This window comes from uncultured Aquimarina sp. (assembly GCF_947492965.1).
Lineage (GTDB): Bacteria > Bacteroidota > Bacteroidia > Flavobacteriales > Flavobacteriaceae > Aquimarina.
In genome coordinates this window covers 115,344-230,686 of the sequence record NZ_CANLOZ010000001.1, presented here as the reverse complement: position 1 = coordinate 230,686, position 115,343 = coordinate 115,344, and the positions used below count along the sequence as shown (strand labels likewise).

Below are 115,343 nucleotides of genomic sequence, written 5' to 3'. Positions count from 1 at the left end.
GAATAATCATTGACGGTTATTTACACTTAAGCAAAATTTATAAAAAACTTGATGATAAAGAAATGTTGATCCAATCGTTACAGAATATTGATTGGTATTTCGAAAACACAAATTATAGATCGATAGAAATGCGCGAAGCGTATGAACTATTTATAAATCATTATAAATCTATTGATGATAAAAATCAACAATTATATTATATCAACAAACTCTTTGCTGTAGACAGTATATTAGATAGTGATTACAAAAACCTAAACAAAACAATCACTAAGAAATATGACACACCCAAATTGCTAGAAGAAAAAGAGAAGCTTATTGAATTTCTAGAAAAAAAGGATAAAACATCCTCATTAAAGTTTAGTATTGCCTTATTATTGATTCTCATACTTACTATAGTTTTTGGATATGTTTATTATAGAAACATACAGTATAAAAGGAGATACGAAGCGATCATGCATCCCAAAAACGAACCTGAAACAAAACCTACAGAACCATCGGTAGTGGATCAAAAAAATACTGAAACAGATCCTAAAACCATTGATATTCCAGAAAATATAGTACAAGAAATATTAGAAAGACTTACACAATTTGAAAACAAAAATGGATTTTTGGCTCGTAATCTAACCATTACGGTACTCGCAAAAAAACTAAATACCAATTCTAAATATCTATCTAAAATCATTAATCAATACAAACAAAAAAGATTTAGTGTTTACATCAATGAATTAAGGGTAGACTATGTAATCGAACAACTTAAGGAAAATCCAAAATTTAGATTGTATAGTATTAAGGGAATTGCGAGAGAACTAGGATATAATAATGATCGTGCTTTTTCCAAAGCTTTTTATCAAAAGACAGGAGTATATCCATCTTATTTTATTAAAAAATTGTCTAAAGAAGTTACGTATACTTAAACATTTTTATTTTTTAAATATTACAGCTTTTTCTAAATACTCTTATCAAAAAGACGCAAATTCACCCATGTTATTCTTTTAAAGGTTCTAAAACCCAAAAAAGCATAATGAATTGATTTATAGTTTTTTGAAAGTGTTCTTTCCGTGAAAATACAGTGCTAATACAGAAAAAGTAATTTTTTCAAATAAAATAATATATACTTTTACAGTCGAAACAAAAAGAGAAAATTTATGAAAAACAAAAAAGGGAAAAAGCTGAGCTTACACAAAATTAAAATAGCTAAATTAAATCAAAACGGTTTACGGAGTATCATAGGAGGAGATACGGAAATTGGAGTGGATTTCTCTGCTACAAATTGTAATACAGACACTTGTCCAGACCCAACTGTTACTTGTCCTACAGACTACACTTGTGATATAACAGGATGTGTAAACGCATCTAATATTTGTAGAACTGATGAAAGATTTTGTGGTTATAAACCCGTAAATGGCTAGTTCTACTACTTTTGAAAATTATCTTACAAAATATGACAGCAATCCCAAAGCTTAAAGGTTTCGGGATTGTTTTTTATTTAATAATCCACAAGAAATTTCAAATCTATTCCATCCAATAACTTACCTATTATTTAACATTTATATTTTACAATAAAAGAAATTAGAAAAGTTGTATACAATAAATGATTCTACTTTTCCTAAACAATCCTATCAAAAAGACGAAAACTCGCTCATCTTGCCCCTTAAAGAACCATAACAAACATAATGTATTGACTTACAGGTTTTAAAAAATACTTTTTTCATGAAAATACAGTAGTAAATTCTATGAATTAAATTTTTCAAAAAGAATAATAATTACTTTTATTTCTGAAACAAGAAGAACATATATATGAAAAACAAAAAAGGGAAAAAGCTGAGCTTACAAAAAATTAAGGTTGCCAAATTAGAAAAACGTAGTTTTTATGATGTAAAAGGAGGAAACACCTTAACCTTGCATAACGATGCTACTTTACTTCCTGATGGTTGTAATAGTCAAGAAAATTGTCCTACTGATTGGACATATGACTGTTCTGGTTCCAATGGGTGCAAATCTCGTATAAGAATATGTGGTGTATGGGATTAATTTTATAACCCTATAGATTCATAATACATGAGTAAAACAAAGCCACTCCCTTAAAAAGAGTGGCTTTATTCTTAGGCTTGTTTAAAAGTCTTAACAAGGAACGCAAGCTACATGTTTCCCTGTGAAAAAGTCCAATTGAGAACAGGTTCCTGCAGGACAAATAGGACAACCAAATCCTCCATTAATAGCTTGTTGATTGCTTTTAGAAATTGTTTTTACCCCGTTTAATTTTCTTAATTTATTCATCGTATAAAATATTTAAAATTGTTTTCTCCCTGAACAGTTAAAGACACTCAAGGAATATGTCTACTATAGTACTTTTTATATTTTCACTAATTCTCTAAAAACAGGATCTTTGGAAATACTTTGTATCATACTCTTTTTAGTCTCACTTTTCTTTTTACGTAAGTAATTTTCTGTACATCCAGTAATTCGAGCCATCTCTTGGTAATCTTTCCCTTCAAAAATTAGCTGCCACAACCTTTTTGTTGTATCCTGTAGATTAGTAAAATACGCGTGAAACAGTTGTTTACGTTCTTTCTGAAAAATCTGCTCTATGATTGCTGAATCTTCATATTGTAGATAACAACTATTCCAAAGATCCATAAACAACAATTTCTTGTTTCTATTCGCTCTCTTTAACCACATATTTCTGCAAACACCATAAAAATAATTTTGGATTGGAGACCTGATCTTGAGCTCTGGGTTTCTCAACTTTAGATATAATAATAGCAACGCGTCTTGGAAAACGTCCTCGGTGTCTTCCAAACAACCACCATTTAGAAGAATATAATTTTTGACTATGGGAAAGTTCTTTTGATAAAACCACCTTATGATGATTTCATTTCCACTTATTATCCCTTCTCGCATTTCTTGATCGCTAATCTCTTTCATATTTTTTAGCCCTCTGAAAGTCATTTTCCAAAATTCTTTATTCAATATTATGAGATCAAATATAGCTTCACAAAATATCAATAAGCAAAAAGACGCGCTTCCAATTCATGGAATTGGAACTTATGAAATCGAATACTAAACAATTAAATACCAAACAATTAAACCCCTACTAAGATGAGGTAACAATTCTTTCATTATACAAAGAGAAATAGACAAAAAAAAAGAAAAAGGGGAATCTATATTAACCATTCTGCAAAATAAGACCCAAAGAAAGAACATCAACAACTCCTAATATTTCGCTAAACACTTTTTTGTAAAACCAGTATTCCGTAATTTCCAAAAAAACAATAGGAATATAGTTCTAACTCCTTATGCCATCTAGACCACTTTTAGAATTTACAGAAAAGGGAATCTATTGTGCTGTTGCAAAAGTATACTTGGATCCTTGGAAACCTGTAGATAAAGCAATCATTACTCATGGTCATGCAGATCACAGCAGATGGGGACACAAACAATATATAACACACCATACGAATATCCCTATTATCAAACATCGCTTAGGAGATATAAATGTTACCGGAAAAACATATGGAGAGATGTTCTCTATCAATAATGTTACCTTTAGCTTTCATCCTGCTGGTCATATCATTGGCAGCTCACAAATCAGAGTGGAGCATAAAGGTGAAATCTGGGTCTTTACAGGAGATTATAAAGTAGAAAATGATGGAATCTCAATTCCCTTCGAACCTATTAAATGCCATACTTTTATCACAGAATGTACTTTTGGATTACCTGCGTTTAAATGGGCTTCTCAAAAAGATGTTTTTAACGATATTAATAATTGGTGGGCAGAAAATAAATCCGAAGGTAAAACATCCATTCTTTTTGGGTATTCTCTGGGAAAAGCACAACGACTCTTAAAATATTTAAATCCAGAAATTGGTAAAATTTATACCCATGGAGCCATAGAAAATATGACAAATGTTATTCGCCCAATGGTTTCCTTTCCAGAGACAACTTTGGTAACAAGAGATACCAAAAAAGAAGATTTTATTGGTAATATTGTTATCGCTCCACCAAGTGCACATGGTAGTACCTGGATCAGAAAAATGGTTCCGTATGTTACTGCATCTGCAAGTGGATGGATGACTTTTAGAGGAGCACGACGACGAAGAGCGATAGACAAAGGTTTTGTACTTTCTGATCACTGCGATTGGGATGGATTACTAACAGCTATCAAAGAAACAGGAGCAACCAAAATTATTACCACACACGGATACACTGAGATATTTTCAAAATATCTAAGAGAATTAGGGTACGATGCTCGAACAGAGAAAACACAATACGAAGGTGAACTTGCTGAAATAGATACCAAAAAAGAAAGTGAGGTTATCGAGTGAAACTATTTGCTAACCTTATCAAAACTTTAGACAGTACCAATAAAACAAACGTAAAAGTAAATGCGCTAGCCACCTATTTTGAGCAAGCACCGGAAAAAGACAAAGTATGGACGATCGCTATTCTCTCGCATCGACGACCTCCTAGGCCTGTAAATACTACCTTATTAAGAACATGGGCTTCAGAACTAGCTAATATTCCACTTTGGTTGTTCGAAGAATCTTATCACATTGTAGGGGACCTTGCCGAAACCATTGCTTTGGTAATTCCATCTTCCACAAAAAGCACTACAAAAACGCTGACCCAATTTCTTGAAGAAATGATTACTCTTAAAAAGAAAACCGAGCAAGAAAAAAAGACATACCTTCATGAAAACTGGAAGGTTTTAAATTACTATGAACGTTTTGTATTTACCAAACTAATTACTGGTGGTTTTCGAATTGGAGTTAGTCAAAAATTAATGACACGAGCTTTATCAAAAGCCACACAAATTGATGAGGATATTTTAGCGTATAAGCTTATGGGAAATTGGGATCCAAATACTATTTCCTTTCAGGATTTAGTATTAGAAGAAAAGGAATCTGATTTTCTTTCTAAACCTTATCCCTTTTATTTAGCGTATGCTGTAGAAAATGAAGTTTTTGATTTAGGAGATATCTCAGATTGGTATGCGGAACATAAATGGGATGGAATTAGGGCACAAATTATTATTCGAAATAGAGAAATCTTTGTTTGGAGTCGTGGCGAAGAATTGGTTACTGACAAATACCCAGAATTTCAACAGTTCTTAGATTTCATTCCTGATGGAACCGTTCTGGATGGTGAAATTTTACCATTTCCTAACGGAGAAATTGGAACTTTTAATGATCTACAAACCAGAATCGGTAGAAAAACCATTTCTAAAAATTTACTACAAAAAACGCCTGTGATATTAAAAGCGTATGATCTGTTAGAATGGAAAGGAAAAGATATTCGAAACCTTCCTTTTTCTAAAAGAAGAGCATTATTAGAATCTTTATATGAGGATATTTTAAGCCTGCAAACATCCGAAGAACATAAAATTCCTTTACATCTATCAGAAAAAATGACCTTTACTTCTTGGTCAGCACTAGCAAAAGAACGTGATAGGTCTAGATTAGTAAGATCCGAAGGGTTAATGTTAAAAAGAAAAGATTCTCCTTATTTGGTAGGACGTAAAAAAGGAGATTGGTGGAAATGGAAAGTAGATCCATTAACGATAGATGCCGTACTTACATATGCCATGAGAGGTCATGGTCGGCGATCTAATTTATTTACGGATTACACATTCGGATTATGGAATGATGACAAAACGGAACTCGTAACATTTGCAAAAGCATACTCTGGATTAACCGATGCAGAATTTCGAGAAGTTGATAAATTTATTAAAGCAAATACACTAGAGCGCTTTGGACCCGTAAGAAGTGTTACTCCAGAATTAGTTTTCGAAATAGCTTTCGAAGGAATTGCTCTGTCTAAAAGACATAAAAGTGGTGTTGCTACCCGTTTTCCTCGTATTTTACGATGGCGACAAGATAAAAAAATTGAAGAAGCCAATTCTTTAGAAGATTTAAAAACACTAATTCCAAGCAACATACAGGATTCATGACACAAAAGGAACTCTTTCATATAGCAGAATCCTGGTTTCAACAACAGCAATGGAAATCTTTTCCTTTTCAGAAACAAAGTTGGAAAGCATTTTTACAGGGTAAAAATGGATTGTTAAACGCTCCGACAGGTAGTGGAAAAACTTATGCGTTGTGGGTACCGATTGTTCTCAATTACATCAAACAAAACCCTGATTATAAAAACAAACATAAAAAAGGTTTAAAAGCCATATGGATTACTCCATTAAGAGCATTATCACAAGAAATCAAGCAAGCCACAGAACGATTTGCAGAAGACTTAGGTACACAACTTACCGTAGGAATTCGTACGGGTGATACTTCACAAAAAGAAAGAGCAGCCCAAAAACGGTCCATGCCGGATTTACTAATTACTACTCCAGAAAGTCTTCAACTGTTGCTTGCTTCCAAAGGATATGATAAAACTTTTAAAAATTGCAGTGCTATTGTTATCGATGAATGGCACGAATTGTTAGGAACCAAGCGCGGTGTACAAATTGAATTAGCTTTATCTCGACTTAAAACTATTGCAAAAGATCTTCGTATTTGGGGAATTTCAGCAACTATTGGTAATCTGGAACAAGCGAGAGAAGTATTATTAGGTCATCAATCAGAAGCATTAGAGAATTCGATTCTCATAAAAGCAAATATCAAAAAGAAAATTAAAGTTCAGAGTATTATTCCTAAAGAAATGGAAACCTTTCCTTGGAGAGGCCATTTAGGGATTCACTTATTGGATGAGGTAGTGCCCATTATTAAAAAGAGTAAAACGACTTTATTATTTACCAACACAAGGAGTCAATGCGAAATATGGTTCCAGAAAATTTTACAAAAGTATCCCGAGTTTGCGGGAGAAATGGCCATGCATCACGGCAGTATCAATAAAGAAACGCGTTTATGGGTAGAACAAGCCATTAGAAATGAATCACTAAAAGCCGTGGTTTGTACTTCTAGTCTGGATTTAGGCGTGGACTTTGCTCCGGTGGAAACCATTATTCAAATTGGTGGACCCAAAGGAGTAGCGCGCTTTTTACAACGTGCAGGTCGCAGTGGTCATCAACCTGGTAAAACCAGTGTGATTTATTTTTTACCAACTCATGCTATAGAACTAGTGGAAGCTTCTGCCTTGCAACAAGCTGTTCAGCAACATACAGTAGAAGATCGTATTCCTTATTTGAATAGTTTTGATGTACTCGTGCAATATCTTACCACACTGGCTGTTTCTGATGGTTTCCATCCTGCAACCATTTTCCCAGAAATCAAAAGTACCTTTTGCTATCAGGCAATTTCTGAAGAGGATTGGAAATGGATTCTTAATTTTATTACCATCGGTAGTCAAAGCTTGCAACAATATGATGAGTACAAAAAAGTAGAAATTCTGGAAGATGGATTATTTAAAGTTAATAATCGAGGAATCGCCATGCGTCATCGCCTTCAGATTGGAACTATTGTAAGCGATGCAGTTCTAACTGTGAAGTACCTTAAAGGTGGTTATATTGGTAGTATTGAAGAGTGGTTTATCTCTAAATTGAAACCAGGTGATGTATTTACCTTTGCTGGTAGAAACCTCGAACTTGTTCGGATTAAGGAAATGAAAGTATTGGTTCGAAAATCTTCTAAAAGAACCTCTAAAGTCCCAAGCTGGATGGGAGGAAGATTAACACTTACTTCTCAAATGTCTGAATTGCTTCGTAATGAATTATACAAGGCTACTAACGAAGAAAAAAAGTCTCCAGAATTAATCGCATTATCTCACATATTTAAAAAGCAAGAAGAAGAAAGTATCATTCCTGGTCCAGAAGAGTTTTTAATAGAAACCTTTAAAACTAAAGAAGGGTATCATGCAATTTTTTATCCTTTTGAAGGAAGATTTGTTCATGAAGCTTTAGGAAGTTTATTAGCCTATCGTATTAGCCTCTTATCCCCCATTTCTTTCTCCATAGCTTTTAATGACTATGGTTTTGAGTTATTATCAGATCAGGAAATAGATATGCAGCAAGTGATCGATAATGATCTTTTTACCAAAGAATATATGCATAGCGATCTTCAGAAAAGCTTAAATGCTACAGAAATGGCTAGAAGAAAATTTAGAGACATTGCTGTGATCTCTGGGATGGTATTTACAGGATATCCAGAAAAAATGCTCAAAAACAAGCATCTGCAATCCAGTTCTCAGTTATTATTTAATGTTTTTAGAGATTTTGAATCAGACAATCTTCTATACCAACAGGCTTTTATAGAAACCTTCGAACATCAGTTGGAAGAAGGACGTTTACAACAAGCATTAGAAAGAATTGAGCAGCAAAAAATCGTCTGGAAATCCTGTAAAAAAGCAACTCCTCTTTCTTTTCCAATTATTACAGATCGACTTCGTGAAAAAATGTCTAGTGAAAAATTAGAAGATCGTATCAAAAAGATGGTAGCTTTGTTATCTAAGAAATAATAAACTCATTAGTATTCCTTTAGAAATTGGAAAAAATACAAATACGACATCAATCATTTATTTTACATCCTTCTGGAGTTATATTTTGGGAAGAAAGAAATATGCTTTTGATTGCAGATCTTCATCTTGGTAAAGTATCGCATTTTAGAAAGCATGGTAGTGCCGTTCCACAAAATGCAATCCAAAAAAACTTTCAACAATTAGATCATGTTATAAACGTATTTAATCCTTCACATATCTGTTTTCTAGGAGATCTTTTTCATAGTTACTTGAATAACGAATGGGATGTCTTCGAAGCCTGGATTTCTCAAAGATCTACCATAGAATTTGTTCTTGTTGTTGGTAACCATGATATTATTTCTCCATTTAAATATGAGAAAATTGGTATAAAAGTAGCTTCAGAAATACTGATAGATAATTTCCTCTTAAGTCATCATCCAGAGGAAAGAGATGGTCATTATAATTTTTGCGGGCATATTCATCCTGGAGTGCTACTAGGTGGTCTAGGCAAGCAGCGTTTACGATTACCTTGTTTTTATCAAACAGAACATCAACTGATACTGCCTGCTTTTGGAGAGTTTACTGGTACTCATATCCTAGAACCTATAGAAAAAGTTAACATATATGCTATTACCCAAAAGGAAGTTATTTTAGTGCATTCATAAATTATTTGATCTTAAAACTCATATTTAATTTCAAAGCAATATTATCATCAAAATTTTCATTTGAATAAAACCCATATCTGTAGAAACCACCTACACCAAAACCTACATATCCTAAATTCAAATAGTTGAACTTCAATAAGCTTTTTAATTCCAAACCACTTTCTAAAAAAACATTTTCCATGGTGCTAAATGGAGTAAATGTATTGTCATCATTAATTAGGTCTCCCCAACCTATATTTTGATGAATCACAATATCAGGCTGAAACTTCCCAATTTTAAATAACAAACCTTCAAAATTATGGGATAAAAATAAATGTGCATATCTATCGGAAACAAATTCATAAGGCGTCATTGTTTGAAATAAATTTTTACTAAAAAATGGGTAATCTCCATCAAAATTTCCTTCACCAGTAATCAATAATCCAAACGGTACCGCTTGATCCACATATCCTCCTTCTATTTTATACATTGTGGTTCCCAAATTTTTAGTAGTAAAAGAATGTGATATGTATCCAGTAAGTTTATTGTAATCCAAATCACTGTCTAAAATACCACTAAATCCTCTATCATAGTATATTCCAATTATTGGATAATTACTACCCATTACAAATCTTCGGTTAAATGAGTTTACAATTTTCTCTTTATATCCATATCGTAAATGAATCGTAAGATTTGTATTTGTGTAATCTCTGAGACTTGTTTGATCCATAATAAATTCAGAATCATATCTCGGAGATACTAATGATTGCTGAAAGGAGATATTTGTTGTGAGATATTTTAAACTCCTAAATTGAATGTCTAATGAATGTCTTCTTACTTTATCGTAAGTAAACCCTATATAATTTCTAAAATTCGCAACCTCCAAATCTCTCTTTACTTTTCCATAACTTCCAACTTCTATTAGATCGTTCTGATAACTATATTTTATAGAAAAGTCCTTCTTTTTTGATACCAAATAGCTGACTTCACCTCCGTATTTCCAATCCTTATCATCAAAACCATACCCAATAAAACCTCCAAAACCAAAACGACTATGAAACATTTTATTTGTATACAGACCAGTACCTAGCCTAAAACCTTCAAACTTATTAAATCCAAATGTTTTATCTAATTCAAGATCAATAGGTCCAATTGGAATCTTACCGTCAATTAAACTTTCAGAAAGCTCTAAATACCTTTCGAAGTTTAATTTTTCACCCAAACTGTCTAATACTCTATATGTAATTTTTTCTCTTTTGTTTAGTGCCTTATTTCGATTTGAATCCCAAAAAACACTATCTTTTTTGGTAGCATCACTAGTTATAGAAACAACTTCTAATGGAAACTCCTTTTTTTGTAAACGTTTATAAAGGGAAATATCATAGATATAACTTTTACCATCCATAACTAAATTATTCTTTTTATCTGGGTAATCAGGCAGATATAATTTATAGTTTAATTGCTCTGGAAACCAAACAGAATCATTAAGCAATTGATACTTTTGTTGGATTTTCAGATCAATCTTTCCTTTTTCATAGGGTGATGCTATGATATTTTGAATTGCATACTTGTTTGTATTAATGTAAATAACACCCTTTAGACCTTGAAAGTTTTTATTGGGTTTCGGTTCAAAAGAAATAATATGCGTTGTATCCTTCTTATTAAGAATGCTTTTTTCTAGAAAAAACTTATATTTTTTTAAACTTCCTGATGCTATTGGATTTAAATAATTAATCTCAAAAAGTGAGATAGTGTTTCCATAAAAAGAAAATGGTTGTATATCTGTTGCTAAAGATGCAAATTGGGGATTTTTAAAACCTGAAACTCTTGTTCCAATAATTTTTTCATTACTAAAATTAGGCTTTAAAAACTTTCTTTCTGTTACGCTTTCCATAAGTGCTACATGACCACCCTTTAAACTTTTTAACAAAAGCACAGAATCTTTATGGGCTTTTGAAGCTAGATCAGCAACAATTTTATTATAAGATTTGTATGTAAATGATCGCAATTTTTCAGGATCGTTGATCTTTTTGTTTTCAATTACTTTTCGAATGATCCTATTTGCTGGATTTTCTGACGAAGAAATAACAACTTGATCTAATTGATTTTCTTTGGGAACCAATTCAATTTTCACAAACTCAGTATCGGTTATACTTATGATTTTTTCTTGATAACCAATAAAACTACATTTTAATTTTGTAAGCTGATCACTAACGCTAAAAAAGAAATCACCATTAATATCTGCAATGGTACCTTTAGTAGTATCATCAGCAAGAATTATGGTTGCAAAAGCCAGTGGTTCATTGGTATTAAAATCAACAACTTTTCCCTGTATTACCTTTTGAGAAAAGAGCAAATTCGCAAATAAAAGAAAACTTAGAACTGTTATTCTTGACATAAAAATTTGATATTTGATTCGCAAGCTAAGCTTAATTTTAAAAAAATGACCCTAGCAAAAGTTAAAGTATTCTTAGCATAAAAGTCTTAATCAATTTAAACCTTTACTTTACTTTCTATAAGACATAACTTCTATCATAAACCATGCAAAACCAACAACATCTTTTTGATCTTTCTGAAGAAATAACTTATCTCAACGGAGCGTATATGTCTCCACAATTAAAATCGGTAACAGATATTGGTATTTCTGCTGTGCAAAGAAAAGCACAACCTTATGAAATTTTACCTGAAGATTTTTTTAGCCAAAGAGAAGTTTTAAAAAAACGTTTCGCATCGTTAATCAATGCACCAGACCATCATAATACCGCAATCATACCTTCTGTATCCTACGGAATCGCGAATGCTGCGAATAATGTTCCACTACAAAAAGGAGATGAAATCATTTTGGTAGATGAACAGTTTCCTAGTAATGTTTATATCTGGCAAGAAGTAGCTAAAAAGAATAATGCACTTATAAAAATTGTATATCCTCCTAAAGAATTTAACAATCGTGGTAAAAAATGGAATCAATCTATTTTAGATGCTATTTCGAAAAACACAGCTGTAATTGCTTTACCACATGTGCATTGGGCAGATGGCACTTTGTTTGATCTCCAAGCGATTAGAGAAAAGACAATAGCTGTAAATGCTATGATGGTCATTGATGGAACGCAAAGTATTGGTGCATTGCCATTTTCTGTAGAAGAGATACAACCGGATGCCCTAATTTGTGGAGGATACAAATGGTTATTAGGTCCTTATTCCATTGGAATGGCATATTACAGTGATGCTTTTAGCAATGGAACGCCTATAGAGCACAATTGGATGAACAGACATAATAGTGAAGATTTTTCTGGACTGACTAATTATCAAGATCGGTATAAAGAAAAAGCAGCCAGATATTCCGTTGGAGAATCTAGCAATTTTATATTAACTCCAATGCTTACGAAAGCCATCGAACAACTGATCGAATGGCAACCTAAAAATATTCAGGAGTACACTAAAAACATTTCTAAAGCAACTATTGATAAACTTAAAGCCCTAGATTGTTTTATAGAAGAAGATCACTATAGAGCACATCACTTATTTGGCATATATCTTCCGGAGCATTTGAGTTTAGAAAAGATAAAAGCTAATCTAAAAAAAGAACAAATTTTTGTTTCCTACAGAGGAAATGCCATACGAGTATCTTGTAATGTATATAATTCTGAAAAGGATTTTGAAAAATTGTTATCTCAGTTTTCCTTATAAATCAGCTATATTTTTTGGATACAACTATGTAGCTATTATATTTGCTTTAAAATATTTGCTACGTGAGTAAAACAGCTATCTCGCAAACTTTTGCACAGTCTCCGCAATTGCAGAAACTGGGAACTGCTATTGCCCAGTCTGAAAGTAAAACACACATTCAAGGTCTTGTTGGGTCATCATTATCCTTTACCATAGAAGATGCTTTTCACAAAAGTGAAAAACCTTTCTTATGCATTTTTAATGATAAAGAAGAAGCTGCCTACTACCTTAATGATTTAGAACAATTGTTGGGAGATAAAAATGTACTTTTTTATCCCGGAAGTTATCGACGTCCTTATCAGATCGAAGAAACTGATAATGCGAATGTGTTGCTTAGAGCCGAAGTATTAAATAGAATTAACTCCAGAAAAAAACCTGCTCTAATTGTTACATACCCAGATGCTTTATTCGAAAAAGTAGTAACCAGAAAAGAACTAGAAAAGAACACGCTAAAAATTTCGATTGGCGATACATTGTCATTGGATTTTGTAAATGAAGTGTTATTCGAATATCAATTCCAAAGAGTCGATTTTGTAACAGAACCCGGAGAGTTTTCGGTTCGTGGTGGAATTGTAGATGTTTTTTCATTTAGTAATGATGAACCTTATCGTATAGAATTTTTTGGTGATGAAGTAGATAGTATTAGAACTTTTGATGTAGAAACACAATTGTCTACCGATCAAATTAAGAAAATCACTATTATTCCCAATGTAGAGAATAAAGCCATACAAGAAACTCGTGAAAGTTTCTTAAAATATATAGCTTCTAAAACAGTAATCTTTGTCAAAGATATTGATCTACTATCTTCAAGAATTGACAAAAATTATGAAAAAGCTAAAGAGGCCTTTAAAACATTATCAGAAGATATCAAACATGCAACTCCAGAAGAACTATTTACTTCTTCTGAAATTATCAAAAAACAACTTTTAGATTTTACATTAGTAGAAATTGGCAATCGACCTTTTACCAAAGCTGATTATGCTATAAAATACAATACAAAACCTCAGCCCTCATTTAATAAGCAATTCAATTTATTAATTGAAAACCTGAATGAAAATCATGAAGCGGGTTATAAAAACTATATCTTTTGTGTTAGCGAACAACAGGCAAAACGTTTCCATGATATTTTTGATGATGCTGATTTAGACGTTAAACAATATGAAACTGTAGTATTTTCTGCATATCAAGGTTTTATAGACCATGATCAAAAAATTATTTGTTATACAGATCATCAAATTTTTGAGCGTTATCACAAATTCAATCTTAAAAGTGGGTACGCCAAAAAGCAAGCGATTACGCTAAAAGAACTTACCAATCTCGAAGTTGGAGATTATGTAACCCATATTGATCATGGAATTGGAAAATTTGGTGGTTTACAAAAAATAGACGTTGAAGGTAAAAAACAAGAAGCCATCAAACTCATTTATGGAGAGCGTGATGTCCTATATCTTAGTATCCATTCCCTTCATAAAATTTCGAAATTTAATGGTAAAGACGGCAAAGCTCCACAGATCTACAAATTAGGTTCTAAAGCTTGGAAAACGCTAAAACAAAAAACAAAAGCCAGAGTAAAACATATAGCATTTAATTTAATTCAATTATATGCAAAAAGAAAACTACAAAAAGGATTTCAGTATGCCCCTGATAGTTATTTGCAACATGAATTAGAAGCTTCCTTTATCTATGAGGATACTCCAGATCAAAGCACCGCAACAGAAGCAGTAAAAGCTGATATGGAAAGCGAAAGACCTATGGATCGTCTGATATGTGGCGATGTTGGTTTTGGTAAAACAGAAGTGGCGATAAGAGCTGCTTTTAAAGCAGTAGATAATGGAAAACAAGTTGCGGTACTTGTACCCACAACCATCCTTGCTTTTCAGCATGCAAAAACCTTTAGAGAACGACTTAAAGATTTTCCAGTTGTTGTCGATTATGTGAATCGTTTTAGAACTGCTAAACAAAAACGAGAAACCCTAGAAGACCTAGCCAATGGTAAAGTAGATATCATTATTGGAACGCATCAACTAGTAAATAAAAATGTAAAATTTAAAGATCTTGGATTGTTAGTTATCGATGAAGAACAAAAGTTTGGTGTATCGGTAAAGGATAAACTAAAAACTATTAAAGAAAATGTAGATACATTAACCTTAACGGCAACTCCTATTCCAAGAACATTGCAATTTAGTTTAATGGCGGCGAGAGATCTTTCGACCATTACTACTCCTCCACCAAATCGTTACCCAATAGAGACCAATGTTATTCGGTTTAATGAAGAAAGCATCAGAGATGCCGTTAGTTATGAAATACAACGAGGAGGACAAGTATATTTTATTCATAATAGAATAGAAAATATTAAAGAAGTAGCCGGAATGGTACAACGTTTAGTACCTGATGCTAAGGTGGCTGTTGGACACGGACAAATGGATGGTAAAAAACTAGAAAGTCTCATGCTTTCTTTTATGAATGGAGAATTCGACGTATTAATTTCTACTACTATTGTAGAAAGTGGATTGGATGTACCTAATGCCAATACTATTTTTATCAATAACGCCAATAATTTTGGGCTTTCTGATTTACATCAAATGCGTGGTCGTGTAGGTAGAAGTAATAAGAAAGCCTTTTGTTACTTTATTACTCCTCCGTATTCTGCAATGACCGATGATGCAAGAAAAAGAATTACTGCATTAGAACAATTCTCCGAGTTAGGTAGCGGATTTAATATTGCAATGAAAGATTTAGAAATAAGAGGCGCAGGAGATTTATTAGGTGGAGAACAAAGTGGTTTTATTAATGAAATTGGATTTGACACCTATCAAAAAATATTAAATGAGGCTATCGAGGAGCTCAAAGAAAATGAGTTCGCAGAATTATATGAGGACACCTCCAAAGAAAAAGTCTATCTAAAAGATACCCAAATCGATACAGACTTCGAATTGTTGTTTCCTGATAGTTATATTAATAATATTACAGAACGTCTTAACTTATATAAAGAGCTTAATGAGATCAAAGATGAAGAAGGACTACAAGCTTATGAAAAACGACTTATAGATCGTTTTGGAGAATTACCAGATCAAGCCACTGATCTTTTGAATTCGGTACGTATTAAGTGGATTGCTACAAGTATCGGAATTGAGAAAGTGATTATGAAACAAAATAAATTGATTGGATATTTTATTAGTGATCAACAATCTAGTTTCTATCAAAGTCCTGCATTTAGCCAAGTACTTCAATTTGTACAAAAAAATCCTACTAAGTGTAAGATGAAAGAAAAAAACACAAGAAATGGACTACGATTACTACTAACCTTCGATCATATTAATTCTATAGACAAGGCATTAAAAGTACTACAACCACTTCAATACATTTTAAAAGATAAAGAAGACTCATAAACGTAAAAAATAACATTTAGCTTCATATAATTCATTTTATCGATAAAAAATGTCGTTTCATCGACACTTTTGTTGTATCTTGTCTTTAACGAACGAAACAATACTCTTTTAATTTCTAATTTAGTCTTATAATAATTTAACCAACTTGAAAGATTATGAAAAGAGAAGAATTTAGTTTTTTAGAAGGATCGTGGAAGTCAGCAAAAAAAATCAGCAAAAATGTTTACCAACTTATAGAAGACTTAGATACTACTAAATTATATGTTATAAATTTTAAAAGTTTAAAACAACAGTTTTCCGAAGAAATAGAAAATTATAAGAATCATCCAGAATTAATAGACATAGAGGAGTTTTCTATGAATTACGCCTTCGGTTATCATTCTTCAAAAGGAATTGATAGTTTTTACAGCAAACAAGCAATGTTTATAGAGGTTAAAAATTATCTATATGAATTAAAGATGTGTGCTTAATTAAAACCCCTAAAACAAACTTCCCCCCAAAGTCTCAAATATTCCTTTGTTATTTTATACAAATTTTTACGCTATCATGTATAAATATCTTATTAGGATAGATCAAAATACTTCGAAATAATTCCTATATTTCAAAATTAAATAAACCTAGCAAAATCTTCGAACACTGCATTATAACTGAAATGTCAGGTTAATGTCGGGTCAAAGTCAAGCGTAAAAATTTGAGATACTATCTCATACACCTAATATTGCTGTATCAAATGAAAACAAGTTCTAGTCATTCTACTGCAGGGAATACTACTTCTACAGAATCTAAAAACTTAAAAATCATGAAACAGCCAGCATTAGGAATAAAAATATCCGAATTACGAAAATCAAAAGGGTTAACTCAAGAAGAACTCGTAGAACAATGTAACATTAGTGTTCGAACCATTCAACGCATAGAAGCAGGAGAGGTAACACCAAGAAGTTACACTATTAAAACCATATTGTCCGCTTTGGATTATGACCTAGAAGACATCCAAACAAGAGATTCTCAGGTAACCAAAGAATTTAAAAAACTATTTCTATTAGACATTGACGATAGTAAAGAAGCCTCTTTCTTAAATAGACAGCTTACCATCTCATGGATTAGTGGAATCATCTATTTTATATTAGGCTTCGTTGAGTTTGCTTTTGACTATGCAAGATACTTTGATAATTCAATGATTGTATCTAATGCAATCTATAGTATTCTTAAATTAACAGTGCTAGCTTCATTTATCTTGTTTATGCGGGGATTTATATTATCTGGCAAAATTTTCAAAAACTATCTGTTAAGAATTATAGCTTTTATCTTAACAATTATGACAATCATTTTCTATAGTTATGATATCATATCCATATATCTTGGAGAATTTGACACTATGTATATCGTAGGTGCTCATAGTGTATCCATTGGTATTATCGGTGTTCTATTTGGTATTTCTGTAATTAGATTACAAAATGCTTTAGGAATGCTAGCCAAAACTACAGGAATCTTCGAAATCATTGCTTACGGATGTATGGCAACAGTATTATTAGGGGTTCTTGGATATTTCCTACTCACTCCAACTATTATCTTGGAAATTATTCTGTTGTATAGAATTTCCGAAATGATAAAAGCCAAACAACAAGAAACTCATCTAGAATAACATTCTTAATTCTTAAGAATTCTTCCTACTCATTAAGAACAGCTCTTAATGACTAGAAAACCTATCTCAATTTTAATCAGAAACTATCATGAAAAAAGCGATCATATTTATAACGATTATAATCTTATTACTATTAAGTTACTTCTTTTTCGAGCCTATTTTTACGTATGCATCTGGGTGGAATAATTCTCCAGACAAAAGTGAATTAAACCCAATACATACATATCAAAATCTTACGCAACAAAAAGCTGATAGTATTTTAAAAATTATCTATAAAAGATTAAATGCACCAGCTGTATCGATTGCTGTGGGTCAGAATAACAAGGTAATTTGGTCTAACGCAATGGGATATCAAGATATTGAAAACAAAACATTGGTTGACCCAAATACTAAATTCAGAATCGGAAGTACATCTAAAGCTGTAACTTCCTTAGGAATTGGAGTTCTTCTTCAAGAAAATAAACTTCGCTTGAATCAAAAGGTAAAACAACTAGTTCCTTATATAAAAAATCATCTTGGAGAACTGACACTAAAACAGCTTGCGTCTCATACATCAGGAATACGAAACTACGGAGTTTGCTTTTGCTTTCCAGTTTGGGAATATTATAACAACGACTCGTTTTCTAGTGTGGAACAAGGTCTTGAATTATTTAGTGATGATCCATTATTATTTGATCCTGGCGAACAGTTTAGTTACAGCAGCTATAATTATACATTAGTAAGTGCTATGCTAGAAGGAGCTACTGGAAAAGCATTCCCGAAATTTATGAAAGAATCTGTTTTTGATCCTTTACAAGTAAAATATATTGAAGAAGAAACTTCTGAAACCATAAAAAATGCGGCAAAATTTTACGAGGTACAAGACCAACAGTATAAAGAAGTGTATCCGGTAAACAACAGCAATAAATGGGCTGGTGGAGGATACTTAGCATCTCCTACAGCTTTGGTTAAGTTAGGAAACGCTTTTATAAATCATCGTCTTTTTGACCTAAAAACCAGAGAATTGCTTACTACACCAGTACTACTAAACAATTCAGAAATCAATGAACAAAATTATGCTATTGGATGGAGAAATGACACCAAAGACATATTCGAAAATGGTACAAAAATTAATATATGGCATCATGGCGGTATTGCTAATGGATCTATTTCATTACTAATGCTATTTCCAGAGCATAACCTATCTATATCAATGCTAGCCAATAAAAATGGAACATCTGCAGATCTATTTGAAAACGTATACGCAATTGCTAAAATATTTATAACCGAAAAATCTTAGGAGCATGAAAAATCAAACAATATCAATTTTAAAAACAATAGTATTCTTTACTATTTTATTTGGCGTTCCTATTTCAGCTATACCATGTACAATAGTAAGCGCAATAGCAAGAAATGGACATGTATGGAATGCAAATAATGAGGATGGTCCTTTTGGAATTGCTAATTTTATAAATGTATATCCAAAATCTAAGGATGAAAAATATGGATATTATACATTATCTTATCTATCCCCAAAATACGGTCAAGGAGGACAAATGCAAGGAGGAATGAATGAAGCTGGTCTAACTTTTGACTTTAATGCTATACCAAATGTCGAAAATTTCGATCCTACTTCTAAAAAAGTATTTCCAAAGGGTGACAATGCCATATTACCTTTCATTTTAGGAAATTTTAGCACTGTAACACAAGTAATTGAATTCTTTGACACCTATTGGTTTCAAAACGGATTTACAAGTGCCCAAATGCATGTAGCAGATAAACAAGGACATTTCGCAATCATAAGTGCGTCTGGTATCAAATTAGTTACGAATGGTAACCATTTAGTATCAACAAATTTTGATGTTTGTAGCAAAGAAAAAAGTACTTCTTGTTGGAGATATCCTATTGCTACTTCGAAGTTATCCGAACTTGGAGCTAGTTTATCCACTATGACCTTAATATGCAAAGAAACCGCTCAAAAAAATGGAGCCACCATGTATTCGAATATTCAAAATCTCACTACCAGAGAGATTTGGTTTTTTTCAAAACATGATCCAGATACAATAATTAAAACAAACATTTATGATCTTCTATCAAGGGGTAATGTCTCCTACAGTTTCAGCAATCTAAAATCAATTCAGGCTAAAGACAAAAAACATATATCGTCTAAACCAATAGAAATACCTTTAGATGATACTGTTTTAGATAATTATACAGGCAACTATCAAAATGGATTTATTGGCAAAGTTATGGTTGAAAAAGATGGTAAAGGAATTAAAATAATATTTTCAGATGGTATGAAATTAACGGTTAATCCTTCAGCTTCTGATACTTTCTTTTTCCCATTTGAAGATATTGTTGTTAGGTTTAGCTTCGATAAAGAAAGAGAGAAAATGTCTATAAATTTCTTTGAGAATGGGCTTTGGTCTTTTACCGCTTGGAAAACATCTTTATAATTTAAAGTCCAGAATATTTTCATATTCTGGACTTTAAAATATTTGAATTAGCCTTTTTTCTATACTGGTCCTCCTACAGGTCTACATAAACATCCTGCACAGATTAGTGGATAACAGCACTCTTGATCTGAGTGACAAAAATCATTCAAATTACCGCTTCCTCCATTTACTGTTTGTTGTTGTTGTTTGTTTAATTGTTCTACTCCCTGTTGAGCTAAAATTGATTTTAACATAATAATTTGTTTTAAGATTATTTGAATTCTGGTATAAGGTACAAAATAAAAAAGAGGAAAATTCCCTTATTTCATTAATATTTTAAAAATACCTTTTTCTCATCTTTCATATGCCAAAAAAATTTTCATGAAAGATCCTTTTGAATAAAAAACTACACTCTTGTCCATACTCCATTTACACATTGAAGCTCCTCATCTTCAACCCCAAGCATACAAGGTAAAAAAGGTACTGGTCCAAAACTTCCGAAACTACAAGCACTACCTTCTACACAAATCTGTGAGCCAAAACCTGCTTTTACGCTTCTTTTTTGTTCTTTATTCATTTGTTTTACCCCATCTAATTTTAAAATTGACTTTAACATAATTATTTGATTTAAGATTAATATTCAATACTACTTTCTATAATTCGAAGATTACTTGTTCCTGCATCAGAAACATATAAAGTCTTCTGATTTCTACTAGCCAAAATTCCGTTTGGAAAATTAAACGTAGCCTCAGAAATATCACCATCGTTATTTCCTAAAATACTTCCAGCAAACACCTCAAATTCGTTCTCTTTATTAGGATTAATTTTATAGATTTTGTGTTCTCCAAGTTGTGTAGCAAAAAGAAAACCTCGTGCATATGTTAAAAATCCAAGGAAATTTGCATTCGCAGCCGTTGCAGGTAACTCGGCAATAAAAGTAAGATCACCATCTTTATACTTATAGATCTTTCTATCATTAAAATTTCCTATATATGCATCTCCTCTTTTATCGAATGCTATTCCTGCAGGTCCATTTATCGGTGTTCCTTCATATAGTTTGGTTACTATATTATCTTCTGATAAAATATTGATAGTATTCGTATTATATTCAACAAATAACATATCATTTGTTCCTGGTATTCTTTTGATTCCTGCTGGAGAAATTGCAGGAATACTATCTAATTGGACTCCATCTTCAGAATATTGATAAATAGTATTTCCAAAATGATCGCAAACGTATACTTCATTCTTTTTGTTAATTCCAATACCGTTAGGAGAAACTAATCCATCTACAAATACGGTAACTTCTCTATCCGGATTCATTTTATAAACGGTATTTCCAACAAAATCAGACCCGTATAAATTCCCTTTTCGATCAATCGCCAACCCATCGTAAAAGGAACCTTCTACTACTGTCTCTACGGAAGTACTAATATTTGGCACTTCTCCTGATATACATGAAGAAAGCAATAAAAATGTAAGAAGAGCCAATAACGTAATAAGAGTATATCTTAATTTTCGAAGACTAAAAAAATAACTAACTGTTCGTTTCATTTGATTTAATTTTAAGGTTTACTTCAAAATTGAATCAAAAATCTCCTCAAATCGACCGAGTGTATACTATGAAACGCTTTTAGCTAGTTTTTAAACTTTTAATATAATTGCTTGGAGTATCATTCTTAACCATTTTAAATGCCTTATTAAAAGTAGATTTAGAATTAAAACCAGAATCTAGTGATAAGGCCAAAATCGTGTGTTTAAAATGTTCTCCATTCTGAATTTTTGAAATAAATTCCTGAACTCTATATTGGTTGATATAGTCGTAAAAACTACATTGATGAATATTATTTAACAACCAAGAAACATTATTGGTAGTAGTACCCAATTCCTGAGCAAGATCTTTTAACGTAAGTTCATTATTAAGATATATTTTTTTAGCAACCATTAACTCCTCCAAAGATTTCTTGAGCTGCTCTAACTCTTTTCCCGACAATCGCTGCTTTATTTCTCTTTTTTTCTTCTGTATAGGAACTCTAAAAACCTCTGGCTGTTTTAAACTAAAGAAACCAACTATATAAATAAAAACAGGTATCGAAACCCAAATTAAATGATAACTTACAAAAGCCAATTCTCTTCTTCTAATAAAGAAACTATTCAGATAACTTATAACCCATAAAATCATAAAAATAGAAATACCTATCAAAAACATCTCAATATATTTTTGGACTTTTTGAGAATATGAAAGATTTGCTTTTTCCTCTTTCTTATAGATTTGTAATAAACCATAAGACAAAATAGTATACATAAGATTACTAACTAAGCCTAGGGTTTCGACAATAAAATAAATCATTCCAAAATCTCCATTCTGTATCATTTTTAATACTTCTTCCTGAGAATAAAATAGTGTCCAACCAAAAAAAGCAAGATGAAGAAATGCTGGAATAAAATGATACAACGACATTCGATATACTGGCGATTCTAAAAAAGTTAATCTCCTAATGTAGACATACAATAATGGACCAAAAATAAAAATCAATGTGTCTACAAAACATGCTATTCTAAAGAAGAGAACTCCAGAAAATTTTGGATAAAATATCCTTCCTATTAACATAATAGAAGCAATAAGCAATAGCAATGATAAAATTCTGTTAGCTGATTTATTTCTATTATGCAGTAATGAGAGCGTAATTGCTAGAAAAACACCTTGACTAATTCCTAAGAAAAGTAACAAATCAATAATTCCGAAAGAATTCATGTTGGAGATTTTTCGTTTATTTCAAAACTAACCAAATTTTAAAATCAAGTAGTACGTTTGGGTACACTCATACTACTTTAACCATTGTTTTAACTAATTTTATCTATGATTCTTATAACGATGCATTGAGATCGTATTTAGTAATTTCTTATACGTTACATCAGAAAATGAAGGTGACTTTAATGTTTCTAAACAATCTAGTAATTGCTTTTTTGTTCTAAAACCTATCACAGATGAACTTATAGCAGAATTTTTGAGCACAAATTGTATCGCAGCTTCTTTTAGGGATAGATTATCTTTGGATACATCTTTTAATTTTTCAATATTTTGTTCCACTTCCATAACTGAATGATCTAAATATTCTTTTATTGGTTTCCCTGCCAATAATCCTTTGGCCAAAGTGCCTCTTGCCAAAACACCGATATTATTTTCCTGTAATAACTCTAAACAACATTCTTCGGGTCTTCTATCCAAAAGACTATACTGCATCATTACACTTGTAATATTAGACTTTTGCACATAAGACCTAATGACATTCGGTCTAATAGATGAAATTCCATAGTACCTTATTTTTCCCTGTTTGATTAATGTTTCAAAAGCATCAATGGTTTCATCAATAGGATCGTCGATCGTACCTCCATGTAATTGATATAGATCTATATAATCGACCTGTAACCTCTTTAAACTATCTTCAACTGCTTTAATGATATATCTTTTACTTGGATTCCAATCCCAACCTTCTCCATTTTCTTTAATTTGATTTCCTACTTTAGTTCCAATAATAATTTGATCACGAAAACTCTTTACTGCTTTTCCCAAAAGCATCTCGTTTTCCCCATTTTGATATAAATCAGCAGTATCAAAATAGTTGATCCCCTTATCGAAAGCCGTTTGAATTAACTTTATTTCATCTGATGAGTTTTCCTGAAGAGACATACATCCAAAAGAGATTTCACTGATCTCCATATTCGAATTTCCAAGTTTGCGAAAGTTCATCGTATATAATATCTATTTTTATTTAATAATTTCTCATCAAAAATGATAAAATGCATCATCGAGATGTTCAATTCGGGTTCCTGAAGCATTTTTTATAATGGCAATAATATCAAAACGTATTTCTACGTCCATATCATTCTCTATAACATAGTGATCAATTGCTTTTACCAATGATTGTATTTGTTTTGGTTTTACAAAATTCTGAGGATCCCCAAACTCTGGAGTACTTCTTGTTTTCACTTCTACCGCTATGATTACATTGCCTTTCTTAGCAATGATATCGATTTCTGCCTTTTGATATCTAAAATTCTTTTCGAGAATAGTATACCCTTTCCTCTCTAAAAATTCACTTGCTAATTTTTCTCCTTCTTTTCCTAGTTTATTATGTTCTGCCATTCCAATGAATTATACATATTCTAAAATTACCCCATCTTCTGAAACTTCTAAAGAAACTTCTGCTCCCAAAATCAACGCTCTATTATCTGCTATATGACCCATAGGAAAATTAAATACTACAGGAAAATCATACGCTGACACAATATCCAAAATAATTTCCTCTACATTTTTCCCAAAAGGAATATTGTTATCGTGCATCTTAGTCATCCCACCTACAATTAAACCAGATAACTTATCAAAATATCCATTCCTCTTTAGATTCTGAAGCATTCTATCGATATGATATAAGTATTCATCTAAATCTTCAATGCACAGTATTTTATTGGTACAATCCAAAGAAGAAGTAGATCCACACATTGAATATAACATAGATAAGTTTCCTCCAACCAATTGTCCATGAGAATTTCCTAGTTTATTAATAGGTGTCGAAGGTATTTTATAACTAAAGTAGGTTCCAAACAGTGCATTGTACAAAGATTGTTTTGCCTGCTCCGTACTTTTAAAAATATCCACTGGCATTGCAGCATGTATTGTAGAAACTCCTAAATTGTGAACATGTGAATGAATTACCGTAATATCCGAATATCCAATGATCCATTTAGGATGTTTTCGAAAATTTGTAAAATCAAGTAAATCTATAATTCGTACTGTTCCATAACCTCCACGAGCACACCAGATAGCCTTAATTTCCGGATCATCTAACATCTTCTGAAAATCATTCTTCCTTTGTTCATCCGTTCCTGCAAATTGATTATCTTCTACATCAATTGTAGCTCCTACAACCGGTATCAAACCCCATTCTTTTAGAATATTAATCGCTTCTTTAATCTCTCTTTTAGTGATCTTTCTGGCTGTAGAAACAATTGCTATTTTATCTCCTTTTCCTACAAAATTTGGCTTCAACATTTCTTAAATTTTCATTTTATCATACTAATTAACAAATGTTTTCGTTCTAAACTATTATATTACAGTGAAAATCGTCCCTTAACACTAATTAAACCTATTGCCTATGATCTCTGATACTTCTTGTAACTTAGCATCGTTAGACCCTTATATTCCTACAGCAGAAAACCCTTGGAATGTAAGTAAAATTAATCATTTGTACCGCAGGGTCGCCTTTGGAGCTACTAAAACACAAGTAATTGACGCTTTAAATCAAAACGATCCTTCTGCATTAGTGGATTCATTAATTGATGAAGCCTTAGCACTTGTTCCTACAGCTGCTCCTGAATGGGGTTTCTGGAATCGTGATCAGTTTGAAGCGGCAGAAATGCTGAATGAAGACAATGATATAAATTTTTATCAAGAGGAAGGTAAACGACAAATGATTTATGATTTCTTACAAAATGGTTTAAGAGATCGATTGACTCTTTTTTGGAGTAATCATTTTGTAACAGAGGATCAAACCTATAGAAGTCCTGCATACCAATATCAATATTATAATCTTCTTCAATTTCATGCCCTTGGTGATTTCCGACAATTCGTGTACGACATAGGAATTTCTTCAGCTATGTTAGTCTACTTAAATGGAGATGAAAACACCAGAGATCGACCTAATGAAAATTATGCTCGTGAATTATATGAATTGTTTACACTAGGAGTTGATAACGGATATGATGAAAATGATATCTTAGAAACTGCAAAAGCAATTACTGGTTGGACGGAGACCAATGATATCCCATGGGGACCTATAACCTTTAATCCTGGTCAGTTTAGTAATGACACTAAAACGATTTTTGGTCAATCAGCAAACTTTGGATACTATGGCTTAGGAAGTCCAGATGATGTTATTGCGCATCTGTTTGTACAAAGAGAAACACTTATTGCAAATTTTATCTGTGGTAAGCTATATACTTATTTCGTTAGTCCTACTTGTAATGAAGCGATTGTTGCAGAAATGGCTCAAACGTTTATTACTAATAATTTCCAAATTGCTCCTGTATTGCGTCAGCTATTTAAAAGTGAACACTTCTTTAATCAGGAAGCGATAGGTGCTATTATAAAAAGTCCAATTGATCTATTTGTATCCCATTTTAATCAATTAAATTTTGAATCACCTCCTTCACTCGCTTCACTAAATTCATTACTAGGAAGAACTACTACTATTGGACAAGAAGTTCTTAATCCAATTGATGTAGAAGGTTGGCAGGGAGATGAAGATTGGATTAGCCCAGATTACTTAATTGGAAGATGGGAAGGTGTACAAAACATTATTAATACTTTCTATGCCCAAAATCAGACACAATTTGGTGATTTCCTAAATGGTCTTCCGATAGGAACACTAGCAGATGGGTTTGTAAATAACACATTGCAAGGAGAACAAGTAACGGTTGTAGTTAAGGCAATTTTAGATTACTTTTTACCAAGAGGTCTAGAAGATCAGACTTTGTTCGATGAAGCATTGGCAATATTCAAGGAATTTTATCCTGAAAATTACTACGAACCTGATGCTGTTGCTCCCTTTTTATGGACATTAGATTTATCAGGTGTTCCTGATCAATTTTATGCGCTACTAAGTCACATTGATGAATTGCCTGAATTCCAACTTAAATAATTAACCTATGTGCGATACACACCACCCCAACAATATAAAAACGAACGTTAAAGAAGGCGTTTGTAATACAGATGATCACAAAAAATGGAACCGTAGATCTTTTTTACAAGCTCTAGGACTTGTCGGAGGAGGATCCATGATGCTAGCAAATACAAATCTTACTGTTTCCAGACCTTCTCCTCTATCCGTAGCTTTAAGTCAGGCCGAAACAGATAATATTTTAATTATATGTAGACTTGGAGGAGGAAATGATGGTTATAATACCATCATACCAGTAAATCAATATGATATTTATGCCAATGCAAGACCTTTAATAAAAATACCTCCTAGCGAATTCATCAACTTAGAAGAAAATGAATATGCTATGCCCAAGCCAATGAATAAATTGGAGAATTTATGGGGAGACGGAATGATGAAGGTAGCACATGGCGTAGGTTATGAAGACCAAACTTTATCGCATTTTAGAGGTACCGATATCTGGGCAAATACAAATTTAGTGGAAGAAGAGCGATCTGGTTTTATGGGTAGATATTTTCAGGAATTGTATCCTAGTTATATTACTAATCCTCCAGAAAGTCCTCCATCTATTCAAATTGGAAGTATTGGTAACTTAATTTTTAGAGGACCAGAAAACGACTTCTCTTTTGCAATTTCTGATCCAAGACGATTAGAAGCTTACATCGAAAATCAAGGGTATAGTCTTGATCCTTCACCAGAATGTACTTACGGAGACCGTTTAAATTTTATTAGAGAAAGTACAAACGTTACATATACATACGCCGAAGCAATTTCTGCTGCGTTTAATAGATCAACAGATTTCGGAGGATACCTAGAAGATGACAACTTCGCTAGACAAATGAGAATTGTTGCTCGTTTGATTAAAGGAAACTTAGGCACCAAGGTTTATATGGTAACTCTAGGTGGTTTTGATACTCATAATAACCAAATACAGAGGCATCAACAGTTATTAAACTCCTTTTCTGAAGGAATTAGTGCTTTTTATGCAGACCTTCAAGCTTCTGGATGGGACGACAAGGTATTAACCATGACAATTTCTGAATTTGGAAGAAGATTAGTAGAAAATGGTTCATTAGGAACGGATCATGGAACTATAGCACCAATGATGTTTTTTGGTACAGGTCTTAATGGAAATGGATTTATCGGAGAACACCCTACACTTCCTGATAGCCCTACTGTAGGTTTCAATGCGGAAAGTACAAATGATTTTAGACAAATATACTCTACCGTTATGAAAGAATGGATGTGTATAGACCCTACTACGGTAAATGATGCATTACTGGGAGCAGAATTCGAATCTCTGGATTTAGGATTCTCTTGCGGTGGAGTAAGCCCAAATATTCCTGGAGATGGTGAAACACTTTCACACATTGTAACTTATGATGGTGGCCAGACCTTTATTAATATCAATAATCCCGAAACCACTCATGTGGATATTACATTGTTCAATATTATTGGTCAAAAAGTAGCAACATTACGAAATGAAATGCTTCTAGAAGGTGAGCATGTGATTGATGTTAAAGCTTCCTCAGAAACCAGACTTAGTACTGGACAATATGTATATAGAATCGAAACAGGATCTGGAAAATTTAGTAAATCATTATTGATCTCTTAATAGAGAGTTCAAATTAAAATTCAATAAAAAAAGGCACTTTTTGGTTACCCAAAAAGTGCCTTTTTTTATTGAACCTCACAAATACTAGCTCAACTTAAACGAATACTAGATAAGCTATAAAAAAGTTACTGTTATTACGTAGTTTTTAGCGTTTTAAATTTTAATTTAAAACAACTCCAAATAATCACTCACTTTAATCGAACTAACAAAATTCTTAACTAACTCAATCTATTTATGACAACAACAAATACTTCATGTAATGTTGCTTCATTAAATGTCTATTCACCCAACAATTCTAATCCCTGGAATAGACAAAAAGTGAATCATTTATTTAGAAGAATTGGTTTTGGAGCAACTCCGCAAATGGTAGAAGATGCCCTCAACCAAACTCCTGCTTCTTTAATTGACAATCTCATTGACGAAGCTTTGAACTTAAACCCTACTCCAGCACCTGTATGGGGATATTGGGTAAAAGATGATTTTGATGCCACTCCAGATAACCCATTCAGTTATAGAAGAGACTGGAAAAATCAAATGGTAGCAGATATGTTCCAGAATAACCTTAGAGATCGTCTTACCTTATTTTGGAGCAATCACTTTGTAACAGAAGATATTAATTATCAAAGTCCTGCATATTTGTTTCAATATTATAACCTATTGCAACTGCACTCTATAGGAAATTTTAAAGAATTCACTTCTGATATTGGACTTTCTTCTGCAATGCTTATCTATCTTAATGGATATGAAAACACAAAGAACAAACCAAACGAAAACTATGGAAGAGAACTCTATGAACTCTTCACATTAGGTGTAGATAATGGGTACACGCAAAACGATATTGTTGAAACTTCCAGAGCTCTTACTGGTTGGAATAAAAGAGAACAACGATGGGGTCCAATAACATTCGACGCCAATAAATTTGATGATGAAGATAAAACGATATTCGGTCAAGTTGGAAATTGGGACTATAATGATGTCATTAATATTCTTTTTGAACAAAGACCTCAGCAAATAGCACAATTCATATGTGGTAAATTCTATCGTTACTTTGTAAGTCCAGTTGTAAACACAAGTATTGTGAATCAACTTGCACAAACATTTTTAGATAACAATTTTGAAATTGCTCCTGTACTAAGACAACTTTTTAAAAGTGAACATTTCTTTGACGAAAAATCATATGGAGTTCATATCAAAAGTCCTGTAGATGTTCAGATTAACTTTTTTAAAGATCTAGGGTTCGAATTACCTGCTGATTTTGAATTTAATAATAAAATACGTGGAGGTTGCCAGGAGCTAGGTCAAGAACTACTAAAGCCTGTTGATGTAGCAGGCTGGCAAGGTGATAAAGATTGGATTGATTCTAGTACAATAACCCTAAGATGGGATAGACTTGGATGGTATGTTTGGAGAGCTTGGAGACATAATGAAGAGCAGTTTAGAACAATTGGTAAAAGTATTCTAGGAGGAAACTCTAATGATGTCGAGTTTGTCTCTAAATCAATCATGGATAATTTTTTATCTAAAGAACTTATTAGTGATACAGAATACGCTCAAGGATTAGAAATTTTTAAAGACCAAGTTCCAGAAAATTATTTTGAAGATGGCACTTGGGATCTAGATTGGGATACTGCTCCTAAGCAAGTATACAATCTTTTACAGTTTCTAATAAAAATTCCAGAATTCCAACTTAAATAAAAAACATCATGTGCGATACTCACTATACAAACTTTACACCTCAATCAGGGAGTTGTAATACTAAAGAACATAAAAAATGGAATCGTCGTTCATTTTTACAAGCCTTAGGGATTGTAGGTGGAGGAACTGTTGCATTTGCCAATACTGCCTTATCAGTATCTAAACCCTCACCTCTGTCTGCCGCTCTTAATGATTCCGAAACAGATAGAGTTCTTGTTATTGTAAGACTTAAAGGTGGAAATGATGGTTTAAACACCGTTATTCCTTTAAATCAATATGATACCTACGCTAACGCAAGACCTAATATTAGAATTAGAGAAAATCAACTCTTTAATCTTACTGATGAATATGGTATGCCAAATTATGCCAATAAATTCGAACAACTCTGGGGTAATGGGCAGATGAAAATAGTTCATGGCGTTGGATATGAACAAAGTGCTTTGTCTCATTTTACAGGATCAGATATTTGGGCAACATCAGATGTAACTGATCAGGAAACTTCTGGATGGATGGCGAGATATTTTGAAAATATTTATCCCGATTACTTACTTAATCCGCCAGAAAAACCCGCAGCTATTCAAATTGGAAGTAGTGGTAACCTTATTTTTAATGGGTCTCAAAATAATTTTGCATTTTCTGTTGCTGATCCTAAAAAACTATTTGAAATAGCACAAAATGGTTCATTGTATGATCTTAATAATTTACCCGATTGTACACATGGTGAAAAAGTTGGGTACCTAAAAGGTGTTGCTAATACAACATTTACCTATGCTGGTGTTATTAATGAAGCTTATGAAAGAACATCTGATTTTGGAAATTATCCAGACAATCGTCTTTCTCAGCAATTAAGTGTCGTTTCGAGACTTATTAAAGGTGATTTGGGAACTAAAGTATATTTTGTAACTCTTGGTGGTTTCGATACTCATAACGATCAATTAAACAGACAAGAAGAGTTGATTACTCAGTTATCAGAAACCATGGACTATTTCTATAAAGATCTTGCAGATGCCGGATGGGATGATAAAGTACTTTCTATGACAATATCCGAATTTGGGAGAAGAGTTAAAGAAAATGGATCTAGAGGAACTGACCACGGTACTGCTGCACCTATGATGCTTTTCGGAACTGGTTTAGAAGGTAACGGTTTTATTGGAGAACATCCAGACTTATCTAATTTAAATCAGAATGGAAACCTGTATAACACCAATGACTTTAGACAAGTATATGCTTCCCTAATGAAAGAATGGCTATGTGTGGATAGTAATTTGGTAAATGAAGTGTTACTTGGTCAACAATTTAACAATCTTGATTTAGGGTTTAGTTGTAATAGTTTAGGAACAGATGGTAACGATGGTGATGAGATTCCAACGTTCGACAACTTTAATCATACTGTTACCTACACCGATAATCAATCATATATACACATTACAAATGCCGAAGCTGGTCATACTAATGTGGACTTATATAGTTCTTCTGGACAAAAGATTGCAAATCTAAAAAATGAAATTCTTTTAGAAGGAGAACACGTCATAAATGTAAAACAGGCTGCAAAAACCACACTATCCGAAGGTTTTTATGCTTATAGAATCACAAAAGGTAAAAAAAGCTATAGCAAACCTGTCCTTATTCTATAAAGACGATCATCAAAACACTTGAAATCAGCATCTATATCTTTTAGATGCTGATTTTTTATTTCTAATACTCTTGGTTTAAATGAAAAAACACACATAATATCTAAGAATTCGCTATTCATAAAACAACCATATTATTTATATAAAGGTTTCTTATTTTATCTAGGTGTTTATTACCTTTGTCCCTCATTTTTACAAGCATTATGAGCACATCAAAGAGATACACAATTACATCCGCATTACCATATACAAATGGACCTATTCATATCGGTCACCTTGCAGGAGTTTACGTTCCAGCAGATATTTACTCAAGATATCTTAGAATCACTGGAAACGACGTAGCCTTTATTTGTGGTAGCGATGAACACGGTGCTGCTATACCAATGCGAGCTAAAAAAGAAGGAGTTTCCCCACAAGTCATTATAGATAAATATCATGCAATCATCAAAAAGTCTTTCGAAGATTTTGGTATTACTTTCGACAATTACTCCCGTACCTCTGCTCCTATTCATCACGAAACAGCTTCAGAGTTTTTTAAGAAATTATATGATGATGGTAAATTTATCGAAGAGACTTCAGAACAATTATATGATCCAGAAGCTGATCAATTTTTAGCCGATCGTTTTGTAATTGGTACTTGTCCCAAATGTGGACATGAAGAAGCCTATGGAGATCAATGTGAAAACTGTGGAAGCTCTCTCAATGCTACCGATCTTATTAACCCAAAGTCAACCATATCTGGAGCAAAACCAACACTAAAACAAACCAAACACTGGTTTTTACCATTGGATCAATATGAAGACTTCCTAAAAGAATGGGTTTTAGTTGGTCATAAGAAAGACTGGAAAACAAATGTATATGGTCAGATAAAATCTTGGGTAGATGATGGCTTACGACCAAGAGCTGTAACTCGTGATTTAGATTGGGGTATTCCAGTTCCGGTAGAAGGTGCAGAAGGAAAAGTACTATATGTGTGGTTTGATGCACCTATTGGTTACATTTCTTCTACCAAAGAATGGGCTGAAAGAGAAGGTAAAGATTGGGAACCTTATTGGAAAGACAAAAACACAAAGCTTGTCCATTTTATTGGTAAAGATAATATCGTATTCCATTGTATTATTTTTCCTAGTATGCTTAAAGCGGAAGGTAGCTATATCTTACCCGAAAATGTTCCTGCTAATGAATTCCTGAATTTAGAAGGAAATAAGCTATCTACTTCCAAAAACTGGGCAGTTTGGCTTCATGAATATTTAGAGGATTTCCCAGGAAAACAGGACGTATTACGCTACGTACTTACCGCAAACGCTCCAGAAACTAAGGATAATGATTTTACTTGGAAAGATTTTCAGGATAAAAACAACAATGAATTAGTAAATAATTTCGGAAACTTTGTAAATCGTATTGTGGTGCTTACTAATAAATATTATGAAGGCATTGTACCAACTCCCAATGAATTTTCGGAAGTGGATTTACAAACCTTAACAGCGCTTAGAGCTTATCCTAATGTTATAGGTAGTTCTATAGAAAGATATCGATTTAGAGAAGCAAGTCAGGAGTTATTAAATGTTTCCAGATTAGGAAATAAATATCTTGCAGACGAAGAGCCATGGAAACTTATCAAAACAGATCCCGAACGTGTAAAAACAATTATGTATGTTGGATTACAAATCGCATCTGCTTTGGCAACTTTATCTGAACCGTTTTTGCCATTTACTTCGCAAAAACTAAAAAATATGCTCGCACTAACATCTAGTGATTTAGAAGTTCAGTGGAATGAAATAACTGATAAAGAAGTTTTATTGGTTGCCGGTCATAAAATCGAAAAAGGAGAATTGTTATTTTCTAAAATAGATGATGCCGATATCCAAAAGCAACTGGATAAACTAGAAGCTACCAAAAAAGCTAACGAAGCAGAAAATAAAATTGTAGAGCCACAAAAAGACACAGCTACTTTCGAAGATTTTACCAAAATGGACTTACGTGTTGGGACGATTGTAGAAGCTGAAAAAATGCCAAAAGCTAAGAAGTTATTGGTGCTCAAAGTAGATACAGGGATTAATACAAGAACAATCGTTTCTGGGATTGCAGAACACTTTAAACCCCAAGATCTCATCGGAAAAAAAGTGACCGTTCTAGTTAACCTTGCACCAAGAAAACTAAGAGGTGTAGAAAGTGAAGGTATGATTCTTATGACGGAGACACCTGATGGAAAACTAGTATTTCTAAACCCTGATGAAGAAAGCGTAAAACCAGGAGCGGTAATTAGCTAATAAAGAGCTAAGAATATACAAGTTTAAAAAAGGGGTAACATTTATCCCTTTCTTGCAACTAATTGATACTAATTAAAAGATAAAAGATGAGAAAAGTTGTTATTTTAATTGGTTTATGGTGTGTTGTATTTTCATCAGTTGCACAAGAAAAAGTACTTGAATTAGGAGAGGTTTTTGACAAAAAAAGATCCAATAAAGAATGCTACGCCCTACCTAATCAGCTTAATAAAAATTTAGTCCTATTATTTGAAGAAGGAAAACAGTTTTATGCACAATTGGTGGATCAAGACTATCAAGAGGTGTCTAAAGTTAATGCTAAAACGATACCTTCTAAGTATCGATATATATTAGGCTATAATATTATAGGTAATAGATATTCTATCTTTTTTAGCAATAGTCAGAATACTAAATTTGGTGTTCAAACTTTTAACTTCGATACAAATATCTCAGAAAACACCCTTCTCGACTTTAAAATTAAAGGGGAGAAGTATGTAGAGAGTATTGTTCATAACAATAAGATTCACCTAATTACAATCACAAGAAAAACATCAGATCTTAATATTTATACTTTTGATCATAACTTCAAACCCACAAAACATGTAGTCTCCTTAAAAGACATGGAGTATCCTAATCCAAAAAATAGAAATCATACCATAACAGCATACTATTTATTACTCTCTATTGCAGGAGACAGATCAAGATCAATAATTGATATTGAAAAAATTGAAGGCAGTAATCCAAATGTTATTGAAACAACCTCAAAAGAAAACAAACTGTATCAACTGGATAATCAATTAATTTTTAGTTTTGATTATGATCATAAAAAGACTCAATTATGTTTTATTGATTTAGAAAAATTTTCAGCTGAGGTAAAATCATATGATAAACCCTCTAAAACAGAGGAAGGATATTCCAAAAGCAACTCGTATATTTTTGACAACAAACTTTTTCAGATTGCAAGCTCCAATCAAAAAATGAAGTTCACAGTATTAGATCTGGAAACCGAAAAAATAATCAAAGAATATAAAGTAACCAAAGCAGATTCTATTACATTTAAAAATTCTCCTATTATTCAAGAAGGTGGTGGTATGTTCCCTTCATTTTCCGAAAACAGAGTTCGCGAAATGGAAAAGACATCAAAATACCTTAGAAAAATCTCCTCTTCTAATCTTGGTATTTCTGTATATAAAGTAGATGATGAATACAACGTAGTTCTAGGAGGAACCAAAGAAATAATTACCAACAGTGGTTTCGGGATCAATGGTTTTGGTAGTGGATTAGGTTTTGGTGGAACCATTGATAATGGAATTTGGTTAAGTTTTAATCCTACCTTTTATAACTATAACACCTACACCACCACAAAATCTACATATATTAATTGCTTGTTTGATTCTAATTTTAATCACATTAAAGGGGATATCGGAAAGAATAGTTACGATATACTTTTCGAATTTGAAGATGGATTAAATGATGATATAAAAGCGGTAAATATCTTTTTACACCAAAATAAACTTCATTATGGCTTCTTTGACCCTAATAAAAAGACTTATGAGTTATTTAGCTTTAATAGATAAAATATAATATCAGTACTTTAACTTAGTCTTGCTCCAAATCCTTTCTAAGATCCAATTTTCTAAAAGCTGGAGAGAGTATAGAAGTTAAAATCACAGTGATTAATGTCATACTACCTCCAAACACAACTGCAGTTACAGTTCCCATATATTTAGCGGTAATACCACTTTCAAAAGCTCCTAATTCATTAGAAGAACCCACAAATATTGAATTTACTGAAGAGACCCTTCCTCTCATATGGTCTGGTGTTTTTAGTTGCAATATAGTTTGACGTATCACCATTGATATGCCATCCGTTACACCACTAAAAAAGAGCGCAACCACTGATATCCAAAAAACAGAAGAAAGTCCAAACACTATAATACAGATTCCAAATCCAAAAACTGCTAGCAACAACTTCTTTCCTGCATTTTTATTAATTGGAAAATACGCTGTAGTAAACATAATAATAAATGCTCCTACTGCTGGAGCTGCCCTTAAAACTCCAAATCCCTGAGGACCTACCTTAAGAATATCCTGAGCAAAAACAGGTAATAACGCTACTGCACCACCAAAAAGAACAGCAATCATATCTAATGTAAGTGCTCCTAATATAGCTTTCGTCTTAAAAACAAATCGAATTCCTTCTTTCAAACTTTGTAATACTGGCTCTCCGATATTTGGGTTCATTATTGGTTTTACAGGAATTCTCATCAAGCATATAAAAGCAAAAGTGGCCCAACCTACAATAACCAGCATAGACCAATTTACACCAATTAGATTAATCATAAAACCAGCTAGTGCAGGACCCAATACTGCCCCAACTTGCCAGGTTGAACTACTCCAAGTTGCAGCATTTGGATATATTTTTTTAGGTACTAATAATGCCAAAAAAGAAAAAATAGTTGGACCCAAAAAAGCCCTAACAATCCCACCACAGAAAACCAACACATATATTCCAAATAATACAGTGGATTGTTGCATAGAGTCTATAATTTCAGGGTGAGTAAGAAAAAACAATCCCAAACTAATACACAAAAAACCTATAATACAGATACGAAGTAAATTTCTTTTTTCTTTTTGATCTACAATGTGGCCGGCAAATAAAGCCAATGATACAGCAGGAATCACCTCCATAAGACCTATAATACCCAAAGAAAGAGGATCTTTTGTAATACTATATACTTGCCACTCTATAACAATAAATTGCATGGTCCAGGCCATGACCAAAGAAAAACGCAAAACTAAAAAAACACTAAATTCTTTATATCGCAATGCGGAATATGGATCATTTTTCATTGATTGAGTAGTTTGTCCTGATAAAGATATGGTATTACATTAAAATTTTTCCAGATGCTTAAGCTTAAATCCAGCGATTACAAAAAAGATAGTATATTCGTTTTTTCTTTATCGAACTTATCATTCTTATCGATCCAATGCTAAAAATAGCATATCATCCAATCTATAAACATCCACTACCCGAAGGACATCGATTTCCGATGATTAAGTACGAGCTACTACCAAAGCAATTATTGCATGAAGGTACTTGTTATAAAGAGAACTTCTTTACGCCGGAAATTCCAGATTCTACACCAATTTTAGCGGTACATACCAAAGAATATTACGAAGCATTAACTACTTTATCCTTAGATCGAAAAGCCGTTCGAAAGATTGGTTTTCCTTTATCTCAAGAGCTTGTAGATCGTGAAATTATTATTGCTGATGGTACGTTAAAAGCATCTGAATATGCCTTACAAAATGGTATCGCTATGAATATCGCTGGTGGCACACATCACGCTTATACAGATCGTGGAGAAGCTTTTTGTTTATTAAATGATCAGGCAATTGGTGCGAGACAATTGCTCAGTAAAAAATTAGTAGAAAAAGTACTGATTGTTGATCTCGACGTCCACCAAGGTAATGGAACTGCAGAAATTTTTGAGAAGGATCCAGCGGTCTTTACCTTTTCCATGCATGGAGCTAGTAATTATCCATTTAAGAAAGAACAATCCGATCTAGATATTCCATTAGCCAATAATACCGGAGATAAGGAATATTTAAAAGCACTTAAAGAAACACTTCCTAAACTTATCGAAACACAAAAACCTGATTTTATATATTACCTATGTGGAGTAGACATTTTGGCTTCCGATAAATTAGGCAAACTTGGCTGCACTTTGGATGGTTGCAAAGAAAGAGATCGATTCGTTTTACAGACCTGTAAAGATCTAGAAATTCCAGTAATGTGTTCCATGGGAGGTGGATATTCTCCCGACATTAAAATCATCATTGATGCCCATGCCAATACTTTTAGATTAGCACAAGATATCTTCTTTTAACACTTGCTATATTCAAACAGCAGTTGACTGATACTATTTGATTATTTATTAAAGTTTTTACCTTATTGGCAACGAATAACTTTAGGGAATTTTCCTAATAACTTATTATAGAAAATTACACTAATCGCAAAAACGGATATCAAAACATAAAGAAAAGCGAATATTTAAAGTAAAAATCAAAAGAATACCTAAAAAGATTTTCCTAAATACTAAACTGTAATACCTTAACGTTAGGAGTCATACAAATCATTACTAAGCTTAACTAAAATGAAAAAAAACTACATCATGTTCTTGATGGCAATGGTATTGTCATCTGGAATCGCTATTTCCCAAGAAAATTGTCAAGGTAATTGGCTAAGCGTAAGTGGGAATAAATTATTAGACTCTAATGGAAATGAAGTAATCCTAGCAGGTGTTAACTGGTTTGGATTCGAAACCCAACTTAGCAGTTTCCATGGTATTTGGTCTAGAGATCACAAAAGTGTATTGCAGCAGGCCAAAGATCTAGGTTTTAATTGTTTCAGAATTCCTTGGCATAATATGATGCTAAGAGATGGTGCTTCGATAACCATAAACTCATACGGAACTGATCCTTATAGTGGTGTATCTCCCATGAATGAAGAAGAAGCGAGTTATACTACTCCTCTACAATTACTAGATCGAGCTATTCAATGGTGCCAAGAAAATGATATGAAGGTAATCTTGGACTGTCATTCTCGAAATCCTGATGCATACCTAGTAGAAAAATTATGGTATACCGATAATGTTCCTGAACAACAATGGATCGATGATTGGGTATTCATAGCAGATCGTTACAAAGATTATGACGCAGTTATCGGAATGGATATTAATAATGAACCTAATGGTAAAATTGACAATCCAGAAGGTGCTAGATGGGGAACGAATGATGAATTCGACTGGCGCTTAGCAGCTGAAAAGTGTGGAAATGCAATCTTAGAAGTAAATCCTAACGTACTAATAATGGTAGAAGGGATCGAAGCATATAGAAAACCAGATGGAGAAGTAACATCGTATTGGTGGGGAGGAAATTTACAAGGAGCAAGAGACTTTCCGGTTAGACTTTCGAATCCAGCAAAACTAATGTATTCTCCGCATGAATATGGCCCAACCGTTTTTGATCAAGAATGGTTTTCTGCACCTGATTTCCCAGACAATATGCCAGGTATTTGGGAAGAACAATTTAATTTCCTGAATACAAATGGAACATCTCCTTTATTGGTGGGAGAATTAGGAATTAAAGGTCAAGGTGGAAAAGATGAAATTTGGTTCCAAAAATTCATTGATTATATCAAAGAGGAAAAATTACATTTCACATTTTGGGCGTTAAATCCTAATTCTGGAGATACAGGTGGTATTTTAGATAACGATTGGACGACTGTGGTGCAATGGAAAATGGATTACCTACAACCTATTTTATCTAATCCAATACCTAACTGTTCTGGATCTACATTAAGCGTAACTGATGTTTCTGACATATCATTTAGTATATACCCAAATCCGGCTTCGCAAATAGTAACTTTTAACTATAAACCTGGAAGTATAGAGTCTATCAAAATATATGATTTGAATGGAAGAAAAGTAGATTTCATACAAAATGATGTTTTATCATCTGACAGCTACAGATATGACATTTCGAAACTAACAGCAGGAATGTATCTTTCAGAAGTTACACCTTCTAACTCAAAAGAAGTATTTACAAAGAAGATTGTTATTCGATAATAGGAGATAATCAATAGTATTAAAAAAGCGGTTTATAGTAACTATAAACCGCTTTTTTAATGCAAAATTCTACATATAACAAAAACATGTACAAACGATTACATCTGATTATTGTATCTTGCCAGGTAAACAAAAGAACATGCAAAAAGACTGTCCAGAATGTGGTGAAAAAATTATTGGTAGAGCAGACAAAAAATTCTGTAGTGATTATTGTAGAAATGCTTATAACAACAAACTCAATAAAGACAGTAAAAACTTGGTAAGAAACATCAATAATCGTCTTAGAAAAAACTATAGAATACTAGAAGAACTAAATCCTAAAGAAAAAACAAAAACTACGAAATCAAAGCTAATTTCTAAAGGTTTCGATTTTCAATTTTTCACTAGTATATACACTACAAAAGCAGGAACAGTATATTATTTTGTTTACGATCAAGGATATCTTCCATTAGAAAACGAATATTACGCATTAGTAAAAAGAAACAGTTAATATGTATTTTCTTCATTCTTTACAGCTAGATATTGGAAAAGGTGGTTTCATTTTTATTTTTTTAATAGCCTTTATGGTTGTCATTATTATATCTCAGATATACAGTAAGAAAAATAGAATGCTCCGAAAATTAAAAGAGCACTCTTTTAAAAGAATTCAACTATGTAAAGAAGGTGAATACATAAAAATTAAGGGAGAAGCTTTTCCAATTGAAGAGGCTCTTTTATCACCATTAAGCCAAAGAAAATGTGTGTATTACAAAATACAGATAGAAGAAAAAAGAAGCAATGGAAAAAGCAGTTCTTGGCGCACTATAATCAAAGAAGAAAAGTTTCAAAACTTCATTATTGAAAGTGAAGGAGATAAAGCTATTGTGATGGCAGAAACCCCTAAATCTCACAAAACTACGTATCTAAATCAAGATGCAGAATTTACCTCAGGAACATGGAAAGATGCTCCCGAGTTTTTAGAAAAGTATTTACATAAGCATGGTAGAAAAAGTACTGGATTTTTAGGGTTTAACAAAAGTCTTCGATACAAAGAAGGAATCATCGAAACAGGTGAAAAAGTAACAGTATTAGGTATCGGTAATTGGAAAGAATCTGAACATAACTTTGATCGATATTCTTCCAAAAGTTTATATATATCCGGAAACCAACAAGAAAAACTGATAATTACTGATCTTGCAAAAGCGTTAAATCCTAAAAACAAATAGTATTATAAATCTCTCCAATGTTGACTATTCATTTTTAAAGCCGCTTTCATTACATCTTTTTGACTAATTTGACCTACTAATTTACCATCTTCAATAATAGGAAATCGTCTTCTTTTTGTTTCTAAAAATTTATTTGCAGCATCAAAAATACTAATGTTCCCATCAATAGTTTCAACATTTTTAGCCATAAATCGCTCCACTTGAGCATCATCTATAGGCATATTGTAATAACGACTCTCATTTAATTGCTTGATACAATCTCCTTCAGAAATAATACCTAACAATTCATTACGTTCATTAACTACTGGCCCTCCAGAAATTTTATTTTTCACCAAGGTTTCCATAACCTCTAAAACAGATTGTTTAGGAGAAAAAGTGATCAAATTCCTGGTCATGTAATCTGATACCTTAATCAGAGTATTGTCTTGTCTTTTAACTTTGGTTCTCGCGCCCTGAAAACTTATAATTCCCATAATTATAGTGATTTAGTGAATCTTAAATATAGTCATTTTACATTAGTTATTCAATATCATTTTAACATTAAAGATTCTAAAATGTTATTTTATTACCTTTATCAACATGAATTTTCTAACAAAAATTGATTTTTTCTCAAAAAAAAACACTAAACAAGAATAATCTTGAAAAAATAATGTTGAAATGAAGAAGATAAGAATCATTTTGATAAAAATAATAGCAATTTCAATTATTACAACCTTTAAAAAACACTCTTAAACATTTAAATTTCAAATATTTACGACTCAACTAACTAAATAAGCAACAAACTGATGAAAAAAATTCTTGCAGTATTAACATTCATATCTATACTTTTTTCGATTTGGTATATCTTTTACAGCAGTATGCCCCAAACAATTTCGGATTTAGATACACCAGAACAAGAATTTTCTACATTAAGAGCTTTAGAACATGTAAAAAACATTTCCCAAAACCCTCATTATGTAGGAAGTCCAGGACATGATCAAGCAAAAAACTACATTATTGAAGAATTAAAAAAATTAGGCTTATCTCCACAAATCCAAGAAGGCTTTTCGATTGGTGATAGAGGAACCATGAGTAAGCCTCAAAATATAGTTGCCAAAATCAAAGGTTCGAACCCAGGAAAATCATTGGTTTTATTATCACACTATGACAGCAGTCAACATTCATCTTACGGCGCCAGTGATGCTGGAAGTGGTGTAGCAACAATTTTAGAAGGAATTCGAGCATTTTTATATACAAAACAAGCACCTGTAAATGATATTGTGATTTGCATCACTGATGGAGAAGAACTAGGATTAAATGGAGCGGATTTGTTTGTATCGGAACATCCATGGGCAAAAGATGCAGGTTTGGTTCTAAATTTTGAAGCTAGAGGAAGTGGAGGAAACTCATATATGCTTCTAGAAACCAATAGCAAAAATGGTAAAATGATTGATGAATTTATCAAAGCAGATCCTCAATTTCCCGTTACTAATTCATTAGCATATAGTATTTATAAATTACTTCCTAACGATACAGATCTTACCGTTTTTAGAAAACACGGAAACACTTCTGGTTACAATTTTGCTTTTATAGATGACCATTTCGACTACCATACTGCCAATGACACTTGGCAAAACCTTGATCTTAACACCCTACAACATCAGGGCAGTTATCTCATGCCCTTACTCTCTTACTTTTCTAAATCCAATATCAACGACTTTACCTCGGAACAAGACTTTTTATATTTCAACACGCCTATATTTAAAATAATCAAGTATCCTTTTGATTGGATCTACCCTTTATTAGGCGTTGCTATCATTTTGTTTATTGGCTTTATCATTTATGGAAGATCCAAAAAGCGTATCTCTTTTAGTGAAGTGGGTAGCGGGTTTTTAGCATTTATAATATCTTCAGGATTGGCAGGTGTCCTAGGTTTTGGACTTTGGAAAGTAGCCTTAATTATATATCCTGGATATAATGACATTTTACATGGTTTTCCCTACAATGGATATTATTACATTGCCGCAACCGTATTATTAGGAACAGCAGCCTTCTTTAAAGTTTATAGCATATTTGATAAGGTAGAAGCATTGCCCAGTTTACTGGTTGCACCTTTATTTTTCTGGCTAATTATTTGTACTGGAGCTAGTATTTATCTTCAAGGCGCAAGTTACTTTATCATTCCTGTGCTCTTTTGTTTAGTTTGTCAGTTTGTACTTATTAACCAAAAGAGGCCTTTTCCTTTTTTGATGTTACTATTAAGTCTGCCGTCTATTTTCTTAATTTCACCTTTTATAGCTTCTTTTCCTGTAGCCTTAGGTTTAAAAATAGCTTTTATTTCCTCTGTTTTAACCGTTTTTCTATGTACACTAATAATACCTGTTATAGGGTTTTATTCTAAAAAGAGTCTTTTAGGAACTATTAGTTTTTTAGCAGCATTAACTTGTATTGGGATAGCACATTTCAAGTCTGATTTCACAAAGGAAAGACAAAAACCAAATAGCCTTATTTATGTTTTACAGGAAGATCAACAGAAAGCATATTGGACCTCTTATGATCGTACACTCGACTCTTGGACCAAGAATTACATTGATCGTCTCAAAAACTTAGCTAAAGATTGGAACAAAAACACCATCGAAAGCAAGTATAGTAGTGCATTTAATTATGTAAATCAGGCACCATTAAAAGATATTCAATCTTCTAAGGTAGAGACATCTTTTGACAGTATTGCAGGAGAAAAACGAATCTTAGACATTTGTATTCGACCTCAACGAGATGTAAACAGGATGGATCTCTTCATACGTGAATCATTTGAGTTTCAAAGTTTATATGCCAATGGAGCAACCACAAAAGATATTATAAACAAGGATGGCACGATTCATAATTCCTTTACAAAACGCACAGGAAACCGGCTACTAACGTATCATCTAAGAGATAATGAGCCATTAGAACTTAGAATGGAATTTCATAAAGACTCCGTTCCTGAGATCGTGTTATACGAATCTTCCTATGATTTGCTAGAAAGTGAGTTGTTCTCGATACCGAAAAGATCAGAAAACATGATCCCTAAACCTTTTGTATTAAACGATGCCATTACCATTAAAAAGACAATAAGATTAGAATATGTAGAAAAAACTGTGGATTCTAGTAGTATCCGCACTAACTTAGCCGCAGAATTATAAGATATTATATGAATAAGCAGATTAGTATTCTAGGTACAGGATGGTTAGGATTACCGTTGGCAAAGCGTCTTATTGCGAATGGATATACTATTAAAGGATCAACTACCTCAGTTGATAAATTAGACATTTTAAAAAACTCTGGTATCGACCCTTACATTGTTGAATTAAAAGAAACTAAGTCAGAAAACCAGAAAGCATTATTTTTAGAAAACAGTGAAATCTTAATTATTAATATTCCTCCTGGTTTAAGAAGAAACCCAGAAAGTAATTTTGTAGCTAAAATTGAACATATAATTCCTTATATCATAACATCAGGAGTAGAAAAAGTTCTCTTTATAAGTTCAACCTCTGTGTATACAGATGAAGAAGGATTTCCAGAAATCACATCCGACACTATTCCTAATGCTACAAAAAATGCTGGAAAACAACTTATTGAAACCGAAAAACTATTAAGAAATCATCCTAGTTTCAAAGCTACTATACTTCGTTTCGCAGGTTTGTTTGATAGTAGAAGACACCCTGCAACGATGCTATCTAAAAGAAAAAACATTCAAAATCCATTAGCTCCAGTAAACCTCATCCATAGAGAAGATTGCATTGGCGTTATCCAAAAAATAATTGAAATGGATCTATGGGATCAAATTTTTAATGCGTCTTATCCAGATCATCCTAAAAAATCAGAATACTACAGTACTATTTGTAAGCAAATGCACTTACCCATACCTGAATATGATTTTGAATCTTCCTCCAAAGGAAAAATAATCGCTTCTACCAAAGTAAATGAATCATTACAATACGATTTCACTCATGATTTATATAACTCTTAATATATTATAATCTTGGCAACCACATACCAACCGTGGCTGCAAAAACACCGATACCTGTAGCTATTATAGAAATAAATAGAACCATGGTCATACTCCACTGCTCCAACGCTATTTTTCTATCCTTTACCTTCAAATATACTTCAAGGATTCCTAATGGAATCAGATACTGACCAAATCCTAAAAAAGTAATAAACGGACCTCTAAAAGTTTCTGGATCAAATCCTACTGGTTTTCCATGGATAAATAACCACAACATCAACCCTATCCTAAAAAACCACACTCCATTTACAGCAAAAAACAAACGTAATACCCAACGATTATGAGATACAAAGTTTTTTTGCAAAGCTGTTCTCCATGCAAATACAGCAAAAATCATCATTAGAATCCCATTAAAACTTACACTTATATCACCAATCCATCCTGTAACAGAACTTTTGGACAAGATCATATAAATTCCACTAAAACCAGCAATAAATGTGGTAACAAGGTATATTTTTCCATTCCATCGATGAAAAGACCGTGCTCTCATTCTAATCTTATCAATAAATTGTAGTGGACCACCTATGATAATAATCACAGCAAACAACAAATGAATACCCACTACAACATTACTAATCGTAGCTCCTTCTGTATAGCCATGTGGAAGTACTTCGTTCCATTTCTGATAATTATCTTCGATTGCCGCTGTTCCGTAAAACTTAGTTACATAAAATGCAAAAATCCATTGTCCTAATACTGCGATAGTGAACCAAACTCTAGCACTAATATGTAGCATCTTTTGAGACCATATGGTATTAGTTTTATTGATATAAGTAGTATTCATAACTTTAAACTTTAATAATATGATTGATGAAATTGATATTTTGAAGTGATACCCTAATTGAATTTGAATAGATTTTTGAAATAAGCTTTGTAAACATATATCCAGGGAATCACCAAAAGATCTATCGGGATTCCTATAGCAAATGGTTTTAAAAAACCTTTAAAAGTCTCTGGAAGACCGCCCGATACCCATAACGGAATGTATACTCCAAAAAAGAAAACCGATTTGTAGAATAGTTGCAGTAGCAATAAGGGTAGCATTTTTAATGGATATTTTATACCTACTCCCATCAGCACTGCATAAGACGCCCAAAAACTATACGTAACTCCATCATATGGACCCCATTGTTCACTCGGATATAGGATTTCGGACCAAGAACTATAACCTAGTGTCAAAAAAGTAAGTATATAGAGACCTTTCATAAGATAAAGTCTAATCTTAGATATATCCACATAACCCTTTTTATCAATTGATGATTTGTCTTTTGTTTTACTAAAGTTCATAACAGTAAGATGTTAATTGAATAGTAAAGCAACCCTATTTAACCTTATTGTCAAAAGAGTTTTGATGAGTGGAAGTAAGCTTTTGACAAACTACTAAACCAAGCTATTTTGGCTAATGTATTACTGATTAAATATGAAAAACCACCCGTTACACCTTAGAAGCTGTATTTGATCAAAAAAAAGCGGTATTTGATAAAATGATCGTATAAATTAATTCCTTTTTTATATCTTAAAACCATGCTACCTCTAGAAAAAATAAAGGAAAACTGGTTTTTTACTTATAAAATCTACCATTTCGTATTTTGGAGTTTATACTTCTTTTCTTGGGGTGTCGTTGAACTAAGCTTGTCCGTAGCCTACAAAGCTATGTTTTTTTCACCAAGGTATGTCATATTTCTGTTTTACGTGGTGGTACATACTTTGGCCACATATTTTAATCTTTATGTATTACTGCCTAAATACCTCTACAAAGGAAAATTAACAACATATATTATATCGCTAGTAATATGGATAGGAGTCATAAGTTGCATTATGTTTGGCTGCTATTTTTTGAGTGCCTTTATCATCGGAGAATCTTTGGATTACTTTTGTGTTTTTAATGAAGAAAAAGGAGAGACTTATTTTCATACACTTACTTCAGAAATTTTACCCGCTACCTCTGGAACATTAATACTTGGATTGTGTATAAAACTTGCTAAAAACTCATTAGTAAACCAAAAAAAGCAGCAGTTATTAGAACATGAAAAATTAACTACAGAACTTAAATTTTTAAAACATCAGTTCAACCCTCATTTTTTATTCAACACTATCAATTCTATATTTTTTTTAATTCATAAAGCGCCTAGTGAAGCTTCTACTGCTTTAGCCAAGTTTTCGGATTTACTTCGATATCAACTATATGAATGTAATGAACAGCTCATTCCATTTGATCAAGAAATCAGCTATTTAGAAAATTTTGTAGCCTTAGAAAAGTTAAGAAGAAATAAAAACCTAAAGATTGATCTTTCTGTACATCTAGCCAATAAAATCCCAATGGGAATCGCCCCCTTTATTCTAGTCACTTTTGTAGAAAATGCTTTTAAGCACGTGTCTAATTCTAAAGATATGCTTAATTGGATTGAAATAAGAGTACAATTAGACTATGATAATTGCCTACATTTTTATGTTGGTAATAGTATTGAGAACAAAAATAACTTTGAAAAGACTTCAACTTACGGCGGAATTGGACTAGAAAATGTAACTAGAAGGTTAGATTTACTATATCCAAAAAAATATGATTTAAAAATTGATCATCACAAAACCCGATTTAGTATTAGCTTAAAAATTACCTTAGAAGAGTTGATTATGAAGGATCAAGTGGTACAAAACAGAAATATGGTTTCATAAAAAAAACACTATGATAAAAACAGTTATTGTTGATGATGAACCATTAGCTAGAGAGGGACTCTCTAATTATGCAAAAGAAGTTGATTTTTTAACAATCATTGATACTTGCGAAAATCCGTTAGAATTGTCGGAAATATTGGATCAACAGACGATCGATTTGATATTCTTAGACATTCAAATGTCTAAAATGAGTGGTATAGATTTTTTGAAAATTACTAAAAACTTACCCATGGTAATTATCACCACAGCATACCCAAGTTATGCTATAGAAGGATTTCGTCTAAATGTTTTAGATTACCTATTAAAACCTATCACATTTGATCGGTTTGTACAAGCTGTACAAAAGGCTAAAGAACAATTTATTTTAAAGTCTAATAAAAGGAATACTGAAGATTCTTACTTCTTTGTAAAATGCGAACATAAATACGAAAAAATATATTTTAACGATATCCTTTATATACAAGGTCTACAGAATTATGTGGCCATTCATACTACCAAAGGAAAACATATCACATTACTAAACCTAAAGGACATTGAAGAAAAATTAAATCCGTTACATTTTATTCGAGTTCACAAGTCATATATCATCGCTATTACTAAAATTGATACTGTAATTAGCCATGAAATTCAAATTCGGAATACCTCTATTCCGTTAAGTAGAAATTACCGAGATCAAGTGTTAAAAACAGTTGTAGAGGAAAAATTATGGAAGAAATAGAAATCTAAACTTAGTACTCTTTAGCTACCAAATTAAGTCTTGTTATCAGTGAGTCAATCAATTGTTCCTCTTTATAAGGGTTGGGCAAAGTAAATCGGTTTCCAAATTTTATCTGATGCATTCTTTCTAAATAAAAAGAAAAACTGCCAGATCTCAGATCTCCATTCTTATAGGCATCATACAAGTATTTGAAGTTTCTCTCTCGAGATATGTTATTTTCAGAATGATGAATTACAATCCAAGGAGTCATAGCAGCTTTTTTTCCATGTCCAACAATTGTTGGATGTCCGTATTGCTGTAAATACAGTTCAATCTTTTGAATATTATCCATATCCATGGCATTCATCTTTTCATATGCCTCTTTCATCTCAGCACTATCAAAACCATACTTTATTTCTATATCTGGTAGATCTGTCCTAGTCCCTTGATCGAGATCATAAATCTTCTCTAAAAATTCTTTTTGAAGATCAATAGTACTTAAGCTTTTCACTTCTTTTACAAAATCTTCTTCAGAAGAGACACCTCTTTCTTTACAACTACTACAAGCTAAAATTAATACGAAGAAAATTAATACTTTTTGCATAATATAATCTTTGATGTTTATCTACAGTTTACTACTATAAGCCGTAAAAGAAAAGCAATGTGTCATTGTAGTCACTACGGCAGGTAATATTTTTCGTCGAATTGATCATTGTAATAACTACTTAAAAACATTGCAAAACTATTAGGCATTAGATCCCCTTTCTTATAGGCTCTATATAAATATTCGAAATTTTTCTGTTTAGATTCTAGGTTACTACAATGATATAAGATGATATATGGAGTCTTAGCTGCTAGTTCTCCATGTATTTCGGCAGATGGATGTCCATACTTTTCTAGGTAAAGTTCTATTTTTTGTAAATGAATCTTATCAACCATGATTTTTTCCTCTAGTGCTTTTGATCTCTCTTTACTATTATAACCATAAACAGACTCGATATGTATTATATTATTTCTCGACTTTTGATTAGAAATACGTATTTCTTCCAAAAACACTCTTCTTTCATTATCTGATCGTAAGGAAGCTACTTCTTCGATAAAATCTTGATTGATTTCATCTTTTTTGTCACACCCTACACATATTGTAAAGAGTGCTATTAAACAAAGTAATATTCTTATCATGAGGCAATTATTTAGGAATTAAAAAACTCCAAACCAATGTAAGTTTGGAGTTCTCTAGCGTTTAACAAAAAATAATTTTTATAAGGTGTCGTAGTATGCAACTAATCTAACCAAATCCACTTCTTCTTTAAATTTTAATCCTTCTTTACTGATATAGTCTTTTAACTCACTTTGCTTACCAGGGAATGATTTTACAATTTTCCTCTTATTCATTTTAATATGCACCAACTTTCCATCAATTTCCATATAGTACTTCTCAGTATCCATAAATTTAGCTGGTTCGTTTTTATGATATGATGTTTGCGCTACTTTTGGATGAACAAAAGTTTTTATTATCTCTTTATATACATTGATTTTTGCATTACATCTTAGCTTTATTAAATATCCTTTCTTAAGATCATTATTGGCATCTCTGTATTCTTTGTAATGATATTCTTTAGCACCAATTTTAGCATATACTTTATCTGCTTTAATCATTGCATTTATATTTTTACTCTCTGGATGCTTCACTAGTTCAACTTCGTTAGTATATACATTGTATCTAACGAACATTCCGATTACTTTTTTCTCAAAGCTTAAATCTACCAGCTCTCCTTCTCTAAATACTTTATCCTCATAAGGAGATCCTATAGCTCCTTCTAAACTAACGTTTTCAATTTCTCCTGGTCTATCTCTTTCTTTATATTCCAGAGGTCTAAATAATTGATCAATCGGTGTTAGCGTACTTCTATCAATACGATTTTGCGCTCCTACACTATAGGTTACTAAAGCTATTAAGGCTAATAAAACAGTTCTTCTCATCATATATGTTTTTGATATTTCTAATTAAAAATAGCTAATAAAAAGCTCTTGTAATAGTCATTTAACTATTTGTAAACCATCCAGAACTTTTCCTTTACTATTAGTTAATGTCATTCATGATAAAAATGTTACCACAAAACATACACCTTGAAACAAAAAAATCCCAAATCTCTTCTGATTTGGGATTTTTTATGTTTATAAGACTGAATTTATCCTTTCACACTTGCTTTTAAATATTCACGATTCATACGTGCAATATTCTCTAAAGATATTCCTTTCGGACATTCGATTTCACAAGCACCCGTATTAGTACAGTTACCAAAACCTTCTTCATCCATTTGATTTACCATTGCCAAGACGCGCTCAGTAGCCTCAACCTGTCCTTGTGGCAATAATGCATACTGAGAAACTTTTGCCGAAGTAAACAACATTGCAGAAGCATTTTTACAGGCTGCTACACAAGCACCACATCCAATACAAGTAGCTGCTGCAAACGCATCATCCGCATTTTCTTTATTAACCGGAATAGCATTAGCATCTATCGTATTTCCTGAAGTATTTACAGAGATATATCCTCCCGCATGTTGAATTCTATCAAAAGCACTTCTATCTACCATAAGATCCTTTATCACTGGAAAAGCATTTGCTCTAAATGGCTCAATAAAGATCGTATCACCATCATTAAACTTTCTCATATGCAATTGACAAGTCGTAATCAAACGATCTGGTCCGTGTGGTTCTCCATTAATCTGCAAAGAACAAGATCCACAAATACCTTCTCTACAATCGTGATCAAATACTACAGGCTCTTCTCCTTTATTGATTAACTCTTCATTTAACACGTCTAGCATTTCTAAAAAAGACATGTCTCCTTCAATACCTGAAATTGGATATTCTACTATCTTTCCTTTAGATTGAGCGTCTTTTTGACGCCATATTTTTAATGTAAGATTCATAGCTTTTTTATTATTTATAAGAACGTGTTTTTAATTCAATATTTTCAAATACAAGATCTTCCTTATGAAGTACAGCGTCTTTTGGTTCTCCTTTATATTCCCAAGCAGATACGTACTTAAAGTTTTTATCATCTCTTAATGCCTCTCCTTTTTGTTCACCAGACTGTTCTACAGATTCCTCTCTAAAATGTCCTCCACAAGATTCATTTCTATCCAAAGCATCTTTAGCAAATAATTCTCCCAGTTCTAAGAAATCAGCAACTCTACCTGCTTTTTCTAATTCCTGATTTAAACCATCTGCAGTACCTGGTACTTTTACATTTTTCCAGAAATCCGCTCTTAAGGCAGATATTTCCTCAATCGCTTCTTTTAGTCCACTTTCATTACGAGACATTCCACATTTGTTCCACATGATTTTACCTAACTTTTTGTGGTAATAATCTACAGAATGTTCTCCTGATCCAGACATTAATTTTTCAATTCTTTCCTTTACATCTTTCTCCGCCTGATCAAATTCTGGTGTATCCGTTGGAATTTTACCAGTTCTAATATCATGAGAAAGATAGTCTCCTATTGTATATGGTAATACAAAATAACCATCTGCAAGACCTTGCATTAATGCAGATGCTCCTAGTCTATTTGCTCCGTGATCAGAAAAATTAGCTTCTCCAGCTGCATAACAACCAGGAACCGTAGTTTGCAGATTATAATCTACCCAAAGACCTCCCATTGTATAATGTACAGCTGGATAAATCATCATTGGAGTTTTATAAGGATTCTCATCAACGATTTTTTCATACATCTGGAATAAGTTACCGTACTTATTCTCGATAACCTTTTCTCCAAATTCCAAAATTTGTTGAGCAGTTGGATTATGAATTCCAGAAGTCAATGCTTTTTCTTTACCATATCTTTGTATTGCAGAGGCAAAATCAAGGTATACAGCTTCTCCAGTTTTATTTACTCCAAAACCAGCGTCACATCTTTCCTTGGCAGCCCTAGAAGCAACATCACGAGGCACTAAATTACCAAAAGCAGGATATCTACGCTCTAAATAATAGTCTCTTTCCTCTTCAGATAATTGTGTTGGTTTTAATTTACCTGCTCGTATCGCTTCTGCATCTTCTTTTCTCTTTGGAACCCAAATTCTTCCATCGTTACGAAGAGATTCTGACATCAATGTTAATTTAGATTGATGATCTCCTGAAACTGGAATACAAGTCGGGTGAATTTGAGTATAACAAGGATTTGCAAAGAAAGCACCTCTTCTATGTGCTCTCCAAGCAGCCATTACATTACTACCCATTGCATTTGTACTTAAAAAGAATACATTTCCATATCCTCCTGTTGCCAATACAACCGCATGTGCAGAATGACGTTCTATCTCTCCTGTTACAAGATTCCTTGCTATAATTCCTCTTGCTTTACCATCTATTTTAACAAGGTCAAGCATTTCATGACGATTAAATGCTTGTATTTTTCCTCTATTTATTTGACGGTTCATAGCAGAATAAGCTCCTAATAAAAGTTGCTGTCCCGTTTGTCCTTTAGCATAAAATGTACGAGAAACAAGTACTCCACCAAACGATCTGTTATCTAACAAACCTCCATATTCTCTGGCAAAAGGAACTCCTTGTGCCACACACTGATCTATGATATTCGCAGAAACTTCTGCTAGTCTATATACATTTGCTTCTCGAGATCTATAATCACCTCCTTTTATGGTATCATAAAAAAGACGATAATTAGAATCTCCATCTCCTTGATAATTTTTTGCAGCATTGATACCTCCTTGCGCTGCAATAGAGTGTGCGCGTCTTGGAGAATCCTGATAACAAAATGTCTTTACATTATATCCTAGTTCTGCTAAAGTTGCAGCAGCACTTCCTCCTGCTAGTCCAGTACCTACAACAATAACATCTATATTACGTTTATTGGCAGGATTTACCAGGTTAATTGTATTTTTATGTTTTGTCCACTTATCTGCCAGTGGACCTTCTGGTATTTTAGAGTCTAAAATTGACATAATAGTGGTTTTTAGTGATTATGATTAAAATGAAGTACTAAAGAAATGATGATAAAACCTAACGGAATTACAACAGCGAATACTTTAGCAAACTTAGTTGCTCCAACAGAAAACCTATTGTTAAATCCAACTGATTGGAATGAAGAAGCAAATCCATGCCACAAATGCAATGCTAAAAACACGAATGAAAGTACATATAATCCAGTCCTTACCGGACTTACGAATTTTTCTAGCAATTCATGATAATAGCGAGTAGGATCTTCTGGTGCAAATTCTACATATTTATGAACCATTTCAGGAATCCAAAAATCATAGAAATGTAACCCTAAGAAAGCTAAAATCACTAATCCCGAAAGGATCATATTTCTAGACATCCAAGAAGAATTAGCTCCACCACTATACTTAGCATACTTAACTGCTCTTGCATTTCTATTTTTTAACTCAAGAACAAATCCCATTATAAAATGGAAAACTACTCCAAAAATTAACACTGGTTGCAAAGCAAACTGAACCACTGGATTTGTACCCATAAAATGAGACAACTCATTGAATGTGTCTGGGCTAAAAATAGAAGTAAAATTGATGGTAAAATGTTGTAATAAGAAAAATACTAAGAAAAGTCCCGAAAGTGCCATCGCAACCTTTCTAGCTATTGAAGATTTTATCAATCCACTCATTATAAAGAATGTTTAAAATTTTTGATTAGCAAAAATAAGGCTCAAACATCTTTTTAACAACATTTTGATACAGGAATGCAGTATTTATAATGAATTTAAAATAGATTCGAAATTTTGTTCAGTATTCATTACGAAATCGTTTGAAATATAGTCGTAACTTTAAACAAATAATAATCAAGTCTTAATCAAAAAGTATATTTTAACACAATTAGAACTACGAATTAGATTAGATATATCTTTAGAATATTGTTAAAGTTAGATTCGAAACCAGCGGTAAGAAAAGAAATTAATCTTCTGTAAATTGCACTCTTGATGTTAGGTATCTAAATTTTTCAATTTTTTATACCTTCACCTTTTGATTTGCAGATGAAAAACATACCTACTAAACTCCCTAATGTTACTACTACCATTTTTACTATTATGAGTAAAATGGCAAATGAGTATGAAGCCATTAATCTATCACAAGGTTTTCCGAATTTTGAAGCAGACCATAAACTTACCAGCCTGGTTACTAAAGCTATGCAAAAAGGATATAACCAATACGCTCCGATGCCTGGTCTATTATCCTTAAGAGATATTATTGCAGAAAAGACTAATGGTTTATACGGCAGTACTTACGATCCAGAAACAGAAGTAACCGTTACCTCTGGCGCAACTCAGGCAATATTTACAATCATTGCCGCTTTTATAAAACCTGAAGATGAAGTCATTGTTTTTAAACCTGCATATGATTCTTACGAACCGTCCATAGAATTATTTGGAGGAGTGGTAGTGCCAATTCAATTATCAGCTCCAAATTTTAGCATTAATTGGAAAGAAGTAGCTTCTAAAATTACTTCTAGAACAAAGATGGTTATTATAAATACTCCTCATAATCCGTCGGGAACCATTTTGTCTAAAAAAGATATGCTCCAATTAGAAGAACTGCTTAAAGGAACGGATATCATTCTATTAAGTGATGAAGTCTATGAACATATCATCTTTGATCACAAAGAGCATCAGAGTGCCGCAAGATTTTCAGATTTAAGAATGCGCTCTTTTATCACCGCATCATTTGGAAAAACATTTCATACAACTGGATGGAAAATGGGATATTGTTTAGCTCCAAAAGATCTTATGTCAGCATTTAGAAAAGTTCATCAATTCAATGTCTTTTGTAGTAATCACCCAATGCAATTTGCTTTGGCAGAATATCTTAAAACACCAAAAAACCACCTAGAATTGCCCAGTTTTTACCAAAGTAAAAGAGATTTGTTTTTATCTCTCATCGAAGAATCAAAATTTACATTTACGCCCGCTTCTGGGACTTATTTTCAATTATTAAATTATAGTTCGATTACAAACGAAAGAGATGTTATCTTTTCTGAAAGACTAACTAAAGACTATAAAATTGCCTCCATTCCTGTATCTGTTTTCAACCTTAATCAACAAGATGACAAAGTATTACGCTTTTGTTTTGCCAAAACAGACGATACTTTAAAACGTGCTGCTGAAATATTATGTAAGATCTAACTAAATCAAAACTTCAAAACAAAAACCAATTGATAGTAACATTTTAATCGCTAATGATACTAATGTACAGTTCAAAATCATTTTTTGAATGTAAGTTTATCATAACCAATTACTAAAAAGACTTTATGAAAATTAGATTTACACTACTTATCCTTGCAATGTTAGCTATCTTATCTTGTTCCTCAGATGACGATGCGGAGGAGAACTCTAGTTATGCAATGACAGCAAAAGTTAACGGAGAAGATTTCCTAGCTAATAATCCTTTCGGAAATAATGAACCATCGAGTACAACAATTTTTAACTACTTTCCAGAAGAAGACTTTGTTTTACTAATTGGTCGACAAGGAGGTCTTGTTGGTGCTAGAGAAATCAAAATCTGGTTAAAAAAGAGTGATATCGTAGTTGGTACTTATGAAACGGGGGCGGAAATTTTCGACACCACTCCTTCTCATTTTATTGACTTCTTAGACCTTACAAATGAAATAGATGAATCCACAAGAAATGGTACCATTGAGATAACAGAGGTAAATACCTCAACGAAGATTGTAACCGGAACTTTCTCATTTACCACAGCAGATGGAACTTCTGACCCTTCATCACCCATTGATTTCAATATCACTGAAGGAACATTTAGTTATATGTACGAATAAGAACTCTTATTGTTCAACTATAAAAAAGATTAAAAATCGAATTTCAGTTGTATTACTTCAAACTCCTTCAGCTCCTTTTCTTTCTTTTTCTGACCGCTAGATGTATTCAGGTTTGATAATGAAATTCCCAATAGTCTTACAGAATCTCTCATTTTTTCTTGATACAACAATTCTTTAGCTGTTTCTAATAATATTGCTGCATCACTTACATAATAGGGTAATGTCTTGCTTCTTGTTTGTAAAGTAAAATCGCTATACTTAATTTTTAAAGTAACTGTTCTACCTGCCACCTTACTTCTTTGTAACCTTTTTTGAAGTTCTTCTGCGATATTCTCTAGCCTTTCTAGCATATATATTTCAGAAGAAATGTTCTCACTAAAAGTTCTCTCTGCGGCAAGTGATTTTCTTTCTCTATTAGGTTTTACTTCACTTAAATGAATTCCCCTAACAATACGATAATAGTGTCCTCCAGATTTTCCAAAATGTTCCACCAAAAACTCCTCGGACTTAGCCTTTAAGTCTTTACCCGTATAAATTCCCATTTGATACATCTTAGCCTGAGTTACCTTACCTACTCCATAAAACTTTTTTACGTCCAAGTTTTCTAAAAATTCTAAAACTTCTTCTGGATTTACAGTTTTTTGACCATTAGGTTTATTATAATCACTAGCTACCTTAGCAATAAATTTATTGATAGAGATTCCAGCAGATGCTGTTAGACCAACTTCATCAAAAATTCGTTGTCTTATTTCTTGGGCTATTAATGAAGCACTGGGATTACCCTTTTTATTTACAGTTACATCCAAATAAGCCTCATCTAAAGATAGAGGCTCTACTAAATCAGTATACTCAAAGAAGATCTTTCGAATTTGTTTCGAAATTTCTTGATATCTATCAAACCTTGGTCTCACAAACAATAAATCCGGACACAATTTTTTTGCCGTAAACCCAGGCATTGCAGATCGAACACCAAATTTTCGTGCTTCATAACTAGCAGCACTAACTACGCCTCTTTTACCTCCGCCACCAACAGCTAATGGTTTACCTTTTAATTCAGGATTATCCATCTGTTCTACAGAAGCATAAAAAGCATCCATATCCACGTGTATGATCTTTCTATCGCTATTCAGTTCCATCACAATACAAAAATAATAGAAACCGCTTTTATCAATGTACTTTTTAGATATATGGAATGATCTATTTATAAAAATATTGTAAAATTAATAGTTGTAACGTAATGGTTTCTATCTCTACGATTTAGATTTATCAAATAAAAATCCTATCTTGCCTTATTAAGACCCTGTCAAATTGAACTAATTAATACAGAATACTGATGAAAAATTATGCCCTACTATTTCTATTCGCTTTAATTTGCTGTAAATCAGAAAGCAAATCTCCGAACGAAACTACTGTTAGTAACAATATTACGAATTCTGAAAATGTAAGTGATATAACGGTTGCAGATAACCTTATTCAGAAAACATATACCATCCAAGGAAATAGTTCTAAACAAAATCTTTCTATTCAATGGATATCCGATACTACGATACAATATACACTAACCTTTAGTAACAATACTTGCAATAAAACTGTTGGAGGAAGGGCCACAATCGTAAAAGCAAATGGAGAGCCTTTTGCCATAAGTCATAATGGAACATCTGTTGAAGTTGATAAATATCAAGAAAAAAAAGAAGGTTTTAAAATTATTTTACAAATTGATTCGCAAAATAAAGATAAAGCCGTCGTAGATCTAATTTTGACGGAAGATGGCGAGAACGAAAACTGTTCTCCAGAAAGTGCGGTAATGTTAGAGCAGAAATAACACTATTTGGAGTAGATCCTACGGAAGATTATCATAATATTTCTTAATTCTTTTTTAAAAAGCACTTTTCATACGTATTGTTCTATGTGAACAATCACGAATATTCATCGTGCCTTAAAGTTATATGATAGTATGCTCATTATATTTACAAAAAATCAATAATAAATGGGCAAAACAGCAATCATACTTGGTGCTACTGGCTTAACAGGAACGATGCTCCTTAATCAATTACTTACGGATACTCGTTATGAAAGGATAAAATTATTTTCAAGAAAAGCGATCGGTATATCACATCCTAAAATTGAGGAACACTTAGTCAACATGCTACAATTAGCATCCTGCAACAATGATTTTCATGGAGATGAAGTATTTTGTTGTATTGGAACCACTAATGCCAAAACTCCTGATAAAAGATTATACCGTTCTATAGACTATGGTATTCCTGTGACAGCAGCCGAACTATGTGAACAAAACCAGGTAAAGACATTTATTGTGATTTCTGCTTTAGGAGCAGATGCTAAAAGCAAAATATTCTACAATCGCACTAAAGGTGAAATGGAAGAAGCGGTATTAGACTTCAAAATACCTAAAGTTCATATTTTACAGCCTTCATTAATCAGTGGAAAAAGAAAAGAAAAAAGAAATGGAGAATCTTTTTTCAAACTTTTAATGAAATTGATCAATCCCTTATTAATTGGTTCTCTTAAAAAGTATCGGTCCATACACCCAAAAACAATCGTTTCATCCATGATATGGCTCGCGAATAATTTTTCTGAAAAACAAAGAATACTTTCTAATGAAATTGAAGAGATTTATGCGAATTGCGTGCGCTAATTGGTTCGCATACCGTATCCGTATCTTTCTCACCCCTTGATTTTACTAATTATTACGTGAAGCCTCTACATTTGTCAATAAAATTATAAATCTTTAAAATTTGACAAATGACAAAGCCATTTAAAAATCGTATTTTGTTTTTGATAACATTTTTATTGACAACCAGTCTCTTTGCACAACCAGATATTAAATCTTTCTCTTTTAAAAAAGGAGAAATTCTAGATATTCTATTATTAACTACTAAACCGGATACCAAACAAAATTTCGAAAGGTATAAGGAAACGATTTTTCCAGTTGGGATAAAAAAAACATTTCAACCATTACCTGGTTTTAAGATCAGCAAAACAATTCAAGGAAATATTCAACCTACTAGTTTTATTTTGGGTAAGTGGAAAGATCTCAAAAACAGGGAAGAGTTTCTTTCTGAGATTGAAGGGATAGTACCTGATTTTCATAAACAGCGAAGAGATTTATGGTCTGTTTTTAACTTAACCTATTATGAAATACCAAAAGACATTTCTTTTAAAATTGATAAAAATAAATATACAGTAGCAACCTCTTATTGGAAGAAAGATGATATACGATTTGAAAAATTTATAAATCTTTGGCAACAAAAAACAACATCCAAAGGAGGAACAAAAATTTTGGAACTTACTAATGGAAAATCTCCACTAGGTTATTACCATAATCCTGATTTACTTGTCATTACTCAATGGAATTCTAAAGAAGAGTTTGATGCTTTTTATAAAGAAAATCTAAAAATGGATCACAATGGTGTGTTGCATGTAAATCAATTTGTTTTAAACTAGTATATTAAAGCCGAAAAGATCAAGCTTACATGCAATCATTCCTGAATCAACTTGTTTATTTTGGGTATTTTCAAAGCCTATTTTTGCTTTTTATTTATGTATTTTCTCCAAAAAAGAGAAAGACAATTAATAAATATATAGCATTCCTAGTACTTGTACTTTCCATTGGACTTACGGGTCGGGTTTTATACATATCTGGGTTCTTTGGTGATAATTATCGATGGGTTACTTTTTCTGAGTTTTCTACTTTGTTATTCGGAGCTACTATTTATCTATTTACGAGGTCCAGCTTATTGAACAAACCTTTTTCAAAGAAAGAATTACTGCATTACCTACCAGCTGTAATATACAATCTTGGGGTAACTATAGCTTTTATTATTCCCTCTGATGATATCTTAAAAATTAGAATTCAAAGTGGACTTCAATTTAGAATTACACTGATTTTTATTGCAATAGGATTGGCTTTTAATATTACTTATTGGATCAAAAGTCTAATGATATTCCTAAAATTTAAAAAAGATATTCAGAATGAGATAAGCTATTATATCAAATCTCAATTTTTTCTAAATTTTTTAATTGCAATTGGTATATGTTTACTCTGCTGGTTTCTAATGTTTCTTAATTGGCTATTGGATTATGAATTATTCAATCGAGTAAGTTGGCAAGTAATCTGGATCAGTATTGCACTCATTATTTTATTTATCACTTTTTACGGAATGAAAGAACCTGATTTATTCAAGGTTTCTAATATAATAACACCCAAAAAATACTTGCAATCCAAATTATCGCATAGCCAATTAGATGATTTAAAATCGCAATTAGATGATTTAATGATCGAGACAAAACCGTATCTAAACAGGAAACTACTTAAATCAGAATTAGCAGAAATGTTAGGTGTAAGCAACCCAGAAATAGCACGTTTACTTAATGAGCGTATCGGAATGAATTTTTTCGAATACGTAAATTATTATCGTATAAAGGAATTTATCGATTTAGCAAAGACAGATCAAGCAAAAAACATGACCTTTTTTGGTTTAGCTCAAGAAGCAGGCTTTAACTCAAAAACCACCTTCAACAAATCTTTTAAAGATCTAATGGGTACAACTCCCAAAGAGTACTTCTCTAATCTTTAATACTTTTAAAATTTAAAATTATGTTCAAAACATTTTTCATCAGTGTATTACTTACTGTGGCTACTTCTAATGCCCAACTTTCAATTCCGGCCTTAAGTCCATTATCAAAAACAACTCAAACTGTTGGTTTAACGGATATAGAGATTCAATATTCCAGACCTAGTAAAAGAGATAGAGTTATTTTTGGAGAAAATGGAATTATCCCCTTCGGAGAGTTATGGAGAACTGGCGCAAACGCCGCCACAAAAGTTACTTTTAGTGAAGATCTAACAATTCAGAATACCGAAGTGAAAAAAGGATCTTATGCAATTTTAACCAAACCTAACTCTGAATATTGGGATGTTAATTTATACATCTATCAATCTGGAAACTGGAGCACATATGTAGAAAAAGAACCTACTGCTAGTTTTAAGGTAAAATCGGAGAAATTAAAAAACCCACAGGAAACTTTACTGATATACTTTGATGAAATCACACTAAACAGTACTGATCTTGTAATAGCTTGGGATCAAAGTAAAATTGCCATACCTATAAAACTAAATACACACACTAAAGCGATGGCTAATATAGAAAAGGCATTAGCCGGACCATCTAATTTTGATTATTTTCAAGCAGCACTTTATTTACATGAAACAGGAAAAGATCTGGACAAAGCACTAGTTTATATTCAAAAAGCAACTAAGTCCGAAAAGCCACTTTTTTTCCAAGTATATAGAGAAGCACTCATTCTTGCGGATCTCAACCGAAAAACCGAAGCCGTCAATGCTGCAAAAAAGTCTTTAGAATTGTCTAAGAAAGCAAAGAACAAAGATTTTATCAGGCTAAATGAAAAATTTATTGACAAATGGTCTAGATAAATAATATCTTTCAAGCAATCTAAATATCCAGATTTGAAGATCAAAAAACAATTTTTAATCTTCAAATCTGGATATAAACGTCTAATAAAAAAGGTGCTAAGAGATTGTAGTTATTACAACCTTTTGCATAATAAATATTACAATGATTGAAATAGAACGTAAATTTTTGGTAAAATCAAATGCATATAAGCAATCGGCAAATAAGAGCACACATATTGTTCAAGGATTTTTAAATACGGATCCAAATAGAACTGTTAGAATAAGGATTAAAGGCGAACAAGCTTTTATTACTGTTAAAGGAAAAAGTAATGACACCGGTACTTCTCGTTTTGAATGGGAAAAAAACATACCTGTAGAAGATGCCAAAAATTTAATTAAAATTTGTGAACAAGGAGTCATCAAAAAAATTAGGTATGAAATACCATCTGGAGATCATGTATTTGAAGTGGATGAATTTTTTGATGAAAACCAAGGATTAATCATTGCAGAAATAGAATTACAAGACGAAAATGAAACTTTTGATAAACCAAATTGGTTAGGAGATGAAGTAACAGGTGATCCCAAATATTATAATTCTCAATTAAGCAAGCTTCCGTTCCGAAATTGGTAAAAAAACCTTCAAAATCTGAGGATTTTTCAATTAACAAATCTGTAACATTTTGGTTTGTAATTACAGGTGAATATTCCCCGTCTAAGGAGACTTATTAACCTTTTTAAAAAATTATCATGTTACACAAATCTAAGAAGTCCTTTTTAGGGGCTATGGTATTACTATGTTTTTCTGCTCCTTTAGTAGCTCAAACAGAAGTAAGTGGTTTTTATCCACAAAAGAATGAACTTACAATAGCTCCGAGTTATTCTTTCAAACAATATGACAGGTTTTATAGAGGCACTGAGCTTACAGAAGGTAACCCTGCTGGTTTAGGTTCGATATCTTCCTATATAGTGAATCTTTATGGTGAATACGGAATCACAAATTGGTTATCTGCGTCCCTTAATATACCTTATATATTTATAGAAAGTGAAACGGGAGAACCAGATCCGGTACAAGGAACATCAAGCGTAGAAGGTATTCAGGACTTAAGTGTATTTCTGAAAGGAAGAATCTTAGAAAAGAATATAAACTCCTTAGGGAAACTTGGTATCGGTGCAGCGTTGGGAACCAGTATTCCTATTGGTAATTATGAAGCTGAAGGTGTTCTATCATTGGGAAATAATGCGAATACTTTTAATGCAAATGTTATGGCTCAGCTAACAACCAAAGTTAATTTTTTCACAGAAGTACAGTATGGATACAGTTTAAAGGACAACAGTGATTTTGATGTTCCTAATGCGCAAGTATACGGTATAAAGCTGGGGTATTTTAACAACTATTTTTATACACATGTACAATTAGCTGTACAAGATTCGATGGATGGACTTGATATTGGAACACCAGAATTTGCTGAAGCTGGAGGACCAAGAGCACTTCCACAAACCGAAGTTGATTATACGAATATTAATGTAAACTTATACATCCCAGTATATAAGAATGAAATTGGCGTTTCTACTGCCTATAATCAAAATATAGATGGTCGTAATTTTAGCAAAGAAACTTCATTTTCTTTTGGCTTAGTCTATAAACCTCTTTAAAATCTTAAGACTATATCCTGATAAGCGAATTATTGGGATATAGTTTTACTCTTTAATTTCGATTCTCTTTTTTAACTCATTCCCTTTTTCATCAATTACCGTAATAATATGTTTTCCTGGAGATGGTTTTACCGGCATTTCATGAAACTGTTTCGTAACTCCTATAAAATTATCATCTATATACCAAAATACTCTTGTTTCTGGAATGGTATGAGCTATTTTTAATATCACATCATTAGTTTTTCCATCAAACCCTTTAGGTAGGTATACACTGCTATTCCCTTTCGGGAAAATAAAATCCATATTACCCGTCAGTTCCTTTACACAATCTGATCTATAGGGAGGTAAATTTTTATAACTAGCGTGTTTTCCCTTAAAATAATATGCTTGTAAAGGCGGCAATACAAACCATGGTTCATGAATCATTGTATCTACTGATTCACAAGAAGAATTCACACGAAATTCTCGCGAAGGATCTAAATGAATTAACTTATGATACGGACAAGGTTTTGTTTTAATTCCTGCCGTAGGAATCAACATTTTTTTAGAAGCACACTCTTCTGAAGCTAAAAAACCGCTCAGTGTGCATACCTCAGCTTCTACCAAATCATCATAAGGCGCCGGAAACCAATTAGAATTTGGCAATAAATTGACTACATCAAATAGCAATGGTGCTGCAGAATTTAATCCAGTTAGTTCAGGTCTTCCTTCGCCATCTGCATTTCCTATCCATACTCCTACTACATAATCTCTACTTGCCCCAATCGCCCAAGCATCTCTATTGCCGAAACTAGTTCCTGTTTTCCAAGCTATTTCTCGAGCAGAATCATAAAACTCCCATGCCTCATCGGCTTCGGGACGATTTACTTTTTTCATTGCTTCAAAAGTTAACCATATACTTCCAGAACCATACATAGGCTTTTCTTGTTCGAGTTTACCAAAATCAACATTTTGATTGGCCAAAACAATTGGTTCTGCGAACTCATTACTATAATATTCGCTAGAGGATTCTTCATAATGATTAAGTGTGCCAGCGAGACCAGCATACGTTTTACACAAATCCCAAAGGTTCCCTTCTGCTCCACCTACAATGAGTGATAATCCATAGTGATCCGCAGTATATTTAAGATCCTTAATTTTAAATATATTTAACTCATCTCTAAATCGTTGCAATCCATATTGTTGTAACAATCTTACTGCTGGTATATTTAACGATCTTGCAAGCGCCTTGTTGGCAGGTACAGCGCCGTTAAAACTTTCATCATAATTCATAGGAGTATAACCTGCAATCACAGTTGGTATATCAGAAACCAACTGCTCTGGGAGTAACTCTCCTTTATCCATCATTGCTGCATATAAAAGAGGTTTTAAAGTACTTCCCGTACTTCGAGCAGCTTCTATAATATCCACATCTTTTTGGTGCGCTTTGTCTGTTGGAGCGTTTCCCACATAACTTAGTACTTCTCTGGTACGTACATCCAAAACCAATACCGCTAGATTATGCACTTCATTTTGCTTCAATATGCCATGATGGCGCTCAGCTAACTTATTTACTTGTTGTTGTAAAGATCGATTAATTGTTGTTTGCATACGTTCACCTTTATTATCACGAGCCAATCGATCTAATAAATGTGATGCATCTTGCGGTAATTTATATGGTTTCTGAGGTAATGATTCACTTACAGATAATTGGTAGGTAATAGAATCTATTTTCTCTTGTTCCAATAATGTTTTTAGTAATCTATTTCTTTTTTTTAATAACTCGATTTGATTTTTACCAGGATAAATTAAAGACGGTGCATTGGGCAATACCGCTAAGGTAGCACTTTCTGACCAAGATAATTGATGTGCTGGCAATCCAAAGTATCTCCATGAAGCCATATCGATTCCGACTACATTGCCTCCAAACGGTGCGTAAGAAGCATATAATTTTAAAATATCCTCCTTTGATTTTCCTAATTCTAATCGTGTGGCCAAAATGAGCTCGATCACCTTTTCATAGTACGTTCTTTTCTGTCCTTTTCGAGAAAGCCGTATTACTTGTTGTGTAATAGTACTACCACCTCTTACAACCTTACCTGCTTCCAAATTTTCACCAATTGCTTCAAACATAGCAACAGGATTAAATCCTAAATGTCTATAAAATTGTTGATCTTCAAATGCAATAATACACTCCTTAAATTTGTGTGGTACACTGTCTGTTTTTGGAAAACGCCATTGTCCATCCTTTGCTATTTTGGCACCAAGTAATTCCCCTGTTTTCGTTTCGATTACCGTAGCAGTAGGATCATTAAATAATGGAGATGGCAAAGAAAAATAGTACCAAATAGATGCAATTCCAATTAAAATGAATTTTATTGGATGTTTCTTTACAAAATTTAAAGCTCTTCTGAACACAATAATGATTTCCCTTCGATATTAAATAGTTCAATATCTGTGAAATTTATGTAAATGTATTTAGATAACTTATGAAACTTTATAAAAATTAATTTGAAAACTGAATTTAGGATCAAAACAGTACACTCACCTCTTTCTATCTACTAAGTGGAAAATTCCCCAAAATTTTAATTTAACCAGCGTTTGCATCCTGAGTTTTCTTAAAAAAATCATAAATAAACCCTTTAATTTTACTAAATTATGACAGTTTTAATACAACCAACGACCACTGCATCTTCCAATAAATTAAAAACAATGGGGCTTATAATGAAAAATTAAACAGTGTAATACATCCGATGATCATATACTTAGATGTGTTCATTTTTAATAAAATTGTTTAGAATTGAAAAAAAATACCCACTATATAATTGCTGTATTATGCACTTTATGTACGTTTTCTCAAGAAAAACCTTCTTACAAATACAATGACAGCCTTTATAATCTCATAAAAAAATCTGAAGAATTACGTGTTGCTAATAAGATGTACGAATCGTTAGAGTACGCCTTTAAAGCAGTCGACTATGGTAGAGAACTTAAAAATGATCATTATATATCTCATGGTTACTTTTTAATGGGAACTGTTCAATACGAGATTATTGATTATGAAAATGCCACTAAAAACTATCTTAAAGCATTAGAACATACCGAAAAGACCAAAGACAAATTACTTTTGCCTTACATTCTACATAGTTTGGGAAATATATACTATGATGGTAATAACGATTTTGAAAGTGCTTTGGATTATTACCAAAGAGCAGTGCATCTTGTAAAGAAAAGTTCGCATATAGAGCAGTATCAAGTCCCTTTACATAATTTGATTTGGACTTATATGGATTTAGATAGATATGATGAAGCTTCCGTATACCTTAAAGAAGCAGACAGCATAGATGCTAGCATTCCTGATAGTATTCTTGTGGATCGAAGTTCATTGTACCTTTTAAGAGCTAGGAACTATTCTCATCAAGGAAACATTGCAAGAGCTGAAGAATATTTTGACAAATCTTTTGAGTATTTGCAAGACGAGTCCTATTGGCCAAAAGGAAAAAGTTATTTTTATCAGTATCGAGCAGAGATGTATGAAAACATTGGTGATTACCCAAGAGCCTTAGCTGATTTAAAGTTACTTCAAGCGAATGAACGTAAAGTATTTGAAAACGCAAGATCTAAGGGAAATGAGACCGTTAACTTTAGATCTAAAGTTGATCGATATGAAAAAAAATTAGCATTAGCAGAAAGAGAAAAGGATTTACTTGTAGACCTTGACAAAAATAATAAGCTTATCATTTTTATATCGACGGCAGCTCTCTTATTACTGGCAGTAGCTTTTTTCTTTTACTATCGTGGGTATCAATCTAAAAAGAAGGTCACTGAAATTCTTGAGATAAAAAATTCTGAATTGTACGAAGCAAAATCGCAAGCGGAAAAACTTAGTAAAATTAAATCTCAATTTATTTCCACTATTAGTCATGAGCTCAGAACTCCCTTATATGGTGTAGTAGGTATTTCATCTATTCTTTTAGAAAACGAAAAACAATCCGATAAGGACAAAAAACTACTAAATTCTTTAAAATTTTCTGCAGATTATTTATTGGATTTGGTAAACAATGTTCTTAAAGTAAGTAAAATTGATTCAGAAGAAAAGGAACTTATTAAAACACCAACCGATGTTCATTCTTTAACCCAAAACATACTCCAATCTTTCGAATATCAAGCCCAAAAGAAAGGAAACGAACTTATTTTAAAATTTAATCCCAGCATTCCTAAATTACTAAATATAGATGCATTGCGAACCTCCGAGGTACTCATTAATCTTCTTGGAAATGCCATTAAATTTACAGAGCAAGGAAAAATTTGGTTAAGAATTAAACTAATTTCTAAAGAAGACTCTAAAGTAATCTTACGCTTTGAAGTTGAAGATACTGGAATGGGTGTTCCAGAAGATCAAAAAGAGTATATTTTTGAAGAATTCTCACAAATAGGAAGTGTATACGATAATAAACAAGGTACTGGATTAGGATTATCAATAGTAAAGAATCTTATTGAGGTTATGGGAAGTCAAATTTATTTTGAAAGTAAAAAAGGTGTTGGCTCTATGTTTTATTTCGAACTGGATACAGACATTCCTGAGAGTTTAGAAATCCCAGATAAAGCTGAGGAATCATCTGAGCAGGATTCGATCTCTGCCAACATCCTGGTTGCAGAAGACAATAAAATAAATCAGCTGGTTACCAAAAACTTACTCAAAAACATTGGGTGTGAATGTACTATCGTTGCTAATGGTATCGAAGCTGTGCAAGCTGTAAAAAAGGACACATTCGATCTTGTTCTTATGGATATTAATATGCCAGTTATGGACGGCATGCGTGCCACAATAGAAATCCGTGAGTTTAATACTTCAATACCTATTATCGCCCTTACAGCTTCTGAATTAAGTGAAGTTTCGGATGATTGTAAAAAAGCGGGTATGAACGATCTCATCAACAAACCACTGAACAAAAAAGATCTACAATACGCTATCGAAAGAAACATTGTTATAAACAGCGCATAAATTAACGATGAAAATTTAATACTTATCCCTCCTTCCATTTATTGTGTAATAAAACCAAAAAATGGGGTAACAAACCGTTAAAAAAAGACACTTACCTTTAGAATTTCCGACTTAAAACCTAAAAACAGTAAATGTCACATCCAAAAATTACCCAAACTAGAACTTTTACAGATGATTTTACCGAAATCCTATCATTAACAAAAGATCAGGTTGAAGATATCGATGAACTGACGTATTTATTCCTTAAAGAATATACTTTTAGTATTGATCCTGATTATAAATATGAAAAAGCGAATTTAAAGTATATGCTAGCTATAGCAAGAAGATTAACCAGTTCACAAAAAACAAGGTTCAAAAAAATTGTAGAAGAGCAAAAACGACATATAGATAAGAATGATTTTGAAACTTATAAAAATCAACGATACTTAAAAAAATATAAAGCTCTTAATCTATCAGAAAATCGATATGATCAATTTAAGTTACTTCTTAACGATACAGAAGAATTAGTAATAAAAAGAAACGAAGAAATTATATCCGATAATCAACCAAGAAAGCCTTATCATTATAGATTTAAAGAAGTTGCTAATGAAATATTACATGGATTTCTAACTCCAGAAGAACTCACAACCTTTAATCAAATCGAAGAAGATGATTATAAAGCAATTGTGGATATGAGAACTGATGTAATTATGAATTCTTACGCCAACTCATTAGATCTAGATCGAAATCAAGCTAAACAAATGTTTTATTATGAAGAGAACGAACCTGTAAAGGATAAATATGGTGAATATTACAATGAATGGGAGAAACTAGAGCTTTATCGAGAATTCATGAAATCTATTCTCACCGAAACACAGTTTAAAAAATATATTCCAACTTTAGAAGAAAGAAAAAATAGTATTGATGAAGGAATCATCCATCAAAACGAGCAAACAAAACAAAAAGTCGAAAGGCTTATAAATAGAAAAACGTTCTTACAAAACAATTACCTTCCTGCATTGTGCAAACAGCGATTATCCATAGATGCATTATTGAACGAGCCTATCAAACAAGAACTACCTTCTTTAAGAAAGCTATATTATGAAAAAATAGTAACTATATACAGACAACATAAAAAAGAAGCAATACATCATTATAAAGATCTATTTCCGAACCACATGTTAGAATTAGAAATTGAATTGCAACTCAGAACATTAATCCCAAATGCGACTTATTTCGGAAAGACACAGGATTTTATCTCAAAAATTCCTAACAACATAAGAAATGTTATTTTAACTCCTACCAAAAGCTTAAAGGAATCTCAACTAGCTCTAAACAAATTTGAAATAGAGAATTATGAAAATACTGGCGGAACTTATGGTGGTTGGATAAAAGTAATGAGACCAACAAAAGATGAACAGTTTGATAGTATTCAAATACTATCCACATTGCTATTATACCCTAAAGTTGATGATAATATAAATCAGATTGATTTGGTTTTGGATCTAATAAAGTAACAATTTATACAATTTTAGTACTTATTAGTAGGATAAGACTACTGATATATGAAAACGCAAATAGAATTCTTTAAGAAAATTGCTGAAAACGAAAACGGTAAATTATATCTTCATGATAAGGACATATCGTTTGGAGATGGAACGAGAAGTCCAAATGTTATTTTTAAAATAAAATTTGAATACAAATCCAATCAATTTACGATCGTTAATCAAACAGGAACTAATTATGTTGGAACTATAAGCTGTAAATTATCTAACGATCTACAACCAATCCCTTTTGAAATAGACACTATTTCTCATTTAAAGAATCTATTCTTACGAAGAAAAAGTAGATTCGTTTTAAAATCTGAAAACCAAAATGTACTTCATTTTTTAAAAACTAATAATGCCTTAAACCTTCTAAGTGAAATTGCTGATAAAGAAGATTTTCGTCCCTTAGTTGTTTGTAGTTTGGATGGTTATTGGAGCATTGTTTGCAAATATCATCTAGAATTTGACGATTGGACACAAGTTATAGAACCAATAATAGCATTGTATAAAAATCTCATTGATGAATTTGAAAAAAGAATTGCAAACATTAATCATGGTCAATACCGAGAATTGAATTCTTAAATAAAACTAATTAGTGAAATAGAAAACTTAGTTCATATTTTTTACTCTATAAATCTGACTTAAATTGACAATAAAAATTGACCTAATTATACAAAACTTTGAACATTCTAAAAGTTATCTTTACTTAAAAAGAAATGATCCTCGATTATAAAAAGATTGATCTATTTGGGAAAATAGTATTTGAAACGGTTATTCTAAAACCACCGTATAAAAAACCAAATCTCATGCACGATGAGGCTTGTTTTTTATATATAATCAAAGGAGAATATGATTCTATCTCTGAAAGAGAAAAGCTAAAAGTTAATGCAGAAGAGTCTGTTCTTATGAAATGTGGGAACTATTCTTGTAATATGTTACCCTCTAAATCATCCGAAGAATATCAAGCACTTGCTGTTCACTTTCATCCAGAAGTGTTGCAAAAGGTCTATGAAAATAAGCTACCTATCTTTCTCAAAGACCGACAGCCTTCTGATATTGGAATGTCTAAATTACAAAGTGATATTTTGGTAAAGAAATATATAGAGAGTATTCTATTTTATTTTGAAAATCCAGATTTGGTAAACGAAGAAATCTTGACTTTAAAGATTAAAGAAATTATTCTATTACTAAACCAAACCAAAAATGCGCCAGCTATTCGTTCCATACTTTCTAATTTATTTCATCCTACCTCTTATACATTTAGAGAAGTTATCGAAGCACATCATTTTTCTAATATCACCTTAGATCAATTAGCCCATTTAACCAATAAAAGTCTTTCTACTTTTAAGAGAGAATTCAAAAGAATCTATAGAACATCTCCTGCTTCTTATCTCAGAGAAAAAAAATTAGAAAAATCCATTCAATTACTGGGTACTACAGATCTACGAGCTACCGATATAGCATATGATTGTGGGTTTACAAATGTTTCTCATTTCTCTAAAACCTTTAAATCTTTTTACGGTGTTTCTCCAACGAATTATAAAATGACCCATTTTAGTAAATCATTGAACTGATTATAAAACATCAAATTACACCTTCTTTTCATTTTTGTATTGTAATTATAAATCATATAAAAATGAAAACAACTGCAAGAGATTTTAGTCTAGAATTAAATGAAAATCCAATACCAGAAGTTGCTGAAAGAATAAATTGGTATCAAGAAAAATTTAATACCGTACCTAATTTAGGAAGGTTATTAGAATCTGCTCCGGCAACATTATTATCTTATGTAGATACTCAGAATTATTTGGCAGAATTTGGCACACTATCACCCGAAGAAAACAACATCGTACAGATGACAATAGCTGTAGAAAATGCTTGTGCTTATTGTGCTGGTGGTCATACTTTTGCTGGCGAAGTGTTATTCAATTCTAACCCAGATGATCTTAATGAGATTATCAACAAACAAAAACTTTCTAATGAAAAGTTTAATGTGTTGCATGAATTTACTAAAGATGTTTACAACAAAAAAGGAAGAGTGAGTGATGCGAGTTTACAAAACTTCTTCGATGCGGGATATACAAAACCGCAAGCATTAGACGTGATCACCAATATAGCTGCAAAAGTACTTTCTAATTTTGCGAATCAACTTGCTATAAATATTCCGGATGAAATGTTTGCCGAAATTTCGAATAATCTCAATTATGATACTAATTATAGATAACAAATAATGTGTTATATTTTGATACAACCGGTTATGTCTTTACATAACCGGTTTATACTTTTAACCGTATTCGATTATTTCATAAACAAAAGCCTAAAACTGTAACAAATACTAACCACATGAATCTTTAGAAAAGAACCTATATTTCTAAGATGATGCGAATACGTACTTTACTAATTCTTATATGTCTCCAAATACAATTCGTTTTTTGCCAAACTTCGTTAGAAGAAATAAATCTTCCATATGGAGATTACAAAGTAGGTTTTAGGCACTATACTTTAATTGATAGTACAAGAACGTACCATATTAAAAACGAGTTTAATAACCGATCAATAGACCGACCAATCCCAATCAGCATATGGTATCCATCTAACATTAAAACAAAAAATGATAAACAACTAACTGTATTAGACTATTTACATATCTTAAAAGAAGAGGAAGAATGGAAAAACTTACCGGATGAGTACTTATTAGATTGGTTTCATTATCTATGGAATACTCCTCAAAATAAAGCGCATCTCTCCGAAAAGGTAAAGGCAGTCTATAATGCTCCAATGCTGAAAGAAAAATTTCCAGTAATTGTATATGCTTCTAGTTATGAAGCTACTTCTATTGAAAATTTTGCTTTATTCGAATATTTAGCAAGTCATGGTTATGTAGTTATTTCAAATCCATCAAGAGGAGCAATTACTAAAGAACTAGAAGGCGCAACTCCTAGAGCTGCAGAAGCACAATCTAGAGATACGGAGTTTATTCTAAAAGAAGTTCATAAATTCGGTAACGTCGCTACAGACAAAATTGCTCTAATGGGATATAGTTTTGGTGGTTTATCTAATGTAATCACATCGATGAAAAACTCTAATGTAAAAGCATTGGTAAGCTTAGATGGTTCTGAAAGATATAATTACAAGGTATTAGAGAAATCACCATATTTTGATATAAAAAGGTTTGATATTCCATATATTCATTTTGCTCAAAAGGATATTCCTAAAGAAGTAATGATTAGTGATAAAATTCCATCTGAATTGAATTACCAGTTTAAACTATATGATTCATTACAGTATAGTGAATCTCATAGTTTTAAGTTCCATGATTTAACGCATTCTTATTTTAGTTCTTTCGGAGTTTTATTTGCCAATAGAGATAAAAGACAAGATAAAAGTGATGTTGAGATTATGAAATCTTATCGTTTATTGTCTCAATATACTTTACAATTTTTGAATTTCTATTTAAAAGAAAAAAGTAGTAAAAACAGGTTTGCAGAATTACTAGAAACTGATAATAAACTAGTCTCTCTAAAAACAAAAAACGGATTGAAAAAGACCTTTACTTATAAGGATTTTAACGATTTGGCCTTGCATCAGAATTTTCAGGACCTTATTCCATTATATCAAACCGAAAAAAAGAAGCATCCAACACTCATTTTAGAAGAAGGAATGCTCAATACCTTAGGCTTACGGTTATCTTTTGATCCAAATACAATAGAGCAAGGTATTCAGGTATTTTTGTTGGCTTTACATATTTATCCTAATTCTGCCAATCTCTATGATAGTTTAGCAGAAGCATATTTACTTCATAAAGATGAGAAAAATGCCATTATCAATTTCGAAAAATCTTTAGTCCTAAATCCACAAAATCAAAATGCGCTTACTAAACTAAAACTATTAAATAAATAGTCCTTTCTATTATAGTCTATTGTCAAGATCCGGCAATCTCGCCCGAAAATTCAAAATAAGTTGTTTATATAATTTGTTTTGATGCAAACATTCTAATGTTGTTGTATTAAATTAGTGCTAATAACAAATAAACCTGTATGAAAACCATTGCATTACCTGATGAATTAAATTTAAATGATTCCAGTTCTATTACTGTTTTTAATTATGAAAGTCATCAGGAAATTGCACGCCAACAAATTTTACTTAATACGAATGCTTTTAGTTTCCTACAGCAAGGTTTCAAGGAAGTGTTTTTTGACAATTCGTCTTATGCTATAGATAGCAGTCAATTCTTATTAATGAAATCTGGTCATTGTTTAATGACAGAAAAACTATCAAACATTTCGGAACATTACCATAGTATTCTGTTCTTCTTTACCAATGAAAACCTATTAAATTTTATTAGAAAGTTTGAATTACAACCTTCAAAAAATACTACTCCTTATTCTACCTATTCCTTTACGTACGATGACTTTATTAAAAGGTTCGTAGACAGTCTTTTGGATATTGTAAAACTTTCCCCTTCTACTAAAAAAAAGCTATTAGCTACAAAGTTCGAGGAGATCATGCTGTATCTTGTAGAATTAAAAGGTGTTGATTTTCTATATGCTTTCACAAAAAATAGTGATAATCAATCGCAAAAATTTATACAAACTGTAGAGAGTAATCGATTAAATAAATTAACCTTAAAAGAACTATCTTTTTTATCTAATATGAGTGTTTCTACGTTTAAACGAGAATTTGAAAAACACTTCGATACTTCACCTAGCAAATGGTTTCAGGAAAAAAGACTAGAACACTCTGCTCTTTTATTAAAAAATGAATCAAAAAGACCGTCAGATATTTTTGAAGAAATTGGGTATGAAAGTCTTTCAAATTTTATTCAGGCATTTAAAAATAAATTTGGAGTTACTCCAAAACAATATCAATCAAGTTGAACTTTTAGCAATACTTTTTGGCCCAAAAACCTTGTCCAATTTCTTCATATCCAACATAAATTTGTCACAGTAATTAAATGACAAATAACATGAAACAGAGGAATTTTATCATAGCAATTGCTATCGCTTTTACAAGTTCAATTTTTGGACAAAATACTTTTACCTTAACTAGTAATAATTTGGGTGGAGAAGCTACAATCAATGAGGAGTTTAATGGCTTTGGTTGCACTGGAAAAAACCAATCTCCACAACTATCTTGGAAAAACGCGCCTAAGGAAACTAAGAGTTTTGCTATAACCATGTATGATCCAGATGCTCCAACAGGAAGTGGATGGTGGCATTGGGTAGTCTTCGATATCCCAAAAAATAGTACAGAATTACCATCTGGTGCTGGTAATAAAGGATCAAGTACAATACCCCAAGGTGCGATCCAAAGTATAACAGATTATGGTGTTCCAGGATATGGCGGTCCTTGCCCTCCCGAAGGACACGGATTGCACCAATACATCATTACCGTATATGCTTTAAAAACCGATAAACTTGGATTGAATGCAGATACAAACCCTGCAGTAGTAGGATACTATTTATGGAACAATACTATAGCAAAAGCTAGTATAGTTACATATTACCAAAGGAAAAAAGTGTAAACTATATAGTTATCCAAAATATACAAAACACTAAAAAAAGCATAAGATCATTAAACTTATGCTTTTTTATGTTTTGATCATCTACATTTATATAGAAATTACTGTTTCATAATGCTCCACCACGGGAAACGGGTCATAAAAATGGTGTAGTAATTGTTTCCAATCATTATACTTTTCAGATTGCCTAAATCCTATTGTATGGTCCTCTATTGACTCCCATTTTACTAACAAAAGATATTTATCCGTTTCTTCTATGCACTTCAAAAGATCTAAATTCACAAAACCTGGCATCGAACTAATAATTTTTTGGGCTTCTGCAAAAGCTTTTTCAAATACAATAGATTCCTCTGGTTTTATATTCAGTATTGCTTGTTCTACTATCATTAATCTAGATTACATATTATAAACTCATCGTTATAGCTTTAGGTTTTGTAAATCCAAATTGTTTATAAAACTCTTCTAACGCTGGTTTTGTATTCAAAAATATTTGTTCTACCTCCCCTAGTTCTTTTAAAAGCTCTCGTATTATTTGTTTCCCCAACCCGTTTCCTCTATACTTTGTATCAATGACGATATCATCTAATAAAGCTCTAAAGACTCCATCCGAAATTGCACGTCCAAATCCAATAAGTTGATTCGTATCTTCATTTCGAATTACCACAAATATTTTAGTATGCTTCAATAACTTTTGGATGCTTTCAATGGTTCTATCTTTTGCCCAACTGGTTTGCAAAAAAAGAATTTTCAGCTCTTCTGTATCCGGAAGCTTAGTTGTACTTACAATATATTGCATCTCATTTAACTCTATTTCACCACTTGTATCCACTTCCCTTTTGTACGTACCAAATAATCATTATCATACATTGCCTCACATTGGATTCCTGGTAAGTAGTACTTTCCTAAATAAGATGCATTCAATAATAAGGTAACTGTTTTACTTTCTCTAGGTTTTAAATCAAAATAGAAATTCACTCGATCATCTCTGATATCTGTATGTGTTACTTTATTAGTTCTAAAAGAACCAAAATCGGTAAAACGTGTATTTACTACTTCCCAACCAGATGGAAAGATCTCTGTTAAAGCAATATCTTTCACTTTACTACCTGAAGTATTTGTTATGGTTACTTCGGCTACAAAATCAGTTCCTTGTGTAAGTTGAGTAACATCAATTATTTTTCCATCTCTATTTTTATAATCAACAACTGCTTTAAAGTTACTTTGGATCACTTTTTCCTGTCCTACTGGTAAAATACCACTCGTTGCTAGTTGTACAAAAATGGTATTATCCTTATTGTTTTTTAGCTTCAGTTTATTAGCTTTTGTAATGGCCAACTCTCCTGATGATTGCAGGGTTTTATCAGTTTTTGCCATCTTAGAGGTTCCATTTAACGAATACTCTACATCAATTCCCTTTCCTCCAACATATGCAGCATATTTTGCCATTGCCATTAAAGCATATGATGTCGTTTGAGTACTCATCCATGTTTTAGAGGATAATTCTTTGGCAAGTTCTTTTGCTAACTTCTGTGCTTTTACTTTTTGATCTAATAGCACCAATGTTTCCAATGCCATCGCTCGATTTCTATTTGTAGAACCATAGGTATAATAATAACCACCTTTCCTAGGTTGAAAATCAATATTTGCCGTATTCATTAGTTTTTCTGCTGCGGTTTTCTGTCCTACCAATCCATATGCAGCCGCTAACCTTAATTTGGCGTTATTAGAAAGATTAGAAGTTTCTCTTAATCTGTTCATAGATGATAAATCTGGACTTCCTGCTAATGCCAAAGTATAAAGCCTATACGCTTGCGCTAAATCACTACCTCCACTTCTCCAACGTTTTGCTTGTTGCTGCTGATAGTTGATCCAATTGCTTTTAAACCCTATTGGTAATACATATCCTTTTTTATTAGCTTCTAACAGAAAATGTCCTGCATAAGTTGTTCCCCAATCATTTGGGTTACTATAACCTGGCCAATATGACATTCCGCCGTTTGGTTGTATAAAGCTCTTCAATCTGTAAATAGCTGCTTCCATATGACGCTGTATCTTGGCTTTCTTATCGGAAGGCAGCGTAAACACATCATTTAAATATAATTGAGGAAATGCTCCTGAAGTCGTTTGCTCAACACATCCATGTGGATAGCGGATTAGATATTTTAACCTTCCTTCAAAATTCATTGGAGGCAATGAGGACAGTTCTATAGTAGTTGTATTACTTCCATCTACTCCAAAAGAAGCAAAATCAATCTCTTGTTCGCTATTAGGTTCCAGAACTATAGAGGTGATCTCTGTAGTCATCGGATTTGGGTTCATTATATCAATAGGAATGCTATAAGAAGCTTTCTCACCATTACCACTAGCTACAACCTCGATATCCGTGATCGATGCTCCTTCCAGTACCTCGATATCAAAATAAACCATTTTTTCATCTGGTTGAGAGAATGAAAGTTGCTTCGTTGTTTCGCCTGTAACAGTAAATCCTTTATTTGGTTTTAGCGTAACATTTACATTCTTAACTTTATTCTCCATTGCAAAAACAGTAACGGGAATCGTTACTTTCTCTCCTGGAGTAATTTTTCTAGGAATCGATGTTAACACCATTAATGGTTTTCTAACAGGTGTAGTTTTTTCTGTATTTCCGTATGCAGCATTTTCTGCATCTGATGCTACGATCATCGTTCTTACGGAACCGATATACTTAGGAATCTTAATCGAATGGGATTTGGTTTCTCCTTTTTCCAATTCAAAAGGTCCTTTATAGACCACCATTGGTTTAAAACGATTTGCTTTTTTGGCTTTTCCTCCTCCTGCTTCGGCATCACCACCAATACTAAAAATTTGATTAATACTTCCTCCATAAGCTCCGATAACGTCGTCATAGACATCCCAAGTTTTTACACCTAGTGCTTCTCGGGCATAAAAAGTATTCCATGGATTTGGCGTTTTAAATCGGGTAAGATCAAGTAACCCTTCATCTACAATAGCTATTGAATATGTCATAGCCTTTCCTTCTGTTTCGCTAATCTTTACATTTATGGTTTCTTCTGGTCGCAAGACATCCGGCATTTTTACTACAGGTTTAATTCTGGTTGCTGGATTTTCCACAGAAATCGGTATAACACCATATAAACGAATAGGTAAATCATTAGCTGTAGAATTGTGTGATTGTAGTAACGTAATATGAATATAAACATTCGGAGTATATAAATCTTCTATTGGCAATTCGAACTTAGTTTCTCCTTTTTGAGGAGTGACCCACATAGATGTTAATACCTCGGTGCCATTTTCTACGGTTACTAAAGCTCTTCCTCCATCACTTGATGGAAAGGTAATAGTTGCTGTTTCTCCAACATCATAGGTTTTCTTATCTGAAGAAAACATGAGCATCGTAGCTGCAGACGGATCATTCTTATTAGCTCTTCCAGCCCAGCCTGGCCAATCTACATAAATTGTTTTCCCAGTTGCATGCCCTCCATTAGGATCCACTACTCTAACTAAATATCTTCCCCATTCTGGATGTTTTATTTCAAAATTAAAGTTGGCTTGACCTTTACTGTTTGTAGAAACTTTTGTCTTAAATATTTCATTTCTATAGGAACTTCTGTTATAAGAAGAAAGATTATCCTCGGATGTATCCCACCACCATCTCCAACTCACTTTATAAACGTACACTTCCAGATTTTTTACCGATTTGGGTTTTCCGTTTTTATCTACAGAAACTACCTCAAAATTATGCTGCGTATCCGTTAGTAACATTCCTCTCGCTTTGTCGCCTTTGGGAACATTTAATCCAATATAGGTATCATATGGAGAAAAGTCTTTAGAAATCACATCGGTACTAAAATCTCCTCCATTTTCATATACTTTCGTAATAAATGAAGCTTTTAGCATTCCTGCTGCTTTGTTTTCTAATTTAGGTTTTATAGAAAAACTTGCTTTTCCTTCCGAGGAAAGTTTCCCCGTAAATACTTCCTGCTCATCTGTCCCAAATCTTCGAGATGGGTCGTCGAAAATAAATCCAGGAAAAGTTTTAAAACTAGTCTTTTTGGCATTAAAACGAACGTTTACATCAGTTTGTAAATTCTTAGCAACCGCACCGTGAAGCCATAAAACTTCCAAATTCCCATTAATACTTTTATTTACGCCAAGAATCTCATCATCAAAGCTTGTCTTTATCTTTAAACGATTGGGTTTTATCGTTTCAATTTTCAAAGATTTTGAAAAGCTCGCTCCTCCTACATTTACTTTCGCTTGCCAGTTACCAGTTGGTGCTTCTTGAGAAGTGGTTACCTCGAAATTATAAAAATTACCTATTCCTTCTGTTTTTGTTTCTTGATGCACAACCTTTCCATACGGATCTTTCAATTCGAACTTAACTGGATGTCCTTTAGGTAATTTATTCGCATTATCATTGAGCATAAAGGATAAAAATAATGTATCTCCAGGACGCCAAACTCCTCGCTCTCCATATATATAGCCCTTTATTCCTCTTTGTAGTCTTACTCCAGCTACATCAAATTTACTTACGGATAATGCATTTCCATCATTAAGTTTTACATAGGTTTGTTGTTTCCCTGAGGAAACAATTGCAAAAAAGGCTGGTTTATCAGCATCAAAACCAGTCATTCCTTCTGCGTCCGTAGTGGTTACTCCTATTTCTTGTTGTTGGTAATTGTAAAAAGTAACTTTTGCATTTGATACAGGGTTAGTAGTCATAATATCATTTACGATTACCGAATAAGAATTATTTAACCCTTTTTTAACCACTACTCCCAAATTAGTGGCCAATACATTAGCTGCTACCTTTTTATTTCTATAAAAAGAATTACTACAAGGATTATCTCTCTCATTCCAATCATAATCGTAATAATCATCATAGTAATATTGAGAACTATCCCAGAAACTAGATTCTTCTTCGGTATCATAATTATCTGCTAATTCTTCTAGCGGAGTGTCATCTATGGCAGCACCATCACATTTGTACAATGAATATGCTTTTCTATAATTTAACTCAACTCGGTAAATAGAACCTGGATCTGGAGAAATAAGTTCGTTTAGATCGATTGCAAAAGCATTCCATTTACTCAGATTTAGAGATGCATTTTCTTGTAGATTGATTAGTTTTTTAGCGACAGGTCTCGCTACCCTTCTTAAGTTACTCGATCCATCAAGATTATTATTTTGTAAAAATTGCAGAACATTATTCTCAAAAACCTTCACCACCTGTACTTCTACTGCTCTTAGGTTTATTGCTTCAAAATTAAATTTCAAATTTTCCGAAGTAGGGAGAATCACTCCACTTTGTAATAATCGTATTTCGGGTTTTGGTTGTTGAAAAGAAATATTTTCCGAATACGTTTGCTTTAATTTATAACCATCAACACTTTTTATTCCTTCAAAAATAGTAACCTGCGAAGTTCCTTTTAACTCTTGTTTTGGGTATACCTTTAAATTCTGTCCTTGCACAGTATACTTTACATCTTTGGCTCCTGAAATTGTGACCAGACCATCAAAATTTTGATTTTTCTTCAACGGATCTGAAAAATTCACCTCTACATATTGTCCGTTAAAATTGGAAACAGAAACACTAATTACCGAAAAGTTATTTTTACCTGGCACTTGTAATACATCTTCTCCTTCGGTATCTATATCATAGGGTTTCCCAGACCATTTTATCTCTACTTCCGAATCATCATCGAAACGTTGAATACTATCTATTTTAAAACTAAACTGACGACTTTTATCTAGTGATTCTCCAAATTTAATCGGCACATCCTTTCCTTTTTGAGATGCTTTGATTAGTTCTTTTGCAGTTTCTAGCTTCATTAAATCACTAGCAGTAAGAGTACCATTTAAATATTGCCAATCTTTGCTATAGGATTGAAGATTATCTGTAATTATCGAAAATTGCTGTTTTAAAGTTTTAACACTAAAAACGAACTCATCATCCAAATCATCATTTAAATCTTTAACTAAATCTTCTAGATGTAGAGTAAAAGTATACTCCGTATCTTCTTTAAAACCTTCCTCTGGCTGAAAAGCTATTGTTTGATTATTCACTACGAATACTCTTCCTTTTACTTTTGGAGAAACTGATAACACTTTATCAGAAAGCTCCTGATTATCATCCCAACCTTCTACTGGTGTTTGAAGCACCACATAGACATTATCTAGCACAGAAATAACTCCTGTTGATAAATCAGAAATATATTCTTGATACTTATTAAGTTCAGAAACATTAGCCTCTGCCATGGATTTAGCATCTTTCTTTTTACAAGAAAAAACAAAAATTAATAATAAGGAGAGTGATAAAATACGAGAAAGACGCATATCTAAAGGTTTAAGTTGTTTGTATAAAAGTAAGATAAATTTTTATGTACTCTATAAGAATCAAACTGTAATTCATGAGCTTACAAAAAAACATATACTACCTAAGCCTTAGTACAATAATGCTAACTTTTGTTACCTTAAAGAACAAAAAAAGTCTGGTAGTAACCAGACTTTTAAATATCGTTTACACCTAAATTTATTAAATTCCTTCTATTCAATAATAGTATTAATGAGACCTAGTGTAACTAATTTTTTTCCTAAATCAGTCATTTCATACTCAGAAGTGTAGGAATCAACACCTGCTAATTGATTCTTATCTAACCTATCATCGGAAACTAAATCATATCGCCAATACATGATTAATGAGATCGGTTTACTTTTTAATCGTTGTTTGATTTCATTCTCTTTAATTCCAGCAACTTCGATACCCTTCATTACCTGATTAATCTCATTAGTCTGAATCCATACAAAATCACTCTTAACATCTGTTTTTAGATTTTCATTAGTATCTAAAACCTCTATAAACTGTGCTTGTACACTTTGCATTAAACCTAACACAAATAGCACTACTAACATTTTTCTCATAGTACTAAAACAGGTTTAACTAGTTTTTATGTCTTAAAAAAATGTTAAATTTATGGTTTTAACGTATTTTATAAGTTTTTAACATTGTATTAAAACCATCCTGAAATAACTACAAAAATATTGGTATCCACTTTTATAAAAATTGTCTTACCGCACTTTTCTTGTAATAATCGATTAGAGCAATTCTTCCTTGAAAAAACCGAAATATCAACGAAATGATATTTCCTTCCTTATCTTCTAAAGTAACTGATTCATCCAAATCCATATTATAAGGTTGATTTTTACCTCCTTCTATTGCAATATTATCAGCATATATCGACAACTTTTCATCTGTACTAATTGCTGGTTCTACTTTGCCAGTTAGTCCAGGGATTTGTCCCGACTTATTTATAATTAATGAACCGGTATTTTCAGACTTCTCAATAGTTACCTCTATATCATCCTTTGGATTGACATTATGAAAAACTACAGCTGGATAATCTGAATGTGCTACTAAAACAGTGTATAACTTTCTGGTCCTTATCACAAAATGTGCTAACCCATTCTCATCTGTAAAACCTTCCAAATAAGTAGAGTTATTGGCCATCAACACCACTTTGGCGTGTTTAATAAACTCTTCTTTCTCATTTATTATTTTTAAAGTAAAAATAAACGGTTTCGGGTTGATCATGGTAGAGAGTTTCGACCATCGATTTCTGAAAAACGTTTGATCCTTTTTTAATTTATTTTCGATCAAAATGGCTAATTCTTCAGGAGTTCTGTTTTCCAGATTAATATAACCGATCGTTTTAAGAATTCCAGGGATTTCTGTATCATCGAATCTTGCAGGTAAAATATATTCCCTGCTTTCCTGAAATGCTCTTGCTTGCATCGAAACTCTCTCATGATTCGTCCATAATTTTTTATTGTAAAAACTGGATACAAATAATACGGTGTACCTTGCTTTACTTTGATAAATCTCTGATAAGTATTCATATAAATTTTTTCCCCATAAATTCGCTTCTTCAAATAAGTCATAAAATACCTTAATACCCTTTTTATTTAGACTATTTGCCACCTTCTCTACATACGCTCTATTCTCTCCTGCAAAGGATAAAGCCACATCATATTCATAACTTCTATTCTTCATCACTGACTATTTTTTTACCTAAATCCGACTATTACAAAATTACTTTCTTTATTTGGAAATATTCCATTTTTTATTGGAAATATTCCAACAAAAGTTTTACTTTTAAACCGTAAAAAAGATACCTTTTGAAACCGAAACAGAACATAAAAGGAAGAGGAGCGCAAGAAAAAGTCCATAATCGATTCTTAGAAGATGAACATGAACTAAGGGATGATTTTCTGAATTATCTAGCCAAAGAAGGAGAAACTATTCAAAATCCGAAGACCACTTTTATTGAAACCTATCCAAAGTCTATCGTAAATAAGGTAAATAGTCCAGATGTTGGAATGTTGTATTCTTTAAATCCATATCAAGGTTGCGAACATGGATGTATTTATTGTTATGCCAGAAATTCTCACGAATATTGGGGATATGGAGCGGGATTAGATTTTGAAACTAAAATATTGGTTAAAAAAAATGCTCCTAAACTCCTTGAAAAAAAACTAAGAAGTAAACATTGGGAGGCATATCCGATTGCACTATCTGGGAATACAGATTGCTATCAACCGATTGAAAAAGAACTAAAAATTACCCGACAACTTTTAGAAACCTTCTTAAAGTACAAACATCCCGTCGGGATCATTACAAAAAACTCTCTAATTCAGAGAGATATTGATATCTTACAAGAACTTGCCAAAGATAATTTAGTCTCCATTTTTTTGTCCATTACCTCTCTTAATGAGCAAACACGACGAATCTTAGAACCCAGAACCGCAAGCATTAAAAAGAGATTAGAAACTCTCGAAAAACTAAATACTTTGGGTATTCCCACTGATGTAATGATGGCACCCATTATTCCTTCTATTAACAGTCATGAAATTTTAGATCTATCTAAGGAAATTTCTCTAAGAGGAGCTAAGAATATTGGTTACACAATTGTTAGATTAAATGGAGCAATTGGAAAAATATTCACAAAATGGCTAGAACACAAACTTCCAGATAGAAAGGATAAAATTCTACATCAAATTATGGAATGCCATAACGGTAACCTAAATGATAGTGAATACGGAAGAAGAATGAAAGGAAGTGGAAAAATCGCTGAACAAATTCATCAACTATTTACTATTGCAAGAAAAAAATATTTTAGTCAATACCAACGATCTAATTTAAATTGCGAATTGCATCGGCAACATAAAGATGGGCAATTAAAGCTATTTTGAAGCTATTTTGGTTATTTTTGGAGCATAACTCAAAGGTTTGGGCCATTCTTTATGAGATTTCATCATTTCTTTATCGTTTACACCTTACTGATTTTTAATCAAATCACAGCCCAGATTGATGAAATTTTAGTCGATAAAAGTATTGACGATATTCGTTTTCAGTTGGAAGCTTTGGAAGAAAATAATATCGACGAAATTATTTCTGTAAGTAATCTTTTGTATAAAACCGCTTTAGAAAGTGAAGATGTAATACACATGATACTTGCTTTAGAAAACCTAAGTGTAGCTAATCTTAATGAAGGAAATAATAGTGCCGCCATTGAATATTTGGATAAAGCTATTATTCTAGCAAAGCAATACGATATTAACAAAAAAACCATTGTAGACCTCATAAAACTAAAAGGAAACCATTATTTCGACATAGAAGAGTATGACAATGCAGCGAACTCATACTATGAATCTTTAAACATTGCAAAAGAAATTGATTATCCTTATGCACTATGGGCTTTACAAACAAATTTGGGGTTTGTTAAATTACGTTCTGGAGATCCTAGACAAGCGTTAGAAGAACTTAAGATAAGTGATGAAATTCTGGCTACTGGAGAAGGGGAGTTTGCCAAACACGTTCCTATGCTCAACAAAGCAAGAATATGTGAAGCCTATATCAAACTAAATCTTTTAGACTCAGCATTATATTATAACGATGAAGGCTTAAAATTTGCCGAAAAAGTAAAAATAGATAATATACATATTGATCTATTGATGCATAGAGGAATTATCTATAAACAAAGGGAGAATTATGAGAAAAGTCTTTTTTATTTAGATAAAGCAAAAGCTCTCTGCTATCAGGCTAATGATATTGTATTTTTAGGTAAAATTTTAAACTTGATTGGTAACTGTAAACTGGAACAACAAAAATATGATGAAAGTATTGATGTACTTCAGGAATCTTTAAAAATACTTACCGAAAAATATTCTAATTCTGACGAACTGAGCATATGTTATAAGCTCTTGGGACAATCTTATAAAAAAAATGGTGACTTAGCGAAATCTAATGAATATTATGAAAAACATATTTTAAGTTTAAGCAAACTAAATAATAAAAAGTCTATAGCTTCTAGAAAAGTTCAGGATATTACAATGAAAGGGTATCAAAGTGAAATCGATAATCTGGAGAATCAAAAAAAACGACAAAAAAATAGGCTTACGTATTCTCAAATTGGTCTAGCAGTATTCGGTATAAGCTTACTAGTTATTTTATTATTATTTCAAAAAGTAAAAAAGAAAAATAAGAAAAAATTCGAAGCTTTATTTGCCCAAATCGAGCAAAGGGAACAAGTCGTAAATTCCACTGAGGTGATCAATAAGTCCACCGCTATTAATCAAGGAGTAATCGATACAAAAGATCGCAAATTGGATTCTCAATCCAGTGAATTAGATATAAATCAGGAGTTATATGATCAGATTCTTAGCGGACTTAAAAAAGTAGAAGATCAGGAATACTACTTAAAAACTGAATGTAATTTGTATAATGTGGCTAAAAAAATCAATACAAATACCTCTTACCTATCCAAAGTCATTAATGTTCATTTTAATAAAAACTTTAATACATACATTAATGATCTTAGAATAAACTATGCGATTGTAAGATTAAAAAATGATTCTAAATTCAGATCATATTCCATTAAATCAATCGCAAAAGAAGTGGGATACAAAAGTGCTGACTCATTTTCAAAATACTTTAAAATTCATACTGGATTACTCCCTTCGTTTTACATAAAACAATTGAAAGCTAAAAAGTAGACTCTTAATTTCTAAGCTTAAAACATCTTTAAACACCCTAAATTTATAAATATAGGGCTTTCCCGTAATTCCTAATAAAACACACACATAAACAAAATAAAAACTTGATTTTCAATACTTTGAAATACAAAAAGACAACCTGTTTTCTTTAAAATAGGGTTACTTCTCTTGTTATTAGGTTTTTTTTAAAGGTACTTTGATTCATCAATCAATTAATTTCTTAGTATATCAAATAGATTAATAAATGAAAAAGCAACTTCTTTTATTTTCAATCGGTATTGTCGCTGGAGTAGTTACATATGCAACTATTACAAGACATAAAGTAGAAGATAAATCGAATGCTATTTTAAAGGTTTTAGAATCTAACTGTGAATGCGATCAGATAAAACAATTTCTATACGTAAAAGGTTTAGCTACTTCTGAAAGGGAAATTTCAACAGAAACCGCTGAATATGAACTAAAGAATTGTAAATACACCGATCTCAATTCTGAAGCTAAGAGGATTAACCAACTATTACTAAAAAAAGTGGATGGTTATAAAGAAATCGACAGATTTACTTTAGAGTTTGTTGATCAAAGTTCTTCAAAACTAGTAACAATCAATAACGGGAATATAAATTATTAATCATGATAGCACTTACAAAACTGTTGATCGATTTTATACTAAACTACTTTCTATTCGTGGTAGAATTTGTAGTTAGCATTTTCGCATAATCAAAAAACGAACAATCAATCTTTCAATCAAAAAACGAATTTTGTCATACCAAGGGCAGACGACTCATCATCGTCTGCCTTTTACTTTATAAATGTCTTTAGACAAAAATCTTCTTTTACGTTTTCTAAGATCAAAACAGTTAATATAGATTTAACTTCACCTAATTTATATTATGTAAAAAAATCGTACTTTTGGTTAACCAATATTTCAAATGTTTCAAAACGAAACTCTTACTAAATAACCTTAAAACCTCAAAATGAAAATTTATCTCATCATTAAGACAGTTGTCATCAACACCTGTTGATCTCACTTAACAAAAAATAAAAAAGACCAGTTTTAATCTTTTCCTATTTATTTGAAAAACATCAGATAGACTTAGATCATTTCTATAAATGTATCAGTAGGTCTAAATCGATTTCAAAATAAGAAGGGAAGGCTAAATCATTACCTCTTTTTTGAAAAATCGTGTATTCGAATTACATGATTAGAAGTTACCGAATACTCAATATTTAACTCTTAAAAACCAAAATCTATGAAAGGTATTTTTACACTTTTTGTGATGCTTAGCATCACCACATCTTTTTTTGCCCAAAACCATAATCCAAAAACCCGTGTTCAAAATGCAAAATCATCAGGCACATTCTTTAAAACTGTATCATTATTAAACTTAAAAACAGAAAAATCAAATACTACGCTCCCAAAAGAATTCAAGAACTATTCTATTCTTTCTATAAATACTGAGTTTAACAAAAAGATGATTTCTTCTTCTCCAGAAGCTATTAATTTAATGCTACCAGGAAAAAAGTCATCAATGCTATTAGAATTGGTAAAAACCAATATCAAAACGGATGACTTTTATATTACGGAAATGCCTTCGAAAAAGGTAATCTCACCAGAAAAAAACATTGTTCATTATCAAGGTATTGTCAAAAACAGTCCTAACTCTATTGCTGCTATTAGTATATATGATGGCGAAATTTCTGGAATCATTAGCGTAGAAGGAAGTCAAAGTGATCTCGTTCTCGGCAAATTAGATAATAGTACAGACCATATTCTTTATGAGGATAAAGATATAAGTCATCTTAATGATTTTATTTGTCAAATTACTGATGTACATCAAAAAAGCGGAAACAATGATACAGTTGATAATGAACCGCCTGCTTCAAATCAAGTAAAATGCCCTGAAATCTTTTTTGATATTGCTAATGATGTAGTACGTGACAAAGGAGGAAGTCAGTCAGCAGCAAACTTTGTTGAGGCTATGTTTAACCAAGTCGCAATACTATATGCCAATGAAGACATCAAAATAAAATTGTCTGGCCTTACCTCATGGACCACATCTAATCCCTTTAATAGCCTTGATAGTTATCGAAACTATCGAAATCAAAATGGGTTTAATGGAGATCTGGCACACTTTGTTACTTATAATTATTCTGGCGGGGTTGCTTGGTTAAATGCTCTTTGTGGTTCGTATAGGTACGGACTAACGGGCATTAATAGAAGCTATCAAAATGTGCCTACCTACTCCTGGAACATCTCCACTATCGCTCATGAATTAGGTCACAACTTTGGATCTAACCACACTCATTCTTGTGTTTGGAATGGAAATAATACCGCAATAGATGGTTGTTATTCTACAGAAGGAAGCTGTGGAAGACCAGGAATACCCTCAAATGGAGGGACCATTATGAGTTATTGCCATTTAACCAACGCTGGAACAAATCTTAGAAAAGGGTTCGGTCCACAGCCAGGCGATCTTATTCGAAGTAATATAAGAAGAGCCAACTGTGTGGGTAGCTGTGATAGCGATGGAGATAATGGAGGAGATGGAGATCAAGTAGATTGTACTGGAATTGACGCTTGGTCAGGTAATGTTAGCTATGTTGCTGGCGATCAAGTTACCTATCAAGGTAGATTATTCGAACGAACTACTAATAATAGTTGGATTGATCTAGGCGAATGTATTTCAGATCCTTGTTCTCGAGCGATACCATGGACAGATAATACAGATTATAAACCTGGAGATGTTGTCATTTACCAAGGCAATGTATGGTTACGAACAGAAAGTAATGACTGGGAATTGTTAAACTGTGATATCAATACTAACGATCCATGTTTTGGAATTGATCCATGGTCTGAAAACACTAATTATAGTTCTGGAGACCAAGTGGTATATCAAGGAAAAGCCTTTGAATGGAACGGATCAGAATGGATAGAAATTGCAACTTGTGCTGAAGATCCATCTACAAACCAAACTGTTGAAAAACCAGAAATATCTTCAATAGATGAAATTTTAATCTATCCGAATCCGGCAAAGGGTTTTATTACTCTAGAAATAAAAAGACCTAAAAACAATCTTATTAAAATTAACATTAACAGTTTACAGGGAAGAAACATTTTCTCAAAAACTATTCAACAAAAATCGTCCATCCAACACTTAAAGGAGATAATCAATATTGATACTATAAACACTGGTATATATTTTATACAAATTATTAGCGGAGGCGAAATAACCACTAAAAAACTCGAAGTGCAATAAAATCTATTCAACAAATTCTGAGGTGTTTGATACACCATCAAACACCTCTTCTTAAAACCCAAAAAAATGACTCAACTAAGTAACTCACTCATTTTACAACGATGGAAATACGTATTAGTATTTCTAATTATTAACACTGTATTTTTTCAAAGTTCTGCTCAAGAATTTTATGACCTTCTTGAAGAAGAAAACCTTAAAGTATCGAAACTAGAACGTATTGGTAATTCCTATTATAGGAACAAGGACAAAGGTAAAGGAAGTGGATATAAATTATACATGCGAAGCCTATACTGGGCAAAAAGAAATGCAGATTCAAAAGGACACATAATTAGTGATGCTAAAGTTCTTGATGAATCCAGAAAATTCTATGAATCCTTTCAGAATAATTCTAAAACTAACATCCAAAATAATCAAAGAAACAGTGGTTGGCAGGAACTTGGACCTTTTAATTGGACGCGCACCTCAAGCTGGACTCCAGGTTTAGGTAGAGTAACGGCATTTGCAGTTGAACCTTCTCAGCAAAAACTAATGTATGCAGGATCTCCAGGAGGAGGAATCTGGAAATCCACAAACGCTGGACAAAGCTGGAATCCAATAGGAGATCAAATGTTTAGTATGTCTATTTGGTCCATCGCTATTGATCCCAACAATTCAAACATTGTATATCTTGGAAATTCTGCTGGTCAAATTCTAAAATCAACAAACGGAGGATCTTCCTGGTCAGAAATTCAAAGAGTAAGTGGAACTCCAAGAAGGATTCTTATTCATCCTAATAGTAGCAGAATATTTGTAGGTACCACAAAAGCTTTGTACAGATCTAACAACAGTGGATCAAGTTTTAGTATCGTACTAAATACCAGAGCCGAAGATGTAGAATTTAAACCTGGTAATACCGATGTTGTATATTCTTGTGGAAACAGCTTTTACCGATCAACCAATGGAGGTAATTCATTTAGCAGAATTACCAATGGTATCGATAGAAGTGAACGAATGAAAATGGCTGTAACTCCTGCAAATCCAAATGCTATATATCTCGTACAAAAAAGAGGAAGTGGTTTTGGCAACCTATATCGTTCCTTAAATGGAGGTTCTAGTTTTACTACTCGAGCAACATCGAGCAGTACCAATCAGGTGTACTTTACACAAGCTTCGCGTGATATGGCTATTGCTGTATCAGACACTAATGCTAACGAGGTTCATGTAGGTGGTATGAATTATTCCAGATCTTTAGACGGTGGAGTCACATTTTCTACACTCGCAACATGGAGTAATCCAGGAGATCGATCTTATGTACATGCCGACATCGAAGTAATGCAATATGTAGATGGAACCATTTATGTTGGTAGTGATGGTGGGATTTTTAGAAGTAGAGATCGGGGAAACAATATGGCAGATCTTACTCAAGGCGGACTTGCCATTAGACAATATTATCGATTTGGCGGTGCCTTTACCGATGCTAACATGATCGTTGGTGGAGCTCAAGACAATGGTACCAATATCATGAATGGAGCAAATCGACAATTTAAAGAATGGCTTGGAGCAGATGGTATGGAATGTTTCATAGACCATAAAAACAAAAATATTGTTTACGGAACTGTTCAATTTGGGTCTTTATATAAAAGTACCAATGGAGGGAATAGCATAGGAAACATTAGTAAACCAGGAAACTTTAGTGGTGAATGGGTTACTCCATTCATGATGGATCCAATTAATAATAACAAAATCTACGTAGGGTACAGAGATCTATATAGAAGTAACAACGGTGGTAGCTATGGAAGTTGGAGAAATATCACTTCGAGCATAAATGTTGGAGGAAATCTTGATGAAATGGCAATAGCTGCATCCAATAACAACTATATCTACATTGCACAGGAAGGAAGGGTATGGAGAACCAAAAACGGTCAAAGTAATTCGCCTAATTGGACTGAAGTAAGCAATTTTAGCGGAAATGTAAATTTCATCGCTGTAGATCCAAACAATCCTGAAAGAGTGGCGCTAGCCGCAACAGGTTCTAGAGTCTACGTCTCTACAAATGCCGGAAGTTCTTGGACAAATATTAGAGGAAATCTTCCTCAAATATCAGTACAATGCCTTGTTTTTGATGATACCAGTGCAAATGGTCTGTATGTAGGGATGCAATCTGGAGTGTATTATACAAACGATAATCTTAATTCTTGGGTTCCTTTTTCTATCAATCTCCCTAGAGTACAAACCACAGAACTCGAAATCCATTATCCTACAAGAAAAATACGAGTATCCACCTATGGGCGTGGAATTTGGGAATCTGATCTTTATAATGAAGACTCTAATCCTAATGAAATTAACCCGCCTACAAATCTTACTTCACTCGCAAATCAAACAGATGTTACTCTGACTTGGAACGATAATTCTAATAATGAGAATGGATTTACCATTCAAAGAAATGACGGAAACGGTTTTGAGCGTATTGATTTTGTTGGAACTGGAATAGAAACTTATACAGATAAAAACCTCCAAGATGGATCGTATTCTTATCGTGTAAGAGCATATGATGCAAACAACTATTCTGAATTTTCTAATGTTGCTACGGTAATAATAGGAAATACAGATCCCGATGAAATTACACCGCCAAGTGATCTCACTGCTCAAGCAAATCAAAATGATGTTACGCTAAATTGGAAAGATAACTCGAATAATGAAAATGGGTTTACCATTCAACGAAATGATGGTAATGGATTTGAGCGTATTGATTTTGTTGGATCTGGAGTAGAGACATTTACAGATCAAAACGTTCCTAATGGTTCTTATTCTTATCGTGTTAGAGCCTACGATACAGACAGTTATTCTGAATTTTCAAATACTGTTGCAATAGCAATTAATGATGTAGTCGAAGATTGTAAAGGCTGTATCGTCTATGATACCAATAGTGAAGAAACTACCAATGCAGATCATTCCAAAGAAAAAGCTGCTGACGGAGATCCAAACACTTATTGGCATAGCAACTGGTACGATGACAATACATCACACCCTCATTTTATTGCCATAGACTTAGGACAAGCAAAAGAATTAGTAGGGTTCTCCTATCAAGGAAGACAAAACGGAACTACCGGAATGGTAAAAGATTATATATTATTTGGTTGGGATGGCAATGACTGGAAGGAGCTCTCTGCTGGAAGTTTTCAAAAATCAAGCTTAAAACAAACCGTAGAATTTGATTCCTTTAACACTCGTTATATCTATTTTAGAGCCCTTTCAGAAGTAGACGATAAACGTTGGGCTTCCGTTGCCGAACTTACGGTGAGATACCTTCCGTCTGCTACTAACAATACTCCAACAACATATAACACAACTAATACGGCTCCTACTCCACCAATAGTAGATGCTTATAATTTTGAAGGAATTAAGGTATATCCTATTCCTTTTAAAGATGAAATTATTGTTAAAGGAATTAGCTCTAAACAAGCAGTACGTTCTATAAAACTCTTTGGAACCGATGGGACTATCCAAAAAGTCAAAACCAATAGGGATGGAGACGACATAAAAATTCTTGCGCCGAACCTAAATACTGGTTTTTATATTCTACAACTAGAAAAAGATCATGTTCAAAAAAGAATAAAAATATTCAAAAAATAACAACCAAACTCTAAAGCAATAAAAAGCTTTAAACTATTGTACAATGATGAGTCTAAATAGCAATATTTAGACTCTTTTTTAGACTACAACTTAAGATTTACCTTCCCACTCCAGATAAAACTGATCTAAAAACTGTTCCATAAAGAGATGCCTCTTTTCTGCCATCTTTTTACCTGTTTCAGTATTCATTCGATCTTTAAGTAATAATAGTTTTTCGTAAAAATGATTAATAGTCGGAGCTTCGGATTTTTTATATTCCTCTTTGCTCATCTGAAGATTTGGTTTAATATCAGGATTGTAAAGTGCTCGATTTTTAAAACCTCCATAATTAAAGCATCGTGCAACACCAATTGCACCAATAGCATCTAAACGATCAGCATCCTGTACTACATCTAATTCTGGAGATTTAAATTTTTGTATTACGTTTCCTCCTTTAAAAGAAATATTTTCGATAATATTGATCACGTGATCAATAACGCTGTTATTTACGCTTATACTTTCTAAAAAATCTTTTGCTACTCTTGGCCCTACAGTTTCATCGCCATTATGAAACTTAGAATCGGCAATATCATGTAATAAAGCACCTAAGGAAACCACCAAAACATCCACATTTTCAGATTTAGCTATGGTAGTAGATGTTTTAAAAACCCGTTCTATGTGAAACCAATCATGACCTCCTTCGGCATTATGCAATGTATGTTTTACAAAATCAACAGTTTTCTGTATAATTTCATCATTATTCATACGCTACCTTATTTTACCATAGCAGGCTCTACCCATTTAAATTTGAACACTTCTTGAGGAACTACTAACCTCTCATTGATACGTTGCATACGTGCTGGTAACTTCATCACAAAATCACGTGCTTTTTCAGCTTCATCCGTTAAATCTACCAGTTTATCAATCTCCCATTTATTGATTAAACGCTGCATGATATCTATATAATCCTGAGAAGTATATACTCCTAATCGCTGAGCCGCATTCGAAAATTCCTCAAAAGCACTACCAATAGAATTTCCAGACTCTCTTAAAAATACAGCTGGCATTACAATTTTATGCTTCATCATATCTTTAAACGCCACCATCATCTGACTAGGGTCTACCTCGAATATATTCTTTACAAAATCACTATATGCATTAAAATGACGCATCTCATCTCCTGCAATAATCTTGCACATTCTCGCTAAAGACTTATTAGAATAGCCTTTGGCAATTTTAGCTACACGACTATGAGAAATATTAGTTGCCAATTCCTGAAAACTTGTGTAGATAAAGTTCTTATAAGGATCTCTATCCGTACCGATATCAAAACCATCATTTATTAAATGCTGAGTTGTACGCTCTACTTCAATCATATTCACTCTTCCCGATAAATACAAATACTTATTTAGTACATCTCCATGACGATTTTCTTCACTCGTCCAATAACGCACCCAACGAGACCAACCATTTCCACCTTCTCCTTCGTGTTGATTAATTCCTTCTACATCCATTAACCAAGACTCATAAGTCGGAAGCGCTTCTTCAGTAATAGTATCTCCTACCAAAACTACCCAAAAATCGTATGGAAGTTCTTTCGCCAACTCTCTTAACTCTTTTACCTCATCAAAAAAGGTATCCTCATTCTGGGAATCAGGCAAAAAATCTGTAGGCTGCCATACCTGATCAATCGGAATTAGATAAGTATCTATAAAAGACTCTATCTTCTTTTCCAATAATTGCATCACTTCTAATCTAATGTTGTCTATAGCCATGATTATGATATTTGGGTTTTTATGGTAGAGATTACTCTTTTTTCAGTAATATCCAATATTTCTTCTTTTGTCAATCCTTCTTCAGCAACAGGTTCTTTTACTTCTAACGTAAGATGTAAACCTATTCCCATAGGAAAATTACCATGCTCTACTAATCTCCAACTATTGTTAATAGTTACTGGAACTACTAACGCATCTGGTGCATTTTTGAACAATATTTTTAATCCAGTTGATGCAAACTCTTTGGGTTCCCCAGTTCTACTTCTTGTACCTTCTGGAAAAATAACAGCAGCAAATTTATTTTTAGCAATCGTCTTACCAAATCTTGAGATCTCTGGAATCGACTGTTTTGCATTTTTTCGATCTATTAATGCATGACCACCATATTTCAAATTAAAAGAAATACTTGGTATTCCTTTTCCTAGTTCAATTTTCGAAATAAACTTTGGTTTATGTCTACGCAGGTACCAAGATATTAATGGAATATCAAACATACTCTGATGGTTAGAAACAATAATTAAAGAACGATCTTCTGGTAATTTATGTATATTCTTAAAACTAAATGTTACTCCTAAAAAGTGTAAACACCTCAATAAACAAAGGTTCATTAGATTGACAACTCCTCTATGTCCTTTTGCCCCTCCAAGCTTAAGTCCTAACCATTGTAATGGTTGGAAAACTAATAGGGTAAGTCCAAAAAACAGATAGAAAACTACTGAAAGCGGATACGAAACGATCCTTTTTAATGCCCCCATAACTTCTCTTAGCAATTAATGATTTTGATTTGTGTTACAGTTGTGCAAGGTCTGATATTATTTTTAGAACGCCAATTCTTTAACGCATAAAATTACGATGTCTAAAATTCTAGAAAATTATTCCAAAAAAATTGCCATTCAAAAAGAAAACCGTCTGCTATACAGACGGTTTTCTTTTTGAATTTATGTGCCTAACTCCTAACAATGCTCGTTGTAAGCATCTTTAAGATTTTCTGCAATCATCTCTGCAGGTCTTCCTTCGATATGATGTCGTTCTAGCATATGCACCAATTCTCCATTTTTAAACAATGCCATTGACGGAGAAGATGGTGGAAATGGGATCATATATCCACGAGCTTTATCAGTAGCTTCTCTATCCACTCCTGCAAATACTGTTACTAAATTATCAGGCTTTTTATCATTTGCTAAAGATGCTTTTGCACCTGGTCTTGCATTTGCCGCTGCACAACCACAAACAGAATTTACTACTACCAAAGTAGTTCCTTCTTTTGCTATCGCCGCATCAACATCTGCAGCTGTTTGTAATTCATCAAAACCTATACTAGTTAGGTCTTCGCGCATTGGCTTTACTAAATCTGCTGGATACATATTTCTTTACTATTTTTTTATTTGAAATTTTAAGACAAAGATACAAATAATGTACCATATCCCTATGACTGCCAAGTAGTCGGAAAAGCAAACAAAAACTAACTTTTCGTAACAAAATTCTCGGTGGTAATACTAATATAGTATACTTAAAAATCGTGTAAATAATTCAACTATCTTTACACACCTAAATTTTTCATGAATGATTAAATGGTTTGCGGCTATATTAGGAGGAATATTTTTTAAGGTTCCTGGAGCCATACTTGGTTTTATACTAGGTAGTCTGTTGGATGGAAGAACCAGTAAAAGCGCAGGAAGTTTTACAAACGTTTTTACCCAAGACAAACAAGTGAGTCCAGGAGATTTTGAACTTAATTTACTTTCTCTTTCTTCAATCGTAATCAAAGCCGATGGTCGTATAAATCAAACAGAATTAGATTACGTTCGTCAATATTTTGTTAGTGCCTACGGAAAGGAACGTGCTAATGCAACGTTTAGAACTTTTAATGAAATTATTAAGAACAGAGAGATTTCTGCTCAGCGTATTTGTATGTTTTTAACACAACGTACTCGTTATGCGGCACGATTACAAATACTTCATTTTCTTTTTGGAATTGCCAATGCTGATGGTAACGTAAGCGAAGCCGAAGCTAGAGAAATTCAGAAAATGGCTGGTTTTATGCGGATTAATTTTAGTGATTTTGAAAGTATTAAAGCCATGTTTTTTAAAACAGGTAATCACGCATACAAAATTTTAGAAATTGATAAAAATGCTACTGATGCTGAAGTAAAAAAGGCTTACAGGACCATGGTAAAAAAATATCATCCAGACAAAGTACAGCATATGGATCCGGTGCATATAAAAGGCGCAGAAGAAAAGTTCAAAGAAGTACAAAAAGCCTATGAACAAATCCAAAAAGAACGAGGCCTAACATAATTAAACAATCTCTTTTAAAATATAATGAATAGTTGTATTTTAATTGGTTTAATTTTTGATGCTACATTTATTGTATGTATAAGCCACTAATTTTCTTCCTACTAAGCCTGTTTTCGGCACTTAATATCTATGGTCAGGATTTTGACAAAATAGAGGCTATAGTTCATAAATACCCTACTACATTCAAAACTCCTAAAAAACTTGCTGATCAAATAGCTAAAGATTTTAAAACAGAACTAGATCAGGCCAAAGCTATTTACTCCTGGATCACAAAAAATATATCCTATGACTATAATGAATCAGGAAAGTTTTATTCTGATTATGCTAACTCCTACAAATCTGTAAGTTATAATCCTTTTCCAAGTTTTAGATCTTCCAATTACATAGAATATGATAAGACTAAATCTGGTTCTAAAAAACATCTAAAAACAGAGAAAAAATATAGAGAGAAAATCTCTAAAAGAGTTGTTTCTACTGGAATCGCAGTCTGCGAAGGATATACACAACTTTTTAAAGATGTTTGTGACCACCTTGGTATTACTTGTTTTTATGTGCTAGGAACTGCTAAAAACCAAATACCACATATTGGAAGAGAATATCGTGTTGATCATGCATGGAATATTATAGAAATTGATTTCAAAAAATATCTCATTGATGCTACTTGGGGAAGCACAGGTTATTATAATGTGCAAACACAAGAGTTTATAGAAAAAACAAATTATGATTATTTCGGAATGCCTGCGGAACTTTTTATAAAAGGTCATTATCCAGATTTCTATGAAAACAGCTTATTACCAAAAACGATCAGCAAAAAAGAATTTTTAGATGCTCCGCTTTTCTATCAACATGAAAAAGCAAAAGACTTTAGCTTAATTTCTCCATCAACTGGAATTTTAGATGTTAATACTTCTCAAATCGTAAAATTTGAAATAACCTATAATGAAGTTGTAAATTCAATTATTTATACGATAAATAACAGACAGTTTAATTACCAAGGTGATATCAAACCTGAAAATGGAGTCATTCAGCTTGAAGTAACTATTTCAGAACCCAATCCAAAAGAACTTATAGTATTCATAAATCAAATTCCTATGGTAGGTTTTAAAATCGCAAAGGATTTTAATTAAGAAACCAATCTAACCCAAATTGTTTTTAAAAACTTTGCAGCAGGCATAGAAGACATTATTTTTAGATCTTCTAAAAACGAAGTTTCTTCATCCAAAAATTTGAGAATTTTTTCTGTATCATTATTTCTAAATAATTTTGAAAATAACTCCGAACCTTTATGATTTTCTTGGGACAAAACATCCAAAAACAATAAATCATAATACCAGAACTTGGTTCGCTTATCAAATTTAGACAACTCTCCTCCTTCTTTTATATTTTTGATTAATTGACTGACTTTTTTTTCTGTATTTCGAAATGTAAAACCAGTACTCGCTTTGGTCCATCCACCAGCAGTTCCAATATGAATAACATTCCTGGTATTTTGTTTATTAAACCGATAACAGGTCATCGGAATACATCCTTTTTCTTTCTCGGTGATCTCATATGTTTGAATTCCCTTTTCTCTTAAATATAATTCTATTTCTTTTTCATACGCTGACTCCGAAAGAAGGTCTTTAGAAAAGAGTGTATATTCAAATAGAGCTTCAGTTTTAGAAAATGGTAAAACATACATAAATCTAGTATTTCCTTTCTGTTCTACCTCAAAATCCATAAATGTAGCCGTTAAATGATCAAATTCAGGTGTATCGGTTTTTACAAACCAACCTACAAAATGCTGATTCAATAACGGGTATTTATTTTGATTTTTATATGCTTCGGAGAAAAGTATACTATTAAAAACAGTAGAACCTAAATAAAATCCTTTATCTGTTTCTACTTCAACGATATCTCCTTCATCCACAAATCCCTTAACCGTTTCCTGTATTATTTCTATATTCGGTTTGTTTTTCAAAAATGAGAAAATGAACTGATAAAAGTCTTCGCTTCTTATTAATTTATAAACATAAGGTGTTATATTGATCGTATCAGAAAAATGAGTACTCCCAAAAAAAACATTTTCCCATTTTTTACTAACTATAGGATCCCAAATACCAGCTTCCTTTTCCCAAAAACACCAAGTACGATCATTTTGATTTTTTTCTTCTTTATCAATGAGAAGAATCTGCTTTTTTTCAAAAAACGAATCCATTGCCATATGATAAGCTAACATTAATCCGGAAGCTCCAGAACCCATTATGATGTAATCATATCGCTGCATCTAGAAAAACAAAAATGTAGTAAAAAATATAAATATTGCTATGAAAATATGAATTGACAATGCATATTGCAAGGTTTTGTAAGCTTTTTGAAATAAAACTTGAGCAATACATGCGGTAACTAGCCAACCTATATAATTTTGGATAGGTACTATACCTTTATCAAACTCCCAGAAATCAAACCTAGGAGCAGAAACCTCTATAATTATGTCCAGCGCTACCATCAACAATGCTCCCAAACCTGAAGCGATAAATATATTAGAGTGTATTTTTTTAGCAATTGCAGCAGAGGTATACACCAAAAGAGCCCAATTAACCCCTATTATCCACGGAACGCCTAAAACTTTACTACCTAAATTATCACCATATTGATAATTTCCAAAAATCAATCCATGATTGACCCCTAAATATTCTGTTATCATACCAATAGAAAAGGGGATTAACATTGCAATAATCAATCGTTTCCTTGTATTAGACATCCAAAAAATTAGCACGGTATAAACTGATAAATTCAAAGGAGTTAGTGGTAAGAACCAATCTTCGTAACCACATAGAATACCAATAATCCCAGAAACAGTAAATAACCAGATTACAACGAATGATATAATTTGCTTTCTTTCTGCTGTCATAGATTATTCATGTTTATGCTCTTTCTGAATTAATTCGGCAACTATCTTTCCAGATAGCAAACATAACGGAATACCTCCTCCTGGATGTACACTTCCTCCACAGAAATATAGCTTTTTGATTTTTTTAGAAAAATTAGGATGTCTCAAGAACGCTGCAAACTTATTATTACTACTAGATCCATATAAAGACCCCTGATATGATTGTGTTTTTGTTTCTATACTTCTAGGATCTAAAATTATTTCCGCTTCTATATATTCCTTGATTGGCACATCGAGTAATCTAGTAAGTTTTTCTATAATTTGTTTTCTAGAACGTTCAATAATTGCATCCCAATTTTGACCTTCATTACCGGGAACATTGATCATCACAAACCAATTTTCACATCCTTTTGGAGCATCGTTCGGTTCATTTTTTGCAGTTATATTTACATAAATAGTTGGGTCTTTATACACATCTTTCTTTTCAAAAATATATTCAAATTCCTCTTTATAATTTTCAGAAAAAAAGATGTTATGTAAATCTAATTCTGGGAATTCTTTTTTGATTCCCCAATAAAAAATAAGGGCGCTACTAGATCTTGGTTGTTTTAGAGTTTTTCTCGGTTCCTTTTGATTAGGTAATAACTTCTTGTATGTTGGTACAACATCCATATTAGATATAATAATATCAGCAAGTACCTTAGTTTTATTTGCGATTATACCAACTGCCTTATTATTTTCGATTAAGATTTCTTCAACTTTCGTATCAAAACGAAATTGAACCCCTAAATCTAGTGCTAATTGATATAATGCTTTTGTAATACTATGCATCCCTCCTTTAGGAAAAAAAGTACCATAATGCTGTTCTAAATGAGGAATCATAGACATTATTCCTGGTGTAAGATACGGCGATGATCCATTGTAGGTTGCAAACCTATCAAAAAACTGAACTAATCTTGGATCTTTAAAAATGTTAGCATTATAACTATGTAATTTTGTATTAATACCTAAACTATTGATTCCTGCAATAGCTCTTAATGTGTCCTTGGACAAATATGTAGATAGTTTATGCAATGAATTTTCGAGAAACAAAGAAGATGTAAGGTCATATTTCAATTTACTTCTCTTAAAATATTTTAGAATCTGATCACTTTTTACATCAAAGATTTGTGCCGCTTCTCTTGCAAAATCATTTATGTCAGATAAAGCAGTAAATTTTGTTCCATCTTCGTAGAAATAGTTACAAACCACCTCTTTCTTTGTATAATCAAAGTATTCGGAAATATTTTTATTAGAGATTTCAAAAAGGTTTTCCACAAACTGTGGCATTGTAAAAAGGGATGGGCCACAATCAAATCTATAGCCTTTTTCATAAATTTCTGTGAGCTTTCCTCCAGGATACGAATTAGCTTCAAAAACCACTACCCCAAACCCTTGATTCCTCAAGCGTATAGCCGCAGCCAATCCAGCGACTCCAGATCCAACAATGATGACTTTTTTTTTGGACATATAAGAGTATAAAGATATTATGAAAATTTATAAACTGTTCATAAATTCGGTAATTAATAATAAGTTTTCACATACCTTTAACCTTAAAGCTTTTATGATGAAATACCTTTTGATTTTTTTATTCCTATTCTTTTCTTTCTCAAAAATTGATGCTCAAAGTTCTCATGAGAAAAAAGAATCGCCACAGATCATAACAAAACTAAAAGCTGGTAAAAAAGCCTTGTTTGGAAATAAGGGTATTCACTTTATCAACGTTGTGGAAGACTCGCGATGTCCAACAGGTGTAAGCTGTGTTTGGGCTGGGCAAGCAAAGGTGATTATAGGAATTTATGAAAATGACACCTTGGTAGAAGAAAAAGAATATATCATAAGCGCCAGTGGAATTAATCCCATAAAACCAAAAGAACTATTACAATCAGATAAAAAAACGATTTTTGGTTACAACTTAAGTCCTTATCCAGCGAACGGACAGAAAATTGATCCTTCTAGTTATTATTTAGAATTGCTTGTGAAATAATCAATTTATATTTAGTTTCTTTATCCAATGGTTTCAAACAAAGCTAAAGCCCACATTGCTTTACTCAGTCTTAATATGATTTATGGAGCAAATTATTTAATAGCAAAAGGGCTAATGCCTAATAAAATTGGAGCATCTGCGCTTGTATTTTTGAGAATTACTGGAGCTGGACTATTATTTCTACTTTTAAAATCCTTCGTAAAAGAAAAAGTAGAAAAAAAAGATATTCCCAGATTACTCATTTGCGGTCTTTTAGGAGTAGCTACGAACCAATACTTTTCCATGAATGGTCTTAGCCTAACCTCTCCAGTAGATGCAGCCATTATTGTTACTGCAATGCCTATATTCACAGTAGTTATTAGTTATTTTTTATTAAAAGAACCTCTGACATTGTCCAGAATTCTCGGAATCTTTATAGGAGGTAGTGGGGCTATTTTATTAATTTACTTGGGCAATTCGGGAATAGGAACAGGTTCATTAAAAGGAAATATTTTTATTGGTTTAAACGCCTTGTCATTTGCCTTTTACCTTGTTCTAGTAAAACCAATGATGTCTAAATACCAACCACTAACAGTAATAGTATGGACTTTTTTCTTTGGTTTCATTTTCATGTTTCCTTTTTGCATTGGCCAATTACTAGAAACAGACTTCACAACATACACCGCTAGCAACTGGACATCCCTATTTTATGTAATCATTGGACCAACCTTTTTAGCATACCTATTAAATATGTTTGCGTTACAATATGTGAAGCCTACAGTATCTAGTAGCTATATTTATGTACAACCTGCCGTAGCTATGTTATTAGTGGGTAGTATAGCATATTTCATTGCCGATAGTCAATACAAGGGAGATATCACGGTTCCAAAATTACTATGTTGTGCCTTTATTTTTGTAGGAGTATATTTAATCAGCAGTAACCCTTCTATAAGAAGAAGAAAATATTCTACTCATAAAGAACTTGATACATAATATACTTGGTATTGCTATTCCTAAAGATAAACTTGAAACCACGATTCCTTGGTCTAGAACAAAAAACAGCAATCCAAATACGTTAAACAAAAGGAATACAAAAAACAAACCTCCTTTTAAATCTTTTATAAACTGTTTTTTATTGGATTTATAATCATACCAATAAGCAATAAGAATTATTATAGCAGCCATGATATATGTTTAATGACAACCACAACCATTACTACCGCAAGCACCAGATTTTTTACTCACTGAAGAGGTTTGAGGTTTCCAAAAGAATTTTTTTACTAAAAAACCAATTGCCAAAGCAACAACAACAATCACAAGTATATTTTGAATAAGTAAATTCATAGTTTTTTAGTCGTTTAAAAATACAAAAACTTATCGTCTTCATATTTATAATACATTTATACTAGCAGAAAATATGCTATTTTAAAACTTGATATGCAATAAGTGCTACGCTATATGCTAAAACACTCATAAAGACAAGTTGTGTCATTGGCCATTTCCAACCGTTAGTTTCCCTTTTTACAATTGCTAAAGTACTCATGCATTGCATTGCAAAAGCATAGAACAATAATAATGAAATTCCACTTGCTAAATTAAATAATGGAGTGCCAGTAACCGGATGTACTTCGGCAGCCATTCTATTTTTTATAGTTTCTTCTTCATCACTTCCTACACTATAAATAGTAGCTAGTGTTCCCACAAAAACTTCACGAGCCGCAAAAGAACTAATAATTCCAATACCTATTTTCCAATCATACCCTAAAGGCGCTACGATAGGTTCAATAGCCTTTCCTGCATAACCTATAAACGAATATTCTAGTTTGTGAGATGCAATTTTCTGATCTAATTCTTCTTGAGATAAGTTTGGATATTCTGCAGTAACAATTTCTTCTGCATTACTAAATTGATCATTAGGGCCGAAACTCGCAAATACCCAAAGAATAATAGAAAGTGCCATAATGATCTTTCCAGCACCAAAAACAAACGCTTTCGTCTTTTCTACAACGTTAATAAGCACATTTTTTAATAAAGGAACTTTGTAACCAGGCATTTCTATTACAAAGTAGTTTTTACTTTTTGTTTTAAGTACCTTATTCAATATCCAGGCTGCTCCTACCGCTCCTCCAAATCCTATAAAATACAATAGCATAAGCGTTAAACTTTGATAACTAAACACCCATCCTACTTTTTTATTAGGAATCACAAGGGAAATAATAATTAGATACACTGGTAATCTTGCAGAACAAGTTGTAAATGGGACTACCAAAATCGTTATTAATCTTTCTTTCCAATTTTCAATATTTCTTGTAGCCATAACGGCCGGAATAGCACAAGCTGTTCCTGATACTAATGGAACAACACTTTTTCCACTGAGCCCAAATTTTCGCATTACCCTATCCATAAGAAAAACAACACGACTCATGTAACCACTTTCTTCTAAAATGGAAATAAAGAGAAATAAAAATGCTATTTGCGGAATGAAAATGACAATTCCTCCTAATCCCGGAATAATACCATCTGTAATAAGATCTACAAAAGGTCCTGCAGGTAATAAAGATTTAGTACTCTCACTTAACCAAGCAAATCCCTCATCTATTAGGTCCATTGGATAAGAAGACCAATCATAGATAGCTTGAAATATTAATAATAGGATTGCAAAAAATATAAAATAGCCCCAAAATCTGTGGGTCAATACTCTATCCAGCCGAGCACGTAATCCAGTAGCAGATTTTTCGTCTACAAAGAGACCTTTTTTGAGCACCTGATTAATAAACTGATATCTCTTTATAGTTTCTTTTTGCTGAAATCGTTTTAATTCACTCTCTGATTTAATTTCAAAATCTGGTGATATAGACAGTTTCTTTTTTTCTACTTTTCTGAAATTTACATCCTGAGTAATTACCAACCATAGTTTATACAAAGATTGATCTGGAAAAGCCTTTTGAAGTCTTCCAAAATAATCAGGATCAAAACTTAACGCATTGAGACAAGGTTTTACTGGGAGTGTTTTATAGGATAGAATTAATTCCTTTAGCTCATCTATACCTTGATTTTTTCTAGCACTTATTAATGCAATCTTTGTATTCAACTCTTTTTCTAGCAATGGAATATCCAAGGAAATACCTGTTTTACTCATACGATCTGCCATATTAATGACCAGAATTGTTGGGATTTCTAAATCCTTAATTTGAGTAAATAGTAATAAATTTCTTTTCAGGTTTTCTACATCCGTTACTACCACAGCTACATCCGGAAAATCTTTATCCTTTCTATTGAGTAATATTTCTATCACCACATTCTCATCTAATGAAGATGCATTAAGACTATAAGTTCCTGGCAAATCTAAGATATGAGCTTTTACTCCTCTTGGTAGTTTACAAATACCTTCTTTTTTTTCAACCGTAATACCAGGATAATTACCAACTTGTTGGTTTAACCCTGTAAGCAAATTAAAAACAGACGTTTTACCCGTATTCGGGTTTCCTATAAGTGAAACTTTAATCTGCTTAGCCATAAAAAGTAATCTGGTTAAATAATTTCAATTTCTATTTGTGAAGCGATCTCTTTTCGAATGGCTAGGTGACTACCATTAATTGTAAGATACATTGGGCATTGAAAGGGAGCTGTTTGAACCAACTGCACTTCGTTACCAGGTAAACAACCCATTTCCAGCAACTTAAGAGGAATCGTATCCGAAGTAATTTCTTTAATCAATCCTCGTTGACCTTTTTTGAGATGTGCAATGGTGACTTTCAAGCTTTATTTAGAATAATTTTAAACAAGGCAAAAGTAATGGAAAAAACTCTATTGAGAAAACTATGTACATGATTAATACAAGGTTTTATGATATTTTTTGGAATACTTTCATAAAAGGGTCTGTATCCTATTAGAAAAAGGTGTTTCACCTCAAAAACAGTCCGAAATCCTTGAAATTCAAAATTCTCGGACACTGATACCAGAAATCGAAATTACTTTCAACCCATCTAAATTTAGAAACAGGCGGAAACTGAAAAGCCTTCAATAGAGTAAGAAAAAATTCTATTTGTAATTAAAACCTATAACAATGAAAAATCTTAAAAACCTACTACTTCAGGTATTCTCAATTTGCTTCGTTGTAGTTATCTCTTCTTGTGAAAAGAATAGTGTAGATTCAGAAAACATCAACTTGTTTAATGATGATAAAGCTGATAAAATTGAAAAGTATGATGAATATACCGTTAGAATACCAAAGAAAGATGGTGAATACCTCGTAGCAAGAAACGAAAAAACAGGAAGTAAACTATCCTATAGATTGCGCAATGCTTTTATTACAAGTTTTACAATTTCTTCGTTAGATGGAAAGGTTGATGTCTTCGACAAACTAGTCATCCCTACTGCAGAAAACTTACCACCTTGGAGACCGGATTGTCCTGATGGGTGGGACGAAAAACTAATCTGTTATGTAAATGAAGATGGAATTCTTGTTTCATATACTAGATGCACTCCTACTTCATTTACCATTGGTCTTGAACCAGAATGGTAATAATACTTAAAATCTTTCAAAATTATTAATTATGAAAAATCTAGCTTTATTATTTTACGTAGGTGTCTTGCTTTTTTTAACTTCCTGTCAGCAAGAAAATAGTGATGAAGTTGTAGGACATTTGAAACCATATTCCGAGGAATCTAACGAATTCTATCAGCCTTTGTCTAAAGAAAAACCAACAATAGTAACTAAATCTTTTTTTGGGTCTTATGTTGATTTCAAATATACCGATGGAAAATATATTCTTGGTGATATGATTTTATCTGAAGAGCAAATAGCTACATCCAATAGTTCTTCTAAAGGTACAATCCCAAACAACCCTGCCAAAAGATGGCCAAAATACGGAAACATTTATTTGGTAACGTATTCAATAGATGATGATTTACCCAATAAACAACGTGTGATGCAAGCTATTTCTCATTGGGAAGCTAATACCAAAATACGTTTTATAAACAGGAACTATAATCCACAAGAAAACAATTATATATATTTTACTAATAATGGAGGTTGTTCCTCTCGTATTGGAATGAAAGGAGGGAAACAAACTATTTCTCTTGGTAATGGCTGCACTACAGGAAATACGATTCATGAAATTGGACATGCTATTGGTATGTTTCACGAACAATCTCATCCTCAAAGGAACAAATTTGTCGCTATCAATTGGGAAAATATTGAAGAAGGAAAGGAAGGTAATTTCGTTAAAAAGAGTTACCCTGATGTGAAAACAACTAGATTTAATTTCAATTCAGTGATGATGTATGGTTCTTATTTTTTCTCTAACAATGGGTTGCCTACCATAGTTAAAAAAGATGGAAGTACGTTCACAGTACAACGAAACGGATTAAGTAACCGTGATAAGCAAGTAATTGAGAAAATTTATGAGTAATCCCTAGAAACACAGCTGTCAGGCTTACCAATAACATATGGCGGCTGTGTTATTTTACGTTTTCTTCTTTTAAAACCTCTATATCTTCTAACAAACGTTCTATTTCCTCTAAATCTGTACCATCATAAAACCCTCTTATTCGCTTCTTTTTGTCAACCAATACAAAGTTTTCGGTATGAATCATATCATAAGGTCCACCATCTCCATATGATTTCGCAACTAAGTAAGACTTACGTGCCAGATCATAAATTTGTTTTTTATCTCCGGTAACTAGGTTCCATCTGGTATCATCAACACCTTTTCGTTTTGCATACTCCTTCAATTGCGGCACATCATCTGTTTCTGGAATTACTGTGTGCGATAGTAGCTTTACTTCAGAGTCTTTTTTTAATCTATTCTGAATTAACTTCATGTGATCTGTCATAATTGGACAAATTGTCTGACATGTAGTGAAAAAGAAATCTGCTACATAAATTTTATCGTTATAATCTGCTTGTGTAATATTCTTACCATTTTGATTCCATAAACTAAAATCTGCAATTTTATGATACTTACGAACGTGTTGTACGGTGCTATCTACTAATTCAGTAGCTACCATATCTGGTTCATACACTCTAAGAACGCGTTTAGGTTTTAGAATAGAATAAATAATTGAAATTATAATTGCAGATAATACAAATAGTACAATGGCAAAGAATTTGTACTTGGAAAAAAAGCGAAGCATACCTGTTTTTTTAAGAAGAACAAAATTACGAGGTTTATCGTATAAGAAATTATTGTTTTCGCTAAAAAAATACTAAAACCTACATCTGTAGACCTGATTTCTTTTATAAACTAGTCTAAAAGGTTACTTTTGCGTGATTTAATTTTGAATTAGACCCTATGAGTCCAATAATTGTAAAAGCATTACAGCTATTATTAAGTTTGTCCATTTTAATCGTTTTACACGAATTAGGACACTTTATTCCTGCTAAATTATTTAAAACTCGAGTAGAAAAATTCTACTTGTTTTTTGATGTAAAATACTCTCTATTTAAGAAAAAAATTGGCGAAACTGTTTACGGAATCGGTTGGTTACCCTTAGGCGGTTATGTCAAAATTTCTGGAATGATAGATGAGAGCATGGATAAAGAACAAATGGCAGGTCCTCCACAACCTTGGGAATTTAGATCTAAACCTGCTTGGCAGCGATTGATTATTATGCTTGGTGGAGTAACTGTGAATATTATTCTAGGGTTCTTAATCTATATGGCTATCATTTTCACTTGGGGTACATCTTACGTTTCTATGGAAGATATTCCTGATGGATATGAAGTGGCTGAAATCTTTGAAAAATACGGTTTCAGAGATGGAGATAGAATTCTAAAAGTAAATGGAGAAGACTTTAAAGATGCTACCGATATCAATATGTTTCTCTTTTTAAGAGATGTTCAAAATATTACTGTGTTATCAGCTGATGGTAGCACAAAAACTATTGACCTTCCAGAAGATATAGGTAAAACTATGTTCCAAGAAGGAGTAATGGAGCCATTTGATATCCGACTTAAACCAATATTAGATACAGTAGTAGCTGATAGACCAGCTTACAAAGCAGGTTTAAGAAATGGAGACGAAATTTTATCAGTGAATGGTACGAAAATAACATGGTGGAATGAATTTCAAAAAGAAGTAAAACCAAAAGAAGATCAAAAAATCGATATCACTTTTCTTAGAGATGGATCGGAACAGACAATTTCTGTTAAGACCGATGAAAAAGGAACTATTGGTGTTTATCCTGTTTTTTATAAAATTAATAGAGAACAATATTCTTTTGTAGAAAGTATTGGAAAAGGGTTCGATTATAGTTATTGGAAATTACACGACTATATCGCACAATTTAAATATGTATTTACAAAAAAAGGAGCTACGCAAATAGGTGGTTTCGCTGCTATCGGTAATTTATTCCCTCCTGTTTGGGATTGGGCAGCTTTTTGGAGTACAACCGCTTTTATTTCGATTATTTTAGCATTTATGAATATTCTACCAATTCCTGCATTGGATGGTGGACATGTAATGTTTTTATTATATGAAATTATCGCAGGAAGAAAGCCAAATGATAAATTTATGGAGTATGCGCAACTAGTAGGTTTTGTAATCTTAATCGCTTTACTTCTTTTCGCAAATGGTAACGATATTTATCGTGCAATTTTCGGAAAATGATAAAAAATTAAAAAAAACTTTTTGAGTATCAAAAATTAGTATATATTTGCACTCGCAAAAGAGAAAAACACTCTACATTTGCAAAAGCATATTCCTCCTTAGCTCAGTTGGTTAGAGCATTTGACTGTTAATCAAAGGGTCCTTGGTTCGAGCCCAAGAGGGGGAGCAAAAGTCCAACAGAAATGTTGGACTTTTTTGTTTTAGATAGGTTTCCTGTACTACATCAATCCAAGTAATCATTGAAGAAGATCAAATTTTGATGTATAAAGATTGATGATTAATTATGTTGACACTAAAATTCTAATTCATCTAAAAAAGGAAGCGTCATACATTTTTTATTCTAAATCAAGTAGTACTAAGCCATTCTCATAATTATAACAAAAAATGGTTAAACCCTGTTAAAACTCTTGACTCTAGCAGTAAAAGAAGTTATTATGCGTTAGGTTATTATTTGTAATAACTGGTTAACCACAATTATAAAATTTACATGCCGAACAAAATCAATTTCAAAAAGAAACTAACTAAATCCTTATTCCTATTACTAATAGGTTCCATAATACTATATGGAGTATCATTTTTATTGGTAATGATTTTTTAAAAAATCTTACCTAAACTTTACTGAATTCAAAAATCAAATATATCTGACCTAAAAATTACGTTACCAGCATATGAGTTAACTTCTCTCTTTTTTAAGCACCCGATAACAATAGGTTACAAGTACCTTTACAGAAAATAGCATAAACTGTAAAAAATTAAAACCTATGAAATTAGAAAACAAAAACGTAGCTATTCTTGCTACAAATGGATTTGAAGCTTCGGAATTATTTGAGCCTTATAACGCTTTAAAAAAAGAAGGAGCTGAAGTACATATCATATCTGATACTACTGGAGAGATAAAAAGTTGGGAAGACGGTAATTGGGGAAAATCCATTAAAGTGGATAAAACATTAGCTGATGCAAATTCATCACACTATCATACGCTAGTTTTACCAGGTGGTGTTATAAATCCAGATATCTTAAGAACAAATAATGATGCATTAGAATTTATTAGGTCTTTCTTTAAAAGCGGGAAACCAGTGGCAGCTATATGTCATGCTCCTTGGCTATTAATTAGTGCAGGAGTAATTGAAAATAGAGAAGTTACTTCCTACCATTCTATTAAAGATGATGTTATCAATGCAGGTGCTAAATGGAAAGATGAAGCTGTAGTTGTAGACAGTGGTCTTACCACTAGTCGAAATCCTAATGATTTACCAGCTTTTATCGATAAAGTTATCGAAGAACTATGCGAAGGTAAACATGAAGAACAAGTTGTTAATGCATAACAACAGAACACTCGCGAGAAAGTTGTAATCATATTTTATAAGCATATAAGTGTAAGAAAGATCAAGCTATTTGACCTTTCTTACACGGCTTATTACTTCACTACTCGTCGTAACCATTCTAGGTTACACATAATTTAAAACATTACATATGGGAAACATAATTGCAGAAGAAAAAGAAACAAAATTTGACATACTACCAATATTAAAAGAGCGCTATTCACCTAGAGTTTTCTCAGAAACTCCGGTATCCGAATTGGAATTAAGAACTCTTTTTGAAGCAGGAAGGTGGGCTCCTAGTTCGTATAACAGACAACCATGGAGAATCATTTGGGCTATTAAAGGCAGTTCAACTTACAAAAGAATAGAAGCCTGTCTTAGTGATTTTAATAAATCATGGGCAACAAATGCGCCAGTACTTTTATTAACTGCCTTCAAAAAAACAACAGATGAAGGCGAAGAGAACTTTCATGCGCTACATGATCTAGGCCTTTTTGTTGGAAACATTACAGCTCAGGCTCAACATTTGGGAATAGGATTACACCAAATGGCAGGTGTAAATTATGAAAAAGCGAAAAAGGAATTTAATTTTCCTGATGAGTATCACATAGCTACCGCCATTGCTCTGGGATATTATGGAGGAAATCCAGATGATCTTCCTGAAGATTTAAGAGATCAAGAAGATCCTTCTAAACGAACTCGAATGTTACAACGAGAGTTTACGTTTAATGGGAACTACGGCACCATAACTAATGGACTATATTCATCTGAAAATGGTTTAGAACAAAACAATAATCAACCTCTTAAAAATCTAAATGATTAATTCCTAATCTTTAATAAATCATGAGATAAATAGATAATCTACAAAAAATTATATAATGAAAACCATTTTTGAATATACTAACATTAGTGCTAGTGACCGCCTAGAAACGCAGGTAAAAGATAAGCTCGATATGATCGAAGAAAAATTTCCTTTTGTGATTAGAGCAGATATCTTTTTCAAGAAAACGAATGCCTCCAATAATGAAAAAGCTCATCATTGTGGTATACGATTAAGTGCTCCTGGACCAAGAATTTATGCCTCCTCCGATGAAAATAATTTTATCGATGCTATCAATGAAACAATCCGAGATTTAAAAGATCAACTGGAAAGAAGAAAAGAAGGAATGAAAGCTTATTAGTTAGCTCGCTAACATCCACTACAACAAAATGACCGCATCTTCATGCGGTCATTTTGTTGGAATAAGCTTTATGGTTTATGCAATTCTCGAAAAGGAGTAATCTCTAGATCTCTCTTGATAATGTCGCGGACTACAATTGTATTTTTCTTTAAAAATTTTAGAAAAATAGCTTCTGCTCGTAAATCCTATGCTATAAACAATTTCCGATATATTGAGATCTGTTGTCTTTATTAAGTTTTCAGCTTTTTCTATTCTCGTATTTTTCACATAATCAGTAACAGTTCGATTATATAACATCTTAAATCCATCTTGTAGTTTAGCAGCAGAAAGTCCTGTTTGATCCATCAGGTATTTGATAGAGAAAGGATAATCACAATTTTCACGTATTTCTTTTGCAACTTCTTTAACGATCTTTTGTTCTCTAAGGGTTAACACTCCGTATAATTCATTTTGAGAATCTAAATCTTTTTGATGATGCTGAATTTCCATTGCCAAAATCATCTGGATGATACTTTCAACATATAATTTTTTTACAAGCCCTTTTTTATTGGTAGTATTTATCTTTGCGACCTCTTCGGAAATTTTAAGATTAGAGGATCCATAATAACTAAACTTTTCATTTACCAATTTGCCTTCGAATAAGTTATGAATATCCCGGGCAATATTCGAAAACAAAACACTACTAGGCTTTGCTACTGATATGATAACAACCTTTGCCTCCTCACCTTCGGTGAACGAAAGATAAGACAATTTCTTATCGTATATGATGGCTGTTTGAAATTCGTTCAACATCTGCTTATTTCCATCTAATTCATGTGTAACACTTCCTTTGGAACAATATATAAAATGAATCAACCCTAAACTATCCTCCAGTAGCGGAACCTTAATATCTACATGACAATTAATATTTATTTCAGTATACCATTTATAATTTCCAGAGGAGAAAAAATTAACATGCCCGAATGCTTTTTCTGAATGTATGGGCAATACAACATCATTTTGATCACCCGGAAAATCTATGTTTAAAGTAGAAGCCAACGCATCCAGATATTTACTAGAAATGATTGATTTATTTTCTGAAGCTTTCATAACGTTTCGAAATTTTTAAGATTGATTGTGTTTAAGAGTTTCTAAAAAAGATGATTCAAATCCCAGGATTAGATAAAAAATCGACTTTTACGGATTTAACTGATGTTCTATCAGATGAACTGTTATCACTATTTATAACAGAGCTGTTTGGATAATTTTTTAAATCTTTAAAGATTCTGCTTACCCTTGCATAATGTTTAGTCTTCATAGGAATCTTGTTTATTTTTTATGTAAATTTCTTAAACAACACAAAAAATAGTATTATATAATTTTTGGAAAATGTTATATAATTACCACTACAGAAAGAATAAACGACTTACAATCAAAAGATTAAACTCTTAAAAGAAAGTTTTCTCGACTTAAATTAGAAGTATGATATTGCCAATTAATCTTTAAAACCTCTGAAATGACAGATTTCAGTTTATTAAAGTCATTTGGTTTATTGATATATATATTGGCACCTTTGATAAAAGTGTCCTCTATATCTTGATCAGAAGAGGAAGTAGAATAGATCGCTATAGATAAATTTTTGAATCGCTCTTGAGCTCTTAATTCTTCTAAACATTCTATCCCGTTTTTTATAGGCATATTGAGATCCAAAAACACCAAATGAGGTAGAGATTGACCAGGAAGTAAAATATGATCCAAGAACTCTTGTCCATTCCCAAAAAGCAAAAGATTTGTCTTCATTTGGATCTCGTCTATAGCATCCTTAAAAAACATTCTATCGTCCTCGTCATCTTCTACTAATGCTATATGGAGTCTATCTAGATACATTTTACCAAAATTAAGATTGCTTAAATGATGTTTTGTTCTCAGAACGTTTTTTAATAATTTTTTGAAAAACCGTGGGAGTCAATCCTGTTATTTTTTTAAATTGAGCTGATACATGAGCATTACTGCTATAACCTAACTCAAATGCTATCTGTGAAAGTGTTAACTTTTCATGAACCAACATTTGCTTTACTCTATCGATACGTTTTATAATTAAAAAATTTTCTAAAGAAGTATAGGTGCTTTCTGAAAATAAGCTAGACAAATAAGTATAAGAATATCCTAATTTGTTCGGCAAATACTCTGATAACTTATGATTTCTTTCGGAAGAAGTATCTAGTACCATTTCCGAAATCGCATCTTTAATTCTTTGGACAATTTCACTCTTATGATCATTGATGATTTCTATTCCATAAACCGAAAGTAAAACCGTAAGCTCTTTTACCTTTTCTGCGCTCAACGATTGCAAAAACTCTATCTCGCCTAAACCATTGATCTTATAAGCCACCTGCAAATTGCTTAGCTGTTGTTCTAAAGTCTTTCTGAAAATTACATCCATATCGTATTTTAGATAAAACTTCATGAATTAGAACATTAATTTTGTTACCAAACGTTTAATTATAATCTTAAAAGATTAAACAAATATAATCAATCATTCTATATTTTACATATTTATGTTTAACTGTATTGAGGTTATTCATATCATTATTGAGTCAATTTATTTTCTTTACTAAAATCAGCCATTAATACGATGTTTTTAAAGAGCTGATCTTCAAAATTTAGACATAAACTTTATCTCTATTAGGCAATAATGTTGTAATTTGTTCTCTTCTTTTTAAAATTAATTTTAGCTTGATAAAATCATACGTTTTTGACTCATAAAAATGATCATATTGCACTTACTATAGACGTAGAATCTACAGAATTTTTACAATCACTTATTGATCGCTCAGAAAGTATTATTAGTTATTTTACACCAATTTTTGAACAAGAACAACTTGTTGATTTTAAATTAGTGTATATCACCAATAATTTTGAAAAATATATAAAATCAAGTATTGATTTGTTAATTAACAAGAGTGCTTCAGAAATTTTTCCTGTAATTTTTGAAAACGGTCTTTTCGAAATATATACTGCCTGTTACAATAAGGAAAATTTTGAGATAACTTATGAACGAGAATTTGAATTTGAAGAAAAGACTGTTTGGTT

The 115,343-nt window shown here is 32.4% G+C and carries 101 protein-coding genes and 1 tRNA gene (2 of these 102 cut by a window edge); 61 read left to right on the top strand and 41 right to left on the bottom strand.

The window, feature by feature from the left end; translation table 11 throughout:
* From Q1B37_RS01060 to Q1B37_RS01050, 3 genes are all read left to right on the top strand, one after another.
* Window positions 1–914, top strand: the 3' portion of a protein-coding gene (locus Q1B37_RS01060; RefSeq protein ID WP_299894475.1) for an AraC family transcriptional regulator. It extends 826 nt beyond the left edge of the window; the window shows 914 of its 1,740 coding nt (coding positions 827–1,740); its start codon lies beyond the left edge, outside the window; the stop codon is at window positions 912–914.
* A 231-nt stretch (window positions 915–1,145) separates the two neighbouring features.
* Entirely contained in the window at window positions 1,146–1,409 is a 264-nt protein-coding gene (locus Q1B37_RS01055; RefSeq protein ID WP_299894472.1) for a class I lanthipeptide, read from the top strand.
* Window positions 1,410–1,797: 388 nt separating this feature from the next.
* Entirely contained in the window at window positions 1,798–2,031 is a 234-nt protein-coding gene (locus Q1B37_RS01050; RefSeq protein WP_299894469.1) for a class I lanthipeptide, read from the top strand.
* 90 nt (window positions 2,032–2,121) lie between these two features.
* On the opposite strand, the gene Q1B37_RS01045 is transcribed toward Q1B37_RS01050, so the two are convergent.
* Both Q1B37_RS01045 and Q1B37_RS01040 read right to left on the bottom strand, forming a co-directional pair.
* A complete protein-coding gene (locus tag Q1B37_RS01045; RefSeq protein WP_299894465.1) occupies window positions 2,122–2,277 on the bottom strand; it encodes a hypothetical protein in 156 nt (51 codons plus the stop codon).
* 75 nt (window positions 2,278–2,352) lie between these two features.
* Entirely contained in the window at window positions 2,353–2,925 is a 573-nt protein-coding gene (locus tag Q1B37_RS01040) for a sigma-70 family RNA polymerase sigma factor (RefSeq protein ID WP_299894462.1), read from the bottom strand.
* A 371-nt stretch (window positions 2,926–3,296) separates the two neighbouring features.
* Here Q1B37_RS01040 and Q1B37_RS01035 point away from each other — a divergent pair, with 371 nt between their 5' ends.
* The 4 genes from Q1B37_RS01035 to pdeM are packed head-to-tail and all read left to right on the top strand — an operon-like array spanning window position 3,297 to window position 9,074.
* Window positions 3,297–4,325 carry a ligase-associated DNA damage response exonuclease gene (locus Q1B37_RS01035; RefSeq protein WP_299894459.1) on the top strand — a complete coding sequence of 343 codons (1,029 nt, stop codon included), beginning with the start codon at window positions 3,297–3,299 and terminating at the stop codon, window positions 4,323–4,325.
* The gene (locus Q1B37_RS01030; RefSeq protein WP_299894456.1) at window positions 4,322–5,950 is read left to right on the top strand and encodes an ATP-dependent DNA ligase; all 1,629 of its coding nucleotides are present in this window, start codon (window positions 4,322–4,324) and stop codon (window positions 5,948–5,950) included. The genes Q1B37_RS01035 and Q1B37_RS01030 overlap by 4 nt, the downstream gene beginning before the upstream one ends.
* Complete coding sequence (locus Q1B37_RS01025; protein ID WP_299894453.1) at window positions 5,947–8,409, top strand: ligase-associated DNA damage response DEXH box helicase; 2,463 nt, start codon at window positions 5,947–5,949, stop codon at window positions 8,407–8,409. Before Q1B37_RS01030 ends, Q1B37_RS01025 begins: the two co-directional genes overlap by 4 nt.
* Before the next feature lie 26 nt (window positions 8,410–8,435).
* Complete coding sequence (gene pdeM, locus Q1B37_RS01020) at window positions 8,436–9,074, top strand: ligase-associated DNA damage response endonuclease PdeM (RefSeq protein WP_299894450.1); 639 nt, start codon at window positions 8,436–8,438, stop codon at window positions 9,072–9,074.
* 1 nt (window position 9,075) lies between these two features.
* Here pdeM and Q1B37_RS01015 read toward each other — a convergent pair whose 3' ends face one another.
* Window positions 9,076–11,451, bottom strand: a complete 2,376-nt coding sequence (locus Q1B37_RS01015) for a DUF5686 and carboxypeptidase-like regulatory domain-containing protein (RefSeq protein WP_299894447.1) — start codon at window positions 11,449–11,451, stop codon at window positions 9,076–9,078.
* A 143-nt stretch (window positions 11,452–11,594) separates the two neighbouring features.
* On the opposite strand from Q1B37_RS01015, the gene Q1B37_RS01010 reads away from it, so the two are divergent.
* From Q1B37_RS01010 to Q1B37_RS00985, 6 genes are all read left to right on the top strand, one after another.
* Window positions 11,595–12,740 (top strand): aminotransferase class V-fold PLP-dependent enzyme, encoded by a 1,146-nt coding sequence (locus Q1B37_RS01010; RefSeq protein WP_299894444.1) that lies wholly within the window; start codon window positions 11,595–11,597, stop codon window positions 12,738–12,740.
* Window positions 12,741–12,802: 62 nt separating this feature from the next.
* Window positions 12,803–16,168 carry a transcription-repair coupling factor gene (mfd, locus tag Q1B37_RS01005; protein ID WP_299894442.1) on the top strand — a complete coding sequence of 1,122 codons (3,366 nt, stop codon included), beginning with the start codon at window positions 12,803–12,805 and terminating at the stop codon, window positions 16,166–16,168.
* Window positions 16,169–16,323: 155 nt separating this feature from the next.
* Window positions 16,324–16,638, top strand: a complete 315-nt coding sequence (locus Q1B37_RS01000; RefSeq protein WP_299894439.1) for a hypothetical protein — start codon at window positions 16,324–16,326, stop codon at window positions 16,636–16,638.
* A gap of 260 nt (window positions 16,639–16,898) precedes the next feature.
* The gene (locus Q1B37_RS00995) at window positions 16,899–17,810 is read left to right on the top strand and encodes a helix-turn-helix transcriptional regulator (RefSeq protein WP_299894437.1); all 912 of its coding nucleotides are present in this window, start codon (window positions 16,899–16,901) and stop codon (window positions 17,808–17,810) included.
* 88 nt (window positions 17,811–17,898) lie between these two features.
* Window positions 17,899–19,089: a serine hydrolase gene (locus Q1B37_RS00990; protein ID WP_299894434.1), complete on the top strand. Its 1,191-nt coding sequence runs from the start codon at window positions 17,899–17,901 to the stop codon at window positions 19,087–19,089.
* A gap of 4 nt (window positions 19,090–19,093) precedes the next feature.
* Window positions 19,094–20,245: a hypothetical protein gene (locus Q1B37_RS00985; RefSeq protein WP_299894430.1), complete on the top strand. Its 1,152-nt coding sequence runs from the start codon at window positions 19,094–19,096 to the stop codon at window positions 20,243–20,245.
* Between the two features lie 59 nt (window positions 20,246–20,304).
* Here Q1B37_RS00985 and Q1B37_RS00980 read toward each other — a convergent pair whose 3' ends face one another.
* From Q1B37_RS00980 to Q1B37_RS00950, 7 genes are all read right to left on the bottom strand, one after another.
* Window positions 20,305–20,478, bottom strand: coding sequence for a hypothetical protein (locus tag Q1B37_RS00980; RefSeq protein ID WP_299604331.1), 174 nt, complete (start codon window positions 20,476–20,478; stop codon window positions 20,305–20,307).
* A gap of 152 nt (window positions 20,479–20,630) precedes the next feature.
* A complete protein-coding gene (locus Q1B37_RS00975; protein WP_299894428.1) occupies window positions 20,631–20,840 on the bottom strand; it encodes a hypothetical protein in 210 nt (69 codons plus the stop codon).
* A 17-nt stretch (window positions 20,841–20,857) separates the two neighbouring features.
* The gene (locus tag Q1B37_RS00970; RefSeq protein WP_299894426.1) at window positions 20,858–21,778 is read right to left on the bottom strand and encodes a hypothetical protein; all 921 of its coding nucleotides are present in this window, start codon (window positions 21,776–21,778) and stop codon (window positions 20,858–20,860) included.
* 79 nt (window positions 21,779–21,857) lie between these two features.
* Window positions 21,858–22,979, bottom strand: coding sequence for an AraC family transcriptional regulator (locus Q1B37_RS00965; protein WP_299894423.1), 1,122 nt, complete (start codon window positions 22,977–22,979; stop codon window positions 21,858–21,860).
* A gap of 99 nt (window positions 22,980–23,078) precedes the next feature.
* Window positions 23,079–23,975, bottom strand: a complete 897-nt coding sequence (locus tag Q1B37_RS00960) for an aldo/keto reductase (protein WP_299894420.1) — start codon at window positions 23,973–23,975, stop codon at window positions 23,079–23,081.
* Window positions 23,976–24,011: 36 nt separating this feature from the next.
* Entirely contained in the window at window positions 24,012–24,371 is a 360-nt protein-coding gene (locus tag Q1B37_RS00955) for a YraN family protein (RefSeq protein ID WP_299894417.1), read from the bottom strand.
* A gap of 9 nt (window positions 24,372–24,380) precedes the next feature.
* Window positions 24,381–25,277 carry an LD-carboxypeptidase gene (locus Q1B37_RS00950; protein WP_299894414.1) on the bottom strand — a complete coding sequence of 299 codons (897 nt, stop codon included), beginning with the start codon at window positions 25,275–25,277 and terminating at the stop codon, window positions 24,381–24,383.
* Between the two features lie 103 nt (window positions 25,278–25,380).
* Here Q1B37_RS00950 and Q1B37_RS00945 point away from each other — a divergent pair, with 103 nt between their 5' ends.
* The 6 genes from Q1B37_RS00945 (at window position 25,381) to Q1B37_RS00920 (ending at window position 35,728) form a co-directional block, all read left to right on the top strand.
* Window positions 25,381–26,925, top strand: a complete 1,545-nt coding sequence (locus Q1B37_RS00945) for a DUF1800 domain-containing protein (RefSeq protein ID WP_299604345.1) — start codon at window positions 25,381–25,383, stop codon at window positions 26,923–26,925.
* A gap of 7 nt (window positions 26,926–26,932) precedes the next feature.
* A complete protein-coding gene (locus tag Q1B37_RS00940; RefSeq protein WP_299604347.1) occupies window positions 26,933–28,558 on the top strand; it encodes a DUF1501 domain-containing protein in 1,626 nt (541 codons plus the stop codon).
* 234 nt (window positions 28,559–28,792) lie between these two features.
* The gene (locus tag Q1B37_RS00935) at window positions 28,793–30,253 is read left to right on the top strand and encodes a DUF1800 domain-containing protein (protein WP_299604349.1); all 1,461 of its coding nucleotides are present in this window, start codon (window positions 28,793–28,795) and stop codon (window positions 30,251–30,253) included.
* Window positions 30,254–30,261: 8 nt separating this feature from the next.
* Window positions 30,262–31,887, top strand: coding sequence for a DUF1501 domain-containing protein (locus Q1B37_RS00930; protein WP_299894411.1), 1,626 nt, complete (start codon window positions 30,262–30,264; stop codon window positions 31,885–31,887).
* Between the two features lie 200 nt (window positions 31,888–32,087).
* On the top strand, window positions 32,088–34,154 hold the full coding sequence (gene metG, locus Q1B37_RS00925; RefSeq protein WP_299894408.1) for a methionine--tRNA ligase: 2,067 nt from the start codon (window positions 32,088–32,090) through the stop codon (window positions 34,152–34,154).
* An 86-nt stretch (window positions 34,155–34,240) separates the two neighbouring features.
* Window positions 34,241–35,728, top strand: a complete 1,488-nt coding sequence (locus Q1B37_RS00920; protein WP_299894406.1) for a hypothetical protein — start codon at window positions 34,241–34,243, stop codon at window positions 35,726–35,728.
* Between the two features lie 22 nt (window positions 35,729–35,750).
* Here Q1B37_RS00920 and Q1B37_RS00915 read toward each other — a convergent pair whose 3' ends face one another.
* Window positions 35,751–37,004 carry an MFS transporter gene (locus Q1B37_RS00915; protein WP_299894403.1) on the bottom strand — a complete coding sequence of 418 codons (1,254 nt, stop codon included), beginning with the start codon at window positions 37,002–37,004 and terminating at the stop codon, window positions 35,751–35,753.
* A gap of 137 nt (window positions 37,005–37,141) precedes the next feature.
* Here Q1B37_RS00915 and Q1B37_RS00910 point away from each other — a divergent pair, with 137 nt between their 5' ends.
* The 4 genes from Q1B37_RS00910 (at window position 37,142) to Q1B37_RS00895 (ending at window position 40,989) form a co-directional block, all read left to right on the top strand.
* A complete protein-coding gene (locus tag Q1B37_RS00910; protein ID WP_299894398.1) occupies window positions 37,142–38,044 on the top strand; it encodes a histone deacetylase in 903 nt (300 codons plus the stop codon).
* 267 nt (window positions 38,045–38,311) lie between these two features.
* Window positions 38,312–39,784 carry a cellulase family glycosylhydrolase gene (locus tag Q1B37_RS00905; protein ID WP_299894395.1) on the top strand — a complete coding sequence of 491 codons (1,473 nt, stop codon included), beginning with the start codon at window positions 38,312–38,314 and terminating at the stop codon, window positions 39,782–39,784.
* Window positions 39,785–39,923: 139 nt separating this feature from the next.
* Window positions 39,924–40,274, top strand: coding sequence for a hypothetical protein (locus Q1B37_RS00900; protein WP_299894392.1), 351 nt, complete (start codon window positions 39,924–39,926; stop codon window positions 40,272–40,274).
* A gap of 1 nt (window position 40,275) precedes the next feature.
* Window positions 40,276–40,989, top strand: a complete 714-nt coding sequence (locus Q1B37_RS00895) for a hypothetical protein (protein WP_299894390.1) — start codon at window positions 40,276–40,278, stop codon at window positions 40,987–40,989.
* A gap of 2 nt (window positions 40,990–40,991) precedes the next feature.
* Here Q1B37_RS00895 and Q1B37_RS00890 read toward each other — a convergent pair whose 3' ends face one another.
* A complete protein-coding gene (locus tag Q1B37_RS00890; protein WP_299894387.1) occupies window positions 40,992–41,462 on the bottom strand; it encodes a CBS domain-containing protein in 471 nt (156 codons plus the stop codon).
* A gap of 312 nt (window positions 41,463–41,774) precedes the next feature.
* On the opposite strand from Q1B37_RS00890, the gene Q1B37_RS00885 reads away from it, so the two are divergent.
* Together Q1B37_RS00885 and Q1B37_RS00880 are read left to right on the top strand one after the other, a co-directional pair.
* Window positions 41,775–44,150 carry a M28 family peptidase gene (locus Q1B37_RS00885; protein ID WP_299894385.1) on the top strand — a complete coding sequence of 792 codons (2,376 nt, stop codon included), beginning with the start codon at window positions 41,775–41,777 and terminating at the stop codon, window positions 44,148–44,150.
* Between the two features lie 8 nt (window positions 44,151–44,158).
* Window positions 44,159–44,977 carry an NAD(P)H-binding protein gene (locus Q1B37_RS00880; protein ID WP_299894382.1) on the top strand — a complete coding sequence of 273 codons (819 nt, stop codon included), beginning with the start codon at window positions 44,159–44,161 and terminating at the stop codon, window positions 44,975–44,977.
* A gap of 4 nt (window positions 44,978–44,981) precedes the next feature.
* Here Q1B37_RS00880 and Q1B37_RS00875 read toward each other — a convergent pair whose 3' ends face one another.
* Window positions 44,982–45,800 (bottom strand): DUF2306 domain-containing protein, encoded by an 819-nt coding sequence (locus Q1B37_RS00875; RefSeq protein WP_299894380.1) that lies wholly within the window; start codon window positions 45,798–45,800, stop codon window positions 44,982–44,984.
* Between the two features lie 53 nt (window positions 45,801–45,853).
* Window positions 45,854–46,303, bottom strand: a complete 450-nt coding sequence (locus tag Q1B37_RS00870) for a hypothetical protein (protein WP_299894377.1) — start codon at window positions 46,301–46,303, stop codon at window positions 45,854–45,856.
* A 549-nt stretch (window positions 46,304–46,852) separates the two neighbouring features.
* Here Q1B37_RS00870 and Q1B37_RS00865 point away from each other — a divergent pair.
* Both Q1B37_RS00865 and Q1B37_RS00860 read left to right on the top strand, forming a co-directional pair.
* Window positions 46,853–47,689, top strand: coding sequence for a sensor histidine kinase (locus tag Q1B37_RS00865; RefSeq protein WP_299894374.1), 837 nt, complete (start codon window positions 46,853–46,855; stop codon window positions 47,687–47,689).
* A 10-nt stretch (window positions 47,690–47,699) separates the two neighbouring features.
* Window positions 47,700–48,407, top strand: a complete 708-nt coding sequence (locus Q1B37_RS00860; RefSeq protein WP_299894371.1) for a LytTR family DNA-binding domain-containing protein — start codon at window positions 47,700–47,702, stop codon at window positions 48,405–48,407.
* Window positions 48,408–48,417: 10 nt separating this feature from the next.
* Here Q1B37_RS00860 and Q1B37_RS00855 read toward each other — a convergent pair whose 3' ends face one another.
* The 6 genes from Q1B37_RS00855 to Q1B37_RS00830 form a co-directional block, all read right to left on the bottom strand.
* Entirely contained in the window at window positions 48,418–48,990 is a 573-nt protein-coding gene (locus Q1B37_RS00855; RefSeq protein ID WP_299894368.1) for a hypothetical protein, read from the bottom strand.
* A 74-nt stretch (window positions 48,991–49,064) separates the two neighbouring features.
* Window positions 49,065–49,568 (bottom strand): hypothetical protein, encoded by a 504-nt coding sequence (locus tag Q1B37_RS00850; RefSeq protein ID WP_299894365.1) that lies wholly within the window; start codon window positions 49,566–49,568, stop codon window positions 49,065–49,067.
* Window positions 49,569–49,646: 78 nt separating this feature from the next.
* Complete coding sequence (locus Q1B37_RS00845; RefSeq protein WP_299894363.1) at window positions 49,647–50,369, bottom strand: hypothetical protein; 723 nt, start codon at window positions 50,367–50,369, stop codon at window positions 49,647–49,649.
* Between the two features lie 209 nt (window positions 50,370–50,578).
* The gene (locus Q1B37_RS00840; RefSeq protein WP_299894360.1) at window positions 50,579–51,325 is read right to left on the bottom strand and encodes a succinate dehydrogenase/fumarate reductase iron-sulfur subunit; all 747 of its coding nucleotides are present in this window, start codon (window positions 51,323–51,325) and stop codon (window positions 50,579–50,581) included.
* Window positions 51,326–51,335: 10 nt separating this feature from the next.
* Complete coding sequence (locus tag Q1B37_RS00835) at window positions 51,336–53,351, bottom strand: fumarate reductase/succinate dehydrogenase flavoprotein subunit (RefSeq protein WP_299894357.1); 2,016 nt, start codon at window positions 53,349–53,351, stop codon at window positions 51,336–51,338.
* 11 nt (window positions 53,352–53,362) lie between these two features.
* Window positions 53,363–54,028, bottom strand: a complete 666-nt coding sequence (locus Q1B37_RS00830; RefSeq protein ID WP_299604403.1) for a succinate dehydrogenase cytochrome b subunit — start codon at window positions 54,026–54,028, stop codon at window positions 53,363–53,365.
* Window positions 54,029–54,394: 366 nt separating this feature from the next.
* Here Q1B37_RS00830 and Q1B37_RS00825 point away from each other — a divergent pair, with 366 nt between their 5' ends.
* Both Q1B37_RS00825 and Q1B37_RS00820 read left to right on the top strand, forming a co-directional pair.
* Window positions 54,395–55,540: a methionine aminotransferase gene (locus Q1B37_RS00825; RefSeq protein ID WP_299894354.1), complete on the top strand. Its 1,146-nt coding sequence runs from the start codon at window positions 54,395–54,397 to the stop codon at window positions 55,538–55,540.
* A gap of 125 nt (window positions 55,541–55,665) precedes the next feature.
* Window positions 55,666–56,190 carry a hypothetical protein gene (locus Q1B37_RS00820; protein WP_299894351.1) on the top strand — a complete coding sequence of 175 codons (525 nt, stop codon included), beginning with the start codon at window positions 55,666–55,668 and terminating at the stop codon, window positions 56,188–56,190.
* 29 nt (window positions 56,191–56,219) lie between these two features.
* Here the strand turns inward: Q1B37_RS00820 and dinB are convergent, their stop codons facing one another.
* Window positions 56,220–57,326 carry a DNA polymerase IV gene (gene dinB, locus Q1B37_RS00815; RefSeq protein WP_299894347.1) on the bottom strand — a complete coding sequence of 369 codons (1,107 nt, stop codon included), beginning with the start codon at window positions 57,324–57,326 and terminating at the stop codon, window positions 56,220–56,222.
* 197 nt (window positions 57,327–57,523) lie between these two features.
* Between dinB and Q1B37_RS00810 the strand changes: the two genes are divergently transcribed.
* From Q1B37_RS00810 to Q1B37_RS00780, 7 genes are all read left to right on the top strand, one after another.
* Complete coding sequence (locus Q1B37_RS00810) at window positions 57,524–58,012, top strand: hypothetical protein (protein WP_299894343.1); 489 nt, start codon at window positions 57,524–57,526, stop codon at window positions 58,010–58,012.
* A gap of 165 nt (window positions 58,013–58,177) precedes the next feature.
* Window positions 58,178–58,846 carry an NAD(P)H-binding protein gene (locus tag Q1B37_RS00805; RefSeq protein ID WP_299894340.1) on the top strand — a complete coding sequence of 223 codons (669 nt, stop codon included), beginning with the start codon at window positions 58,178–58,180 and terminating at the stop codon, window positions 58,844–58,846.
* 107 nt (window positions 58,847–58,953) lie between these two features.
* Window positions 58,954–59,655 (top strand): hypothetical protein, encoded by a 702-nt coding sequence (locus Q1B37_RS00800; RefSeq protein ID WP_299894337.1) that lies wholly within the window; start codon window positions 58,954–58,956, stop codon window positions 59,653–59,655.
* Window positions 59,656–59,684: 29 nt separating this feature from the next.
* Entirely contained in the window at window positions 59,685–60,788 is a 1,104-nt protein-coding gene (locus Q1B37_RS00795; RefSeq protein WP_299894334.1) for a helix-turn-helix domain-containing protein, read from the top strand.
* Between the two features lie 20 nt (window positions 60,789–60,808).
* Window positions 60,809–61,645 (top strand): DUF2911 domain-containing protein, encoded by an 837-nt coding sequence (locus tag Q1B37_RS00790; protein ID WP_299894331.1) that lies wholly within the window; start codon window positions 60,809–60,811, stop codon window positions 61,643–61,645.
* Window positions 61,646–61,787: 142 nt separating this feature from the next.
* Window positions 61,788–62,255 carry a CYTH domain-containing protein gene (locus Q1B37_RS00785; protein WP_299894327.1) on the top strand — a complete coding sequence of 156 codons (468 nt, stop codon included), beginning with the start codon at window positions 61,788–61,790 and terminating at the stop codon, window positions 62,253–62,255.
* A 116-nt stretch (window positions 62,256–62,371) separates the two neighbouring features.
* Window positions 62,372–63,277, top strand: coding sequence for a transporter (locus Q1B37_RS00780; RefSeq protein ID WP_299894324.1), 906 nt, complete (start codon window positions 62,372–62,374; stop codon window positions 63,275–63,277).
* A 45-nt stretch (window positions 63,278–63,322) separates the two neighbouring features.
* On the opposite strand, the gene pbpC is transcribed toward Q1B37_RS00780, so the two are convergent.
* Window positions 63,323–65,674 carry a penicillin-binding protein 1C gene (gene pbpC / locus Q1B37_RS00775; RefSeq protein WP_299894321.1) on the bottom strand — a complete coding sequence of 784 codons (2,352 nt, stop codon included), beginning with the start codon at window positions 65,672–65,674 and terminating at the stop codon, window positions 63,323–63,325.
* A gap of 382 nt (window positions 65,675–66,056) precedes the next feature.
* Between pbpC and Q1B37_RS00770 the strand changes: the two genes are divergently transcribed.
* The 8 genes from Q1B37_RS00770 to Q1B37_RS00735 all read left to right on the top strand — a co-directional run bounded on the left by Q1B37_RS00770 (window position 66,057) and on the right by Q1B37_RS00735 (window position 75,311).
* Complete coding sequence (locus Q1B37_RS00770) at window positions 66,057–68,261, top strand: response regulator (RefSeq protein WP_299894318.1); 2,205 nt, start codon at window positions 66,057–66,059, stop codon at window positions 68,259–68,261.
* 131 nt (window positions 68,262–68,392) lie between these two features.
* Window positions 68,393–69,757 (top strand): hypothetical protein, encoded by a 1,365-nt coding sequence (locus tag Q1B37_RS00765; RefSeq protein ID WP_299894315.1) that lies wholly within the window; start codon window positions 68,393–68,395, stop codon window positions 69,755–69,757.
* 48 nt (window positions 69,758–69,805) lie between these two features.
* Window positions 69,806–70,369 (top strand): hypothetical protein, encoded by a 564-nt coding sequence (locus Q1B37_RS00760; RefSeq protein ID WP_299894312.1) that lies wholly within the window; start codon window positions 69,806–69,808, stop codon window positions 70,367–70,369.
* A 134-nt stretch (window positions 70,370–70,503) separates the two neighbouring features.
* The gene (locus Q1B37_RS00755; RefSeq protein ID WP_299894309.1) at window positions 70,504–71,361 is read left to right on the top strand and encodes an AraC family transcriptional regulator; all 858 of its coding nucleotides are present in this window, start codon (window positions 70,504–70,506) and stop codon (window positions 71,359–71,361) included.
* 62 nt (window positions 71,362–71,423) lie between these two features.
* Window positions 71,424–72,011 (top strand): hypothetical protein, encoded by a 588-nt coding sequence (locus Q1B37_RS00750; protein WP_299894307.1) that lies wholly within the window; start codon window positions 71,424–71,426, stop codon window positions 72,009–72,011.
* A gap of 152 nt (window positions 72,012–72,163) precedes the next feature.
* Window positions 72,164–73,687, top strand: coding sequence for a CocE/NonD family hydrolase (locus Q1B37_RS00745; RefSeq protein ID WP_299894304.1), 1,524 nt, complete (start codon window positions 72,164–72,166; stop codon window positions 73,685–73,687).
* A gap of 137 nt (window positions 73,688–73,824) precedes the next feature.
* Complete coding sequence (locus tag Q1B37_RS00740) at window positions 73,825–74,664, top strand: AraC family transcriptional regulator (protein ID WP_299894301.1); 840 nt, start codon at window positions 73,825–73,827, stop codon at window positions 74,662–74,664.
* 89 nt (window positions 74,665–74,753) lie between these two features.
* Window positions 74,754–75,311 carry a YbhB/YbcL family Raf kinase inhibitor-like protein gene (locus tag Q1B37_RS00735; protein WP_299894298.1) on the top strand — a complete coding sequence of 186 codons (558 nt, stop codon included), beginning with the start codon at window positions 74,754–74,756 and terminating at the stop codon, window positions 75,309–75,311.
* An 87-nt stretch (window positions 75,312–75,398) separates the two neighbouring features.
* Here the strand turns inward: Q1B37_RS00735 and Q1B37_RS00730 are convergent, their stop codons facing one another.
* The 5 genes from Q1B37_RS00730 to Q1B37_RS00710 form a co-directional block, all read right to left on the bottom strand.
* Window positions 75,399–75,695 (bottom strand): antibiotic biosynthesis monooxygenase, encoded by a 297-nt coding sequence (locus Q1B37_RS00730; RefSeq protein WP_299894295.1) that lies wholly within the window; start codon window positions 75,693–75,695, stop codon window positions 75,399–75,401.
* Between the two features lie 16 nt (window positions 75,696–75,711).
* Entirely contained in the window at window positions 75,712–76,137 is a 426-nt protein-coding gene (locus Q1B37_RS00725) for a GNAT family N-acetyltransferase (protein WP_299894293.1), read from the bottom strand.
* Window positions 76,116–81,644, bottom strand: a complete 5,529-nt coding sequence (locus Q1B37_RS00720) for an MG2 domain-containing protein (RefSeq protein WP_299894291.1) — start codon at window positions 81,642–81,644, stop codon at window positions 76,116–76,118. The genes Q1B37_RS00725 and Q1B37_RS00720 overlap by 22 nt, the downstream gene beginning before the upstream one ends.
* A gap of 210 nt (window positions 81,645–81,854) precedes the next feature.
* On the bottom strand, window positions 81,855–82,229 hold the full coding sequence (locus Q1B37_RS00715) for a hypothetical protein (RefSeq protein ID WP_299604445.1): 375 nt from the start codon (window positions 82,227–82,229) through the stop codon (window positions 81,855–81,857).
* 133 nt (window positions 82,230–82,362) lie between these two features.
* A complete protein-coding gene (locus Q1B37_RS00710) occupies window positions 82,363–83,358 on the bottom strand; it encodes a TIR domain-containing protein (RefSeq protein WP_299604447.1) in 996 nt (331 codons plus the stop codon).
* Between the two features lie 125 nt (window positions 83,359–83,483).
* Between Q1B37_RS00710 and Q1B37_RS00705 the strand changes: the two genes are divergently transcribed.
* From Q1B37_RS00705 to Q1B37_RS00685, 5 genes are all read left to right on the top strand, one after another.
* Window positions 83,484–84,557 carry a PA0069 family radical SAM protein gene (locus Q1B37_RS00705; protein WP_299894289.1) on the top strand — a complete coding sequence of 358 codons (1,074 nt, stop codon included), beginning with the start codon at window positions 83,484–83,486 and terminating at the stop codon, window positions 84,555–84,557.
* Between the two features lie 51 nt (window positions 84,558–84,608).
* On the top strand, window positions 84,609–86,360 hold the full coding sequence (locus Q1B37_RS00700; protein ID WP_299894286.1) for a tetratricopeptide repeat protein: 1,752 nt from the start codon (window positions 84,609–84,611) through the stop codon (window positions 86,358–86,360).
* Window positions 86,361–86,604: 244 nt separating this feature from the next.
* Window positions 86,605–86,985, top strand: a complete 381-nt coding sequence (locus Q1B37_RS00695; protein ID WP_299604453.1) for a hypothetical protein — start codon at window positions 86,605–86,607, stop codon at window positions 86,983–86,985.
* A gap of 622 nt (window positions 86,986–87,607) precedes the next feature.
* The gene (locus Q1B37_RS00690) at window positions 87,608–89,614 is read left to right on the top strand and encodes a M12 family metallo-peptidase (protein WP_299894283.1); all 2,007 of its coding nucleotides are present in this window, start codon (window positions 87,608–87,610) and stop codon (window positions 89,612–89,614) included.
* 66 nt (window positions 89,615–89,680) lie between these two features.
* Window positions 89,681–93,226, top strand: coding sequence for a discoidin domain-containing protein (locus tag Q1B37_RS00685; RefSeq protein ID WP_299894281.1), 3,546 nt, complete (start codon window positions 89,681–89,683; stop codon window positions 93,224–93,226).
* Window positions 93,227–93,316: 90 nt separating this feature from the next.
* Here the strand turns inward: Q1B37_RS00685 and Q1B37_RS00680 are convergent, their stop codons facing one another.
* The 4 genes from Q1B37_RS00680 to Q1B37_RS00665 all read right to left on the bottom strand — a co-directional run bounded on the left by Q1B37_RS00680 (window position 93,317) and on the right by Q1B37_RS00665 (window position 96,344).
* A complete protein-coding gene (locus Q1B37_RS00680) occupies window positions 93,317–93,970 on the bottom strand; it encodes an HD domain-containing protein (RefSeq protein ID WP_299894280.1) in 654 nt (217 codons plus the stop codon).
* A gap of 8 nt (window positions 93,971–93,978) precedes the next feature.
* Window positions 93,979–94,980, bottom strand: a complete 1,002-nt coding sequence (locus tag Q1B37_RS00675) for an acyl-ACP desaturase (RefSeq protein ID WP_299604461.1) — start codon at window positions 94,978–94,980, stop codon at window positions 93,979–93,981.
* A gap of 2 nt (window positions 94,981–94,982) precedes the next feature.
* Window positions 94,983–95,735 (bottom strand): 1-acyl-sn-glycerol-3-phosphate acyltransferase, encoded by a 753-nt coding sequence (locus Q1B37_RS00670; protein WP_299894277.1) that lies wholly within the window; start codon window positions 95,733–95,735, stop codon window positions 94,983–94,985.
* A gap of 198 nt (window positions 95,736–95,933) precedes the next feature.
* Window positions 95,934–96,344, bottom strand: coding sequence for a BrxA/BrxB family bacilliredoxin (locus Q1B37_RS00665; protein WP_299894274.1), 411 nt, complete (start codon window positions 96,342–96,344; stop codon window positions 95,934–95,936).
* A gap of 199 nt (window positions 96,345–96,543) precedes the next feature.
* Between Q1B37_RS00665 and Q1B37_RS00660 the strand changes: the two genes are divergently transcribed.
* Entirely contained in the window at window positions 96,544–97,278 is a 735-nt protein-coding gene (locus tag Q1B37_RS00660) for a TerB family tellurite resistance protein (protein WP_299604469.1), read from the top strand.
* 74 nt (window positions 97,279–97,352) lie between these two features.
* Window positions 97,353–98,405: a transglutaminase-like domain-containing protein gene (locus Q1B37_RS00655; RefSeq protein WP_299894271.1), complete on the top strand. Its 1,053-nt coding sequence runs from the start codon at window positions 97,353–97,355 to the stop codon at window positions 98,403–98,405.
* On the opposite strand, the gene Q1B37_RS00650 is transcribed toward Q1B37_RS00655, so the two are convergent.
* Genes Q1B37_RS00650 through crtD form a run of 3 tightly spaced genes read right to left on the bottom strand, consistent with a single transcriptional unit; the run spans window position 98,402 to window position 101,659 of the window.
* Complete coding sequence (locus tag Q1B37_RS00650) at window positions 98,402–99,544, bottom strand: lycopene cyclase family protein (protein WP_299894268.1); 1,143 nt, start codon at window positions 99,542–99,544, stop codon at window positions 98,402–98,404. The two genes, Q1B37_RS00655 and Q1B37_RS00650, sit on opposite strands and share 4 nt — an antisense overlap.
* On the bottom strand, window positions 99,545–100,171 hold the full coding sequence (locus Q1B37_RS00645; RefSeq protein WP_299894266.1) for a carotenoid biosynthesis protein: 627 nt from the start codon (window positions 100,169–100,171) through the stop codon (window positions 99,545–99,547).
* Window positions 100,172–100,174: 3 nt separating this feature from the next.
* The gene (crtD, locus tag Q1B37_RS00640; protein ID WP_299894263.1) at window positions 100,175–101,659 is read right to left on the bottom strand and encodes a 1-hydroxycarotenoid 3,4-desaturase CrtD; all 1,485 of its coding nucleotides are present in this window, start codon (window positions 101,657–101,659) and stop codon (window positions 100,175–100,177) included.
* A gap of 94 nt (window positions 101,660–101,753) precedes the next feature.
* On the opposite strand from crtD, the gene Q1B37_RS00635 reads away from it, so the two are divergent.
* Together Q1B37_RS00635 and Q1B37_RS00630 are read left to right on the top strand one after the other, a co-directional pair.
* A complete protein-coding gene (locus Q1B37_RS00635) occupies window positions 101,754–102,176 on the top strand; it encodes a hypothetical protein (protein ID WP_299894261.1) in 423 nt (140 codons plus the stop codon).
* A 27-nt stretch (window positions 102,177–102,203) separates the two neighbouring features.
* Complete coding sequence (locus Q1B37_RS00630) at window positions 102,204–103,148, top strand: DMT family transporter (RefSeq protein WP_299894260.1); 945 nt, start codon at window positions 102,204–102,206, stop codon at window positions 103,146–103,148.
* Window positions 103,149–103,349: 201 nt separating this feature from the next.
* Here the strand turns inward: Q1B37_RS00630 and Q1B37_RS00625 are convergent, their stop codons facing one another.
* The 3 genes from Q1B37_RS00625 to Q1B37_RS00615 form a co-directional block, all read right to left on the bottom strand.
* Window positions 103,350–103,499: a FeoB-associated Cys-rich membrane protein gene (locus tag Q1B37_RS00625; RefSeq protein ID WP_299894258.1), complete on the bottom strand. Its 150-nt coding sequence runs from the start codon at window positions 103,497–103,499 to the stop codon at window positions 103,350–103,352.
* Window positions 103,500–103,575: 76 nt separating this feature from the next.
* On the bottom strand, window positions 103,576–105,672 hold the full coding sequence (gene feoB / locus Q1B37_RS00620; protein WP_299894256.1) for a ferrous iron transport protein B: 2,097 nt from the start codon (window positions 105,670–105,672) through the stop codon (window positions 103,576–103,578).
* Between the two features lie 14 nt (window positions 105,673–105,686).
* Complete coding sequence (locus Q1B37_RS00615) at window positions 105,687–105,914, bottom strand: FeoA family protein (protein WP_299604494.1); 228 nt, start codon at window positions 105,912–105,914, stop codon at window positions 105,687–105,689.
* A gap of 307 nt (window positions 105,915–106,221) precedes the next feature.
* On the opposite strand from Q1B37_RS00615, the gene Q1B37_RS00610 reads away from it, so the two are divergent.
* Entirely contained in the window at window positions 106,222–106,680 is a 459-nt protein-coding gene (locus Q1B37_RS00610; protein WP_299894254.1) for a hypothetical protein, read from the top strand.
* A 31-nt stretch (window positions 106,681–106,711) separates the two neighbouring features.
* A complete protein-coding gene (locus Q1B37_RS00605; RefSeq protein WP_299894252.1) occupies window positions 106,712–107,569 on the top strand; it encodes a M12 family metallopeptidase in 858 nt (285 codons plus the stop codon).
* Window positions 107,570–107,618: 49 nt separating this feature from the next.
* On the opposite strand, the gene Q1B37_RS00600 is transcribed toward Q1B37_RS00605, so the two are convergent.
* Window positions 107,619–108,293: an SCO family protein gene (locus tag Q1B37_RS00600; protein WP_299894251.1), complete on the bottom strand. Its 675-nt coding sequence runs from the start codon at window positions 108,291–108,293 to the stop codon at window positions 107,619–107,621.
* A 158-nt stretch (window positions 108,294–108,451) separates the two neighbouring features.
* Here Q1B37_RS00600 and rseP point away from each other — a divergent pair, with 158 nt between their 5' ends.
* The 5 genes from rseP (at window position 108,452) to Q1B37_RS00575 (ending at window position 112,271) form a co-directional block, all read left to right on the top strand.
* On the top strand, window positions 108,452–109,768 hold the full coding sequence (gene rseP, locus Q1B37_RS00595; RefSeq protein WP_299894249.1) for an RIP metalloprotease RseP: 1,317 nt from the start codon (window positions 108,452–108,454) through the stop codon (window positions 109,766–109,768).
* Between the two features lie 92 nt (window positions 109,769–109,860).
* Window positions 109,861–109,934 (top strand) — tRNA-Asn (locus Q1B37_RS00590).
* 595 nt (window positions 109,935–110,529) lie between these two features.
* On the top strand, window positions 110,530–111,093 hold the full coding sequence (locus Q1B37_RS00585) for a type 1 glutamine amidotransferase domain-containing protein (protein WP_299894248.1): 564 nt from the start codon (window positions 110,530–110,532) through the stop codon (window positions 111,091–111,093).
* Window positions 111,094–111,241: 148 nt separating this feature from the next.
* The gene (locus tag Q1B37_RS00580) at window positions 111,242–111,913 is read left to right on the top strand and encodes a nitroreductase family protein (RefSeq protein WP_299894246.1); all 672 of its coding nucleotides are present in this window, start codon (window positions 111,242–111,244) and stop codon (window positions 111,911–111,913) included.
* A gap of 55 nt (window positions 111,914–111,968) precedes the next feature.
* Window positions 111,969–112,271 (top strand): HPF/RaiA family ribosome-associated protein, encoded by a 303-nt coding sequence (locus Q1B37_RS00575; RefSeq protein ID WP_299894244.1) that lies wholly within the window; start codon window positions 111,969–111,971, stop codon window positions 112,269–112,271.
* A 75-nt stretch (window positions 112,272–112,346) separates the two neighbouring features.
* Here the strand turns inward: Q1B37_RS00575 and Q1B37_RS00570 are convergent, their stop codons facing one another.
* From Q1B37_RS00570 to Q1B37_RS00560, 3 genes are all read right to left on the bottom strand, one after another.
* Complete coding sequence (locus tag Q1B37_RS00570; RefSeq protein ID WP_299894242.1) at window positions 112,347–113,360, bottom strand: AraC family transcriptional regulator; 1,014 nt, start codon at window positions 113,358–113,360, stop codon at window positions 112,347–112,349.
* Window positions 113,361–113,690: 330 nt separating this feature from the next.
* Window positions 113,691–114,137: a response regulator gene (locus tag Q1B37_RS00565; RefSeq protein ID WP_299604518.1), complete on the bottom strand. Its 447-nt coding sequence runs from the start codon at window positions 114,135–114,137 to the stop codon at window positions 113,691–113,693.
* 10 nt (window positions 114,138–114,147) lie between these two features.
* A complete protein-coding gene (locus Q1B37_RS00560; RefSeq protein WP_299894239.1) occupies window positions 114,148–114,717 on the bottom strand; it encodes an AraC family transcriptional regulator in 570 nt (189 codons plus the stop codon).
* A gap of 288 nt (window positions 114,718–115,005) precedes the next feature.
* Here Q1B37_RS00560 and Q1B37_RS00555 point away from each other — a divergent pair, with 288 nt between their 5' ends.
* On the top strand, window positions 115,006–115,343 hold the beginning of the coding sequence (locus tag Q1B37_RS00555) for an ATP-binding protein (RefSeq protein ID WP_299894236.1). The gene runs 1,210 nt beyond the window's last position; the window shows 338 of its 1,548 coding nt (coding positions 1–338); it begins with the start codon at window positions 115,006–115,008; its stop codon lies off the right edge, out of view.

Excerpts from the sequence above, each read along its gene's own strand:
- Q1B37_RS01055 (WP_299894472.1), top strand. The coding sequence starts at position 1,146 with ATGAAAAACAAAAAAGGGAAAAAGCTGAGCTTACACAAAATTAAAATA.
- Q1B37_RS01050 (WP_299894469.1), top strand. The coding sequence starts at position 1,798 with ATGAAAAACAAAAAAGGGAAAAAGCTGAGCTTACAAAAAATTAAGGTT.
- Q1B37_RS01045 (WP_299894465.1), bottom strand. The coding sequence starts at position 2,277 with ATGAATAAATTAAGAAAATTAAACGGGGTAAAAACAATTTCTAAAAGC.
- Q1B37_RS01040 (WP_299894462.1), bottom strand. The coding sequence starts at position 2,925 with ATGAAAGAGATTAGCGATCAAGAAATGCGAGAAGGGATAATAAGTGGA.
- Q1B37_RS01035 (WP_299894459.1), top strand. The coding sequence starts at position 3,297 with ATGCCATCTAGACCACTTTTAGAATTTACAGAAAAGGGAATCTATTGT.
- Q1B37_RS01025 (WP_299894453.1), top strand. The coding sequence starts at position 5,947 with ATGACACAAAAGGAACTCTTTCATATAGCAGAATCCTGGTTTCAACAA.
- Q1B37_RS01015 (WP_299894447.1), bottom strand. The coding sequence starts at position 11,451 with ATGTCAAGAATAACAGTTCTAAGTTTTCTTTTATTTGCGAATTTGCTC.
- Q1B37_RS01010 (WP_299894444.1), top strand. The coding sequence starts at position 11,595 with ATGCAAAACCAACAACATCTTTTTGATCTTTCTGAAGAAATAACTTAT.
- Q1B37_RS01000 (WP_299894439.1), top strand. The coding sequence starts at position 16,324 with ATGAAAAGAGAAGAATTTAGTTTTTTAGAAGGATCGTGGAAGTCAGCA.
- Q1B37_RS00995 (WP_299894437.1), top strand. The coding sequence starts at position 16,899 with ATGAAAACAAGTTCTAGTCATTCTACTGCAGGGAATACTACTTCTACA.
- Q1B37_RS00990 (WP_299894434.1), top strand. The coding sequence starts at position 17,899 with ATGAAAAAAGCGATCATATTTATAACGATTATAATCTTATTACTATTA.
- Q1B37_RS00985 (WP_299894430.1), top strand. The coding sequence starts at position 19,094 with ATGAAAAATCAAACAATATCAATTTTAAAAACAATAGTATTCTTTACT.
- Q1B37_RS00980 (WP_299604331.1), bottom strand. The coding sequence starts at position 20,478 with ATGTTAAAATCAATTTTAGCTCAACAGGGAGTAGAACAATTAAACAAA.
- Q1B37_RS00975 (WP_299894428.1), bottom strand. The coding sequence starts at position 20,840 with ATGTTAAAGTCAATTTTAAAATTAGATGGGGTAAAACAAATGAATAAA.
- Q1B37_RS00970 (WP_299894426.1), bottom strand. The coding sequence starts at position 21,778 with ATGAAACGAACAGTTAGTTATTTTTTTAGTCTTCGAAAATTAAGATAT.
- Q1B37_RS00965 (WP_299894423.1), bottom strand. The coding sequence starts at position 22,979 with ATGAATTCTTTCGGAATTATTGATTTGTTACTTTTCTTAGGAATTAGT.
- Q1B37_RS00960 (WP_299894420.1), bottom strand. The coding sequence starts at position 23,975 with ATGAACTTTCGCAAACTTGGAAATTCGAATATGGAGATCAGTGAAATC.
- Q1B37_RS00955 (WP_299894417.1), bottom strand. The coding sequence starts at position 24,371 with ATGGCAGAACATAATAAACTAGGAAAAGAAGGAGAAAAATTAGCAAGT.
- Q1B37_RS00950 (WP_299894414.1), bottom strand. The coding sequence starts at position 25,277 with ATGTTGAAGCCAAATTTTGTAGGAAAAGGAGATAAAATAGCAATTGTT.
- Q1B37_RS00945 (WP_299604345.1), top strand. The coding sequence starts at position 25,381 with ATGATCTCTGATACTTCTTGTAACTTAGCATCGTTAGACCCTTATATT.
- Q1B37_RS00940 (WP_299604347.1), top strand. The coding sequence starts at position 26,933 with ATGTGCGATACACACCACCCCAACAATATAAAAACGAACGTTAAAGAA.
- Q1B37_RS00935 (WP_299604349.1), top strand. The coding sequence starts at position 28,793 with ATGACAACAACAAATACTTCATGTAATGTTGCTTCATTAAATGTCTAT.
- Q1B37_RS00930 (WP_299894411.1), top strand. The coding sequence starts at position 30,262 with ATGTGCGATACTCACTATACAAACTTTACACCTCAATCAGGGAGTTGT.
- metG (WP_299894408.1), top strand. The coding sequence starts at position 32,088 with ATGAGCACATCAAAGAGATACACAATTACATCCGCATTACCATATACA.
- Q1B37_RS00920 (WP_299894406.1), top strand. The coding sequence starts at position 34,241 with ATGAGAAAAGTTGTTATTTTAATTGGTTTATGGTGTGTTGTATTTTCA.
- Q1B37_RS00915 (WP_299894403.1), bottom strand. The coding sequence starts at position 37,004 with ATGAAAAATGATCCATATTCCGCATTGCGATATAAAGAATTTAGTGTT.
- Q1B37_RS00910 (WP_299894398.1), top strand. The coding sequence starts at position 37,142 with ATGCTAAAAATAGCATATCATCCAATCTATAAACATCCACTACCCGAA.
- Q1B37_RS00905 (WP_299894395.1), top strand. The coding sequence starts at position 38,312 with ATGAAAAAAAACTACATCATGTTCTTGATGGCAATGGTATTGTCATCT.
- Q1B37_RS00900 (WP_299894392.1), top strand. The coding sequence starts at position 39,924 with ATGCAAAAAGACTGTCCAGAATGTGGTGAAAAAATTATTGGTAGAGCA.
- Q1B37_RS00895 (WP_299894390.1), top strand. The coding sequence starts at position 40,276 with ATGTATTTTCTTCATTCTTTACAGCTAGATATTGGAAAAGGTGGTTTC.
- Q1B37_RS00890 (WP_299894387.1), bottom strand. The coding sequence starts at position 41,462 with ATGGGAATTATAAGTTTTCAGGGCGCGAGAACCAAAGTTAAAAGACAA.
- Q1B37_RS00885 (WP_299894385.1), top strand. The coding sequence starts at position 41,775 with ATGAAAAAAATTCTTGCAGTATTAACATTCATATCTATACTTTTTTCG.
- Q1B37_RS00880 (WP_299894382.1), top strand. The coding sequence starts at position 44,159 with ATGAATAAGCAGATTAGTATTCTAGGTACAGGATGGTTAGGATTACCG.
- Q1B37_RS00875 (WP_299894380.1), bottom strand. The coding sequence starts at position 45,800 with ATGAATACTACTTATATCAATAAAACTAATACCATATGGTCTCAAAAG.
- Q1B37_RS00870 (WP_299894377.1), bottom strand. The coding sequence starts at position 46,303 with ATGAACTTTAGTAAAACAAAAGACAAATCATCAATTGATAAAAAGGGT.
- Q1B37_RS00860 (WP_299894371.1), top strand. The coding sequence starts at position 47,700 with ATGATAAAAACAGTTATTGTTGATGATGAACCATTAGCTAGAGAGGGA.
- Q1B37_RS00855 (WP_299894368.1), bottom strand. The coding sequence starts at position 48,990 with ATGCAAAAAGTATTAATTTTCTTCGTATTAATTTTAGCTTGTAGTAGT.
- Q1B37_RS00850 (WP_299894365.1), bottom strand. The coding sequence starts at position 49,568 with ATGATAAGAATATTACTTTGTTTAATAGCACTCTTTACAATATGTGTA.
- Q1B37_RS00845 (WP_299894363.1), bottom strand. The coding sequence starts at position 50,369 with ATGAGAAGAACTGTTTTATTAGCCTTAATAGCTTTAGTAACCTATAGT.
- Q1B37_RS00840 (WP_299894360.1), bottom strand. The coding sequence starts at position 51,325 with ATGAATCTTACATTAAAAATATGGCGTCAAAAAGACGCTCAATCTAAA.
- Q1B37_RS00835 (WP_299894357.1), bottom strand. The coding sequence starts at position 53,351 with ATGTCAATTTTAGACTCTAAAATACCAGAAGGTCCACTGGCAGATAAG.
- Q1B37_RS00830 (WP_299604403.1), bottom strand. The coding sequence starts at position 54,028 with ATGAGTGGATTGATAAAATCTTCAATAGCTAGAAAGGTTGCGATGGCA.
- Q1B37_RS00825 (WP_299894354.1), top strand. The coding sequence starts at position 54,395 with ATGAAAAACATACCTACTAAACTCCCTAATGTTACTACTACCATTTTT.
- Q1B37_RS00820 (WP_299894351.1), top strand. The coding sequence starts at position 55,666 with ATGAAAATTAGATTTACACTACTTATCCTTGCAATGTTAGCTATCTTA.
- dinB (WP_299894347.1), bottom strand. The coding sequence starts at position 57,326 with ATGGAACTGAATAGCGATAGAAAGATCATACACGTGGATATGGATGCT.
- Q1B37_RS00810 (WP_299894343.1), top strand. The coding sequence starts at position 57,524 with ATGAAAAATTATGCCCTACTATTTCTATTCGCTTTAATTTGCTGTAAA.
- Q1B37_RS00805 (WP_299894340.1), top strand. The coding sequence starts at position 58,178 with ATGGGCAAAACAGCAATCATACTTGGTGCTACTGGCTTAACAGGAACG.
- Q1B37_RS00800 (WP_299894337.1), top strand. The coding sequence starts at position 58,954 with ATGACAAAGCCATTTAAAAATCGTATTTTGTTTTTGATAACATTTTTA.
- Q1B37_RS00795 (WP_299894334.1), top strand. The coding sequence starts at position 59,685 with ATGCAATCATTCCTGAATCAACTTGTTTATTTTGGGTATTTTCAAAGC.
- Q1B37_RS00790 (WP_299894331.1), top strand. The coding sequence starts at position 60,809 with ATGTTCAAAACATTTTTCATCAGTGTATTACTTACTGTGGCTACTTCT.
- Q1B37_RS00785 (WP_299894327.1), top strand. The coding sequence starts at position 61,788 with ATGATTGAAATAGAACGTAAATTTTTGGTAAAATCAAATGCATATAAG.
- Q1B37_RS00780 (WP_299894324.1), top strand. The coding sequence starts at position 62,372 with ATGTTACACAAATCTAAGAAGTCCTTTTTAGGGGCTATGGTATTACTA.
- Q1B37_RS00765 (WP_299894315.1), top strand. The coding sequence starts at position 68,393 with ATGTCACATCCAAAAATTACCCAAACTAGAACTTTTACAGATGATTTT.
- Q1B37_RS00760 (WP_299894312.1), top strand. The coding sequence starts at position 69,806 with ATGAAAACGCAAATAGAATTCTTTAAGAAAATTGCTGAAAACGAAAAC.
- Q1B37_RS00755 (WP_299894309.1), top strand. The coding sequence starts at position 70,504 with ATGATCCTCGATTATAAAAAGATTGATCTATTTGGGAAAATAGTATTT.
- Q1B37_RS00750 (WP_299894307.1), top strand. The coding sequence starts at position 71,424 with ATGAAAACAACTGCAAGAGATTTTAGTCTAGAATTAAATGAAAATCCA.
- Q1B37_RS00745 (WP_299894304.1), top strand. The coding sequence starts at position 72,164 with ATGATGCGAATACGTACTTTACTAATTCTTATATGTCTCCAAATACAA.
- Q1B37_RS00740 (WP_299894301.1), top strand. The coding sequence starts at position 73,825 with ATGAAAACCATTGCATTACCTGATGAATTAAATTTAAATGATTCCAGT.
- Q1B37_RS00735 (WP_299894298.1), top strand. The coding sequence starts at position 74,754 with ATGAAACAGAGGAATTTTATCATAGCAATTGCTATCGCTTTTACAAGT.
- Q1B37_RS00730 (WP_299894295.1), bottom strand. The coding sequence starts at position 75,695 with ATGATAGTAGAACAAGCAATACTGAATATAAAACCAGAGGAATCTATT.
- Q1B37_RS00720 (WP_299894291.1), bottom strand. The coding sequence starts at position 81,644 with ATGCGTCTTTCTCGTATTTTATCACTCTCCTTATTATTAATTTTTGTT.
- Q1B37_RS00715 (WP_299604445.1), bottom strand. The coding sequence starts at position 82,229 with ATGAGAAAAATGTTAGTAGTGCTATTTGTGTTAGGTTTAATGCAAAGT.
- Q1B37_RS00710 (WP_299604447.1), bottom strand. The coding sequence starts at position 83,358 with ATGAAGAATAGAAGTTATGAATATGATGTGGCTTTATCCTTTGCAGGA.
- Q1B37_RS00700 (WP_299894286.1), top strand. The coding sequence starts at position 84,609 with ATGAGATTTCATCATTTCTTTATCGTTTACACCTTACTGATTTTTAAT.
- Q1B37_RS00695 (WP_299604453.1), top strand. The coding sequence starts at position 86,605 with ATGAAAAAGCAACTTCTTTTATTTTCAATCGGTATTGTCGCTGGAGTA.
- Q1B37_RS00690 (WP_299894283.1), top strand. The coding sequence starts at position 87,608 with ATGAAAGGTATTTTTACACTTTTTGTGATGCTTAGCATCACCACATCT.
- Q1B37_RS00685 (WP_299894281.1), top strand. The coding sequence starts at position 89,681 with ATGACTCAACTAAGTAACTCACTCATTTTACAACGATGGAAATACGTA.
- Q1B37_RS00680 (WP_299894280.1), bottom strand. The coding sequence starts at position 93,970 with ATGAATAATGATGAAATTATACAGAAAACTGTTGATTTTGTAAAACAT.
- Q1B37_RS00675 (WP_299604461.1), bottom strand. The coding sequence starts at position 94,980 with ATGGCTATAGACAACATTAGATTAGAAGTGATGCAATTATTGGAAAAG.
- Q1B37_RS00670 (WP_299894277.1), bottom strand. The coding sequence starts at position 95,735 with ATGGGGGCATTAAAAAGGATCGTTTCGTATCCGCTTTCAGTAGTTTTC.
- Q1B37_RS00665 (WP_299894274.1), bottom strand. The coding sequence starts at position 96,344 with ATGTATCCAGCAGATTTAGTAAAGCCAATGCGCGAAGACCTAACTAGT.
- Q1B37_RS00660 (WP_299604469.1), top strand. The coding sequence starts at position 96,544 with ATGATTAAATGGTTTGCGGCTATATTAGGAGGAATATTTTTTAAGGTT.
- Q1B37_RS00655 (WP_299894271.1), top strand. The coding sequence starts at position 97,353 with ATGTATAAGCCACTAATTTTCTTCCTACTAAGCCTGTTTTCGGCACTT.
- Q1B37_RS00650 (WP_299894268.1), bottom strand. The coding sequence starts at position 99,544 with ATGCAGCGATATGATTACATCATAATGGGTTCTGGAGCTTCCGGATTA.
- Q1B37_RS00645 (WP_299894266.1), bottom strand. The coding sequence starts at position 100,171 with ATGACAGCAGAAAGAAAGCAAATTATATCATTCGTTGTAATCTGGTTA.
- crtD (WP_299894263.1), bottom strand. The coding sequence starts at position 101,659 with ATGTCCAAAAAAAAAGTCATCATTGTTGGATCTGGAGTCGCTGGATTG.
- Q1B37_RS00635 (WP_299894261.1), top strand. The coding sequence starts at position 101,754 with ATGATGAAATACCTTTTGATTTTTTTATTCCTATTCTTTTCTTTCTCA.
- Q1B37_RS00630 (WP_299894260.1), top strand. The coding sequence starts at position 102,204 with ATGGTTTCAAACAAAGCTAAAGCCCACATTGCTTTACTCAGTCTTAAT.
- Q1B37_RS00625 (WP_299894258.1), bottom strand. The coding sequence starts at position 103,499 with ATGAATTTACTTATTCAAAATATACTTGTGATTGTTGTTGTTGCTTTG.
- feoB (WP_299894256.1), bottom strand. The coding sequence starts at position 105,672 with ATGGCTAAGCAGATTAAAGTTTCACTTATAGGAAACCCGAATACGGGT.
- Q1B37_RS00610 (WP_299894254.1), top strand. The coding sequence starts at position 106,222 with ATGAAAAATCTTAAAAACCTACTACTTCAGGTATTCTCAATTTGCTTC.
- Q1B37_RS00605 (WP_299894252.1), top strand. The coding sequence starts at position 106,712 with ATGAAAAATCTAGCTTTATTATTTTACGTAGGTGTCTTGCTTTTTTTA.
- Q1B37_RS00600 (WP_299894251.1), bottom strand. The coding sequence starts at position 108,293 with ATGCTTCGCTTTTTTTCCAAGTACAAATTCTTTGCCATTGTACTATTT.
- rseP (WP_299894249.1), top strand. The coding sequence starts at position 108,452 with ATGAGTCCAATAATTGTAAAAGCATTACAGCTATTATTAAGTTTGTCC.
- Q1B37_RS00585 (WP_299894248.1), top strand. The coding sequence starts at position 110,530 with ATGAAATTAGAAAACAAAAACGTAGCTATTCTTGCTACAAATGGATTT.
- Q1B37_RS00580 (WP_299894246.1), top strand. The coding sequence starts at position 111,242 with ATGGGAAACATAATTGCAGAAGAAAAAGAAACAAAATTTGACATACTA.
- Q1B37_RS00575 (WP_299894244.1), top strand. The coding sequence starts at position 111,969 with ATGAAAACCATTTTTGAATATACTAACATTAGTGCTAGTGACCGCCTA.
- Q1B37_RS00570 (WP_299894242.1), bottom strand. The coding sequence starts at position 113,360 with ATGAAAGCTTCAGAAAATAAATCAATCATTTCTAGTAAATATCTGGAT.
- Q1B37_RS00565 (WP_299604518.1), bottom strand. The coding sequence starts at position 114,137 with ATGTATCTAGATAGACTCCATATAGCATTAGTAGAAGATGACGAGGAC.
- Q1B37_RS00560 (WP_299894239.1), bottom strand. The coding sequence starts at position 114,717 with ATGAAGTTTTATCTAAAATACGATATGGATGTAATTTTCAGAAAGACT.